This is a genomic window from Gibbsiella dentisursi (assembly GCF_039539505.1).
Lineage (GTDB): Bacteria > Pseudomonadota > Gammaproteobacteria > Enterobacterales > Enterobacteriaceae > Gibbsiella > Gibbsiella quercinecans.
In genome coordinates, this window is record NZ_BAABDG010000007.1 from 518,610 (window position 1) to 633,952 (window position 115,343).

Sequence of the window (115,343 nt, forward strand, 5' to 3'; positions counted from 1 at the left end):
CCGCACCATTGAAAACCTGTTCTGGCTGGGCCGCTATACCGAGCGCTGCGATAACATCGCCCGTCTGTTGCGCACTACCTTCACGCTGCGGCTGGATGAAGACGAAGGCAGCGAGGCCCAGCACGCGGCGGTGATGCAGTTGTGCCAGCACTATGGCCTGCTGCCGGACGACAGCGAGCAACCGCTTGATACCTTGCCGCCGCAGCAATTGAACGCCCTGCTGCTGGATGCGCTGTTTAATCCAGAAGTGCCCCACGGCTTTGCCGGCACGCTGCAACAACTGCTGCGTATCGGTTTTAACCTGCGTGAACGGCTGTCATTGGATAACTGGCGGGTGCTCAATCGGCTGGCGAAAGAGCTGGAACAGCATCATCAGGCACAGCGCTGGAACCTGGCGGAAGCGCTGGCGGTGCTGGATCAGGCTATCGGCTATATGATGGCGCTTTCAGGCTTTGCGCTGGATGGCATGACGCGTGATGTGGGCTGGCGCTTCCTCAGTATCGGCCGCCGCCTTGAGCGCCTGCAGCACGTCAGCCAGATGCTGACGCTGGTGCTGGAAGAAGACACAATCCGCCAGGCGGATCTGGAATGGTGGCTGGAACTGAGCGACAGCATCATCACCTACCGCTCCCGTTACTCGCAGCGCCCGGAGCTGGCAACCGCCCTGCCGCTGTTGGTCACCAACCAGGAAAACCCGCGCGCGCTGATGTTCCTGCTCAAAGGGCTGGTGGACTATTTGCAGAAGCTGAGTGCGCAGTTTGGGCCGTTTACCGACGGCACGCTCTTTGAATTACCCCAGCAGATTGCCGGCCTGGATGACCACCGGCTGGCCGAAGAAGGCCGTCTGCCGGCGCTTGTTGCAACGCTACGCGAAGCGCTGGATACGCTGTCCGATCGGCTCAGCCAGCGGTTTTTCAGCCATGGCCCCCACTACAGCATCGGGAATGAAGAATGAGCCAGACGCCCCTCGCCAACGGCGGCTGCCGTTATAGCGTCAGCCACGTGACCGAATATCAATACAGCCTGCCGGTATCCCAATCGCGCCAGTTGCTGCGGCTATCGCCGCGTAACCTGGCCTGGCAGCAGTGCGATAGCGTCCGAATACAGGTGGATCCGCTGCCGGATGAATGGTTTGAACTGAACGATTTTTTTGGCAACCATCTGGCGCAGTTCGCGCTGCATATGCCGCATACTCGCCTCAGCGTGCGGGTGGATTCTGAAGTCTGCGTGCTGCCGCACACGGCGCAATATGCGCCGCAAGAAAGCCTGCCCTGGGAGCGGGTTTGCCAACAGCTCGCCGCCGGGGGCACAGAAATGCTCGATCCGATCCAGTTCCTGTTCCCTTCGCCGTTTATCCCGATCGATAACGCGCTAAGCCGCTATGCCATGCCAAGCTTTACGCCAAACCGGCCGTTGCTGGCAGCCCTGTTGGAATTTAACGAGCGCATTTTTACCGACTTTAGCTTTGATCCCACCGCCACCACGATCGCCACGCCGGTGGAAACCGTGCTGCAGGAAAAGAAAGGGGTCTGCCAGGATTTCGCCCATTTGCAGATCGCCTGCCTGCGCGCGATTGGGCTGGCGGCGCGCTACGTCAGCGGCTACATTCTGACCCAGCCGCCGCCGGGGCAAGCGCGGATGATCGGCGCGGATGCTTCCCACGCCTGGGTTTCCGTGTTTTGCCCGCCTTACGGCTGGGTGGATATCGATCCGACCAACAACCTGCTGCCGGATACGCAGCACGTTACCGTCGCCTGGGGGCGGGATTTCGGCGACGTCAGCCCGATGCACGGCATTATCTTCGGCGGCGGTGCGCACACGCTGGAAGTGCAGGTTACCGTTATGCCGCAGTAACGCCGCGCGGCGGCGTCAGCGGAAAGCGATCAGCTCGCCGCGCTTGCCCGCCAGGGCTTCATCCCAGTAGCGCTGCGGCACATAAAAGTGCAGGCGCTCCAGCGCGCTGTCCATCATGCCCTGATTAATGGCATGCCCCACGCCTGCTTCGACATCCAGCGTAAAGTCGCAGCCGTGTGTCCGCAGGCGCTGTGCCGCCGCCTGGGCGTGTTCGGCGCTAATCGTCGCGTCGTCGGCGCCGTGGATCAGGTGCACCACGCTATCGCCCAGCCCCCGTTCCGGCAGGGCGGCAAAGCGCCCGCCGAAGGCCACCGCGCGCCCGGCCAGTTTGGCTTCGGCTTTCAGCGCTTCCAGCACCATGATCGCCCCCTGCGAGAACCCCACCAGCGCCGTCGCCGCATAGCCCACGCCGCTGCGCTGCTGCCAGTCGCGAACGCTGCCGATAAACGCCGGCATCGCCTGCGCCACGCGCTCGACGCGGTTTTCTTCGGTGATATCCTGCGGCGAGAACCACTGGCGGCCACTGTCCTGCCCGGCAGCCGGGCTGCCGACGCTGACCACCTGTGCACGTGGGAAGGCTTCGGCGAAATAACGGCCGATCTCCGCCATCGAAGCAGGGTTGTCGCCCACGCCGTGATACAACAGAAACAGCTGTTCGGCCGGTACCGTTGGGTTTTGGACTACGACGTATTCATGTTTCATCAGTGGCTCCTTAGATCCGGCTGCGCTCAATGGCCGCGCTACGCCAAAAGGTTAGCCGGGCACCCTGGCCCGGCGGCTGTAAACCACTATACGCCGCAGCGATCGCAGGAAAATCGGGTTTTATTGAACAAGTCTTTCCATTTATTGCAACGACTGGCTCCAGCGCTGCCAATACTGGCAGTGTTCCGGGTTCAGTTGCCGCAGTGCCTGCTCCACCTCTTGCCGCCAGCGGCGCAGCAACGCCTTATGGCCGCTCAACCCGAACCGGGCGATGCATTGCGTCACCGGCAACTGTTGCTGCAGATGGGCGTATAGCGCCGGCATCGAGTGTTCGCCAATCAGCAGCAGGCGCTGCAGCGCCCCCAGGCTGGCCTCCAGCGGCCGATGGGCAAAGGCAAAGCCCGCCAGTTCGCGCCAATCCTCTTCGGCCAGTGCCGGATCGCCGTCATCGCCGGGCAGTTCCAGATCCACCTCGATCCGCTGGCGCAGCCAGCGCCAGTTGCGCACCAACTGTTTGTGCGCCGCCTGGCACAGTTGCACGCCCTGCTCACTAAGCGGCAGCATCGCCATCGCGGTATAGCAGCCGCTGCTGGCTTCCCGCTGGCTGCCAATTCGCACCAGTTCAAAACCGCAGGCTTGCCAAAACCGCCACAGCGGTGCGGTATAGCCAAAGCTGACCGAAATAAAATCCAGCCCCTCGCCCCGCCGGCACTGTTGACGTACCAGCGCGCGAGCGATCCCCTGGCGGCGCAGCGCGGGCAATATGGCGATGCGCGTAATACGCCGCGAACGCAGCGTCGGCGCCCACCATAGCCCGCCGTGCGCCGCCAGCGATTGCACCACCAGGTTGCCGCGCGGCCGCCGCCGGCCAGCCCACACCTCATGCGCCAGCGCCGCATCCAGCCCTCCTTCCTCCACCAGCCATAACGCCCCCACCACGCTGGCCGCCGCCGTAGCCACGCTGAAATGCATGCCCGGCGCATCCATCAGGCGGCGTAGATCCAACGGTGAAGTGCGATAGTGCGCGCTGCAAAGCAGCGCATAAAACTGGGTTAACCGTTGCGGATCGGCGCACAGCTCGGCCTGCGTCAACGGCGAATAAACGATGGTCTCCGCCGCCGGCGACCATGGCGGCGGTTCGTTGAACAACAGCGCGTTATCGATCGCCCGCTCCAACGCATCCCCCGGCGCCCAGCGCATCGGCTGTTGCAGCGCCAGCGCCTGCCACTGCGGCAGTTCGGCGCAGAACTTCAGCAAAAAGCCGCGTCCGGTGCCTTCGTACCCCTGCACCGTGGTAGTCAGCAGCACCCGCGGGAAATAACGCACCAACGCCTGCAGCAGCGGGCCGGGGATGGCCGCCGCCTCATCCACCAGCAGCCAGCCCGCCGCCCCGGGCCCGTGGGCCAGGCAGTGCGCCAGCAGCGCATCCGGCGCCCAGAAGTGCGCCCGCCCCTGCGCCCACTCACAGGCCACTTCGGCAGCGGCGCGGCTTGGCCCGGTGATCCAACACGCTTCCGCCGTGCCGGCCATCAGCATGCCGGCCACCGTCGACTTGCCGCGGCCGCGCGCAGCGGTCAGCACCCAGATGCCCCGTTGCGCACCGTGCAGGCGGCGCAAAATGGCCTGTTGTTCCGCCGTTGGCGTACCGGCCGGCGGCTGCCAATCCGGCCTGGCCGGCAAGGCAGGCAGCGCCGGCTGCTGCCCCTGGCGCCAAATAGCCACTTCGCCATCCGCCTGCAACTGCCGCTGCAAGTGCGAGATAAAATGCGCCGTGGCGATCGGCTGGGCGCAATCGCCCCAGCGCAGGCTATCGCCATCGGGCAACTGCGCCCATTGTTCCCAGGGCGGCACCAGCAACAACAGCCAACTGCCGGCGCGCAGCGTGCCGGCCAATTGCGCCAGCGCCTCCACGTCCAACCCTTCACCGGCGTCAAAGACCGCATGCAACCGCTCTTGCCCCAGCAAGGTATGCACCGCACGCGGCGCCAGCGGCTGCACGCCGGCCGGCGCCACCGCGCCGATCCACTGCCAGTCGCCGGGCATCTCTGCCGCCAGTTGCTGCGCCTGGGCGCGGCACCACTGTGCCTCACCGCTTAGCACCAACAGCCGCCGGATACCCTGCCGGCGCATGGCTTGTTGCATCACCTGTAGCATCAGAATCAGAATCCGGATACGAAAAGAAAATGCCGGTGGCAAACACCGGCATTACGCGAGGTTGTGTCCCGCAATAGGTCGTGGTGCCGTCGTTGCGTCCAAAGCCCATCATCAAGGCAGAGGGCGGGCTTTAGGGCACGATTACTACGGGACACAGCCTGGAATCAGCGGCTAGCGAAGGTATTGCACTGGCCAGGATCGCCGCTGTCGAAGCCGCGTTTAAACCAGGTATAACGCTGCTGCGACGTGCCGTGGGTAAAGCTGTCCGGCACTACGCGCCCCTGACTTTGCTGTTGCAAACGATCGTCGCCGATCGCCTGCGCCGCATTCAGCGCTTCCTGCAGATCCCCTTCTTCCAGCATCTGCTGCTTCTCGGCATATTGCCCCCACACGCCGGCAAAACAGTCGGCCTGCAGTTCCATCTTCACCGACAGGCGGTTAACCTCGGCCTGCGAAGCCCCTTGCTGTTCCTGACGCACCTGGCGCTCAATCCCCAACAAGTTTTGCACATGGTGGCCAACTTCATGCGCCACCACATACGCCTGGGCGAAATCACCGCCGGCGCCCAGTTTGTTTTTCATGTCCTGATAGAACGACAGATCGATATACACCGTACTGTCGGCCGGGCAATAGAACGGCCCCATCGCCGCCTGGCCGGTGCCGCAGTTGGTTCGGGTAGCGCCACGATACATCACCAACCTGGGCGGTTGATAGGTTTTGCCCATCTTTTGGAAGACTTCTTTCCAGTTGTCCTCGGTCGAGGCCAGCACCACCGAGGTAAACTTCGCCAGTTCATCATCTTTCGGGCTGATCGAGGTGCTTTGCTGGCTTTGCGTGGTAGTGACATCCCCGCCGTTCAACAGCGGCGTTAGATCGATACCGTAATAACCGGCCACCAGCACCACCACCAGAATAACCAGGCCGCCCTTGCCGCCAACCGGCACGCGCAGCCCGCCGCCGCCAATACCGGAAGACTGCCCGCGACGATCCTCAACATTGTCGCTTTCGCGACGCCCTTGCCAACGCATAGCTAAACTCCAGAGTAAATAGTCATAATCACAGGGAACCGCATTCATTATAAATGCATGGCGGCAAAGAAAAGGCAGAATTTTTCTGGAAAAGCAGGCAAGCAGAGTAGCGGGGCGCGCCGGCGGCGGCACCCCGTAACGAAAAGGGGTGTTAGGCTGGCCGTTTATTTGGGCTCGCCAAACTGCACGGCTTGCGCCTTGATGCGCAGCCCAATGACCGCCAGCGGCACTCACGCACTATTACGGGACACAGCCTAGTCAAGCTTCACGCCGATGCGGCGCGCCACTTCTTCATAGGCTTCGATCAGGCCGCCCAGGCTCTGGCGGAAACGGTCTTTGTCCATTTTGTCCAGGGTGTTTTTGTCCCACAGGCGGCTGCCGTCTGGGGAGAATTCGTCACCCAGCACTACTTCACCGTTGAACAGGCCAAACTCCAGTTTGAAATCAACCAGGATCAGCCCGGCATCGTCAAACAGCTTGCTCAGCACGTCGTTAGCTTTGTAGCTCAGCTCACGCATGCGCGCCAGGTGCGTTTTGCTCACCCAACCGAAGGTTTCGCAGTAGGATTCGTTGACCATCGGATCGTGCATGGCGTCGTTTTTCAGGAACAGATCGAACAGCGGCGGGTTCAGCACCATGCCCTCTTCCACCCCTAAACGTTTCACCAGAGAACCGGCCGCACGGTTACGGATCACACACTCCACCGGCACCATATCCAGCTTTTTAACCAGCACTTCATTATCAGACAGCAGGCGCTCCATCTGGGTGGGGATACCCGCTTCCTCCAGCTTGCTCATGATGAAGTGGTTGAACTTGTTGTTCACCATGCCTTTGCGATCGAACTGCTCAATGCGTTGACCATCCAGTGCTGACGTATCATTACGGAATTCCAGCACCAGCAGATCGGGGTTTTCAGTGGTGTAGACGGTTTTTGCCTTTCCGCGATACAACTCAGCTAGCTTTTGCATCTTAACTTACTCCAGTGATGTGACACTCTGTGACAGATATACCCCGCATCTTCAGGCCATGGCCTGAAACCTGTTGAGTATAAGACTTGAACCAACAAATTCTTTCGCGCTTAGGCCCACTATTGTGCCAAACCTGCCACGCAAACGATACCGTCCAGGCGAAACAAAAAGGGGCCGCAGCCCCTTTTTTGATTTATTTCGCGCTGGTTTGGCGAAACGCAGTCTGGAACGCCGCCACCAGAGCGTCATTTTGCGCCTGGGTTAACGGTTTCCCTTTACTGTCGATGAACTGCAAGCTGGTGCGGTTATTCAAATCGCCGACCTGCAGTTTGTAATCGCCTTCGCGCAGTTCAGGATCGGACGTGCCCAGGGCACTCCAGTCGCCGCTGCTCAGGGATTTGTAAGTGACGGCGACGGTGCCTTGCGGACGGCTACGATCGCCAACGCGCATGCCGACTTTTTCCAACGCCGGCGGCAGACGATCCCAAACGACCGTGTACGGCGCACGTACGATCAGCAGCGGCAGGCCGGTTTCATCCGCGCCGCTTTGCACGTCCAGCGCGCCGAAGCGGTGAGCGGTTTGGTTGTTGGCCTGATTGTCCAGCTTATCCAGGCCTTCAACGATGGTGTTCATCATCATGCCGTTATAACGCTGGATTTCGGTCGCATCGGCCACCGGCTCCGTTTTACCCTGCTGCTGCAGGCCGACAGACTTCACGATCAGCGCCTGCTGATAACCCTGCTGCTGCACGGTGATCTGGTAACGGCCTTCGTACTGGTTGTCTTCATCCAGACGGTTCCATTTCACCCAATCGGTGGTTAGCGTCTGCGCGCCATCCTGACGGGAGGCGATCGCGATGTTCTTGCTCTGCAAGATGCCCACCACGCGCGACCACAGGTTCTGGTTTTGCGGGCTGTTTTCCAACAACAGCGTACCGCTGTCCGCGGTGTATTGCGCACGGGAGCCGCTCAACAAGGCCAGCGGCTGCACCGGCGGCCGGATATCCAACTGCTTGCCAAGCTGCCCGGTGCTGCGGGCCGACGGGACGTCATAATTGCCGTTCTGCACCGGCAGGATCATACCGGCGGGCGCGTTAATCGTTTTTAGCGGCGCCGCATCGAGGTAGGACTCATCGCCGCTGACCTGGCGTTTGTACCGCTGGTCGCTGGTACAGGCCGCCAGCATCATCACCAGCGAAATACCCACGACTTTTGCTACCGTCGACTTTTGCAATGAATAGATCATCAAATCTCCCTAAGAGTGATATCCCCGTAACGTGAGGCAGCCGCAACCATGGCGGCGGCCCCCGTTAATGAGGCTATAGCAAACCGGCGCTTTTCAGCGCACGCTCCACTACCGGACGGGCAGTTTCGGTCAACGGCGTCATCGGCAGACGCATCGTATCGGTTGCCATCAATCCCAATGCCTTACAGGCCCACTTAACAGGAATTGGGTTTGCTTCTACAAACAAATCCTGATGCAACGGCATCAAGCGCTGATTCAAACGGCGCGCCTCGGCGAAGTTGCCTTCGGCCGCCAGCCGGCAAAGCTGTGCCATTTCACGCGCGGCCACGTTGGCCGTGACGGAAATAACCCCTTTGCCGCCCAGTTGCATAAAGTCCAGACCGCTGGCGTCGTCGCCGCTCAGCAGAATGAAGTCTTTATCATCAACCAGCTCTTGGATCTGACTAACGCGGCTTAAGTTCCCCGTGGCCTCTTTAATCGCAACAATATTTTTGAGTTTGGCCAGGCGCGCTACCGTTGGCGGCAGCATGTCGCAGCCGGTACGGGAAGGCACATTATAGAGAATCTGCGGCAGTTCGGTGCTTTCCGCAATGGCTTTGAAGTGCTGAAACAGCCCTTCCTGGGTCGGCTTATTGTAGTAAGGCGTGACCGTCAGGCAGCCCACAACGCCCGTGCCCTCAAAGCGCTGGGTCAGTGAAATTGCTTCTGCGGTGGCGTTGGCGCCGGTACCGGCGATCACCGGAATGCGGCCGGCGGCCAGCTCCAGCGTTCTCAACACCACATCGGCATGCTCATCATGGGCAAGCGTTGCAGACTCGCCGGTAGTCCCTACGGATACGATAGCCGAGGTTCCGCTGGCTACATGATAATCAATCAGTTTTTTTAGGCTCGCACAATCAACGGCACCTTTGTCGTCCATCGGCGTAACCAGTGCAACAATACTTCCCGTAAACATTAGCCATCCCCTCCACAAACAGGTGACTCATGGTACTTTTGCTACCTATCCAAAAGCAAGTAAACAAGGCGCGCTAAGCGCTTGGCAGGCGGTTTTTTTTATGTTTACCATGGGAAACTCACAATGCACGACAGGAAGCCCCAATTTTGCCTAAGCCAGATGAACACTATCTCGTGATTACCGCGCTCGGTGCAGACCGTCCCGGTATCGTCAACACTATCACCCGCCACGTCAGCAGTTGCGGATGCAATATCGAGGATAGTCGTCTGGCCATGCTGGGTGAAGAATTCACCTTTATCATGCTGCTTTCCGGCAGTTGGAACGCCATTACGCTGATCGAATCCACGCTGGCGCAAAAAGGCGCGGAGCTGGATCTGCTTATTGTGATGAAGCGCACAACCGCGCAGGCCAGGCCGCCGATGCCGGCTTCTGTCTGGGTGCAGGTTGAAGTCAAAGACTCGCCGCACATCATCGAGCGCTTTACCGGCCTGTTCCACGCCAGCCAGATGAACATCGCCGAGCTGGTTTCGCGCACGCAGCCGGCCGAAGGCGGCCTGCCGCCGCAGCTGTATATCCAGATTACCGCCCATAGCCCGGCCGGTAACCCGGATACCGCAAATATTGAGCAAGCTTTTCATCGCCTATGTACAGAACTGAATGCACAAGGCAGTATTAGCATAGTGAACTATCCACAGCATGACGAGAAAGATGGAGAGTAGTGATGAGCCCATTGAAAGCCGGTGATATAGCGCCAAAATTTAGTTTGCCCGATCAGGATGGCGAGGAAATTAATTTGGCCGACTTCCAGGGACAACGCGTACTGGTCTACTTTTACCCTAAGGCGATGACGCCGGGCTGCACCGTACAAGCCTGCGGCCTGCGGGATAACATGGACGATCTGAAAAAGGCCGGTGTCGAAGTCCTTGGCATCAGCACCGATAAACCCGAAAAGCTGTCGCGCTTTGCCGAAAAGGAACTGCTTAACTTTACGCTGCTATCAGATGAAAACCATCAGGTAGCCGAGCAGTTTGGCGTTTGGGGTGAAAAAACCTTTATGGGGAAAACCTATGATGGCATTCACCGCATCAGTTTCCTGATTGGCGCCAACGGTAAGATCGAGAAAGTGTTTGACGATTTCAAGACCACCAACCATCACGATGTCGTTCTGAACTACCTACAGCAGTAAGCCCTGATATTTCGCAAGCGCAGCCACCGCTGCGCTTGCGCCATCGCCTTACTTATCATTGCCCTGCATATCCACCAGCATATCGTCCGGCCAGGCATGGATCACCGCTTTCACCAACGTGGCCAGCGGGATAGCGAAAAACACGCCCCAGAACCCCCATAGCCCGCCGAACACGATCACCGACATAATAATCACCAGTGGGTGCAGATTGACCGCCTCGGAGAATAAAATCGGCACCAGCAGGTTGCCGTCTAACCCCTGCACCACCAGGTAGGCGACGATCAGCGTCCAGAAATCCGGCCCGACGCCCCACTGGAACATCGCCACCACCACCACCGGGATGGTAACCAGCACCGCCCCCACGTAGGGGATCAGCACCGAAATCCCCACCAGCACCGCCAGCAGCAACGAATAGCGCATGTCCAGGATCACGAACACCAGATAGGTGGCCACGCCCACAATCACCATTTCCAGCACCTTGCCGCGAATATAGTTGGTGATCTGCTGGTTCATCTCTACCCACACCTGGCCCGCCAGGCCACGGTTACGCGGCAGCACGCGGCGCACCGCGTTGATCATCTGCTCTTTGTCTTTCAGCAGGAAGAACACCATCAGCGGCACCAGCACCAGGTAGATAGCCAGCGCCAATAACCCCACCAGCGAAGCCAGAGAGAACTTCACCACCGACTCGCCCATGCCTGACAGGCGGGTGCGCAAATTCTCAGCCATCATGTCGATAATGCCGGCATCCATCAACGCCGGGTAGCGCTTGGGCAGCGTGGCGGCATAGTGGTAGAACTGGTTAAGCATGCCGGGCATATCGCCCATCAGATTGATGCCCTGCTGCCAGGCGGTGGGCGCCACCACGAACACCAGCAGCATCACCACGCCGCCGAACACAATCAGCACCATACTGGCCGCCCAGGTGCGCGAACACCCCAGGCGCTGCAGGCGCGCGGTCGGCCACTCCAGCAGATAGGCCAGCACAATAGCCACCAGCAGCGGTGTCAGGATGCCGTGCAGAAAATAGAGGATGCAAAACCCGGCCACTAAAATCACCAATAGCGCAATGGCCTGTGGATCGGTAAAACGGCGGCGATACCACTGTAATAACATCTCCAGCATCAGAGAGTGCTCCTTGAGAACGACGGTAAGAGGGGCAGGCAGGCGGCCTGCGCGGTGCATCATGCCAGACAGATTATCCCCCGCCGCCCGGCGGATGTAACGCAAAGAATCAAGCCCCTGGCAAAAAGCCGCACGCCACGCTGATTGGCCGCGCCCCAGGCCGGCGGCAAACGGCGCCGTGCCCATTGCCCCGCCGCACATTGTGGAATGAAAAGCCGGGGTAAACGTTTCATTGTGGCCCACGGCTGGCTATGATGTGAAGGCACTACGCCGCTATCTGTCGGCAAAACAGGCTTTTGATAATAAAGCCCTGGCATGCAGGCAGAACGTTGACACACGGCATAACGAAGGATATCCCAGACTATGATCACCCGGTTGACCAAAACAGCGATCGCAGTACTGTTGCTGGGCGCCGCCAGCACCAGCGCGCTCGCGCCGGCAAACGCCCAGGCGCCGGATCAATTGCCGGACATGGGCACCACCGCCGGTAGCACCCTCAGCATCGGGCAAGAGCTGGCGATGGGCGATTTTTACGTGCGGCAGTTGCGCGCCAGCGCGCCGCTGATCAACGATCCGTTACTGCTGCAGTACATCAACCAACTGGGCAACCGCCTGGTGGCCAGCGCCTATTCTGTGCGCACTCCGTTCCATTTTTATCTGGTGCGCAATGATGAAATCAACGCCTTTGCCTTCTTCGGCGGCAACGTGGTGTTGCACTCCGCCCTGCTGCGGGTTACCGACAATGAAAGCCAGCTGGCCTCGGTGTTGGCGCACGAAATCTCGCACGTGACCCAGCGCCACCTGGCGCGCGCCATGGAAGATCAACAGCGCAATGCCCCGCTGACTTGGGTTGGCGCACTCGGCTCCATTTTGCTGGCGATGGCCAATCCGGCGGCCGGCATGGCGGCGCTCAGCGGCACCATCGCCGGTACCCAGCAAGGGATCATCAGTTTTACCCAGGCCAACGAACAGGAGGCCGACCGCATCGGCCTGCAGGTGCTGGAACGCGCCGGGTTTGATCCGCAGGCGATGCCCGACTTCCTGCAAAAGCTTTCCGATCAATCGCGCTACGCCTCCAAGCCCCCGGAGATGCTGCTGACCCACCCATTGCCGGATAGCCGGCTTTCCGACGCGCGCAACCGCGCCAACCAGATGCCGCGCCATCTGGTTCAATCCACACAGGATTACTACATGGCCAAAGTCCGCGCCATGGGGATGTACAGCGCCGAAGGTTACGGCCTGACGGAAGATTTGCTCACCACCTACAGCCAGGGCAACGTGCGCCAGCAAAATGCCGCCAAATATGGCCGCGCTATTCTGTTCTACACCGCGAAGAAATACGACAATGCGCGCGCGATTATCCAGCCGCTGTTGGCACAGGATCCGAAAAACGTCTGGTACCTTGATCTGCTCACCGATATCGATTTAGGCCAGAAACGCGCCGCACAGGCCATCGCCCGCCTGCAAAACGCCAATGCCGCCCAGAGCAACAACCCCGTGCTGCTGCTCAACCTGGCCAACGCCTACGTGGAAGGCAATCAGCCGGCACAGGCTTCGCGGATCCTCAACCGCTACACCTTCAACCACCCGGACGATCCGAACGGTTGGGATCTGCTGGCGCAGGCCAGCGCCGCGCAGGGGCTGCGCGATGAGGAGCTTTCCGCCCGCGCCGAAAGCCTGGCGCTGACCGGTAAACTGGATCAGGCCATCGGCCTGCTCAGCAACGCCAGTTCGCTGGAAAAACTCGGCAGCCTGAAACAGGCGCGCTACGACGCCCGCATTGACCAACTGCGCCAATTGCAGCAGCGCTTCCGCCAATATCAGCGCAGTTGATTTATACAAGGAATGATTATCAGATGAATAACACCGTCACCATTTACCACAACCCACGCTGTTCCAAAAGCCGTGAAACCTTGGGATTGCTGGAACAGCGCGGCATTGCCCCCCACGTCGTGCGCTATCTTGATACCCCGCCGTCTGTGGCTGAATTGAAAACGCTGTTGCAGGCTTTGGGGATGCATTCAGCACGCGAGCTAATGCGCAAGAAGGAAGAGGGATACAAAACGCTGGGGTTGGCCGATGAGAGCTTAAGTGAAGCACAGTTGCTACAAGCAATGGTGGAAAACCCGAAGCTGATTGAACGCCCGATCGTGGTCAAGGGCAAGCAGGCCCGCATCGGCCGCCCGCCAGAGCAGGTGCTGGAGATTCTCTAAGGCATTGGGCCTGCGCCTGCAGGCCCGGATTTTTCGGCGTTATAACCCCAGGATCTCTTTCACAAACGGAATGGTCAGCTTGCGCTGGGCGGTGATTGATGCGCGATCGAGCTGATCCAGCGTCATGAACAGCGTGCGCATTTCACGATCCAGCCGCTTCAGCAAAAAGCGCCCCACGTCCTCCGGCAGTTCAAAACCGCGCAGTTTGGAACGCAGTTGCAGCGCCTGTAGCTTTTCATCGTCGGAGAGCGGCTGAAGCTTGTAAATTTGCCCCCAGTCCAAGCGCGAGGCCAGATCGGGCAGGTGCAGATTAAGCTGGCGCGGCGGGCGATCGCCGGTGATAAACAAGCGTGTGCGCCCGGTTTCCAGAATGCGGTTGTAGAGGTTGAAAATCGCCATTTCCCACTCTTCGTCGCCGGCGATGCATTCGATATTATCGATGCACACCAGCGCCAACTGCTCCATGCCGTCTAACACTTCAGGCACGAAATAGGCGCGCTTATCCAGCGGCACATAGCCCACCGCTTCACCGCGCTGCGACAATTCCGCACAGGCCGCATGCAGCAAATGGCTACGCCCCCCGCCCTCACGCGACCAGAAATAAATATAACTGCCATGCTCCTGGCGGACGGCGGACTGGATCGCAGCTAATAGGGATGGGTTCTCACCCGGATAAAAACTGGCGAAAGTTTCATCATCGGGCAGATAAAGTGGCAGTGAAAGCTGTGCCGGCGTATTCAGAGAAGCACCTCAACCAAAACTGGCAGGAAAACGCCGCCAGTTTATCACAGAATGCGCCGGCAAATGAACCGGCAGGATTTTATGGTGGAATAGTAGCCAAAACATGCAGACCAGGACAAAAATCCCCCCAAAGCGAAACCTTTTATTGCGGGAATTTGTATTTTGTCACGAATTTGTCCTAGTATGGAAAAGCAAGAAGCAATGATCATCATCAAGGTTACTGCAAGGATTTTAAGAATGAATTCATGGAATAAAGTATTGCTGGCTTCGGTTATCGGTCTGTTGGTCGCAGGCTGTGACGATGCTTCCAAAGTGGACGCCAACCTGGATAAAGCCAAAGACAGCGCGGAACAGATCACTGACGCCGCACAGCAAAAGGCCGACCAATTGACGGACAGTGCAAAAGCGAAAGCGGAAGAAATCAAGAAACAAGCGGCGGTTCAGGCCGATCAGTTGAAAGATAAGGCTTCCGCCATTCAGAGCGACGCAGAAAAACATGCGCATGCGCTCACCGATGATGCCAAAGCCAAAGCCGCTGCCATCAAAACCGATGCCAGCCAGCAAAGCCAGGCGTTGGTTGAACAGGCAAAAACCATCAAAAATGATGCTATCAGCGGTGCCAATAACCTGACTGAACAGGCGAAGGCCAAAACGGAACAGATTAAAAGCAGCATCGAGAAAAAAACTGAAGATGGGCAAAATGACACAACGCCATCGACAGAGGCACCAGCAAACACGCAGAATAGCGCAGCCCAATAAGTTTTCGGCTGCGGGTATAAGCCACACTCCTGATGTGGGGGGTGAACGGCGAAACTCCGCGGTTGGTAAATAGCGGGTATGTCAGTATTTCACGGCAAGGAGAAGTTAAATGGGTATTATTTCCTGGATTATTTTTGGTCTTATCGCAGGCATTATCGCTAAATGGATTATGCCAGGCAAAGACGGGGGTGGTTTCATTATGACCGTGGTGCTGGGGGTTATCGGTGCCGTTGTCGGTGGTTATATCAGTACCTTCTTTGGCTTTGGTAAAGTTGACGGCTTCAACTTCGGCAGCTTCATCGTAGCGGTGATTGGTGCCATTGTGGTGCTGTTTGTTTACCGCAAAATCCGCAGCTAACGTTAGCCGCCGTATTATATCAGCCGCCGCAGATCGCACGCAGCGGCTAAAAACGCCAGGGGCCGCAACCGCGGCCCCTTATCTTTCCGTTGCCATAGCGGCAAGGCGTTGCAGCACGTTATCTGACGATAGTCCCGTCATTGAGGATAAACACAATTTTGCCATCCCAGAATTCGGCAAGAAAAATATCTTCCTGGTTTAACTGGCGATCCTGTAATTGTTTATGCAGCCACTCTTCGCTTTTCTCAATTTCTTCCAGTTCGTAGGTTCTGATCTTGCCGCTTTTCATCACGATCACCGAGGGCATTTTGGTACCGTCACACACCACCGTCAGTTGGCCGCTGGGCTCAATCTGCGCATAGACGATCTCCTGAAAGGCGTGAATGCCCTGGCTATGCAACTGCGAGGAAACGTTGAGAATGTCGATCTTATTTTTCTTCTCAAGAATGTTATTCATAATAAAACGGCCATTCTTGATAATCGGCAGCGGATTGCCAATGGTCACCGAGCGGAAAAAGTTGCAGTGCTTGCTAATAGAATTAAGCAGCGAAATCAGAAGAACGCCGATGAACAACACAATCACATATTGATAAAGCGGTATGCTGTCGCTGTAGATAACCCCGCCGATAATCCCCCCAAGCACAAAGTTGCCGATAAAATCCACCGGCGTCATTTGCGATAGCTGGGTTTTGCCTGAAAAATTCAGGTGCGCGATAACAATGGCAAAGCCAATAATAAATTTAATCAGCACGTAGCCGTAGTATTCCATACCCGATGTCTCCCTATTCCCGTCATACTTTACATTACAGGATAAATATTCCCCGTAAATTGAGATTATACCCTGCGAGCCGGGCAAACGCATCGTTGCATGGTAACACTCTCAGGCCAAGGCACAGTAAACCTCCCTATATCGTTGACTGTGCCAGTTATAACCTGTTACCCATGTGCCCGGTTCATACAGGCTCTGCCCTGAATCGGGCGCGGGCTACGGTGTTATGGCGACCGAAACCCTCGCCATATCAACCAAAGCCCACCCTTTTAACGCTTACTTCTGTATACCGCGCTCTTCCTGCACATCAATCACCTCTTCCTCTTTGCGGAAAAGACTAATGACCTTGAACAGCAGGCTCAGGCCAATACCCACAATAGTGGCTAGCGCCATGCCTTTCAGCTCGGCGGCGCCGATATGCACCTTGGCGCCGCTCACGCCGATAATCAGGATAATCGAGGTCAGAATCAGGTTCTGCGCCTTGTTATAATCCACCTTGGATTCAATCAGCACACGAATACCGGAAGCGCCAATCACGCCATACAGCAGCAGCGATACGCCGCCCATGACCGGCACCGGAATGGCCTGAATCGCCGCCGCCAGTTTACCGATGCAGGAAAGCAGGATCGCCAAAATCGCCGCGCCGCCAATCACCCAGGTGCTATATACCTTGGTAATCGCCATCACGCCGATATTCTCGCCGTAGGTGGTGTTCGGCGTGGAGCCGAAGAAACCGGAAATCACCGTCGAAATACCGTTGGCAAACATGGAACGGTGCAGCCCCGGATCGCGAATCAGATCTTTTTTAACGATATTGGCCGTCACCACCAAATGGCCGATGTGCTCGGCAATCACCACCAGCGCCGCAGGCAAAATAGTCAGAATGGCAAACCACTCAAAACGCGGCGTGTAGAAAGTGGGCAAGGCAAACCAGTGCGCCTCGCGGATCGGCGTCAAATCCACCACGCCCATGCCAAACGACAGCGCATAGCCCACCAGCACGCCGATCAAAATCGGGATAATCGCCAGGAAACCGCGGAACAGCACCGAACCGAGCACCGTGACGCCCAGCGTCACCATCGAAATAGTGATGGTGGTGCCATCCACCGAAGCGCCATCCGCCGGCAGCAGCCCGGCCATATTGGCCGCCACGCCCGCCAATTCCAGGCCGATAACCGCAACGATGGCCCCCATCGCCGCCGGCGGGAAGATCACATCCAGCCAGCCGGTGCCGGCCTTCTGCACGATCAACGCCACCAGGCAGAACAGCACGCCACACATGATAAAGCCGCCCAGCGCCACCTCATACCCCAACGGCAACAGCAACAGCACCGGGGAAATAAACGCAAAGCTAGAGCCCAAATAAGCGGGGATTTTCCCTTTACAAATAAACAGATACAGCAGCGTACCGACGCCGTTGAACAGCAGTACCGTCGCCGGGTTTATCTTGAACAAGATAGGCACCAGCACCGTAGCGCCGAACATGGCGAATAAATGCTGGAAACTAAGCGGAATAGTCTGGAGCAGCGGCAAGCGCTCACTGACGCCAATGGCGCGACGGGTCATGGTGTATTTTTCCTCTGAAGGTGGTGTTTGCAGTCATGCCATGCTGACCAGGCTGGGCGCAATACCCTCCGGCACCCGCGCCAGCCCAATAAAGCCCAGGCAAAAAAAAGCCGACTTCAGCGCCGGCTCAAATGTTATTTGGTACCAAATATTTTATCGCCCGCATCGCCCAGGCCCGGCACGATGTAGCCCTTCTCATTCAAACACTGGTCAATGGCGGCGGTGTACAGCTCAACATCCGGGTGCGCTTTTTCCAATGCGCGGATACCTTCCGGCGCGGCAACCAGCACCAGCACTTTAATGCTGTTACAGCCGGCTTTTTTCAGCAGATCGATGGTGGCAATCATTGAGCCGCCGGTCGCCAGCATCGGATCGACGATCAGCGCCATACGCTCTTCGATATTGGACACCAACTTCTGGAAATACGGCACGGGTTCCAGGGTTTCTTCATTACGGTATACCCCTACCACGCTGATGCGCGCGCTGGGCACGTGTTCCAGCACGCCATCCATCATCCCCAGGCCGGCGCGCAGGATCGGCACAACGGTAATTTTTTTCCCTTTAATCTGGTCAATCTCAACCGGCCCACACCAGCCCTCAATGGTCACCTTCTCGGTTTCCAGATCGGCGGTCGCTTCATAGGTCAGCAAACTCCCCACTTCAGAAGCCAGCTCACGAAAGCGTTTGGTACTGATGTCATGTTCACGCATCAGGCCCAGCTTATGTTTCACCAGCGGGTGTTTCACCTCAACGATCTTCATCATTTTTCTCCTATTAAGGCGGTTGACGGCCAAAAAATCGCGGGATTATACCGCCTTTTTGGGGCTGTGCCATCCACGCGAGCCCGATCGGGATCAACAAAAGTTTTAATAATAGATCACCCCGCAGATAATTACGGACGATGAAGATTACCAGGTCAACGTCTTCCGGCCGCTGTTCGTCGGCGAGTCACGCGATCCAGAAAACACTGTCGCCCGCCACGCGGTAGCGTGTTATCTGGGCCAATCTTCCGGTCGGGAGTTCTCCACGAACATCAACGAAGTGTTCCCGGTCATTACCTGAGGTCAGTATGTGGCGTTTAAGAGCTCACCCCTTCGGGGCCAGCGCTAGCGCTGTTCAAAAACGCTTTTGCATTTTTGTCCTGCAACTCGAATTATTTTGGGTATAGATTTCGTCAGTGACTACATCACCGTGATCCCAAATCATTGCAGAGATCCAACGCCACGTATTTCTGTTTGAACCAAAATCAAAAAAACTCATTCTATTGATTTAAATCAATAAAGAATCATTTGATGTTTCATCCGTAAAGGAATGCAAGGTGACAATTAGCGTTCTAATAATGAGAAGGGAACTCACTGAATGGCTATACCTGTTTATTTATGGTTAAAGGACGATGGTGGAAACCCCGTCAAAGGCTCTGTAGACATACACCAACGCGAGGGAAGCATAGAGATAACCGCGCTAGCTCATGCCGTATCACTCCCTACCGATGATCGGTCCGGCAAGATAACGGCACCTCGCGAACATGCGCCCTTTATCCTCACCAAAGCGCTGGATTCTTCCAGTCCGTACCTTTATCAGTTCGTTACCTCCGGGAAACGCTTAAAATCCGCCGAGCTTAAATTCTATCGCATTAATTACGCCGGACAGGAAGAAGAATATTTTAACGTACTTCTTGAGAATGCCCGTATTACCTGTGTCGTACCGTTTATGGAAGATGTCAAAGACCCGGACTACGAACGTCACGATCACCTTGAAGTGCTCGAAATGACGTATGAGAAAATCACCTGGAAATATTTGGAAGGCAATATTATTCACTCTGATTCCTGGAAAAAGCGCAGCGCGGCATAGGAGAACAACACATGGCATGGATATACCACCAAAGTACCGGCGAGCTGTGGCATAACGGTAAGTTAATCGGTAAAGGTTATTCGGGGAATCTGACCAACAAAAACAATCCAGATCGGCAGCATGTTAAAGGTATGGGGCCAATACCTCGCGGCACTTGGCATATTGGCGGGCATACTAATTCAAAGGGGCCATTTACCATAATTTTGACGCAAACATCTGGCGAAAGTTATGGACGTTCTCTGTTCCGTATCCACGGCGAGAGGAAGCCGCCGAAAGTACCTGGATTCGCCTCTGAGGGCTGTATAATACTTGGGCCGGTTATTCGCACAAAAATCATTCAATCACCGGATAAGTTACTGGAGGTAGTAAGATGATTCGGCGAACCATCTTGCTGATCGCCTGCATTATCTCGTCCTCATGCATGGCATCGTCAAAAGAATGGAGCGTTTATATTCAACTGATAGAACGGGCAGACAACAAAACACTCCATGCATTGCCGGGGAAAATTGACAATATTGGTGATACCCTCGACGCTGAGCACACAGAGGAACTGACGACAGCTCTTAGCATGGCGCTGATTAAAGACCCTGTATCTGTCATTAACGCAACCAAATCACTCGACATCAGCACCGACCCCTTAAAGCAGCGTTTCGGCACATCAATGATATGTGGCATACCTTTAATCACACATGCAAATCAGATAAAGGTTGAGGAGTATTTCGCGAAGGCAGAGCCAGTGCTGGAAAAGGCTGGAACTCCTGCCGCAGAATGTCTAAGTAACATGCGTGACGTGATTGACGAGATCAGACAAGAAACAGCACAAACCCCAACAAAGTAATCCGCAGAACAAACCTGGCTGATGCCAGGTCAGACTGCGGACAAAGGGGCGAGGCCCAGGGAGGGGCCGAGTAACCAAGCCAACATACCTGCAACTTGAAGTATGAAGGATATAGAAGGCGAAAAAGCCGGCCGAGGGCATAAGCCACTCGCAAACGATTGCCTGCGCTGTTAGAATTGCCGCGCATTTTCCGGTATCAACGCCGGAAGCACAGTTTTCAAACAGCAAACCGCCGTGGGGATCGCGCAGTGACCGACAAAACCTCTCTCAGCTATAAAGACGCAGGCGTGGATATCGATGCCGGCAACGCATTGGTAGACCGCATCAAAGGTGTAGTAAAACAGACCCGCCGCCCGGAAGTGATGGGTGGGCTGGGCGGTTTTGGCGCCCTGTGTGCGTTGCCGCAAAAATACCGAGAACCGGTGCTGGTCTCCGGTACCGACGGCGTAGGCACCAAGCTGCGTCTGGCGATGGATCTGAAACGCCACGACACCATCGGTATCGATTTGGTGGCCATGTGCGTTAACGATCTGGTGGTGCAAGGCGCAGAGCCGCTGTTCTTCCTGGATTACTACGCCACCGGCAAGCTGGATGTCGATACCGCGGCCAGCGTCATCAGCGGCATTGCCGAAGGCTGCAAACAGTCCGGCTGCGCCCTGGTGGGCGGCGAAACCGCTGAAATGCCGGGCATGTATCACGGCGAAGACTACGACGTGGCGGGCTTTTGCGTTGGCGTGGTGGAAAAATCAGAAATCATCGACGGCAGCAAAGTTCAGCCTGGCGACGTGCTGATCGCCCTGGGCGCTTCCGGCCCGCATTCAAACGGCTACTCGCTGGTACGCAAAATTCTTGAGTTCAGCAACACCGATCCCACCGGGGTTCAGCTCGAAGGCAAGCCGCTGGCCGATCACCTGCTGGCGCCAACCAAAATCTACGTGAAATCGGTGCTGGAACTGATCGCCAATCACGAGATCCATGCTATCGCCCACCTGACCGGCGGCGGTTTCTGGGAAAATATCCCACGCGTGCTGCCGGAAGGCGTACAGGCGGTGATCGATGAATCAAGCTGGCAGTGGCCGGCGGTGTTCAACTGGCTGCAACAGGCCGGCAACGTCAGCCGCCACGAAATGTACCGCACCTTCAACTGTGGCGTCGGTATGGTCATCGCCTTGCCGCAGGCCGAAGCTGATGCCGCCATCGCACGGTTGAACGCCGCAGGTGAAAAGGCCTGGCAGATCGGTAAACTGGCCGCTGCTGCTGATGAACAGCGCGTGGTTATCGCGTAATGAAAAAGATCGTGGTGTTAATCTCCGGCCAGGGGAGCAATCTCCAGGCGCTGATTGACGCCTGCCAGCAGGGGCGCATCGCCGCCGAGATCGTCGCGGTGTTCAGCAACAAGGCGCAGGCTTACGGCCTGCAGCGCGCCAGTGAAGCCGGCATTGCCACCCAGGCGCTGGATAACGGCGCCTTTGCCGATCGCGCCGCGTTCGACGCCGCGCTGGCAGACGCTATCGACGGCTACCAGCCGGATCTGGTGGTGCTGGCCGGCTACATGCGCATCCTCAGTGCGCCGTTCGTGCAGCACTATGCCGGGCGCATGCTGAACATCCACCCTTCCCTGCTGCCCAAATACCCTGGCCTGAATACTCACCGTCAGGCTATCGACAACGGCGACAGTGAGCACGGTACCTCCGTGCACTTTGTCACTGAACAGCTCGACGGCGGCCCGGTGGTGTTACAGGCCAAAGTGCCTATCTTCCCCGGCGATACAGAGGAAGAGGTGCTGGAACGGGTGCAAACCCAGGAGCACACGCTCTATCCGCTGGTGGTAAGCTGGTTTATCGACGGGCGCCTGGAGATGCGCAACGGCGGCGCCTGGCTTGATGGCCAGCTGTTGCCGGCGCAAGGCTATGCGGCCGATGAGTAGCCCCAAAACCTAAATTCTCCCTCAACGGCACCCGTAACGGTGCCGTTTTTTTTCGCCAGAATAATCGCGCCACGGGTATACTTGCCCGTATAACAGCCAAGAGGAGCCAGCATGTCCAGCACCAGCCACGTTAGATTGCGCCCACTGGAACGGGATGATTTAGCATTTGTTCACCAGATGGACAACAACGCCAGCGTCATGCGCTACTGGTTTGAAGAGCCTTATGAAGCCTTCGTTGAACTTTCCGATCTGTACGACAAACATATTCACGATCAGAGCGAGCGCCGCTTTATCATTGAGCATGAGGGCGCCAAGGTGGGGCTGGTAGAGCTGGTTGAAATTAACCACATCCACCGCCGCGCCGAGTTCCAGATCATTATCGATCCGGCCCACCAGGGCAAAGGTTATGCCAGCACCGCCGCCAAACTGGCGATGGAATACGGCTTCTCGGTGCTGAACCTGTACAAGCTTTACCTGATCGTCGATAAGGAGAACCCCAAGGCGATCCATATCTACAGCAAGCTGGGGTTTGAGGTTGAGGGCGAACTGCTGGATGAATTCTTCGTCAACGGTGAATACCGCACGGTGCTGCGCATGTGCATCTTCCAGCCACAGTATCTGAAGAAATTTAAACCCCCGGCTGGCCTGGGCAAATAAATAACTTCACCAAATAGCAGATCACTTGAAGGACACTCGGCCCAGATTGGGCGATCTGCTCAATCGCCAAACATCACAAAGCGCCTGATAGACGGTGTGGTGGGCCGGTTTCGATCCGCTGTGGCAACAGCCCGGAATATACGCGTGGCGAGTGATATCCCCCTCATCCGTCAAGTTGCAGGTGTGTTGGCTTTATTACTCGGCCCATCCCTGGGCCTCACCCCTTCGGAGCCAGCGCTAGCGCTGTTCAAAAACGCTTTTGCATTTTTGTCCTGCAACTCGAATTATTTTGGGTATAAACAGGAAAAATAATGCATACTTTCTAAGCTGATTTTAGTTTTTCAAACATATTTAAACATTCAACATCATCCATTACTGAAACCTCAAGCAATATAAGGGAAAACCAGTTTCAGACAATAACGATGAATATAAAAAACCATCATCAACAAACACTTGATAAATAATTAAAACAAATAAAAAAACGGGAATGTATCACTAGAAAAAATTAAAACTGCCGCTAATGAATTAATTCTCATTAACAGGTATGATGCCGTCACTCTCTGCACAGAGAAATAACCATATTGGCGGCAACCGCGGCCCAATTAACGTTAGCTCACCCAAACAACATGTATAATTACAATATATTATGGTATGTCTGGATCTCATGGAGTTCTTTGATTTTTGTCTGGTCAACCCGGCTTATTCTGGCGGCGCTCCCCCCACAGGCGGCGATCATCATTGCTGTTTCAATCCACGTATTGTTATTGGTTCACCTCGCGTTTAAAACAACAAGGAAGAGAATTATGCAAATATTCAACAAGCAGAAAAACAGCACGGAAAAAACGCTGCCTGCCGAAGTAAAACCACCAGAAAACCCAGGCATACTGCTGCCGGAGCCAGAAACGCCGCTGGCCGCAAGCGGCGTAAAAACCACCAAGGACACCGCTATATCACAGGGCATGAAGCTAACCGGCACGCTGGAAGGCCAAGGCAATATTATTGTCGAAGGTAAAATAGAGGGCAAAATCCACTGTTCACACCAGGTGCGCATTGAGCATAGCGGCCTGGTTACCGGGGAAATCCGCGCCAAGCACATCACCATCAATGGCACTGTCGAAGGGCAATGCCACGCCGCTACGCTGATTATCCAGGCGAAAGGCAGCGTTCATGGGGAAATTTTCAGCGATGATTTTTCGATTGAGAAAGGCGGGAAATTTATCGGCCAATCGCAGCTCGCGCAACAAGCGCCGGCTAAACCAGCTGCACCGCCGAAAGGCGCCGCCGGCAAAACCGGGGGGCAGAGCCAGCCGGAACCGGCCGCCAGCCCGGCGCTTCAGCCGTAGCGCCCGGTGATGTAATCCTCGGTCTGGCGCTGGCGCGGCGAAGTGAAAATACTGTCGGTGTCGCTGTATTCCACCAGGCGGCCCTGATGAATAAAGGCGGTGTAGTCAGACACGCGCGCCGCCTGCTGCATATTATGGGTCACCAGCACCACGCTGTAGCGCTGTTTCAACGCCGAAATCAGCTCTTCAATCGTCAGGGTTGAAATAGGATCAAGCGCCGATGTCGGCTCGTCAAGCAGCAGCACTTCCGGCTCGATGGCGATCGCACGGGCGATCACCAGCCGCTGCTGCTGGCCGCTGGAGAGGCGAAACGCGTTCTCGCGCAGGCGATCTTTCACCTCATGCCACAGCGCCGCAGCCCGCAGCGAACGCTCCATAGCTTCGTCCAGGACGCGCCGATCGCGGATACCTTGCAGCCGCAGGCCGTACACCACATTTTCATAAATCGATTTGGGAAACGGGTTGGGCCGCTGGAACACCATGCCTACCCGACGGCGCAGCGCGGTAACGTCGGCCTGCGGGCTAGCAATATTCTCGTCATGGAGCCGAAGCTCCCCTTCGATACGGCAGTGTTCCACCAGATCGTTCATGCGATTAAAACAGCGCAACAGCGTGGATTTGCCGCAGCCGGAAGGGCCGATCAGCGCGGTAACCCGGTATTTCGGGATCCGCAGTGAAATGTCATGCAGCACCTGCTTATCGCCGTAGAACAAACTCAGGTTATTCACGGCCAGCGCCGTTTGCTCGTCGCTAAGTTGCTGTACATTCAGGCGCGGCAAACTGCCCAGCGTCACAAAACCCATTACACGTTCCCCAAAAAAGTGGTCATTATTACCCGGCTATAGCGCCTCTGGCGATCCTAGACGTAACCGCGGCTCACGCCCTCATTACGGAGCACGGCTTATCCCCATGCCCGGTATTTTTCCCGCAGCGAATGGCGAATCCCCATCGCGGCCAGGTTCAGCCCCACCACAATCACCACCAGCAAGAAGGCGGTGGCGAACACCAACGGCCGCGCGGCTTCAACGCTCGGGCTCTGAAACGCCATATCATAAATCTGGAAGCTCAAGTGCATGAACTTCCGCTCCAGGTGCAGATAGGGGAAAATACCGTCCACCGGCAGTACCGGCACCGATTTCACCACCCCCACCAGCATCAGCGGCGCGGTTTCCCCCGCGGCGCGCGCCACCGCCAGGATTAGGCCGGTCATCATGGCCGGCGCGGCCATCGGCAGCACAATGTGCCACAACGTTTCCGCCCGGCTGGCGCCCAGCGCCAACGATCCCTGGCGCAACGCCACCGGTATACGCGATAGCCCCTCTTCGGTGGCGACAATCACCACCGGCAGCGTCAACAGCGCCAGCGTCAGCGCGGCCCACAGCACGCCCGGCGTGCCGAAGGTCGGGTTCGGCAAAGATTCCGCATAAAACAACTGGTCGATGCTGCCGCCGATCATATAAACAAAAAAGCCCAGGCCGAACACGCCGTACACGATGGAAGGCACCCCGGCTAGGTTCACCACCGAGATGCGAATCAAGCGCGTCAGCAGGTTATTCCCGGCGTACTCATGCAGGTACACCGCGGCGATAACGCCGAACGGCATCACCACGATCGACATCAGGATCACCATCAGCACCGTGCCAAAGATGGCGGGAAATACGCCGCCTTCGGTGTTGGCTTCGCGCGGGCTGTCAGTCAGGAATTTCTTCACCTGCGCCGCCCAGTGGGCCACTTTCTGCCCAAAGCTCATGGTATTCGGATACCAGGCATCCCGCACCTGAATCAGCGGGATGGTATGAATCTGGCCGGACATATCGCGCAGTTGCAGCGCATCGCGATAACGATCGCGGTTTAACCCTTCCAGCGCATCCGCCAACTGCCGGTACTGGCGCTGCAATTCTGTCCGCTCGGCTTTGATCGCGGCCTGCGCCCCAGCGTCCAGGGCGTTTTTAGCCGCCAGGCTTTTCTCACGCAGGCGCAGGGATTCAAAATGCTGATTGACCTGCGCCATCGCGCGGAACTGGATATCGTACGCCTGGCGCGACAGTGCGGCGATCTGCGGCAAACGCTGCATCAGCGTGTGGCCCAGATCCCGCCCGGTAAGCGGTTGGCCATCCTCCAGCAAGCCCACCAAATAGCCGTAGGCGGTACCGTTGCTGTTCCGCTCCAGCACGATCAGATCGCGCGGCGCCGTTTGCCGGCGCACGTCGTCAGCCAGCAACGTGCGGAAATCCTGCCCGCTGGATTCGCGGTTGCCGACCTTAATCAAATAACGGGTAAAGGCCGGTGCGTCGCCAGCCGGCATGGTGATACCCGCCGCCTGCAGTTGGCGGCGGGAAATGCTTTGCTGTTGGTACAGCTCGCCGATCACAGTTACCGGGCCGGCGGCGCTTTGGTTTAGCTCAAACTGGTACACCGGGCTGGGCCAAAAATAGCGCATGCCCTGCCCGGCCAATAGTGCCAGGATACCGATTAACGCCAGCAGGCTGACCGCCACCGATGCCGCACTGAGCCAGACCCACGGCGCGCCAGAATTTGCCCAACGCTTCATGGCGCCTCCTGATTGACGGTATAACGCTTGCGTAACCGCAGACGAATGGCTTCCGCCAGCGTGTTAAACACAAAAGTGAACATGAACAGCACCAGCGCGGTCAGGAACAGCACGCGGTAGTGGCTGCTGCCGGCGACGGCCTCCGGCATTTCAATCGCGATGTTGGCCGCCAGGGCGCGCAGCCCCTGGAACAAGCTGCCGTCGATGATCGGCGTATTGCCGGTGGCCATCAGCACGATCATGGTTTCGCCCACCGCGCGGCCAAAGCCAATCATGAATGCGGAGAAAATCCCGGCGCTGGCGCACGGCAGCGCCACACGCGTCACCGTTTGCCACGGGGTGGCGCCCAACGCCAGCGAACCCTGCCACAGCACCGTGGGCACGCTAAATAGCGCATCTTCCGCCAACGAGAAAATAACCGGCACCAGCGCAAAGCCCATCGCCACGCCGACCACCAGTGCATTGCGCTGATCATAATCGTCGCCCAGCCAGAAATGCATCGGCTCGCCGAACAACTGCTGTTCCAGCCATGGCCCGGCGCTGAACGCCAGCCAGACACAACCCGCCACCACCGGCAGCAGCAAGAGCAAATCGCCACCGGGCGGCAAACGGCCACGGGTAATGCGTTGCGCCACGATGCTGCACAGCAGCACCGCCGCAGTGAGCAGCAGCGGCAACGCCAGCACCGCCAACAAGTAATGCTCAATCAACGGCGCCAGCCAGATACCGGCGACCAGACCAATCACCACCGTCGGCAAAGCGCCCATCACTTCGATCGCCGGTTTCACCACCCGGCGCAGCTGCACCGACATAAAGTAAGCGGTATACACCGCGCCGGCCAACGCCAGCGGAACGGCAAACAGCATGGCGTAGCCCGCCGCCTTGAGCGTGCCGAAAATAATCGGCACCAGGCTGAATTTGGCCTGATAGCTGTCTTCGCCGGAGGTGGACTGCCAGACATAGGCCGGCTGGGGATAGTTTTCATACCAGACTTTCTGCCACAGCGAACGCCAAGTGACATCGGGGTAAGGATTATTCAGGCGATAGTGCTGCCAGCCTTCGGGGGTTTCCAACAGCAGGCCGTCGCCACGCGGCGCAAAGGCCATGCGCTGGCTGCCGGCCGGTACACGGCCAGTCAGCAACGGCCGAGACTGCGCGCCGGTAAACAGCGCAAAATCCCCGTTAGGCTGCAAGGTGGCGAACACCCGGCGGTAGGGTTCCGCCACCGTAATCGCCCCTGGCTGCGCCTGGTAGTCAAAGCGCTGCACCGCCGTCAGTTGCCGGCGCCCGGTCTTTTCCACGTCGAACCATTCATGCAGGCTGCCGTCCGCCCCCTGGATCAACAGCGCGCTGCCGCCGGGCAGCGCCGTCAGATGGTAAGGTGCCTGCGCGCCAAGATCGCGGGTTTCGCTCGCCTGCGCCAGGGCGCCGGCAAGCGCATAACGCAGCAACTGGTTGCCACTCAGCAGGTAAAGCTGGCTGCCGTCCGGCGCCAGCACCAGCTGTTGAATATCGTGTTCAAGCGGGATTTCATTCAGTTGCGGTTCGCCGTCGCGGGTATAGCGCACCAGCAGCAAACGGCGATCGTCAGTCACCGCCGCCAGCAGGTAGTGCCCGGCACGAACCTGGGCCAATGCCAGCAGTTTGAGCGCATGCCCGCGCCGATCCAGCGCCCACGGCCGCGCCCCCAGCGGGAAACGCCACTGCGGCAAGGCGCTGTTGGCGGCGGCGAAATCAGCGGCAACCACGACGACGCGCCCGTCCGCCTGCGCCAGCGCGAAAAGATCGCGCTCACCCACCGCCTGTGCCAGCAAGGCCGGCGAGTTGAGCAAAGGCTGCGGCGGCAATAGTGATGCACCGGCCGAACCGCTCGCTTCGGGGTTCATGCGATAAAACCGGCCGTTACCGTCTGGATCGATGCGGTAACCGATGCGCTGCTGCACATCCATGCCCAGCGCCAGCGCCGGGCCGGCGACCGCCAGCGGCTGCGCCTTGCCCATGGTGGCCGGCTTGAACAGTGGAAACACGGCAAACAGCAAATAGACGAAAATGAGCAGCAACACCATCAGCACCAACCCACCGCTGATCGTCACTGCCGCCTGTACGCCATAATCGACGCGCGAACGCAGACGATCCCGGGGGTGTTGCTTTGCCTTCATTTGAACCATGTCTTTTGCCGTTGCTTCCCTAATCACGCTTATGCCATAAGATAACCGGGCATCTTATGTCAGTTTTGTGACATTTGCATGACAAAGTCATTCAGCGCCAAGTCGTAGATAAGTTGGACTTTCCTGTCAATCTCTCGCAATAATATTGTAGGACACTAGGTGATGTCCCACCATTGCGCGTAAGCACCACTGGCGGTATTTGTGCGGTCGGCAACGCCCTGGCGCACAAACTCAGCGGAGAGTAACGCCAAAACGCGGCGAATAGCCACGGATTAACCGTGGCCGCGCAACAGGCGGGCACTGTCTAACGCGGTATCCAGCCACGCTGGGCCGTCATCTAAACTCTCCCAATGATTGAACTGGAGTGGTAATGGGTCAGGAAAAGCTCTACATCGAAAAAGAATTAAGTTGGTTATCCTTTAACGAACGGGTTTTACAGGAAGCCGCTGATAAGAATAACCCCCTGATTGAACGCATGCGGTTTCTTGGCATTTACTCCAATAATCTTGATGAGTTTTACAAAGTCCGTTTTGCCGATCTCAAACGGCGTATTCTAATCAATGAGGAACAGGGTTCCGCCGGCGCCTCCCGCCATCTGCTAAAAAAAATCCAGGCCAAGGTGCTCAGAACCGATCAGGAATTCGACAGCCTGTATAATGAGCTGTTGCTGGAAATGGCGCGGAACCAGATATTCCTGATCAATGAGCGCCAGGTGTCGGAAAATCAACAAACCTGGCTGCGCCAATACTTTAAACAACATCTGCGCCAGCACATCACGCCGATTCTGGTGGACCACGAAACCAACCTGGTGCAATTCCTGAAGGACGATTACACCTATCTGGCGGTCGAAATTATTCGCGGCACACAGATTGATTACGCCCTGCTGGAAATCCCGGCCGACAAGATACCGCGGTTTGTCAATCTGCCGCCGGAATCGCCGCGCCGCCGCAAGCCCATGATCCTGCTGGATAACATTCTGCGTTACTGCCTGGATGAAATATTCAAGGGCTTCTTTGACTACGACACGCTCAACGCCTATTCCATGAAAATGACGCGTGACGCGGAGTACGATCTGGTAACGGAGATGGAATCCAGCCTGCTGGAGCTGATGTCATCAAGCCTGAAGCAGCGCCTGACTGCCGAACCAGTGCGTTTTGTTTACCAGCGCGATATGCCCAAGGAAATGGTCGAGATGCTGCGCGAAAAACTCGGCATCTCCAACTATGATTCGGTCATTGCCGGTGGCCGTTACCATAACTTCAAAGACTTTATCGGCTTCCCCAACGTCGGCAAGGCCAACCTGGTCAACAAGCCACTGCCGCGCCTGCGGCACATCTGGTTCAACAAGTTCCGTAACGGCTTTGATGCCATTCGCGAGCAAGATGTGCTGCTCTACTACCCTTATCACACCTTTGAACATGTGCTGGAACTGCTGCGCCAGGCATCGTTCGATCCCAGCGTGCTGGCGATAAAAATCAATATTTACCGCGTCGCGAAAGACTCGCGCATTATTGATGCGATGATCCACGCCGCGCATAACGGCAAGAAAGTCACTGTGGTGGTAGAACTGCAGGCGCGTTTCGATGAAGAGGCCAATATCCACTGGGCAAAACGCCTGACGGAAGCCGGCGTGCACGTTATCTTCTCAGCGCCGGGGCTGAAAATCCACGCCAAGCTGTTCCTGATTTCCCGGCGTGAAGGCGATGAAATTGTACGCTATGCTCATATCGGCACCGGTAACTTCAACGAAAAAACCGCGCGTATCTACACCGACTATTCGCTGCTGACCGCCGACGCGCGCATCACCAACGAAGTCCGCCGGGTGTTCAACTTCATCGAAAACCCTTACCGGCCGGTCTCCTTTGATTACCTGATGGTGTCGCCGCAGAACTCGCGCCTGAAACTGTACGAACTGATCGACAACGAAATCGCCAACGCCAAAGCCGGCGAACCGGCCGGCATCATGCTGAAGATCAACAACCTGGTGGATAAAGGCCTGGTGGATCGGCTGTATGCCGCCTCTAACGCCGGGGTGAAAATCCGCCTGTTGGTGCGCGGCATGTGCTCATTGATCCCCAACCTGCCGGGCGTGAGCGAAAATATTCAGGTCATCAGTATTGTTGACCGTTACCTGGAGCACGATCGGGTTTACGTATTTGAAAATAAAGGGGACAAGAAAGTTTATCTCTCCTCTGCCGACTGGATGACACGTAATATCGACTATCGTATTGAAGTGGCAGTATTGCTGCTGGATCCCACGCTGAAACAACGCGTATTAGATATTTTAGAGATCCTGTTCAGCGATACGGTAAAAGCCCGCTATCTTGATAAAGAACTGAGCAACTCGTACGTTCCGCGCGGCAACCGCCGCAAGGTGCGCTCACAGGTCGCCATTTATGACTATTTAAACGCACTGGAACAACCAGAACAGTAGGCCAGCCACTATGCCGTTAAACCACACCATTACGAACAAACCGCAGGAAATTGCCGCCATCGATCTTGGCTCAAACAGTTTTCATATGGTAATTGCCCGCGTCGTCAACGGCGCTTTACAGGTTTTAGGCCGTTTGAAACAACGGGTACATCTGGCTGATGGGCTGGACAGCAACAATGTGCTCAGCGATGAAGCGATTGAGCGCGGCCTGGCCTGCCTGGCGCTGTTCGCCGAGCGCCTGCAGGGCTTCCCGGCCGAGAACGTCACCATTGTCGGCACCCATACCCTGCGCCAGGCAGTAAACGCCGAAAGTTTCCTCAAACAGGCCGCCGGCGTGATCCCCTACCCGATCGAAATTATTTCCGGCCAGGAAGAAGCCCGCCTGATCTTTATGGGTGTGGAACATACCCAGCCGGAAAAAGGCCGCAAGCTGGTGGTCGACATCGGCGGCGGCTCCACCGAACTGGTGATTGGCGAAGACTTTGAACCGTTGCAGGCGGAAAGCCGCCGCATGGGCTGCGTCAGCTTTGCCCAGCAATTTTTCCCGAACGGCGAAATCAGCAAGATCAATTTCAAACGCGCGCGCCTGGCCGCCGCACAGAAACTGGAAACGCTGGCCTGGCAGTACCGCATTCAGGGCTGGCAATATGCGCTTGGCGCCTCCGGCACCATCAAGGCCGCCTATGAAGTGTTGGTCGCGATGGGCGAAAAAGACGGCCTGATCACGCCGGATCGGCTGGACATGCTGGCCGAACAGGTGCTGCAATTTAAAAACTTCAGCGCATTGAGCCTGCCAGGACTGTCGGAAGACCGCCAGTCGGTGTTTGTGCCGGGGCTGGCGATCCTGTGCGGCGTGTTCGATGCCCTGGCGATCCACGATCTGCGCCTTTCCGACGGCGCATTGCGTGAGGGCGTGCTGTATGAAATGGAAGGCCGCTTCCGCCATCAGGACATCCGCAGCCGCACCGCAAAAAGCCTGGCCGACCATTACAATATCGACCGTGAACAAGCCCGCCGCGTGCTGGATACCACCGAATTACTGTATTCCCAGTGGATGGCGCAGAATACCAAGCTGGTGCACCCGCAGTTGGAAGCCCTGCTGAAATGGGCAGCCATGCTGCATGAGGTGGGGCTGAGCATCAATCATTCCGGCATGCACCGCCATTCCGCCTATATTTTGCAAAACTCCAACCTGCCGGGCTTCAATCAGGAACAGCAACTGCTGTTGGCCACGCTGGTGCGTTTCCACCGCAAGGCGATCAAGCTTGATGAACTGCCGCGGCTGAACCTGTTCAAGAAGAAACACTATCTGCCGCTGGTGCAGTTGCTGCGCCTGAGCACGCTGCTCAACAACCAGCGCCAGTCCACCACCACGCCGGAAACGCTGCGGCTGAAGACCGATGACAACCATTGGACCCTAATCTTCCCGGCCGGATACCTGGCGCAGAACAACCTGGTGCAGTTGGACTTTGAGCGTGAACAGGCCTACTGGGAGGACGTGGTCGGCTGGAAGCTGATGATTGAGGAAGATAGCACGCAATAGCGCCCACGGCGTTAACCGCCAGGCCCGCTAACGGGCCTGGCATTAATCCTGGCTGGGCAGCGCCGCGGCCGGTAACAGCGTTTCCAGCGGCGCAGGCTTGCCCAGCAAAAATCCTTGCATATAGTCAACGCCCAGCGCCTTCAGCGCTTCATACTGCTCTGCGGTTTCAACGTATTCTGCCACAATCGTCAGGCGCTTCATCATCGCCACCTTGCAGATAGAGGCAATAATCTGGTAGTTAACCGGGTTGGTCAGCATGTCGCGAATAAAGCTGCCGTCAATCTTCAGCGTATCCACCTGCAGATCGTTCAGGCGATCGTAACTGGCATAGCCGGTGCCAAAATCATCCAGCGCGATATGGCAGCCCAACTGCCGCAGCTCGTGCAGCGCGGCGGCGGCACACTGCTGATCCTGCATCAGATGCGATTCGGTCACCTCCAGCACCAGTTGGTAGGGCTCAATCTGATACTGGTGCAGCAGTTTACTCACCTCCTGAAGCAACAGCGGCCGGCACAACGACAACGGCGACAGGTTAACGGAAAAACGGATGCTGGGCAGTTGCTCCCGATGTTGCTGCATAAACATCAGCGTGTGCTGCAGCACCCACAGATCCAGCCGGTAGATCAAACCGAACTCATGCACCACCGGCAAGAATTCATTCGGCGGCACCAGCGCCCCTTCATCATCGCGCATGCGCAGCAACACTTCGTAGTAGCGATCGCCACGCACGCCGTCGATGGGTTGCGCCATCAGCACAAAGCGATCGTTATCCAGCGCGTCCTGGATCCAATGCAGCAGCGCCACCTTACGCTTGAGGGTATCCTGCACCTGGCGCTGCGCACGATGGGAGCACTCTGGGCGCCCGCTGGTCAGGGAAATCTCCGCCAGCGAGCTTAATTCCCCCAACAGCACATGCAAATGCGCAACGTCCGCGCATATGCCGCAGTAGCTGATGCCGATCGGCGGATGAATCGGCAGGCCATTCCACACCAGGCGGTATTTCTCCAGCAGATCGCTGACGGCCGCGACCTTGTGCTCAGCGTCATAGCCGTTCAGGCGCAGCACCAGATCATAGCCGGGCAGGTGATACACCCCTTCCCCGCTTTCCAGCACCGACAGCAATGCCTTCGCCAACTGCTGTTTAAAGCGAATGCGCAGCAGCATGCCGTAGTTGCGGCTGAGAATATCCAGCTCGGCCACACGCAAAAAACACAGCGTTGAGCGCGGCGCTTTGGCCAGGTCGCGCTTGAGCGCGCGTAAATTCGGCAGGCCGATAACCGGATCCTTGCGCGAGGCGTCCTGTGCTTTCTGATACACCATGCGCTGGCGGGTATTGATCACCGAGGTTAAAAAAATGCTCAGGGTGAACGCCACCATCATGGAAGAGATAAAGGCCAGGTTGTGCAGCAAGTTGTTCTGCGGCACAAACGCCGCATGGTTAAAGAACAGCACCAGCAAAGTGCTTGACCAGATAATGCAGTTCAACCGAAAGCCAAAGCGCAGCGAGCCGTAGAGCATCACCGGCAGCAGCAGCGTCAGGCTATAATCACTAAGGAACAGGTTGGCGGAATCGCCCCCACGGTAGATCAGAATAAACACCAGCCCTGCCAGCACCAGCAGCCAGAGTTGTAGCTCGCTTCTTTTCGCGCCGGGCGCCACTTCGTGGCCTAACCGGCACCACAACACCTTGGCAAAGCGCGGCTTGCTGACGATACGCAGCAGAAAATAAAACAACGGCATGGCGGATAAACCGCCGAGCAATAGCGCCTGAAAATTGATCAACGCCCGCAGATAGTTGGCATTGCCGCCGATCATGCCCAACTCATCGGGTAAAAAGCCCATGCCGATGGCAAGCTGCAGGCTGGGAATAAAAAACAGCGGCGGCAGCAACGCCAGCCAAATCAAACGCGTTTTTGCCAAACGCAGATCGTCAATCGGCGCGCACCAATGGCGGTGTGTCTGGCTGCGGTAGCCCAACCAGCAAATGCCCAGGCTAAACAGATAAATCAGCAACACCAGCAGGCCCATCTCCAGCCCCAGGCGGCTGGCATAGCGAATGAACAGCGCCAGCGCGATGCCCGGGAGCGCCAGCCAGTCATAGACCATAAGCAAAGAAACACACACCGCCAACGGCAGATAAATCAAATAGATTTTGGCTTCTGGCAACATCAGGCGCGGCGAAAGTAACCCGGCTAACGGAATAATCAGCAGGCTGCTGATAATAGGTTGCCCCCACCACCGATAACGCAATTTATTCCATTGTTGCAAAATATCCATGCAATACAGTTTCCACTGAAGCGTCACTCATTTCATTACACACCCTGGTTCGGCGCGTTGCCAAACACCGGCAATAATGGCAGAACATGCGGCCATCTGCACGATGATCTGCTATATCAAGCACTATAACGACTAAACAATGTCTAAACATCCGCCAAAGCATTCATGAAATGAATAGACATTATTTGTTATCGCCGATTAAGATTATGATTCGAATTATTGGGGCGGTTGATCATGACTTATTCATGCAATGAATATTAATGGCCAAGCAATATATCTGGGGTTATAAATGCGAAAAAGAACCACGGGGCAAATGACGAAAATCGTGTTGCTGGTTAGCTTTATCATTTTAATCGGCCGCTTGCTGTATGCCGCAGTGGTCGCGGTGCCCCATCATCAGGAAAAAAAACGCGCGCCGCTGCAGCAAAGCAGCGAACAGTATGATGCTTCAGAGGGGAACCTCTGAATCCCCCGCGCAGGCTTTACGCCACTTTCATCAAAATGACCCAAGCACTGGCTATGCTCCAGGCTGTAAGAGCGGCCGCGCCCCTGGATGAGGGCCAAATCAGCGTTAAGGAATACCATGTTAGCCCCAACACATAACGTCAAAAAAGTGGCGGAACACCGCCAGCGAATCCTTTCCATCCTATTAAACAACGATGAGTTGGTTGACGGCATTCTTGGCCGGGCCAGTGATGAGCACACATTAAGCAAAAGCGAACTGCTCAATCAGACGGCGGAGATTACCTCGCTGCTGGAAGACATGCACGCCGCCGATCTGGCCGACCTGCTGGAAGCATTGCCGCTGGATGAGCGCCTGGCGCTGTGGCGTCTGGTGGGCGTCAACAAACGCGGCCACACGCTGATGGAAGTGGCCGAGCCGGTATGGGACAGCCTGATCGAAGAAATGAGCGATAAAGACCTGCTCAAGGCGATCAAAACCCTCGACGTCGACGAACAGGCCTATCTGGCGCAATACCTGCCCCGCAACCTGATGGGCCGCTTGCTCACCTCACTGGAGCCGGATCGGCGCGCCCAGGTGCGTGAGATGATGCACTATGGCAAAGAAACCGTCGGTTGGATGATGGATTTCGAGCTGGTTACCGTGCGGCCGGACGTCACGCTGGGCGCGGTGCATCGCTTCCTGCGCCTGCGTAAAACCATCCCCGAGGCCACCGATAAGCTGTTCGTCACCGATCGCAAAAACGGTCTGAAGGGCGAGCTGCCGTTGACGACGGTGCTGCTGCATGAGCCGAATATTCTGGTCAAAGACGTGATGGACAGCGATCCCACCACTTTCCAGCCGGAGGATAAGGCTGAAGACGCGGCCAGCGCGTTCGAACGCTATGACTTGATCAGCGCGCCGGTGGTGGATGCCAAAGGTAAACTGATGGGGCGCCTGACCATCGAAGAAATTATCGACTCGGTGAACGAAGAAAGCGACTCCAACCTGCGCCGCCTGGGGGGCTTAAGCCCAGAGGAAGATGTGTTCGCACCGGTCAGTAAAGCGGTAAAAACCCGCTGGACCTGGCTGGCCATCAACCTGTGCACCGCATTTATCGCCTCACGCGTTATCGGCCTGTTTGAACACACCATTTCGCAGTTGGTGGCGCTGGCGACGTTGATGCCCATCGTCGCCGGCATCGGCGGCAACACCGGCAACCAAACCATCACCATGATCGTGCGTGCGCTGGCCCTGCACCGGATTGAAAGCGGCAATATTTCACACCTGATGTTCAGAGAGTTGGGCGTGGCGCTGATCAACGGCATCGTCTGGGGCGGCATTATGGGGGTCGTCACCTATCTGCTGTATGACGACTGGGCCATGGGCGGCGTGATGACGCTGGCGATGATCCTCAACCTGCTGGTGGCCGCGCTGATGGGGGTGGTGATCCCGATGACCATGGTCAAACTGGGGCGCGATCCGGCCGTCGGCTCCAGCGTGATGATCACCGCGCTGACCGACACCGGCGGCTTCTTTATTTTCCTCGGGCTGGCGACGATTTTTCTGCTTTGACGGCCGGTGGCGGCGCGGCCTCGGCCACCCAGGCCGCGTTATGCCACAGATGCAGCGTGGCGTAGGAACGCCACGGCTGCCAGCGTTCGGCATAGCGCGCAATTTGCCGCGGCGTCATACCGGGAAAGCGCTGCTTAATCAGGTAATCCCCGCCCAGGAAAACGTCTGGCCATGACCAGGCGCGCATCGCGATATAGCTCGCGGTCCAATCGCCAATCCCCGGCAACGCGGTCAGGTTGCGAATGCCCTGGGCGATATCCAGCACATTGTCCAGTTGTAGCCGCCCATCAACCACCGCATTCGCCATGCCAATCAGCGCGGCGGCGCGTTTCAACGGTATCCCCAACGGGCGCAGATCTTCCGGCTGCAACTGCGCCACACGCTGCGCGCCGGGGAATATATGGCTCACGCCCTGATACGGTTGCGCCAGTGCGCCGCCGCAATGCGCCGCTACCCGCCCGGCCAGCACCGCCGCCATCCGCACGCTGACCAATTGCCCCAGCACGGCGCGCACCGCCTGTTCAAAACTGTTGACGCAGCCCGGCAGGCGCAGCCCCGCCGCCCCCGCCGCCAGATCCCCCAGCCCGGCGGCAATGCGATCGGGAGAAGCATCCAGATCAAACAGCCGGCGTACCGCGCATAATACCTCCGTGGTCACCCGGCTTAGCGCCGGCGCTATCTCAACGCGCACCTGGTTGCGCGCCGGCTCGGGCTGCACGCTGATCCAGCCGGCGTATTCCTCGCCTTTTTGTCTTATGGCGATGGAGCGCAGGTAGCGCTCTCCCTGCACCACCTCAACGCCGTCCACCGCACGCGCAGCCAGGAAGGCCAGCATACGCGGCCAATCGTAAGGGGGGCGGTAACCCAGGCGAAACACCAGCCCACGCTCCGCCGCTCCCTGGCGCGCCGGACGATCGCGCAACGCAGAAGGGATCAGCCGGTAACGGGCTTTGAACAGTTCGTTAAAACGGCGCAGGCTGCCAAAACCGGCGGCATAGGCCACCTCGCTCAACGGCAGATCGGTATCCATCAGCAGGCGCTTGGCCTGCAACAGGCGGTGAGACTGGGCATAGTCCACCGGCGACGCGCCGAACTGATCGGCGAAGATACGCCGCAGGTGGCGGCCGGAAACTCCCAGCCGCGCCGCCAATTGCTCGCAACTGTGCTCGGAAAGGTAGCCCTGTTCAATCAGTTGCACCGCCACCTGCGCATAACGGTTGCCCAGATCGATCGGCGCCAGGCCCGGCGCCAACTCGGGCCGGCATTTCAGGCAGGGGCGAAAGCCGGCAAGCTCGGCCGCCGCCGCGCTGGGATAAAAGCTGCAGTTTTCCTGCTTAGGCGTGCGGGCGCTGCATACCGGCCGGCAATAGATGCCGGTTGAAGAAACGCCGACGAAAAACCGCCCGTCGAACTTGCGATCGCGCGCGCATAACGCCGCATATAACCCGTGCTGAGGAGAATTCATGGCAACCCACTGGCCTGTTTTTTCTCATTATAGATCGCTGGCGGCCGGCGGCTCGCGAGATTCGGACCCGTAGCTGCAAGCGGCAAAATTTAACGCCGCACGTTGCCCAGCCTCGCCGTCTCGGGTAAAGTCGCCCCCCTTCATTGGCATGGGGAACAACGGAAAAGATTATGTTTATCGGATTTGACTACGGAACGGCCAACTGTTCCGTCGCCGTGATGCAAGGGGATAGCCCCGAATTACTGGCATTGGAAAACAACGGGCCCTATCTGCCTTCAATGCTGTGCGCACCCACGCGTGAAGCCGTCAGTGAGTGCCTGCACCGCCACTGGCAAGTGCCGACCGGCAGCGATGAAAACCAAATGCTGCTGCGCCGCGCCATCAACTACAACCGCGAAGAAGATATCCCGGTCAACGGCGACAGCGTACTGTTCGGCCTGCAGGCGCTGGCGCATTACATGGAAGACCCGGAAGAGGTCTATTTTGTCCGCTCACCGAAATCTTTTCTCGGCGCCAATGGCCTGAAGCCACAGCAAATCGCCCTGTTTGAAGATCTGGTGTGCGCCATGATGTTCCACATCAAACGCCAGGCGGAAAGCGTGCTACAGCACAGCATCAGCCAGGCAGTGATCGGCCGGCCGATCAACTTCCAGGGCATGGGCGGTGAAGACGCCAACCAACAGGCGCAGGGCATTTTGCAGCGCGCTGCCGAGCGCGCCGGTTTCAAGGAGATTGCCTTCCAGTTTGAGCCGGTGGCCGCCGGGCTGGATTTTGAAGCCACCCTGAACGAAGAGAAAACGGTGTTGGTCGTGGATATCGGCGGCGGCACCACCGACTGTTCATTGCTGCTGATGGGCCCGCAGTGGCGCGGCCGGGCCGACCGCCAGCAAAGCCTGCTGGGGCACAGCGGCTGCCGCATTGGCGGTAACGATCTGGACATTATGCTGGCGTTCAGGCAACTAATGCCGCTGTTTGGCCTGGGCAGCGAGACGGAGAAAGGCATCGCCCTGCCGGCGCTGCCCTACTGGAACGCCGTGGCGACCAACGACGTTCCGGCGCAAAATGATTTCTATAGCACCGCCAACGGCCGCCTGCTGCGCGATCTGATCCGCGACGCTGCCGAACCGGAAAAAGTGCAGCGTCTGCTGAAGGTTTACCAGCAGCGGCTAAGCTACCGGCTGGTGCGCGCCGCGGAAGAGAGCAAAATCGCGCTCTCGGCTGAAGCGCAAACCCAGGTGCCGCTGGCGTTCGTACAGCAGGCGCTAAGCGAAACCGTCACCCAGGCGCAGTTGGCGGAAGCGATCTCGCAACCGTTGCAGCGTATTCAGGAACAGGTAACGGCGGCATTGGCCGGCGGCCAGGCCACGCCGCAGGTGATCTACCTGACCGGCGGCAGCGCCCGCTCCCCGCTGCTGCGCGCCGCGCTGCAACAGCAACTGCCGGGCATTCCTCTGATTGGCGGCAACGACTTTGGCTCGGTTACCGCCGGGCTGGCCCGCTGGGCGCAGACGCTGTTCCGCTAAGTTGTTCCACTAGGGCGCAGGCCGCTGCGCCCTGGCAAAATGCCCCTCATCGGCATGACTTGATCCGCCAACAAAACCTGACATGGTTTCCATATTTCCTTCATCTTTATGCAGTGATAGCCCGCTAGACTAGCGTTCCACGCCCTCACCCCGGCCCTCTCCCAGAGGGAGAGGGGGCGTAAATGTAATCCCGAGCGAAGGAAACGCCACCGCTGCACCGAACGGTTCCCTCTCCCGCTGGGAGACGAAACGCAAACACAGCGCCGGGCGATCCCCTCTCCCTCTGGGAGACGAAATGCAAACGCAACGCCGGGCGGTTCCCTCTCCCGCTGGGAGACGAAATGCAAACACAGCGCCGGGCGGTTCCCTCTCCCGCTGGGAGACGAAACGCAAACGCAGCGCCGGGCGATCCCCTCTCCCGCTGGGAGACGAAACGCAAACGCAGCGCCGGGTGATCCCCTCTCCCGCTGGGAGACGAAATGCAAACGCAACGCCGGGCGATCCCCTCTCCCTCTGGGAGAGGGTTAGGGTGAGGGAAAAAGGAAAAAAAGTAATAACCAGGCAACAAAAAAAACCACTAGCCACAATACAATAAGTGATCATTCAAGTATCACTGTTGTTGATGCCTCATTTGATTAGCGTGCGCGATATTGCGTGCATGCCCGCCTTTGGAGAGATTTTCGTCGTCATGAATGCAACCCCCAAACGTCATTCACTGATATTGCGCCTGCTGGCCGTGGCGATCGTGGCGATTGCCGCCGTTCTGCTGTGGCGCCACTTCAGCACGCCGCAACCCATCGCTGGCGCCAGCGGCACGCGCCACGCGGCCGGCAATGCGGGTTCAACCGGTCGGCACCGCGGTGCGCCTATGGCGCCGGTACAGGCCGCCAGCGCGATCCTGCAGACCGTGCCGCGCTATCTTTCCGGGCTGGGCACCGCCACCGCCGCCAACACGGTGACCGTCACCAGCCGCGTTGACGGCCAGTTGATGGCGCTCCACTTCACCGAAGGGCAGCAGGTCAAGGCCGGCGATCTGCTGGCGGAAATCGATCCGCGGCCGTTTGAAGTGCAACTGACCCAGGCGCAGGGCCAGTTGGCGAAAGATCAGGCCACTCTGGCCAATGCCAAACAGGATCTGGCGCGTTACCAGCAACTGGCCAAGACCAATCTGGTCTCCCGCCAGGAACTGGATGCCCAGCTTTCGCTGGTGCGCCAGAGCGAAGGCACCATCAAGGCCGATCAGGGCGCAGTGGACAGCGCCAGGCTGCAACTGACCTACAGCCGCATTACCGCCCCGATTGACGGCCGCGTCGGCCTCAAACAGGTTGACGTCGGCAACTACATCACCAGCGGCGCCGCCACCGGCATCGTGGTGATCACCCAGACCCACCCGATCGATGTGGTGTTCACTCTGCCGGAGAGCAACATTGGCGAACTGATCCAGGCACAAAAAAGCGGGCCGGTGAGCGTGGAAGCCTGGGATCGCACCAACCAGCAAAAGCTGGCGAACGGCACATTGCTTAGCCTGGATAACCAGATCGATACCACCACCGGCACCATCAAAATGAAAGCCCGCTTCGCCAACGATGACGATGTGCTGTTCCCCAACCAGTTCGTCAACGCCCGCCTGAAGGTCGACACCCTGCACGACGCAGTGGTTATTCCGGTCGCCGCACTGCAAATGGCTAACGACGGGCGCTTTGTCTGGATACTGAACGATGAAAACAAGGTCAGTAGGCGCAGCGTCACCGCCGGTATGCAAAGCAACCAGCAGGTGGTGATCAGCGCCGGGCTGAGCGCGGGCGATCGCGTGGTGACCGACGGCGTTGATCGCCTAAGCGAAGGTCTTCAGGTTGAAGTGCTGGCGCCGCAGGAGAAAACCGCAGCAGAGGCCGCACACCGGCAACCCGCCGCGAGGAAGTCCTGATGCAACCGCAGCCCCCAAACGCCAGCGGCGGCCCTTCCCGCCTGTTTATCCTGCGCCCGGTCGCCACCACGCTGCTGATGGTGGCGATCCTGCTGGCCGGGATTATGGGCTACCGCGCCCTGCCGGTGTCGGCGCTGCCGGAAGTGGATTACCCCACCATTCAGGTGGTGACGCTCTATCCCGGCGCCAGCCCCGATGTGGTTACGTCGGCCATTACCGCGCCGCTGGAGCGCCAGTTCGGCCAAATGTCCGGCCTGAAGCAAATGGCGTCGCAAAGTTCCGGCGGGGCTTCGGTGGTCACCCTGCAATTCCAACTGTCGCTGCCGCTGGATGTCGCTGAACAGGAGGTGCAGGCGGCGATCAACTCCGCCACCAACCTGCTGCCTTCCGATCTGCCCTACCCGCCGGTGTACAGCAAGGTCAACCCGGCCGATCCGCCGATCATGACGCTGGCGGTCACCACCAGCGCCATGCCGATGACCCAGGTGGAAGACATGGTGGAAACCCGCGTGGCGCAGAAAATCTCGCAGGTGGGCGGCGTGGGGCTGGTGACGCTGTCCGGCGGCCAACGCCCGGCGGTGCGCGTGAAACTCAATGCACAGGCGCTGGCGGCCTATGGCCTGGACAGCGAGACAGTGCGCGCCGCCATCAGCAACGCCAACGTCAACGCCGCCAAAGGCAGCCTTGACGGCCCCACCCGCGCCGTCACGCTGGCGGCCAACGATCAAATGAAATCGGCCGAAGACTACCGTACGCTGATCGTCGCCTACCAGAATGGCGCGCCGGTTCGCCTCCGGGACGTCGCCACCATCGAACAGGGGGCCGAGAACACCTACCTTGCCGCCTGGGCCAACAAGCAGCAGGCGATCGTGATTAATATCCAGCGCCAGCCGGGCGCCAACGTCATCACCACCACCGACAGCATCCGCGCCATGTTGCCGGCGCTGGTGAAAAGCCTGCCCAAATCGGTGGATATGCAGATCCTGACCGACCGCACCACCACTATCCGCGCCTCCGTCAGCGATGTGCAGTTTGAGCTGGTGCTGGCCATCGCGTTGGTGGTGATGGTGATGTATGTGTTCCTGCGTAACGTGCCGGCCACTCTCATCCCCAGCGTGGCGGTGCCGCTGTCGCTGGTCGGCACCTTCGCCGCCATGTATTTCCTGGGCTTCTCCATCAACAACCTGACGCTGATGGCGCTGACCATCGCCGCCGGCTTTGTGGTGGATGACGCCATCGTGGTGATTGAAAATATCTCGCGCTATATCGAAAAGGGAGAAAAACCGCTCACCGCGGCGCTCAAGGGCGCCGGTGAAATCGGCTTTACCATTATTTCGCTGACCATCTCGCTGGTGGCGGTGCTGATCCCGCTGCTGTTTATGGGCGACATCGTCGGCCGGCTGTTCCGCGAATTCGCCGTCACGCTGGCAGTGGCGATTTTGATCTCCGCCGTAGTGTCGCTGACGCTAACGCCCATGATGTACGCACGCATGCTTAGCTATGAATCGCTGCGCAAGCAGAACCGTTTTTCACGCGCCAGCGAACGCTTTTTTGAGCGAGTGATCGCCCACTACGGCATCTGGCTGAAAAAGGTGTTGAACCACCCGTGGCTGACGCTCAGCGTGGCGTTCGGCACCCTGGCACTCACGGTAGTGCTTTACCTGCTGATCCCCAAAGGCTTCTTCCCGGTGCAGGACAACGGCATTATCCAGGGCACGCTGGAAGCGCCGCAAAGCGTGTCGTTCAGCAATATGGCCGCGCGCCAGCAGCAAGTGGCGGCGGTGATTTTGCAAGACCCGGCGGTGGAAAGCCTGACGTCATTCGTCGGCGTTGACGGCAGCAACGCCACGCTCAACAGCGGCCGGCTGCAAATCAACCTGAAGCCGCTAAGCGAACGCAGTGAGCGCTCGCCGGCGATTATCGCCCGCCTGCAGCAGGCGGCGGCGCAGTTCCCCGGCGTGCGGCTGTTCCTGCAGCCCGCGCAGGATCTGACCATCGATACCCAGGTCAGCCGCACCCAGTACCAGTTCACGCTGCAGGCGATATCGCTGGAAGCGTTGGATCTGTGGGTGCCACAACTGCTGGATGAGTTACGCAAGGCGCCGCAGTTGGCCGACGTCACCAGCGACTGGCAGGCCGAAGGGCCAGTGGCGTTTATTAACGTCGATCGCGATCAGGCCGCTCGCCTTGGCATAACCATGAGCGATGTAGACAACGCGCTGTATAACGCTTTTGGCCAGCGTTTGATTTCCACCATCTACACCCAGGCCAACCAATACCGCGTAGTGCTCGAGCACGATGTGCAGCATACGCCGGGGCTGGCGGCGCTCGATGAAATCCGCCTGACCAGCAGCAACGGCACCATCGTGCCGCTCAACACTATCGCCAAAGTGGAAGAGCGCTTCGGCCCGCTGTCCATCAACCACCTGGATCAGTTCCCTTCGGCCACCATCTCGTTCAACGTGGCAAGCGGCTACGCGCTGGGGGAAGCGATCGATGCGGTGACCCTGGCGGAGAAAAACCTGGCGATGCCGGACGACATCACCACCCGCTTCCAGGGCGCATCGCTGGCGTTCCAGGCCGCGTTGGGCAGCACGCTGTGGCTGATTCTGGCGGCGGTGGTGGCGATGTACATCGTGCTCGGCGTGCTGTATGAAAGCTTTATTCACCCGGTGACCATTCTTTCCACCCTGCCGACCGCCGGCGTGGGCGCGTTGCTGGCGCTGATGGTGGCCGGCAGCGAGCTGGACGTCATTGCCATTATCGGGCTGATTTTGCTGATCGGCATCGTCAAGAAAAACGCTATCATGATGATCGACTTTGCGCTGGCCGCCGAGCGTGAACAGGGCCTGTCGCCGTACGACGCCATTTATCAGGCCTGCCTGCTGCGTTTCCGGCCGATTTTAATGACCACCATGGCGGCGCTGTTGGGCGCGCTGCCGCTGATGCTCAGCCAGGGCGTAGGCGCGGAGCTGCGCCGCCCGCTCGGCATCTGTATGGTCGGCGGGCTGGCCGTGAGCCAGGTGCTGACGCTGTTCACCACGCCGGTGATCTACCTGCTGTTTGACAAACTGGCGCGCAACACGCACCGCCAGCCGGATCCGCAGGAGCTGCCGTGAGATTCTTCGCGCTGTTCATCAACCGGCCGGTCGCCACCACCCTGCTGACGCTGGCAATCACCATCGCCGGCATCGTCGGCTTCAAGATGCTGCCGGTTTCTCCGCTGCCGCAGGTGGATTACCCGGTGATCTCGATCAGCGCCTCACTGCCCGGCGCTTCACCCGAGACCATGGCGTCATCGGTCGCCATGCCGCTGGAACGAGCGCTGGGCCGTATCGCCGGCGTTAATGAGATGACATCCATGAGCTCGCTTGGCAGCACGCGGGTGATTTTACAGTTCGATCTCGATCGCAATATCAACGGCGCGGCGCGTGACGTGCAAGCGGCGATCAACGCCGCGCAAAGCCTGTTGCCCTCCGGTATGCCCAACCGGCCAAGCTACCGCAAAGTCAATCCTTCCGACGCGCCGATCATGATCCTGACATTGACCTCGGATACCTATAGCCAGGGCCAGCTTTACGATTTCGCCTCAACGCATCTGGCGCAGAAAATCGCCCAGATGGAAGGCGTGGGCGACGTCTCGGTCGGCGGCAGCTCACTGCCGGCCGTGCGCGTGGAGCTGAACCCTAGCGCCCTGTTCAACCAGGGCGTCTCCCTTGACGCCGTGCGCGAGGCGATCGGCAATGCCAACGTGCGCCGCCCGCAAGGCGCGGTGCAAGGCCCGGATCGGCGCTGGCAGCTCCAGACCAACGACGAGCTGAAAACTGCCGCCGACTACCAGCCGCTGATTATCCGTTACCAACAGGGCGGCGCCGTGCGGCTGAGCGACGTGGCCAACGTGAAGGACGCCGTACAGGACGTGCGCAACGCCGGGATGGCCGATGCCAAACCCGCCATTCTGTTAATGGTCAGCCGTGCGCCGGAAGCCAACATCATCGAAACCGTGGATCGGATCCGCGCGGAACTGCCGGCGCTGCGCGCCAATATCCCGGCGGCCATTACGTTGAATATCGCCCAGGAGCGCTCCACCACCATCCGCGCCTCGCTGGCGGAGGTGGAACGATCGCTGTATATCGCCGTTGGGCTGGTGATCCTGGTGGTGTTCATTTTCCTGCGCTCGGGGCGCGCAACGCTGATCCCGGCGGTTGCGGTGCCGGTATCGCTGATCGGGGCCTTTGCCGCCATGTATTTGTGCGGCTTCAGCCTGAATAACCTGTCGCTGATGGCGCTCACCATCGCCACCGGCTTTGTGGTGGACGACGCCATCGTGGTGCTGGAAAACATCTCGCGCCATATCGAAGCCGGGATGAAGCCGATGCATGCCGCACTGAAGGGCGTGGGGGAAGTGGGCTTTACCGTGCTGTCCATGAGCGTGTCGCTGGTGGCGGTGTTTATCCCGCTGCTGTTTATGGGCGGCCTGCCGGGGCGGCTGTTCCGCGAATTTGCCGTTACCCTGTCGGCATCGGTCGGTATTTCACTGCTGATCTCGTTGACTCTCACGCCGATGATGTGCGCCTATCTGCTGCGCCGCCAGCCGCCGCGCGCGCAGCGGCGCGCACGCGGTTTCGGGCGGGCGCTAAACGCCGTGCAGCAAGGCTACGCCCGTTCGCTCAACTGGGTGCTGGATCACTCCAGTTGGGTGCTGGCGCTGTTTATTGCCACGCTGGCGCTCAACGTCTGGCTGTACGTCAGCATCCCGAAAACCCTGTTCCCGGAGCAGGATACCGGCCGCCTGAACGGGTTTATCCAGGCGGACCAGAGCATTTCCTTCCAGGCGATGCGCGGCAAGCTGGAAGCCTTTATGAAGATTGTGCGTGAAGATCCGGCGGTGGACAGCGTGACCGGTTTTACCGGCGGTTCACGCACCAACAGCGGCTCGATGTTTATCTCGCTCAAGCCGCTGACAGAACGCCATGACAGCGCGCAGCACGTGATCGCCCGGCTGCGCGCCAAGCTGGCGCAGGAGCCGGGCGCCAGCCTGTTCCTGATGCCGGTGCAGGATATCCGCGTCGGCGGCCGGCAGTCCAACGCCAGCTACCAGTACACGCTGCTGGCGGACGATCTCAGCGCGCTGCGCGAATGGGAGCCGAAGGTGCGCGCCGCGCTGGCCGCGCTGCCCGAACTGGCGGATGTGAACTCCGATCAGCAGGATAAAGGTTCAGAGATGGATTTAATTTACGATCGCGAGACCATGGCGCGGTTGGGGATCTCGGTCACCGACGCCAATAATCTGCTGAACAACGCCTTCGGCCAGCGCCAGGTGTCGACCATTTACCAGCCGCTCAACCAGTACAAAGTGGTGATGGAAGTGGCACCGCCTTACACCCAGGACATCAGCGCGCTGGATAAGATGTTCGTGATCAACAACGAAGGCAAAGCCATCCCGCTCTCCTACTTCGCCCAGTGGCGGCCGGCCAACGCGCCGTTGTCGGTCAACCACCAGGGGCTGTCGGCGGCATCGACCATTTCGTTCAACCTGCCGGAAGGCGGCAACCTGTCGGACGCCACCGCCGCCGTGGAGCGCGCCATGACCGCCCTCGGCGTGCCGGCCACCGTGCGCGGCACCTTTGCCGGCACCGCGCAGGTGTTCCAGGAAACGCTGCAGTCGCAAGTGTTTTTGATTGCGGCGGCGATCGCCACGGTGTATATCGTGCTCGGCATGCTGTATGAAAGCTATATTCATCCGCTGACCATTCTTTCGACTCTGCCTTCGGCCGGGATGGGCGCACTGCTGGCGCTGATGTGGTTCAACGCGCCGTTCAGCATGATCGCGCTGATCGGCATTATGTTGCTGATCGGCATTGTGAAAAAGAACGCCATCATGATGGTGGATTTTGCCCTTGATGCGCAGCGCAACGGCGGCCTGGCCGCCCGAGAGGCGATTTTTCAGGCCAGTCTGCTGCGTTTCCGGCCGATTATCATGACCACGCTGGCCGCGCTGTTCGGCGCGCTGCCGTTGGCGCTGGCCAGCGGTGACGGCGCCGAGCTGCGCCAGCCGCTCGGCATCACCATCGCCGGCGGGCTGGTGATGAGCCAATTATTGACGCTGTATACCACGCCGGTCGTGTATTTGTATTTTGACCGTTTGCAGATGGCATTTCGTCATGGTAAGAAACTCGCTCCGCTGAGCAAATAACCGAAGAATAGGCTGAATGTGAATCAACACCCCCTATCAGTGCAGTGGCAACTTTGGATCGTGGCTTTTGGCTTCTTTATGCAAACGCTGGATACCACTATTGTCAATACTGCCCTGCCGTCCATGGCCGCCAGCCTGGGGGAAAGCCCGCTGCATATGCAGTCGGTGATCGTTTCCTACGTGTTGACAGTAGCCGTGATGCTGCCCGCCAGCGGTTGGCTGGCCGACCGTGTCGGCGTGAAAAAGGTGTTTTTCAGCGCCATTGTACTGTTCACGCTGGGTTCGATTCTGTGCGCCCGCTCGCTCACGCTGAGCGAACTGGTGGCTTCGCGCATCGTTCAAGGGGTAGGCGGCGCGATGATGGTGCCGGTCGGCAGGCTGACAGTGATGAAAATCGTGCCGCGCAGTGAATATATGGCGGCCATGACCTTCGTCACCCTGCCGGGGCAGATCGGCCCGTTGGTCGGCCCGGCGCTCGGCGGTTTTCTGGTGCAATACGCCAGTTGGCACTGGATCTTCCTGATCAATATCCCTGTGGGCATCGCCGGTGCGCTCGCCACCCTATTGCTGATGCCGAACTACACCATGCAGGCGCGGCGCTTCGATATCGCAGGCTTCCTGATGCTGGCGACCGGTATGGCAGCGATGACGCTGGCGCTCGACGGCCACAAAGGCATGGGGCTATCCCCGTCGGCCATCGCCGCGCTGTTGGTGCTGGGCTGCTGCGCGCTGGCCGGCTACTGGTGGCATGCGCATGGCAACAGCCGGGCATTGTTTTCCCTGCGGCTGTTCCGCACCGACAGCTACCGCGTCGGCCTGATCTGCAGCCTGCTGACGCGCATCGGCAGCGGCATGCTGCCGTTTATGACCCCGTTGTTCCTGCAGGTGGGCGTGGGGTTTTCGCCGTTTCACGCCGGGTTGATGATGATCCCGATGATTCTTGGCAATATGGGCATGAAACGCATTGTGGTGCGGGTGGTCAACCGTTTTGGCTATCGCCATGTACTGGTGGCGACCACGCTGCTACTGGCGCTGATCAGCCTGAGCCTGCCGCTGGTGGCGCTGCTCGGCTGGCTGTATCTGCTGCCGCTGGTGCTGTTTTTCCAGGGCATGGTCAATGCCTTGCGCTTCTCGGCACTGAATACGCTAACGCTGAAAGATCTGCCCGACCGCTTGGCCAGCAGCGGCAACAGCCTGCTGTCGATGGTAATGCAACTGTCGATGAGCCTGGGCGTCAGTACCGCCGGTATTCTGATCGGCAGCTTTGCCCAACACTCGCTGGCAACTGATGGTTCCGCCCTGCACACCACCTTTATCTATACCTACGGCTGCATGGCGCTGATCATCGCACTGCCGGTGCTGGCCCTGTTGCACGTGCCGGCCGACAGCGCGCCAAACCGTTTACTGACCAAGACCCGTAAAGGTTCATAGAGGCTGCAATGAGAATAGGCATTACCGGGAAACTGTTTATGGCGATCTTCGCCACCTGCATGCTGGTATTGATCACCATGCACTGGGGCGTGCGCATCAGCTTCGAACGTGGCTTTATCGACTATATCAAACACACCAACGAACAACGCATCCAGATGCTGAGCGATGCGCTGGAAGATCAATACAACCAACACGGCAACTGGACCTTCCTGCGCAATAACGATCAGGCGGTTTTCCAGATCATGCGTTCATTTGATCAAAACGGTGACAACCGCCATAACATGCCGCCCAAAGGCTGGCGCTCCCAGTTCTGGGTTGTCGACAGCAACTTCAAACGGCTGGTCGGCCATGCCGGCCCGGTTTCGCCAGAAGGCAACCGCTACCCGATCCACTACCAGGGGGCGGTCGTCGGTTGGGTGATCGCTACGCCGCCGGAACGCCTGACGCGCAATGCCGACATCAATTTCGATCGTCAGCAACGCACCACCAGTTGGCTGATCGTCGCGCTGTCCACCCTGCTGGCCGCCGCCGTCACCTGGCTGATGTCACGTGGCCTGCTGGCCCCGGTCAAGCGCCTGGTGGCCGGCACACATCAGTTAGCCGCCGGGAATTTTTCCACCCGCGTGGCGGTCAGCAGCCAGGATGAGCTGGGGCGGCTGGCGCAGGATTTTAACCAGTTGGCCACTTCGCTGGAAAAAAACGAGCAGATGCGGCGAGCCTTTATGGCCGATGTTTCCCATGAGCTGCGCACCCCGCTGGCAGTGCTGCGCGGTGAGCTGGAAGCATTGCAGGACGGTGTGCGCCAGGCCACGCCGGCCTCGCTCGCCTCGCTACAGGCGGAGGTTTCCACCCTGACCAAGCTGGTCGACGATTTGCACCAGTTGTCGCTGTCCGACGTCGGCGCCCTGGCCTATCGCAAATCACAGGTCGATTGCGTGCACTTGCTGCAGGTGGCCGTCGCGGCCTTCCGCGAACGTTTCCACGCCAAAGGGCTGAGCATCACCACCCGCCTGCCGGAACAGGCGCCGCTGTTCGGCGATCCGGACCGCCTTAACCAGCTGTTTAATAACCTGCTGGAGAACAGCCTGCGCTATACCGATGCCGGCGGTAACCTGGAGATTGGTCTGGAGCAAACGCCGGGGCAGATGGTGATTTATCTGCAGGACAGCGCGCCGGGCATCAGCGATGAACTGCTGGTACGTATTTTCGAGCGTTTTTACCGTGCCGAAGGCTCACGCAACCGCGCCAGCGGCGGCTCTGGCCTGGGGCTGGCCATTTGCCAGAACATTGTTGAAGCGCACGGTGGTAGAATCCATGCGCAGCACTCGCCTTTGGGCGGCGTACGCATTACGGTAGAGTTCCCTTCGGGCATGAACAACAAGGCAGCATAATGGAAAACCAAATTCAGCCGTTACAGATCATGATCGTGGAAGATGAGCCCAAACTGGGCCAGTTGCTGGTGGATTACCTGCAAGCGGCGAACTACGCCACCCAGTGGCTGACCAACGGCAGCGAGGTGGTGCCTGCCGTGCAACGCCAGCAGCCGTCGTTGATCCTGCTGGATCTGATGTTGCCCGGCACCGACGGCCTGAGCATTTGCCGCGAGCTGCGCCGCTTTAGCGATGTGCCGATCATCATGGTCACGGCAAAGATTGAAGAGATCGATCGCCTGCTGGGGCTGGAGATTGGCGCGGACGATTATATTTGCAAACCCTACAGCCCGCGGGAAGTGGTGGCACGGGTAAAAACCATCCTGCGCCGCTGCCAACGCCCGGTGGATGTGCATGACACCGCCCAACTCTATATTGACGAACCGCGCTTTCAGGCCAGTTATCAGGGGCACCAGTTGGATTTAACCCCGGCGGAATTCCGCCTGCTGAAAACGCTGGCCAGCCAGCCCGGCAACGTGTTCTCACGCGAGCAGTTGCTCAATAACCTGTATGACGATTACCGCGTGGTGACCGACCGCACGATCGACAGCCATATCAAAAACCTGCGCCGCAAGCTGGAACTGATCGACGGCGAGAAAGCCTTTATTCGTTCCGTTTATGGCGTGGGCTACCGCTGGGAAGCAGAAGCCTGCCGGTTGCTCAACGGAGCCTAGCGTTCGTTACATTTTTGCTGGTAGGCTCCTTCAATGGCTTCAACACCGGTGCTCCACTCACCAAATGCGTTGTCTTTGGGATTAACTTATGTCAAAGCCGAAGGTTAGGTTGCCCGGTGGCGATAGATTTGTGTTTTGACCTTCCGCGCGCATCTTGGGCTGCCGACCCGTCCGGCGACGGGCCCGCCGCGAGGGGACCCGCGCAGCGGGCAGGCCATGTTAAGCGCAGGCCGGGGTGTCGGGGCCGGGCCTTCAGCCCTGACAATTGCCTGCCACTATTGCCGCAAAGAAACTCGGATTGATTAAGGGAATTCCCTTTACGCTGATGGCGGCAGAGTACTGTTTCGGCAACGTTCTTTGTTAGGTTCGGGGAGGGTTTCGGTCGCCACAACACCGCTGTTTTCTGCGGCACCATAGCCCACGCCCGAGTTAGGGGCCGAAGGCGCGGCCCCTAACGACCCACGCCTGCGCCATATCAGGCGGCCGCTACGCGGCTACCCTCACTGTGTCACTTCGCATTAACGGCCGGCTACGACAGGCGTCCCTGCCTGTCTCGCCTGAAACCGCCGTCCTGGCGGTTTCGCCTATGCTACGTTCCGCCGTTCGGCGCCTTCAATGGCTTCAACACCCGTGCTCCACTCACCTAATGCGTTGTCTTTGATTGTGTCAAAACCAGGGGTTAGGTTGCCCGGTGGCGATAGATTGGGGTGTTGACGTTTAGCCCGCATCTTGGCCTGCCGGGCAAGGCAATTCCCATTACAACGATGATTACAGATAACGGGTGCTCTAGCTGATAGAGAATTGCGGCATTAACCCCCCCCCCACACCAATGATAGCCACCGCATTCCCGAACCTGAAATCCCCCCAGACCTAAACGCAATTTCTTCACCGAGCATGTATAAAAAACACGCATTTTTTGCGCTGGAACACACAACTCACGCCAGTATCTTATTGCCCGATCGCGCTTTGGCTACACTTAAATCATCAACAACAACCCATAAAAGGAGAGGGATTATGGCAAACGGCCACTATGAGTTGAAAAAATCAGCGAACGGGCAATTTCATTTCAGACTGAAAGCCAGCAACGGCGAGATTATTCTTGCCAGCGAAATGTACGCCAGCAAGGCTTCGGCGGAAAACGGCATTTCATCCGTGCAAAACAATGCTCCGTTTGAAGAACTGTATGAGCTGAAAACCAGCACCAGCGGCAAACCGTACTTCGTGCTGAAAGCCAAAAACCACCAGGTGATTGGCACCAGCGAGCTATACAGTTCGCAAACTGCGGCGAAAAATGGCATCCAGTCCGTCATCAAAAACGGCCCAACGAGCGATGTGCGCGACTTAAGCGCATAACGGCTGCCCGCGCGGTGCTTGCATCGCGCGTTTCCCACGGCAAAAAAAAGATTCCCACGAAATAATTCCGGTTACTGGCTGATTTCTTGCCGCGCTACCGTTACAATTCCCCGCTTTCGTTGCGCCATTAGTTGGCGCGGCACTGACCTGAAATCAGACCGAGAATCACCATGTTTACACCAGAACTTCTTTCCCCGGCCGGCACGCTGAAAAATATGCGTTACGCCTTCGCCTACGGCGCCGATGCGGTATACGCCGGCCAACCGCGCTATAGCCTGCGGGTGCGCAACAACGAATTCAACCACGAGAACCTGGCACAGGGCATCAACGAAGCGCACGCGCTGGGTAAAAAATTCTACGTGGTGGTAAACATCGCCCCGCACAATGCCAAGTTGAAAACCTTCCTGCGCGATCTGAAACCGGTGATCGATATGGGCCCGGATGCGCTGATCATGTCCGATCCGGGGCTGATCATGATGGTGCGCGAAGCCTTCCCGCAAATGGCGGTTCATCTGTCGGTGCAGGCCAACGCGGTCAACTGGGCGACGGTCAAATTTTGGCAGCAGATGGGCCTGACGCGCGTGATCCTGTCGCGCGAGCTGTCGCTGGAAGAAATTGCGGAAATCCGTAGCCAGGTGCCGGAAATGGAGCTGGAAATCTTTGTGCACGGCGCCTTGTGCATGGCCTATTCCGGCCGCTGCCTGCTTTCCGGCTACATCAACAAACGCGATCCCAACCAGGGCACCTGCACCAACGCCTGCCGCTGGCAATACAAGACCGAAGAAGGCAAAGAAGACGACGTGGGCAACATCGTGCACCTGCATGAACCGATCCCGGTGCAGAGCGTTGAACCAACGCTGGGCATCGGCGCGCCGACCGACAAAGTGTTTATGCTCTCTGAAGTGCAGAAACCGGGTGAATACATGAGCGCCTTTGAAGATGAGCATGGCACCTACATCATGAACTCCAAAGACCTGCGCGCCATTCAGCACGTGGAACGCCTGACCCAGCTTGGCGTCCACTCGCTGAAAATTGAAGGCCGCACCAAGTCTTTCTACTACTGCGCCCGTACCGCCCAGGTTTATCGCCGCGCCATTGACGATGCTGCCGCCGGCAAACCCTTTGATCCCAGCCTGCTGACCACGCTGGAAGGCCTGGCGCACCGTGGCTATACCGAAGGCTTTTTGCGCCGCCACACCCACGAATCGCACCAGAACTATGAATACGGCTCGTCAATCTCCGAGCGCCAGCAGTTCGTCGGTGAATTTACCGGCGTGCGCCGTGATGGCCTGGCCGAGGTGGACGTGAAAAACAAATTTTCCGTGGGTGACAGCGTGGAGCTGATGTCGCCGGGCGGCAACGTGGTGTTTACGCTGGAAAGTATGCAGAATAAAAAAGGCGAGCAAATTGATGTGGCGCCGGGCAATGGGCACATTGTTTATTTGCCACTGCCTCAAGATATTGATCTAAATTATGCCTTGTTGATTCGTAATTTGTCCGACAGCAAAAATAGCGCGGCATAACGGCAAAAACTCACTTAATGAGGGGGCTTTTAGCAAATATTAGGATTAGATCACATCTATTGCTCATCGGCTTGGTTAATATCTCTTCGCGAAAACCAAGAACGAAAATATTTGCATAGCAATACTAGGAACCACCTCCTTGGCCAACCCAATCTCCCTTGGGTTGGCTTTTCTTTTTTCCCTGCCGTTTTCACTCCCCAATATATAATCCATGTTTATGTATTAATTTTATTTATACTCTATGTTCATACCTAAAATAATTTGAGCAACAAAACCGGCAGTTATTTTATGGATAGTGATACCGCCGCAGACAAATTAATTACCAGTTCTAATATGTTTAGGTTAGCGTTAGCCATAAGAAATAATCCGTCTGTCACGCGACCGTATGGATACTCACTGAATATTCCTATGGTTTATAACCAGCTTGTAGTTTATCGTTATTGAAACTCTATCAGTCAGGAGAAGACACATGGAGCAACACACACCAACGCTGCTTATCATTAACGGTAAAGGTGCCGGCGATGACTTGGTGCGTGCCGCTGTGAAGAAGCTGCGCAATGAAGGCGAGATCCTGCACGTTCGCGTAACCTGGGAGTACGGCGATGCCACGCGCTACGTGAATGAAGCCAGCGCAATGCAGGCCGGCACGGTTATCGCCGGCGGCGGCGACGGCACGATTAACGAAGTGGCCGCCGCCCTGGCACAGCTGCCGGCAAAAAACCGCCCGGTGCTGGGCATTCTGCCGCTAGGCACCGCCAACGATTTTGCCATGGCTTGCAATATCCCGCTGGTTGCCGAACAGGCGCTAAGCCTGGCGATCAAGGGCCGTGCCGTGCCTATCGATCTGGCCAAAGTGAACGACCAGCGTTATTTCATCAATATGGCGACCGGCGGCTTCGGCACCCGCATCACCACGGAAACCCCGGAAAAACTCAAGGCCGCGCTGGGCGGCGTTTCCTACTTTATTCATGGGCTGCTGCGGATGGATACGCTCAAGGCCGACAACTGCGAAATCCGCGGCCCGGATTTCCGCTGGGCTGGCGATGCGTTAGTGATCGGCATCGGCAACGGCAAACAGGCCGGCGGTGGCCAGCAGCTGTGCCCGGATGCCCTGATCAACGATGGCCTGCTGCAACTGCGCCTGCTGATTGCCGACGAGCTGCTGCCGGCGCTGATCGCCAGCCTGTTCAACGGCGAAGAGAACAAGAATGTGGTCAGCGCCGCCCTGCCCTGGGTGGAAATCGACGCCCCGCATGAGATGACGTTCAACCTCGACGGCGAGCCGCTAAAAGGCACCCATTTCCGCATTGAAGTGCTGCCCGGCGTGATTGAATGCCGGTTGCCGCCAAACTGTCAACTGCTGGGCTAAGCAAGCGATAGGTCACTGATCGGTGGCCTGTTGCCGCAAACCCTGTTCTTTCACGGCGGCCGACCGGCCGCCGCTACAGTTACATCCACATCGCCATTAAGACCGGGCTGCAAATGCGGCCGATTTTCTGTGATCCACTCCCGCAAAACCTTCAACTCATACTTGTATGGTAGTTAATTCAGGGCGTATTTTTTAGCCATCAACTTCTTATCAGTCAGTCAGGATGTAGATGCTATGAAAATTGTTAAGGCCGAAGTGTTTGTTACCTGCCCAGGAAGAAACTTCGTCACGCTGAAAATCACCACCGATAGCGGTATTACCGGCCTGGGCGATGCCACGCTCAATGGCCGCGAACTGCCGGTGGCTTCTTACCTGAAAGATCACCTTTGCCCGCAGCTCATCGGCCGCGATGCACATCAGATCGAAGATATCTGGCAATTCTTCTACAAAGGGGCCTACTGGCGCCGTGGGCCGGTGACCATGTCCGCCATTTCCGCCATCGATATGGCGCTGTGGGATATCAAAGCCAAGGCGGCCAACATGCCGCTGTATCAACTATTGGGTGGCGCTTCGCGCACCGGCGTTATGGTGTACTGCCACACCACCGGCCATTCCATTAGCGAAGTGCTGGAAGATTATGCGCGCCATCAGGAAATCGGCTTTAAGGCGATCCGCGTGCAGTGCGGCGTGCCCGGAATGAAAACCACCTACGGAATGGCCAAAGGTAAAGGCCTGGCCTATGAGCCGGCCACCAAGGGCAACTGGCCGGAAGAACAGCTGTGGTCAACGGAAAAATACCTGGATTTCACCCCTAAACTGTTTGACGCCGTGCGGGAAAAATTTGGCTTTAACGAACACCTGCTGCACGACATGCACCACCGCCTGACCCCGATTGAAGCGGCGCGTTTCGGCAAGAGCATTGAGCAATACCGCCTGTTCTGGATGGAAGATCCAACACCGGCGGAAAACCAGGCCTGTTTCCGCCTGATCCGCCAGCACACCGTCACCCCGATCGCCGTCGGCGAAGTCTTCAACAGCATCTGGGACTGCAAACAGCTGATTGAAGAACAACTGATTGATTACATCCGCACCACCATCACCCACGCAGGCGGTATTACCGGCATGCGCCGCATCGCCGACTTTGCCTCGCTGTATCAGGTGCGCACCGGTTCGCACGGCCCGTCGGATCTGTCGCCGGTCTGTATGGCCGCCGCCCTGCACTTCGATTTGTGGGTGCCGAACTTTGGCGTGCAGGAATACATGGGCTACTCCGAACAGATGCTGGAAGTGTTCCCGCACAACTGGACCTTTGATGACGGCTATATGCACCCCGGCGACAAACCGGGCCTGGGCATCGAGTTTGACGAGAAGCTGGCGGCGAAATATCCGTACGAGCCGGCTTACCTGCCCGTCGCTCGCCTGGAAGACGGCACCTTATGGAACTGGTAATGGGAGACACCAACATGCAAAGCGTCGTTATCGAACAACCGGGCCTGCTGACGATACAACAGCGCCCGCTGCCGCAGCCCACCGCCAACGAAGTGCGGGTGAAGATAAAATTCGCCGGCATCTGCGGTTCGGATGTGCACATCTACCACGGCCACAACCCGTTCGCTAAATACCCGCGGGTGATTGGCCACGAATTCTTCGGCGTGATTGATGCGGTGGGCAGCGATGTCGATCCCAAACGCATCGGCGAGCGCGTATCGGTCGATCCCGTGGTTAACTGCGGCCACTGCTACCCTTGCTCCGTTGGCCGCCCCAACGTCTGCACCCAACTGCAGGTGATCGGCGTGCACCGCGACGGCGGGTTCAGCCATTACGCCTGCGCCCCGGCGCGCAACGCCCACCACATCCCGGACAGCATCAGCGATCGCCACGCCGCGATGGTCGAGCCGTTTACCATTGCGGCCAATATCACCGCGCATTTGCAGCCCACAGCGCAGGACATCGCACTGATCTACGGCGCAGGCCCGATGGGCTTGACGGTGGTGCAAGCGCTGAAAGGGGTTTACGGCGTCAAACAGGTGATCGTGGTCGATCGTATCCCGGAACGCCTGGCGATGGCGCAGGAAAACGGCGCCGATCGGGTGTTCAACAATACCCATCTCGATCTGGCCACAGAGCTGCACAACCAGGGGCTCCACCCTACGCTGATCGTCGACGCCGCCTGCCACCCGGCCATCTTGCCGGAAGCCATTGCCTTGGCTTCACCGGCGGCGCGCATCGGCATCATGGGCTTCTCTTCCGATCCTTGCGTGTTGAGCCAACAGGCAATCACCAGCAAGGAAATCGCGATCCACAGCTCGCGTTTAAACAGCAACCGTTTTCCGCAGGTTATCAGTTGGATGACGGAGCACAAGATCCATCCTGAAAAACTGATTACTCATCAGTTTAATTATACGCAGGTACTTGAAGCGATGGAGATTTTCGAAAAAGACCAACGGCAATGCTGTAAGGTTTTATTGGAATTCTAGCCACCGCACGCTGTACCTCATTTGCTGTATCTACAACTATAAATTGCAGAGAACAGAAATATGAATACCAATACAAAAAATCATGCTCAGCCAGAAAGAAGCACCAAGGATTTGGTTAAGGCGGCCGTTTCAGGCTGGCTGGGCACAGCGCTGGAGTTTATGGATTTCCAGCTCTATTCACTCGGGGCAGCATTAGTTTTTCATGAGATATTTTTCCCAGAACAATCCGCCGCCATGGCATTAATTCTGGCGATGGGGACTTACGGCGCGGGCTATATTGCCCGTATCGTCGGCGCCTTCTTCTTTGGCCGGATGGGGGATACGATCGGCCGCAAAAAAGTCTTGTTTATTACCATCACCATGATGGGGATCTGCACAACGCTAATCGGCGTGCTGCCCACCTATGCACAGATTGGTATTTTCGCCCCGCTGCTGCTGGTCTTGCTGCGTATTATCCAGGGGCTGGGGGCCGGCGCGGAAATTTCCGGCGCCGGTACCATGCTGGCCGAATATGCGCCGAAGGGCAAACGCGGGATTATTTCTTCACTGGTGGCCATGGGCACTAACTGCGGCACCCTGTCGGCCACGGCAATTTGGGCCATCATGTTCGTCTTCCTCAGCAAAGAAGAGCTGTTGGCCTGGGGCTGGCGCGTGCCGTTCCTGGCCAGCGTGGTGGTGATGATCTTCGCCATCTGGCTGCGAATGAACCTGAAAGAAAGCCCGGTGTTTGAAAAGGTTAAAGAAGATACGGCAGACAGCATCGCCACCCAGGCCATTGCCGATAAAACCCACTCGCTTGCCGCTATGTTCAGCAGCAAATCATTCTGGCTGGCAACCGGGCTGCGTTTTGGCCAGGCGGGGAACTCGGGGCTGATCCAAACCTTCCTGGCCGGCTATTTGGTGCAAACCCTGCTGTTTGAAAAAGCAATCCCCACCGATGCGCTGATGATCAGCTCTGCCATTGGTTTTATCACTATCCCGCTGCTGGGTTGGATATCCGATAAAATCGGCCGCCGCGTGCCTTACATCATCGTCAATATCTCCGCCATTCTTTTGGCCTACCCGATGCTGTCGATGATTGTGGATAAGAGCAACAGCGTGAACGTGATCATGGCTTCCATCATCATTATCCATAACGTCGCCGTGCTGGGGCTGTTCGCGTTGGAAAACATCACCATGGCGGAGATCTTCGGCTCGCGTAACCGCTTTACCCGCATGGCCATTTCCAAAGAGGCGGGCGGATTAATCGCCGTCGGCTTCGGCCCGGTGCTGGCCAGCATTTTCTGCACGCTAACCGATTCGTGGTGGCCAATCATGGCCATGGTCATCGGCTACTCGGTGATTGGCCTGGTGTCTGCGCTATTGATGCCGGAGGTTCGGGATCGTGATTTGAGCATCCTCGAAGACGCCGCGGAGATCAAACCCGAAGCGGCCGTGAAACACGGGGTACAAAAAAGCTACTAATACGTGCTGCGCCATGACCTCACCCCAGCAATTCATGAATGTCATCATCAAACCACGTGCTGCCGCAGACTGATTTCTGCGGCAGCACGGCCAGTAAAACGAGTGTGAAAAAATGAAAAATAACCTGTTATCAGCAAACGCCATTGTTCCACATTACGATCGCAACCAATTAAAGCCGCGGATTGTTCACCTCGGCTTTGGCGCCTTCCACCGCGCCCACCAAGGGGTATATGCCGATCTGCTGGCCAGCGATCATGGCAGCGACTGGGGATATTGCGAAGTTAACCTGATCGGCGGTGAGCAACAGATTATCGATATCAAGCAACAGGATCTGCTGTATTCGGTGGCGGAAATGGACAGCGATGGCTGGCGCGCCCGCGTCGTCGGTGTGGTCAGGCAGGCGCTGCACCTTAACGTGGACGGCCTGGAGGCGGTACTGGCCGCCATGGCGCAGCCAGAAGTCGCCATCGTCTCGCTGACCATTACCGAAAAAGGCTACTGCTACCGGCCAGCAACCGGGCAGCTCATCGCCGATCACCCGGCGATCCAACATGATATCGCCAATCCTAACCAGCCACAGACGGCACCGGGCCTGATTTTAGCCGCGTTGCGCCTGCGCCGCAGCCGTGGCCTGCCGGCGTTTACCGTGATGTCCTGCGACAACATGCCGGAAAACGGCCACGTTACCCGCAACGTTATCACCCAGTTGGCGCAGCATCAGGATAGCGAACTGGCCGATTGGGTGCGGGAAAACGTCAGTTTCCCTTCAACCATGGTCGATCGCATCGTCCCGGCCGTTACGCCGGAAACCCTGCAGCACCTGGAAACCCTGTTGGGCGGCGTGGCCGATCCGGCCGGCGTGGCCTGCGAACCGTTCCGCCAGTGGGTCATTGAAGATAATTTCCCCCAGGGCCGCCCGGCATGGGAGAAAGTGGGCGCGGAACTGGTGCCCGATGTGCTGCCGTATGAAGAAATGAAGTTGCGGATGCTCAACGGCAGCCACTCCTTCCTGGCCTATCTGGGCTATCTGGCCGGTTACCCGCACATCAATGACTGTATGCAGGACGATAACTTTGCCGCTGCCGCCCGCCGGCTGATGCTGGAGGAACAGGCCCCGACCCTACGCACCGAGGGGGTGGATCTGGCGCGCTATGCCGATTCATTATTAGCGCGCTACCGCAACACGGCGCTCAAACACCGCACCTGGCAAATCGCCATGGACGGCACGCAAAAACTGCCGCAGCGCATGCTGGATTCCATTCGCTGGCACTTGGCCAACGGCAGCCGCTTTGACTGCCTGGCATTGGGCGTGGCCGGCTGGATGCGCTATGCCAGCGGCAAAGACGAGCAAGGGCAGCCGATTGAAATCAGCGATCCGCTGCGTGATGAGATGGCCAGCCGGGTGGCGGGCAGCGAGGACGGGCCGGCACGCGTGCAGGCGCTGTTGCAGATGGAAAGCGTATTCGGCCGCGATCTGCCGGAAAACCCCACCTTTGTTAACAACGTAACGGCGGCTTATCAGCAGTTGCTGGCGCTTGACGCCAAAAGCGCGGTCGCCAGACTGGCGGCGCAATAACCTTCGCCAAGCAGCCCTGCGCCCGCCGTAAATACGGCGGGCAAGCGAAATACGGGAGAAATATTATGCCTCAGATCACGACACACTCGGCAGCGTTTGCAGCTAAAGGAGATACGGCACTACTACGGCGCGTTGCAGGCGCTTCCGCTATCGGCACGGCGGCTGAATATTATGATTTTTTTGCCTACGGCACCGCTGCCGTATTGTTTTTTGGGCAGTTGTTTTTCCCTAATGCCGATCCCTTAATCAGTACCCTGGCCGCCTTTGCCACCTACGCGGTCGGTTTCCTGGCCCGCCCGTTAGGCGGGATTGTCTTTGGCCATATTGGCGACAAGGTTGGGCGCAAAAAAGCATTAGTCATTACCATCCTGATCGTCGGCCTGGGCACATTTTGTATCGGGCTGCTGCCAACCTATGAAAAAATCGGCATCCTGGCACCGATTGCGCTGATTTTTATCCGTATCTTGCAAGGGTTTGGCGTGGGCGGCGAGCAGGCCGGCGCCGTCCTGATGACCGCCGAATACTCGCCCCCTGCGCGGCGCGGCTTTTTCTCCAGTTGGGTGCAAATCGGCGCGCCCGCCGGCTTCCTGTTGCCTTCCGGCCTGTTTGCCCTACTGACCACTTTATTATCGCGGGAAGAAATGCTGGACTGGGGTTGGCGTATCCCCTTCCTGCTCAGCCTGCTGCTGGTGATCGTCGGGCTATTTATTCGCCTGCGGATTGATGAATCACCGGTGTTTGCCCAAATCCGCGCCACCAAAGCGGTGGAAACACGCCCCGTGGTAGAAGTGATCCGCAACTTCCCCGGCCTGATTGCCAAAGGCGTTTGCGCCAAACTGATTGAAGCCTGCGCCTTCGCCATGTTCACCGTGATCGTCCTGGCCTATGGCAAGGCCAACAATCTCAGTGAAAGCATCCTGCTGGAGGCGATGATCGTCGCCGTGGTGCTGGAGATTTTCGCTATTCCACTGATGGGGCATCTTTCCGACAAACTGGGGCGCAGGCCAATCTATATCGCCGGTGCTCTATTGCAAGTGGTCTGCATTGTGCCATTTTTTATGGCCATCAACCTGGACAACTATTTCATCACCCAGATCGCGATGATCGTGGTGCTGACGCTGGGCCATAGCTTGTGCTATGCCCCACAGGCTTCCTATTTTCCTGAGCTCTTTCCAACACGCATCCGCTGCAGCGGCATCGCGCTCATCTGGCAAATTGGCTCGCTGATTGGCAGCGGGGTGCTCGGCCTGATTGCGGTGAAAATCCTGCAGATGACCGGCGGCCATTATTACGGCCTGGCAGGCTATATGATAGTGCTAGGCGTGGTATCCGCGATTGGGCTGAGCCGGATGCCGGAAACGGCGCCGCTGCGGCGGGGCCAGGAATACCAGGATTGGCACTATTAACCGTGCACTATCTAACCCGCAGGCGCATGAAACCGCCCGCACGGCAAAGAGAATCTGCTAGTATGGTTGCATTCAAAGAGCTCTGGACATTACGCGTTACCATGCCTGAATCTTATAACCTGACCAATAATGTGCCGGTCAACCAGCAGATCTACCAGTTTTTGCGCAAGGATATCGTCGAGTGCACCATCCCTCCTGGGACACTGCTTTCCGAAAAAGAAATTTCCACGCGCTTTAACGTTTCACGCCAACCGGTACGAGAAGCCTTCATCAAACTGGCAGAGGCCGGGCTGGTGCAGATTTTGCCGCAGCGCGGCACCTTTGTGATGAAGATATCGGCCAAACGCGTGGCCGACGGGCGTTTTATCCGCCAGGCGGTGGAGTGCGCCATCGTGCGCCGGGCCGCCACCAGCATTACGCCACAGCAATTAATGCAGTTGGAGCATAACTTACATCGCCAGACGCTGGCGGCGCAGAATCACCAGATCCGCGAATTCCTGGCGCTGGATGACGCATTTCACCAGTCGCTGACGCAGATCGCCAATTGCCCGTTAGCATGGGAAACCATCGAAACCATCAAGGCAACCATGGATCGGGTGCGTTTTCTTAGCCTGAGCGAAGTCTCGCCACCGGAAAGCCTGATCCTGCAGCACCACCGAATTTTCGACGCGCTGAAAGCCCACGATCCTGACAACGCCGAACGCGCCATCCATGCCCATCTGCAAGAGATGATCTACTCCATCACACCGATCAGCCAACAAAACAACACGTGGTTTGAAAGCGAATAACCACCGCCGCCCTTCCCTTTTAGGGCGGTCTGGTCACCCATGTCCAAATAACTGGACACTCGTCATGATAATTTCGCTTTGCAAAATGGCATTTCCCGACGATCGCATCTATTGTTTCTCCTGGTTATCGGGATTTCATTAATCTTGTTTTAGCGGCTTCAACCACTGCTTTTTCATAACGCCGTAACCTTTACACCTGTCCTCTTGGGGTGGATATACAGCATATATGATGGCCACCCGGCCCAAGACGACAAGCGCAATGACCTGTGGCGGCGGTAAGGAAAAAGCCAAATCGGGAGTTAATCATGACTGATATTGCACAGTTATTAGGTAAGGAAGCGGAAGACCTGTTACAACACCGCTGTACCACCATCCCTGCAGAAAATCTCTACCTGCCTGGCGCCGACTTCGTTGACCGGGTAATGATCGATAACAACCGCCCGAACAGCGTGCTGCGCTCGATGCAAACCCTCTACAACCACGGCCGCCTGGCCGGCACCGGTTATCTTTCCATCCTGCCGGTCGATCAGGGCGTGGAACACTCCGCCGGGGCGTCCTTTGCCGCCAACCCGCTGTATTTTGATCCCAAAAATATCGTTGAACTGGCGATTGAAGCGGGCTGTAACTGCGTTGCCTCTACTTACGGGGTGCTGGCGGCCGTCTCGCGCCGTTATGCGCACAAAATTCCGTTCCTGGTCAAACTGAACCACAACGAAACCCTAAGCTACCCAACCCAATACGATCAAACGCTGTACGCCAGCGTTGAGCAGGCGTTCAACCTGGGTGCTGTCGCCGTCGGCGCCACCATCTATTTTGGTTCCGAGCAGTCGCGCCGCCAGATCGAAGAAATTTCCGCGGCGTTTGAACGCGCGCATGAGCTGGGCATGGTCACCGTGCTGTGGGCCTATCTGCGCAACCCGGCGTTCAAAAAAGACGGGGTGGATTACCACTCCAGCGCCGATCTGACCGGCCAGGCCAACCACCTAGCCGCCACCATCGGCGCCGATATCGTTAAGCAGAAAATGGCGGAAAACAACGGCGGCTATCGCGCCATTAAATTCGGTTATACCGACGATCGCGTCTACGACAAACTCACCACCGATCACCCTATCGATCTGGTGCGTTACCAACTGGCAAACTGCTATATGGGCCGTGCCGGGCTGATCAACTCCGGCGGCGCTGCCGGGGATAACGATCTGCATGAATCCGTACGCACCGCTGTGATTAACAAACGTGCCGGCGGCATGGGCTTGATCCTGGGGCGCAAGGCGTTCAAAAAATCCATGAAAGACGGCGTGGCGTTGATTAATGCGGTGCAGGATACTTACCTGGATCAAAGCGTTACCATCGCCTGATATACCCTTCATGCAACTCGAATCATTTGGGGTATAACCGCAATTTGTCGGCTACATTTGGCCCAGCAGCATTGCTGGGCCTTGTTGTTTCCAGGGGATGAGAAAGCACGGCCAGCCTGCCGTTTCCCCTGTTCCTACCCCCGCCGCCACGCTCAAGCCAGCCCCCTTTTGTTACCAATGCCACCAACCGCTTAACATCCCATTCTTAACCTTATTTTTCTTTCACTATAAACTTTCAAAATAAAATATTTATCTTTCATGTTGTGATCTATTTAAAATAAATGGATAAGCAAAATGATTACTGTAAGGGCCATGGCGACAGAGCCGCTGTCCGCTCCGGGCCATACCGTCCATTACAGGAGAAAAAAATGATTGAGCTAATAACCCACGGCGCCGAATGGTTTATCGGCCTGTTTCAGAAAGGCGGTGAAGTGTTTGTCGGCATGGTGACCGGCATCCTACCTCTGTTGATCAGCCTGCTGGTCATCATGAATGCCCTGATCAAATTTGTCGGCCAGGATCGTATCGAACGCTTGGCGCAGCGCTGCGCGGGTAACCCATTCTCGCGCTATCTGCTGCTGCCGCTGATCGGTACCTTCGTTTTCTGCAACCCAATGACCCTAAGCCTTGGCCGCTTCATGCCGGAAAAATACAAACCCAGCTACTACGCCGCAGCTTCCTACAACTGCCACTCAATGAACGGCTTGTTCCCACACATCAACCCCGGCGAACTGTTCGTTTACCTCGGCATCGCCAGCGGCCTGACCACCCTGGGGCTGCCGCTTGGCCCGCTGGCGGTGAGCTACTTCCTGGTCGGCCTGTTCACCAACTTCTTCCGCGGCTGGATCACCGATCTCACCACCAGCCTGTTCGAACGCAAGATGGGCATCCGCCTGGATCGCCAGGTTCAACTTTAATCCGTGGAGTGCATCATGAGTGCTTATATCCGTATCGAGAAAGGTGAAAGCGGCTGGGGCGGCCCACTGGAGCTGCCGATAGTGCCGGGCAAGAAAATCGTCTATATCACCGCCGGTACCCGCCCTGCGATCATCGATCTGTTAAGCGATCTCACCGGTTGGCCGGCGGTAGACGGCTTCAAAGAAGGTGAACCGCCGGCGGAAGAAATCGCCCTGGCCGTCATCGACTGCGGCGGCACCCTGCGCTGCGGCCTGTACCCAAAGCGCCGTATCCCAACGATCAATATCCACGCGACCGGCCAATCCGGCCCGCTGGCGCAGTATATTCTTGAAGATATCTACGTTTCCGGGGTGCGCGAAAACAACATCCGCCGTATCGAACGCCAGGAAGGCGAAGCGGCGGCCGTTGCGGCGCCGGTAGCAGACGCCCCCAAGGCCCGCGATTACGATACCAGCAAGAAAATCACCGAACAGAGCGACGGCCTGCTGGCCAAAGTGGGGATGGGGATGGGCTCGGTGGTGGCGGTGTTCTTTCAGGCCGGGCGCGACACCATCGACACCGTATTGAAAACCATACTGCCGTTTATGGCGTTCGTCTCTGCGCTGATCGGCATCATCATGGCCTCTGGCCTGGGCGATTTCATCGCGCACGGCCTGACGCCGCTGGCCAACAGCCCCATCGGGCTGGTGACGCTGGCGCTGATCTGCTCCTTCCCGCTGCTTTCTCCGTTCCTTGGCCCAGGCGCCGTGATCGCTCAGGTGATTGGCGTGCTGGTCGGCGTGCAGATCGGCCTTGGCCATATCCCGCCGCAGCTGGCGTTGCCGGCGTTGTTTGCCATTAACGCCCAGGCCTCGTGCGATTTCATCCCGGTGGGGCTGTCGCTGGCGGAAGCCAAGCAAGACACGGTGCGCGTTGGGGTGCCTTCCGTGCTGGTGGGCCGTTTCCTGACCGGCGCCCCTACCGTGCTGATTGCCTGGGCGGCTTCGGCCTTTATTTATCAGTAACTTTCACTCTGCAGAGAACGTGCTATGAACACTATTTTCCAAACCACTATCACACACATCGGCGGCTGCGCACGTGACGCACTGCAGGACGATATGTTGATCACTTTCCGGGAAGGCGCCCCCGCCGATATCGAAGCATTTTGCTTTATCCATCAGCACGGCAACACCACCGGCGAACTGCAGGTGGGCGGCGTGATGGAGCTGGCCGAGCGGCGCTACCCGATCACTGCGGTCGGTAGCGTCGCCACCCAGAACCTGCGCGAACTGGGCCACGTTACGGTGCGTTTCGACGGTGAAGCGTTAGCGGAATTCCCCGGCTCAATCCACGTATCCGGCCCCACGCCGGCAGATATACCGTTAGGCAGTACGCTGAAATTTATCGCATAAGGAGTAGACCATGTCTGAAGTAGCTGTAGTGATTGGCGGTGGCCAAACGTTAGGCGCGTTCCTTTGCCAAGGCCTGGCACAGGCCGGTTATCGCGTGGCGGTGGCCGATCTGAATGCCGACAACGCCCATCAGGTGGCACAGCAAATCAATGAAGAGTATGGCGCAGGCAGCGCCGTGGCGTTCCAGGCCGACGCCACCGACGAAGCCAGCGTCATCGCGCTGGCCCAAGCGGTGGATAACGCCTTCGGCGGGGCGAATCTATTGGTGTACAGCGCCGGTCTCGCCAAGGCGGCGCCGATCACCGATTTCCTGCTGGGGGATTTCGATCGCTCGCTGCAGGTTAACCTGGTGGGGTATTTCCTCTGCGCCCGCGAGTTCTCACGCCTGATGATCCGCGACGGCGTGGCAGGCCGCATTATTCAGATCAATTCAAAATCCGGCAAGGTCGGCAGCAAGCACAACTCCGGCTACAGCGCCGCCAAGTTCGGCGGCGTGGGGTTGACCCAGTCGCTGGCGCTCGATCTGGCGGAATACGGCATTACCGTTCATTCACTGATGCTGGGCAACCTGCTGAAATCGCCGATGTTCCAGTCATTGCTGCCGCAGTATGCGCAAAAGCTCGGCATCAAACCGGAAGAGGTTGAACAGTACTATATCGATAAGGTGCCGTTGAAACGCGGTTGTGATTACCAGGACGTGTTGAACACATTGCTGTTCTACGCCAGCGATAAAGCCGCGTACTGCACCGGCCAGTCAATCAACATCACCGGCGGCCAGGTGATGTTTTAACCCTAACGCCCCGGCCGCGATTGGCCGGGGCACACATTCAGGAGCAACCATGAGCAGCGCCTTGATTACCTTCGCTATTATCGCCTGGCTGATGCAAATCGCCCTCGGCTGGTGGCAGTTGCAACGTTTCAACCGTGCATTCGAACGGCTTTGCCGGCTTGGTGCCGTCGGCATTGGGCGCACCGGCGGCCGGATGCGCCCACGCGTGGTGCTGGCGCTGGCGTTTGACGCCCAACAGCGGGTGTGCGGCAGCATGATTATGCGCGGCCTGACCATCTTCGCCCGCCCCAAACCCCTTCCCCGCCTGCATGGTTTACATCAACGGGATTTACGCCCGGATGTGATCTTCCCTAAGGATCGACAATGCCAAATAGCACTAACGTTAGCGATCGCACCGAAAACATGATATTTTCACATTAAAAGACATTACCTTTCATAGTGAATACTTCGCTGGAGGGAATGTTTAACTCTTGTGAACAGGAATCGCTATGAAACCAAAGCAGCGGCAGGCCGCCATCCTCGAGTATCTACAGCGGCATGGCAAAACGGCGGTAGACGTTTTAGCCGAACATTTCTCCACCACCGGCACCACTATCCGTAAGGATCTCACCCTGCTGGAGGAGGAAGGCGCGGTTATCCGTACCTACGGCGGCGTAGTGCTCAGCCGCGATGACGGCGATCAGCCCATCGATCGCAAAACCCACATCAATACCGAAAAAAAACGCCAGATTGCCCATGCCGCCGCCAAACTGATCAACGACGGCGATTCGCTGATTTTCGACGCCGGCAGCACGGTGCTGCAAATGGTGCCGCACCTGGCGCAATTCAACAATATCACGGTAATGACCAACAGCCTGCACATCGTTAACGCGCTGGTGGAACTGGATAACGATCAAACCATCCTGATGCCAGGCGGCACCTACCGCAAAAAATCGGCATCGTTCCACGGCAGCCTGGCGGAATCCGCCTTTCATCAGTTCAGTTTTGATAAGCTGTTCATCGGTGCCGACGGGGTCGACCTTAACGCCGGCGTGACCACCTTCAACGAAGTACACAACGTCAGCAAGGCCATGTGCGAAGCCGCCGGCCGCATCATCCTGCTGGTGGATTCCTCCAAATTCGGCCGCAAAAGCCCAAACGTGGTATGCGAATTGGGCATGGTTGATACCTTAATCACCGATAATGACATTCCCCCGGATTACCTCACCGCCCTGCAGGAAAGAGGGATCAAGACCATTCTGGTTGGAGGCCGCAATGCGTAAAGCCGATGCGCTACTTAATTTTGCCCGCGAAACCCTGGAGATCGAACTGGCCGAAGCGCAGCGCCTGTTGGCCCGGCTGGACGGCAACTTTGTGCGTGCCTGTGAGCTGCTGCTGCACTGCCGCGGCAAAGCGGTGATTTCCGGCATTGGTAAGTCTGGCCATATCGGCAAGAAAATCGCCGCTTCACTCGCCAGCACCGGCACGCCGGCCTTTTTCGTCCACCCAGCAGAAGCGCTGCACGGCGATCTGGGCATGATCGGCAAACAAGACGTGGTGATTTTTATCTCTTATTCCGGGCGCGCCAAAGAACTGGATTTGATCCTGCCGCTGCTGGCGGAAAGCCAGATCCCGGTGATCGCCATTACCGGCGGTAAAGAATCGCCGCTGGCGCAGGCTGCCGCCTGCCTGCTGGATATCAGCGTGGAGCGCGAAGCCTGCCCGATGGGCCTGGCCCCCACATCTAGCGCCGTCAACACGCTGATGATCGGCGACGCGTTAGCCATGGCGCTGATGCGCCAGCGTGGTTTCAACGCCGAGGATTTCGCCCGTTCACATCCCGGCGGCAGCCTGGGCGCCCGCCTGCTTAACCGCGTGCACCACCTGATGCGCACCGGCGATCGCCTGCCCAAAGTCAGTGAAGATGCCGACGTGATGACTGCCATGCTGGAGCTAAGCCGCACCGGGCTTGGGCTGGTGGCGGTATGCGACGCACAGCAAAAAGTCGTGGGGGTGTTTACCGACGGCGACCTGCGCCGCTGGCTGGTCAAAGGCAACTCGCTTAACGACAGCCTGGCCCCGGCGATCACCAGCCCCGGCTACCGCCTGCCGGAACAGTGGCGTGCGGGCGAGGCGCTGGAAGCGCTGCATCAGCAACATATCAGCGCCGCACCGGTGGTTGATCTGGATGGCGTGCTGGTTGGCGCCATCAACCTGCACGATCTGCATCAGGCCGGAATTGGCTAACCGCCCTCTGCCCAACGCCGAAAATACTCCCTCTCCCTTTGGGAGAAAGCCGGGGTGAGGGAAAAAACGCCCCAGGCCAACTCTACCCCCTCTCCCTTGGGAGAGGGCCGGGGTGAGGGGGAAAAAAGCCCCAGGCCAACTCTGCCCCCTCTCCCTTGGGAGAGGGCCGGGGTGAGGGGAAAACCCCCTACCCCCTTCCACTGGCGGAAACCAGAATGGAAACCGCAATCACCACCAGGCATGGAAATGATGCACCGGGCCAATGCCGTGCCCGACCTCCAGCGTATCCGCCTGTTCCAATGCCTTTTGCAGATACCCCTTGGCTGCCGCCACCGCCTCCGCCCAGTTAGCATGGCGTGGCCGCAACGCCGCCAGCGCCGCAGAGAGCGTGCAGCCCGTGCCATGAGTGTGGCGCGTGGCAACGCGCGGCGCAGTGAAACGCCGCTCCCCTTCGGTGCTAAACAACCAATCCGGGCTTTCCTGCTCGCTCAAATGCCCGCCCTTGATCAACACCGCTTTGCACCCTAGGGCCAAAAGCGCTCTGCCCTGCTCGCGCATTTGCCGTTCGTTTTCCGCCGGGGCGCAGCCTAGCAAAGCGGCGGCCTCCGGCAAGTTCGGGGTAATTATCGCCACCTGCGGCAAAAGAAGCTGGCGGATGGCCGCCACTGCCTCCGGTGCCAATAAGGGATCGCCGCTTTTAGCCAGCATCACCGTATCCAGCACGACAAAAGGCGGCTGATAGTGGCGCAAACGTTCCGCCACTGCCTGCACGATCTCGGCATTGGCCAACATGCCTATTTTGGCGCTGTCGATACGCACATCGCTCAGCACGGAATCCATCTGCGCCGCAACAAATTCCGGCGCGATGTTATACACCGACTGCACGCCACGCGTATTCTGCGCCACCAGCGCGGTAATCACGCTGGTGCCGTATGCGCCAAGCGCCGAGAAGGTTTTCAAATCTGCCTGAATACCGGCGCCACCGCTGGGATCGGTGCCTGCAATCGTCAACGCATTAATCCGTTTCATTGCAGATCCTCCGCGCACAGTTGGTACAACGCATCAAGGAAGGCCGGCGTAAAGCTGCCTGGCCCCGCCGCTATCGCGCAGGCCCGCTGACCGCATAACGCCATCACTCGGCAGGCCGTCGCGACGTTATCAAGGCGCGCCCCCGGCAGGCTACAAAACGCCGCCGCCACCGCAGACAGTGAACAGCCGGTACCCACGACCCGTGTCATCAGCGCATCGCCGCCGGTTACTGCCCAACTGCGCACGCCATCCGTGACATAATCAATTTCGCCGGTTACCGCCACCACGGCGCCGCTGGTACTCGCCAGCGCCTGCGCAGCGGGCAGTGCTGCCAGTGAATCGTCGGTGCTGTCTACCCCGCGCCCACCGCCCCGCTGGCCGCTCAGCGCCATAATTTCCGATGCGTTACCGCGAATTGCCGCCGGCTTTAGCGTTAATAATTGCCGGGCAAACTCGGTGCGATAGCGCAACCCGCCCACCGCCACCGGATCCAGCGCCCAGGGGGTACCCGCCTGGTTCGCCGCCTTAATGGCGGCCAGCATAGCTGCTGCACTGGCTTCGGTTAACGTGCCAATATTCACCAGTAGCGCGCTGGCAATGCCGCTGAACTCCGCCGCTTCGCTGGGCTCTACCACCATCGCTGGCGAAGCGCCTAACGCCAACAGTACATTGGCCGTTAACGACTGCACGACATCATTGGTCAGGCAATGCACCAGCGGTGGATGTTGTTTGAATTGGTGGAAACAGGCCGCGGCGCGTGCGCCGGGTAAGGTATCTGGTCGAGCGTTCATAATCCTCCCAACCGGCGTTCAAGAAGGCGGGCACCGGTTGGGGCACCGAGACTTCCCTACGCTGGCATTATCCAGTTCAGGTAATACGGGTAAAATCTCAGCCAATGCGCATTGCACAAAGGCACCCCGAGTCTTTGATAAATCTGTAAATTTTCACTTAAAACTTTATTAAGTTCTAAACAGGATACTGCCAGCGGCAAGGGTTGTAAATCATTGGTGGCGTATGGCAGGATAGAGAAAGCTTGGCCATAACGTAGATAAAAACAATGCCAAGCATGCAGGTATGTATACAAAGATGGCACTATCAGATTTTTATGCCTGTCCGTGGCTTTGGTTTGTCTTGAGTGCCATCCCTGTCGAAATTATTGTCCAGCGAGCTGTGCGCACGCTCCGTGTCCCGACTCAACGTCGCCAGATCCTACTTCTGGTTGGCACTGTCGCGAATAATCACGTCTCCCCCCGCAACCGCGCTGTGAATAGTACTGGTGGCCCTTTCTGTTACGTTCGCCATCGACGGCTTCCCCCGACGAGCCTTTATATCCCCCCATCTCCGACTCTCCCGCGGTCGCTATCAATCCACCGGAATCCGTAATCTTTCCCACCTCGCCGGATACGCTCAATCCAGACTGGCTACCATTGGACTCCACCCAGTCATGGATATCGCTCCAGCCCAACGTCTCCGTACTGAGCCGATTTTTCACCGCCTCCGCATCCGAGGCCACTACGGCTCCATTAATACAGCCCCAGCCGGCACCTTAAAGGCGACTGGCTGGAAGCCGCGGGATTTGGCACGGATACCCTGTCGTCGTCACCGTTGAGCATGGCCAGTTGCTGATCCGCCCTGTAGTTAAATGACAGATAAAAAAATCCCGGCCTGTTTTAGGGGCCGGGATTTATCAAGGATTCAGCGGTAATAAAAATACCAAAAAATAAAACCAGCTGGTGGCCCCATCCAAGTTAGTTTGAGGCAGACAAAAAAATCATCTAATGAGAACGGAAAGTTATCATTCATATTCCAAGCTAACCAAGCACCTAATAAACGTCCAAACATTGTCAAAATAAACAACACTACGCTCATCGCACAGCATAAATATAAAAGGTTAAGTAATGATTTAGTGCTATTTTTCATCACTTGCCTCCACCGTCTTTCAACTTATCCTGAACCATACCAGATACGGCAGAATCACCGATATTACCTACTATTGATGGTAATGGATGTTGTGGTGCTGGTTTAGTTATTGTCCAGACACCTGTTGGGACCCATTCATACTGCTTTGATATTGGATTTAGTTTTTTATCAAATGGCACTTTGATAACGTTACCTGCTGCATAACCCGCTGAAGCCCCGACTTTACTCAGCAACGCCGCCATAAACGGATCATCGCCGCTGATTTCAGCCTGGTAATAGCCGCCAGCCGCGTTCCATGCCATCGTTGGGTTGTAACCTTTACCGGCGGTAATCCCACCAACGATTACTGAACCAATTACATCCGACAGTTTTACTTCACCTGTCGTACCATATTGGATACCGGCCCCTAAGCCAGCACCTACGCCCACAGCAATAAGCTGTTCTTTAGTGTTATTCACTGCATTAGTAATAATTGCCTTCCCGCCCATTATTGCTACTGACCAGGAGGTTGGGGTCATTACCACATCCATGATTCGATCACCGGTTGTAATATTATCCTCCAGGAATTTAAGATCCGTTCCGTTGAGATAATTCACCAGTGCTGCGGCACTTGGATCTTTCAGCTTTTCATCCAGTCTGATTTGATGCGGGTTAGCATCATTCGCCACATTGGTCGCCCCCTGTATCAGTTCCTGCCAGCTCACACAGGCAACGCCGCCACCGGTACAGGCTTCAATAAGTTCCTTACTGTTTTTATTGCTAATGTCGATATATTTCTCGACCACCTTATTGCAGTCACCGCCAGAGGCTTTGCAGTCCTGCATTTCTTTATCAAGCTGACGAGATTCTTTTGAACTCAGATAGTTATTCTCCACGGCCGTCTTCCCGGCCTGTGCTGCCGTTAACGTATCAGCGTTACTGTCTCCAATCAACCCACCTGCCAGCCCTGCCGCCAGTGTGCCCAACATGCTGATTGTCTGCTTCTCGCTTTCGCTCAGTTCACTGACGTTTTTACCGGGATACAGCGCCTCCATCACTAGCTGCGCCATCACCTCACCGCTAACGGCGCCTGCCGCACCCGCCAATGCATTGTTGCCCTGTGCCGCTGCCAGCACCGCGTTCACCACTGCATGGGCCATCAGACGCGAAGAGCCTTCCTCTGTCGTCTGCGCGATTATAGTCGCCAGATACGGCGCACTGCCGCCCGCCAGCGCTTTCGCCAGATCACCACCCGCCAACCCCTGCACCGCCGCCGTCGCCGCCTGGATACCCTGCTGGAGCGCGCTGCCGGTGCCGTACTGCTGCATCTCGGCTTTATATTCATCCGAGTTGCGCAGCATCGCCATATACTCTTTACGTTCTTTCTCCGTGGCATTCTCTTTCAGAGGGCCCCATTTAGCCTGCGCCGCCGTCAACCCGTTGATATCCCCCTGCGTCCTGGCAATATCGGCGACCTGGCCTCCAATCTCCCCTATCAGTTGCGCTTCCCTTAGCCGGTTCTGCTCTTTCTCCTTATCAAATATCGGGCTTAACGTCTGGTTGGCGTGCTCAACATCCCGGCTCAGGTCTGCCACATCTTGCTGCTGGTTCGCCGGGTCGCGAATGATAATCGTGCCTTCACTCACCGCCGATTGCGTGGTCGAACGCGCGCTGCCGCTGTCGTTCACCCCGGTCAGTAGGCCGTTCGCCATATTCCCCGCGAACTGCCCGCCGATGCTACCGCCCGAGCTGATACCCACGCTCTGGTGCTCCACCTGGTAGTCCGCCTTGTTCTCGATATCGCTGAACCCCAGCGTGCCGGTATCCAGTGTATTCTTGCCCGCACTGGCCGTCGAACCTATCACCGCACCGTTCAACTGCGTATGCTCACCTACCGTGATATCAAAGCCCCCCTGGCCCGCAAAGATACCCGTCTGCTCCTGCACGCTGTCGTAGTTGCTGTGCATCTTGTCCCGGCTCAGGTTCACGCTACCCGAACCGCTCATCGAGCCAAAGGTGAAACTCCCGCCGGCGCTGGCGTTCTGCTGCTTCGCGTCGTAGTTGTCGCTGTCCTGTTCGCTGGTTAACGTCAGGTTGCGCCCCACGTCCATCGTCACTTTATCGCCGCTCACCTGTGCGCCGGTCAGGGTGGTGTCGCGCCCGCTGGTGATGGTCAGATTATTGCCGGCGTTGAGCGTGGTTTCGGTATGGGTCAGGCCATTGCCGCTTTCGCTGCCCGTGCCCTTGTTCACGCTGGCCGACACGCTGATACCCCAGCCCCCTTGCCCGGCGCCGATCCCCACGCCGATACTGCCCCCCTTGCTCTCGTTTTTACCCTCAAGCTGCTGGCTGTTCTCGGCAGACACCAGATTCACGTCCCGCGCCGCATTCAGCGTCATGTCTTTCCCGGCCTGCAGTTGGCTGCCCTGCACGTTGATATCGCTGCCGGTGGAGTGAATATTAAAGCTGTTGCCCGCCGTCAGGGTACTGCCCTGGCTCTGGGTCTGGCTGCTGGCCTGCTCGGATTTGAACGACTGGCTGCCATAGGAAAGGCTCACGCCGATGGCGTTCTGATTTTGGGCATCCGTCGTCGCCAGCACGCCGCCCTGCGCCGCTTCCACCCCACTTAAGGCCGCTTTCATGCCCTGCAGCGTGGCCAAACGGCCACTGCTTTCTTTACCGGCCTGATTGGCCGTGGTAACCGCCGTGTTCGCCGCACTGCCCACCGAGCCGGACAACGCCAGCGTCAGCCCGCTTTGTTTCTGTTCCAGGCTGTGGGTCTGGCTGCTCTGATTTTCAGCCGCCAGAATATCGACGTCTTTTCCGGTCAGGTTGATATCCTTCGCCGCCAGCACGTCGGAACCTTGTACCGTCACATGGTTCCCCGCATTCAGCGTGACATTCCCCTGGGTGCTGCCCACCGTGCTGCCAACCTGGCTGACGGTGTTTTCGCTGTCGGTGATTTTCAGGCTGTTTGTGCCGTAGCTGAAGCCAATGCCGCCGGTGCCGGAAAAGCCGGATTTCTTGCTTTGACTGGCCGCGCTGGCCTGGTAGTGGTTTTCCACCGTCCCGAGCGTAATATCGTTGCCTGCCGTCAACGCGATATCCTCACTGGCAACAATATTGCTGCCCATCACGTTGATATCCTTGCCGCTTTGCAGAATAACCGCCTGCCCGCTCAACAGGCTGCCATTGGCCGTGCTACTGTGCTCCTCCCGCTGGTAGGCATTCTGGCTGCTGCTCAGAAAACCTTTACTGCTGCTACTGCCCTGCTGCATCAGGTGCTGTTCATCCCGGCTGGCGTTGAGAGAAATATCTCCGGCCGCGTTAAGCCCAATCGTGCCTGCCTCACTTTGCAGCGTGCTGCCCTGGAGGGTGATATCCCCCTGTTGCGCGATGACCGTCACGCCGTCTTTGGCGCTGAACACGCTGCCAAGCGCGGTATCGCTGGCGCTTTCGGTCTGGCGCTGGCTTTGCGTAGCGCCCACCTGGTTTTGCTCGCTGTCGCTCTCCGCCAACCGCTGGCGTGCCTCCTTGACGGTTACCTGTTGTGCGCTCAGGCCAATGCTGCCTGCCGCGCTGTCCACCTGCGCGCCTTCGGCGATCACGGCGCCGCCGGCCATCAGCGTCACACCGTTGTCACCGCTGAGCGCACTGGTGTGCAGGGTCTCTTCCCGGCGGCTATTGCTCACCGTTGAGGTGCTGCTGTTGGCATGCAGTTGGGTATCATGGGTGGTGGTATCTGCCAGTAATGCCACATTGCCGCCGGCCTGCAGTTGCGTTTCCCCTCCGGCGGCGGCCTGGCTACCCTGCAGGGTGAGATCCTGGCCCGCCGTCAGGCTGAGGTTGCCGCCGGCATTCAGGCTGCTGCCCAAAGCCTGCTGCCATTCACCGCTCACCTGGGCCAGGCGTTCACCGGCGGCTTCCAGCCCGGCGCTGGTGCGGTTGCCCATCGCGCCGGCAATCACGTTCAGTTCCGCCGTCGTGCTGCTACGGGCCGTGGTGATGTTCAGATTATTGCTGGCGCTAAGGCTGAGGTTCTCGCTGGCGGTGAGGCTCGCCCCCTGCAAACGGATATCGCCGCCGCTCAGGCTAAGCTCACGCGCCTGCATGCTTGCCTGGCGCAGCGCATCCTGCAGGTTGGTGCTCAGGCCGATGCTGTCTGCCTGCACATTGAGGGTATCAGCACGGATGTCGCCCCCCAGATGCAGGAACTGGTCGCTATCAATACTTAACGCCTGATCGGCAAACAGGTTAGCCGCGTTGCTGAGGCTGCCGGTTGACAGTTGCAGATTGCCGCCCGCGATCACCGCGCCATCACCGGTGATGCGCACCGTGCTGTTGGCCAGATAGACTTGCGGCACCCACACGGTCTGCGGCCCCGTGGCCGTCTCAACCGTTTCGCTCACCAGCCAGACGATATCCTGCTGTAATGCGGCAATCTGTGACGGCGTGAGGGCCACACCGGGCACCAGATGGAAATCTTCCGCCACCGTGATCGCGTTATTCATCAGGGCCTGATATTGCGCCATGGCATCAAAGCCTTGCAATGAGGGGCGCCCGGTCAACGCCAGTAGCTGTTCACGCACCACCCGCTGTTCGTAGTAACCATCCCCCAGGCGCTTATGCACCTGGCCGGGATCATAACCGACCTGCTGCAACAGATAATCGCTGCTCAGGAACTGGCTTCTGTCGGTAAAGCGTGAGTCAGTCACCACCAGGAAAGCGCTCTCTGCCGCAGTTTGCTGGCGGAACAGACCATTATTAGGAATCGTCGTCGCCACGTTGGCCAGATGCTGTTGGTCGGTTAACGCCAGCTCGCCTGGCGTGAGCGGCCGGCTGCCCTCAGCCAGCCCGGTATCGGCGGCCTGCCAGCGCTGCCCGCTGATGTTGACCGCTAACGGGTTGCGTTCCCATTCGGCGCGTTCGGCCGCCGCCGCGTTTTGCGCGGCCGCCACGGTGCTGATTTGCGCCTGGTTGACGGTGGTGTTTGTCAGCTGTGCGCCGCCGAGCGTGACATTGCCGTAACCGCTGATAACCCCGTCAAGGGTGGTTAAGGCGGTGGTTTCGTCGATAGTGTAGGTCGGGTACCAATGCCCCTCCGCCCGATCATAATGATCGACAATATATTCTTGGCGCCGCTGATTCACCGAATAGCCGCGGTTGATGATGTTGGCAGTGCCGTCAATCGTCAGGTTGCCGTTGCTGCTGATGGTGCTGGCGTCATTCTGCAGTTGCCCGGCTATATGCAGGAACATGTTGCCCCCGGCGAGCAGGCTCGCCCCCACGCCGGCGGAAACCAGCCGATCTTCGGTAAGGGTGCCCGTGGCGGTGCGTTCACGCAGGTTGTTGTAATCCGTCACATAAGGCGCGCTGGCAATATCGATAAACCGATCGGGGCTCCACTGCTCGATCGTTTCGCTATCGGTGGCATTCCACCAGACGGTGTTTTGATAAGGGGTGGGAACAGCGCGTTGCCGCGGGCCGCGCGTCTCGTAAAACGTCATGGCATAGCTGCCGTCGGCGTTGGGAACCAGAGCCAGGTAGTTGACCCACAGGCTGATCGATTGCCCCTGACTGTCTTTTACCTGAACCTCCGCCCGTTTGGCGTTGGCGTCAATATTCAGCAACGTGCCATAGGGGTTGCTCTCTGCCGCCGCATCGTCACGGAAGGTCAACCGTTGGGTGGTCGGCGCCAGAGTGCTGACATCCGTATTGACGTCTTCGCCATAGGAACGCCAGTAGTAGTTGTATCGTTGCCAGCTGTAATCGCTGGTCTGGGCGTCGCGTTCAATCTCCAGCCCGTCACGCAGGTTGTCAAAGCGCATCGCCGTCAGGGTGAGATCCCCTTCCGCTTCAATCGTGCCGGCACGGTTTTCAATCAGATCCGCGCTGGAAAGCGCCAGGGAGCCCGCGCTGTAAATCAGCGCGCCAGCCTGGTTGGTCAACCGCTCGCCGGTTATCAGGCTGATGTGCGCCGTGGCGGCAATCAGCGCGTCGCGGCCATGGTTATCCACCGTCCGGGTGTTGACCGTGAGGTTATCCGCCATCAGCGTCGCCGAGTTGTCCAGGCTGTCGGCGTCGAGGGCCAGCGTATCGGCTTCAATGCGCCCCTGATTGCGCAGTTCCCCGGTGGTGAAACGCAGCGTTTTACCGACCAGCGTCGCCAGGTTGTTCAGGTGCGTGCTGTAGAGCGTAAGCTCGCCCGGCAGCAACCAGTCGGCCAGGTTGGTCAATACGCCGGCCACCCGCAGGATCACCGCGCTGTTGCTGTTTATCGTGTCCCCGGCCCGATGGGTGTAATCCTGCTGAATTGAAAGTTGCAGCGCCTGCTGGCTGAGCAACGTTCCCCCCTGATTATCCAGCGATTGGGCCGCCACCGTTAACGCCCCGCCGCTCTGGATCGTCCCGCCCTGGTTTAACAGGGCCAGCGCGGGCATGGCGCCACCGCTGATGCGCAATGAATCATTGGATAAAATACGCCCCTGGCGATTATCCAGTGCGGCCAGCTGTGTCAGGGCCAGAGTGCCCGCGCTCTGCACGCGCCCGGCGCTATTATCCAGCGTTTGCGCGCTCACGTCGGTCTGCGTGGTGCCAATCAACAGGCCGCCGTCCCGGTTATTCAACTGCCCGGCATACACCGTCAATGCGCCCTGGCTGCTGATTATCCCCTGGTGACTGTTGTCGATATTCTCGCCGTTGAGCGTCAGCGCCTGGCTGGAAACCAATTGCCCCGCCTGGTTATCCATGCGGCTGCCGTTCAGCGTGAGGGCGCCGCCGCTGTGGATTTTACCCTGCTGGTTATTGAGATAGTTGAAATGATAATCGCCCGCCCCCTGGCCGATCACGGTGCCCGCCAGGTTATCAAACTGGTCGGCGGTCAGTTGGATCGTGCCCTGGCTGCTAATCACGCCCTGGGCGTTCAGCAGCCGTGCGGCGCTGATCTGCACCCCTTCACCGCTTTGCACATTGCCCTGGCGGTTATCCAACTGGTCGCTCAGGGTTAGATGCAGCTGTTGCTGGCTGTAGAGCAGGCCGTTTTGCGGGTTATCGATGCCCTGCGCCCGGATCTGTAGCTGTTCGCCCGCCAGCAGTTGCCCGCCCTCATTGTGCAACACGCCGGCAAGGGCCGCGTCCGTTTGCCCCTGTAACCACAAGCGCGCTTGCGCACTGATTTTTCCGCCCTGGTTGTACAGGTCCTGAAGTATCTGCAGCAGCACACTGCCGGCAGACTGCACTACGCCGTACTGGTTATTCCAGCGCGTGGCGGTCAAGCTGGCATCCTGCTGGCTGACGACCTCGCCCTGCTGGTTATCGAAACGCTGGCTGACCGCCGCCAACGTTCCCTGGCTGCCGATCCAGCCTTCAGCATTCAGGATATTCTCCGCCAGCAAGCGCTGCGCCTGCTGGCTGAAGAGAGTGCCATTGCGGTTATCCAACGCGCCAGTGAACTGCATATCCAGCGTATCCAGCGCCTGGATCGCCCCCTGCGTGTTGATCAGTTCGCACGCGCGTATCGTGCCGCTACCGCCGCTGGCCAGCTTTCCGCCCTGATTGTCCCAGGCCCCGGAAAGGTGCAATGCCAACGCCTGCTGGCTTTGCACCAGCCCCTGTTGCCGGTTGTTCAACTGCCCGCCATTGAGCGACAGCGCTGCGCCGCTGAGCAATTTGCCCGCATCATTATTGAACAGGCTGAGTGCGCCGCCCTGCCAATGGAGATCCTGCTGCGCCGTCAGGGTACCCGCCTGATTATTGATGTTACCGGCGGTGTTGATGGCCAGCTCACCGCCCGATTGCAGCCGGCCTGCGGCATTATCCAGGCTGCCCGCCGCAATGCTGGTCTGCTGCCCGCCCAGCGCTGTGCCTTTGCGGTTATCCCAATGGCCTTCGGTCGTCACCGCCAGCACGTCGCCGGCTTCCATCAGCCCTTGCTGATTGTCGATCGCCTCCTGGGCATCAAGCTGCAGCCGCCCCTGGCTCACCATCTGCCCCCCGGCATTATTCAGCGCCTGTGCCGCAAGCTGAAGATGCTGGCCGCGGATCTCACCCTCCTGGTTACTGAGCAGCCCCTGGCTATTCAGAGCCAGGCTCCCGCCGGCCAATAACTGGCCCTGGCGGTTATCCAGCCCGTTTAGCGCCGTAATGCCCAACGTTGACTGGCTTTGCAGGGTGCCCTGAAGGTTGACCAATGCGCCGACATCCAGTTGCAAACCGCCGTTGCCGCCCATCACGCCGGAGGTGTTGTTCAACAGGCCGCTCACCCGCCAATGCTGCACCGTGCCGTCCAGCGCCACCAGTCGGCCGCGCAGGTTGTTGAGGGCGGCGCTATTCAGGCTAAGCCGTTGCGCTTCAATGCTGCCATCGGTGTTATCCAGCGCACCGCTCAGGGTAAAACGGCTTTCCCCCGTGCCTACCTGCGACCAGACGCCCGCCTGGTTGTACAGGCTATCGGCGGTGATTTGCCAATTCCCGGCGCGGATTTGCGCCTGTTGCGTGTCGAGGTGCCCCAAACTGTTGACGGTGAGTTGCTCACTGTCCACCTGCGCCTGTTGCAGCACCACATCCCCGGCTTGCGCCGTCAACTGCGCCTGCCCGGCCGCCAGGCTGCTTTGGCTTAAATCCACCCGGCGGCCGGTCACCGCCACCTGTTTCTGGCTCAGCAAGCTGCCGCTGGCGCGAATATCCCCCTGGCTGACGAGAGTGATATCCGCCGGGCGGATCAGGCTGCTGTTCGCATCGCTGCCCGCCAAAAGCGCCCCGCTGCTCTGGATACCTTGCTCTGCGCGCAGCGTAACGTTGCCGGCCGCCGCCAGCGTGCCGGATTGGCGAATTTCGCCCTGGCGGCTTTGTACGGCCAGTTGGCCACCGCTGTACAGTTTGCCCTGGTGTTCAACGCTGTCTCGGGCGGTTAAGCTGATATCTCCGCCAGCCTGCGTGTAAGGCTCCGCTGTGCCAGCCTGCCAGGCAAGCTTGCCCTCACTGCTCACCACCAGGGTCTTTTCAGCCTGCAGATGCCCGCCCTGATTGCGAACCCCCACCCCCGCTTCGGTGCCGATCATCCGGATATGGCCGCTGTACATGCCGCCCATCTGGCCCATGTCTATCGCCAACTCGGGTTTGGCGCTGCCGTCGTCCGAAAGCGGCGTCGTGGTTTTACCGTCCGCGCTCACGCGGTTGCGGCCAGCCACCACTGTCAGCTCATCTTTGGCCCAGACGCCGGCATTGATCGCTACCGCGCGCGCCAGAATATCCACGTATTCGGTATCATGACGGCTATCGCCATTCAGCCCGCCGCCCTCCACGCGCACCACGCCGCGTTCAATCTGGTAGCCCGCCAGGCTGCCATCGGCGTTCAACTGCGGCTTGCCGGTCGTCAGCGTCATTCTCCCGGCATTGAGGGTGCCGCAACCATTGCAGACAACCCCCGCCGGGTTGGCGACAATCACCTGCGCCCGCCCGCCGGCCACTTCCAGAAAACCGCGCAGTTGGCTGGGGTTGTTGCTGTTGACTTCATTGAGGATCACCCGTGCGGGGGCGGCATCCGGATTCAGGTTGGGGTTGCCCTGTATCATCCCGGCCATCTGAGTGGACGTCATCACCGCCGAGTTGTTGAGAATGGCGCCTTTCTGCTCGACATCAAACTGCTGATACTGGTTGTGCGATATCCCGGCCTGATTGGGTGCGGTAATATTCACCTGCGGCAAGCCGTTCGCCGTGGCGATCACATCCGGCCGCTGGCCGGGCGCCGCCGCACCGTCCGCCACAATGCCGTCGGCCGCCGCCGGCCCGGCAAACAGCGCCAGCCCCAGCAGCCATACCGTACGGCGCAGCGTCACCCACAACCGTGGCGCGCCGGCGCCGCGGCTTTGCCCCGGCTCGCTGCTGCAACTGCGGGCCAGCTCGGAAACCACCCGCAGTTCCCCATGGGTGCGGCTGAAAATAAGGCGATAGCAATGCTTGTTCATGAATCACATCCGTGAGAAAAGTCAGTCCGTTCTGGTGGATTGCGGCAAAGGGCCGGCCTCAGATCTCCAGGTTGACGCTAAAACCAGCCGTCGCACCGGATGTGCGAAAATTATCCGGTTTGTAGAGCGGCACGCCGGCGAACAGATCGTAGCTAAACCGCCCCCACAGCGCCCCCCGCATGCCCAAAGCGCTGCCCGCCAGTTGGCGGCCGACCAGATGCCGAGCGCCGGGGCCGCCGACGCGCCCATAATCGGCGGCCAGATACAGCTCATGGCCACGCGCTCCTACGTTCCACGCCAACTCATTGCGCCAAAGCAGCCCCTTCTCGCCGGACAGCATCTGTTCGCCGTCAAAGCCGCGCACCGTATAACGCCCGGCGATGGCCATTCGCTCCTGCGGCGTCAGCGCGTTCGGGCTCCACTGGCCGCGAACCAGGGTGTAATACCGCCAGGGTTGTTTGCCCCATACGAAAGACTGGTTGACGCTCAGATCGCCAAGCAAAATACCGGTACGGGCGCTACCGCTGTGTGTGGTCTCCTCCGGCGCGGGCAAGGCGCCGAACGCCCCGGTGCCGCGGCGCCAGTTGAGGTTCGCATCCAGCGTGGCGCGGCCGAGGTAACTGCGCTGGTTAACGCCCAGCTCCCAGCCGGCGGTGCGGCGCTGCTGTAGGCCGATGTCGATGCCATCCACCGCATTAGAGGAATGCTTACGATAGGCGCGCAGGTTAAGCGTGGTTTTATGCGCCTGATTGCGAAACAGCAGCCGGGACACCGTCAGTTGCAGGTTGTCGCTCTTGCCGCTATAGCTCAGCACCTCATTCGCATTGGGGATATTTTGCTGATAGGTGTAGTCGTTATAGTTGGCGGAAACCGCCCAGTAGCCGATCGGGAAAAAGTAGTTCAGGGTGTGTGAACGGTTGCCGAACGGCCCGTGCTGGAACAGGTTCTTGCCGATATTGGCATAGAACAGGTCGTTCTGCGCCAACGGGGCATCCACCGCCAAGGTCGCAGATCCGAGGTAGCGGCCGGTGCTTTTTGCGCCGCTGTCGTCCAGCCCCAGGTTAAGCCGCACCGGGCGGCCTGCCTTCCAGTTCACCCGTAGGTCACTGGTGGCTTCACGCTCGCCAGGAACGATGTTGATGTCGGCGGCCGCGCTGGGCACGCGTTTGAAGTTTTCCAGCCCTTGCTCCAGATCCCGCAGGTTGAGAATGTCGCCCGGCGAGGCCGGAATGGCATTCCACAGCCGCCCACGCCAGGAAACCGGCGCCTCAAAGCGGATATCGCCAATGCGCCCGGGCTGCAGAGTGAGTGTCAGCACGCCGGTGGTCAGATCCTGTTCCTGCGCCATCACGCGGGTGGTGACGTATCCCCGCGCCAGAATGGCGTTCTGCACTTTGTTGATGATCAGTACGATGCCCTGGCTACCCAGGCAGCGGCCTCTGGCGCCATTTGCGGCATCCAGCGCCCACTGAAAGCGGGCGGCCGAGTCGCCTTCCAGACGCAGGGTATTGATGGTGAAGCAGGGTTGCTCATTGATGGGGTAATCGGGCAAAACAACGCTGGGGCGGGCCAGGCGCACATCGGAATCCGGCGCGTTCTGTTCGCGCAGCACGCGCTCACGTTGTTGCTGGCGCAATTGTTCCCGCGCATCCAGCTCGGCCCCTTGCACGGCGGCGGCAGAAGGCGGCGGTTCGATAGTGTTGTGCTCTGCCGGGTTGAATAAAGCCGCCGAAAGCGGAAAAACCACACCGCCCAGCGCCAACGGCGCGGCAAAACGCCATAGATGCTTCCTGCATACCAGCATTTCTGATCCCTGAAGGTATTAACTGTAAATAATTCGTCAATTTGTGTGAGGATTATTATTCACAACAGAATAATAATCAACCAACACCAACGGGTTAATTTGATATTTACCTCCAAACACCGACCGTAATAAGTTGATTTACGATATTTATCGTTATTTTGCATTCATAAAATAGATAATAATAAACAAACGCATTCACACCATTAATAGGTGAGCGAAGCGCCGGCCACCGGTTTTTTTCATCCGGCGCGAAAAACAAACGGCGCAACGCTCCAGGCGCCCCGGCCCGCACGGCAAATGATTTAGCGTATAGTGGCGGGAAGAGATAAAGGAGCCGCTATGCAGATAAGAAAATACCAAGAGGCCGATCGCCCATTCCTGCGCACTTTGTATCTGGCTGCCCGCAAGGCCGCCTACCACTGGCGAGATACGCGTGGCTATCAGTTGGAAGACTTTGATCGCGCCACCCTCGGTGAGGATATCTGGGTGGCGGAACAACACGGCAAGCTGCTGGGGTTTGTTTCCATTCACCGCGCCGACAATTTCATTCACAACCTGTTTGTCGATCCGCACCTGCCGCCGCAGGGCGTGGGCAGCGCGCTGCTGCACCACGCCGAAAACACCTTCACCCATACCGGTTCGCTGAAATGCCTGGTGAAAAACCACAAGGCGCTGGCGTTTTATCGCAAGCACGGCTGGCGCGTGATCGCCACCGGGGAAGACGGCGACGAAGAGTATTACCTGCTGCATTCGCCGAAAAAATAACGCGGCCTAACCATTGATGTCGGCCCCTTGCGCCAGCACCGCGCCGATAACGGCAAACCCGGTTAAGGCGGCGAAGCCAGAGTAAAAACCGCTTATGCCGGGGTTGGCCTGCAGGATAATCACCATCAATGCCAGCGCAACCGCGCCGCTGGCGTATTGCGCCGTGACCATCAGCCCACCGGCGCCCCCCTGCTGTTCATCCGGCACATCATGGGTGCCAACCACAAACTTCGCGGTATAAATCATGCCATGGCCGATACCGCTCAGCAGCAGCCCGGGAATGAAAACCAGCCAAGCCATATTTTCCCCCAACGAGCAGGCAATCAGCAGCAGCCCGGCGGCGCCAATCATAAAGCCCCGGGCCAATACGCCGGCCGCCGGCAGCCGTGCGAACAATTTACCGGCGATCATATTGCCGGTAATAATCATCAGCGTCAGCGGTACAAAAAACAGGCCGGTTTGCCAGGCGCTGTAGCCATAGTGGTTCTGCAACAGCAACGTCAGCAAAAACAGTTCGGTTCCCACGCTAGCCATGTATAAACCGCTGGCGGTACAGCCCCGCTGTAACCCTGCCAGGCCGCGTAGCCCACGCGCCACCAGCGGTTGCCGGCTGTGTTTTTCGCCAAGCAGAAATAGCCACAGTAAAACCGTAGTCATACCCAGCCAGCGATGCGTGGTGGGGTGATCCAGCCCGTGTTCAGCCAATGCGCTCATCGCCATGACCACGCCCAACACGCTCAGCGTGCCCAATAAGGCGGCCAACAACGGCAACCGTTGGCGCGGCACAGTGCGGCATGCAACGCGAAAATAGCGGAACGCGGCCCAGATACACAGCGCCCCCAGCGGCACATTAACCAAAAACACCAGCCGCCAGCTCAGCTGCGTAAAAGCGCCGCCCAGCACAACGCCCGCCACCAGGCCGGCGGCGCCAACCGTGCTCCAGACGGTGAGGGCTTTTGCCCGCGCATGGCCAGCGCTGAAGTGATGGGAGATCAACGCAATGATCGCCGGCTGTAAAAACGCAGCACCCAACCCCTGAACGCCACGGGCAATCACCAACGCCGTGGCCGATGCCGTCATACCGCCCCACAGCGAAGCCAGGCTGAACAACGCCATCGCCAGCACAAACATGCTCCTGGCGCCGAACGCATCGCAACAGCGGCCGCCAACCAGTAAAAAACCGGCAAAAACCACGCCATAGGCAGAAACCACCCACTGCGCGTGCGCCGGCGCCAAATGCAGGCTGGCGGCGATGTTCGGCAACGCCACATAGATAATCGAATAATCCAACGCGATCACAAACTGTGCCAGTGAAAGCGCTGCCAGCGTGAGTGATAAGCGCGGTAATGTGCCGTCCGGCGCTGAAATACAACCTGTCATAACCCTTTATCCTTCTGTAGGCGCCGAAACACTGATGAATTGTTCTCATCATAAAAATGGCGTTTAATGAGGTTACTCCGGCTGTAGAAGCCAAATCAAAGTCATTAAATTCAGCAATGGATGAAATAAACTCAGCATGAGAAAGCTTCGCCTGCCGCCATTGGGGGCGCTACGGGCCTTCAACGCCGTGGCTGTTCACCACAGCTTCAAACGCGCTGCCGACGAAATTGGCGTCACCGCCACGGCAATCAGCCACCAGATACGGCAATTGGAAGAGCAGTTGGCCACCAGGGTGTTTGAACGCAGTGCGAAGGGGGTGGCGTTGACCGCCAGCGGGGAAATACTGTTTAGCACAACACAGCGGCTGTTTAACGAGCTGCAGGATACCGTGGAAAAGATCCACGCCCATAACGCGCCGCCGGTGCTTACCGTCACCACCACATCGAATTTCCTCACCCACTGGCTGGTGGCGCGCCTGGCGGCGCTGAAAATTGCATTACCGGATATTGATCTGCGCCTGCATACCAGTGTGGAAAGCATTGATCTGGCGCGTAAAACGGTCGATGCCGCCATCCGTTACCGTGAAACGGCAGAAGACACGCTGGCATCAACCCTGCTCTATCAGGATGAATTCATCCTGGTCGCCAGCCCGGCGTTGGCTATCCGGCGGCTTGAAGATTTATCGTCAGCCACCCTGTTTCACGTTGATAACCGCCACGTCCCTGCGGCGGCGCCCACCTGGCAACACTGGAAAACGCGCTTTGGCCCGGCAATGCTCAACAGCGAGGCCGGGGTGCACTTCACCGATGAAACCCATGCGATACAGGCCGTGGTCGCCGGCCAGGGGGTGGCGATCGTCAGCAGCCTGCTGGCGCACGATTTCATCCGCCAAGGGGTGCTGGCAGCGCCTTTCGCCCACGCGCTGCCCGGCGCAAATTACTATTTCGTCACCCTGGCGGAAAACAGCGAACGGGAAGATATCAGCAGCCTACGCAACTGGCTGCTAAACCAAATGGCGCAGATAAAAGACGGCGATTAACCGCCGGCGCACGGCCGGCGGCACCCTGCAACAGCGAACGCTTACAGTTGGTAAATCGACGCCTGCCACGGCTGGAGTTCCAGTTGCGCGGCGCCTTGCGCCACCGCGCGGCCAGTACCGCTGTCCAGCATGAGCGCATTAATCGTGATCCCAGCCGGCAAGGCGTATTTCAGCGGCTGCTCGCTGAAGTTAATCACCACCAGATAGCGCTGATCGCCCAGGGTGCGGGTATAGGCAAATACCTGGGCGTTGGCAGGATCGATATCCTTGAATTCGCCGTAGATCAGCGCCGGCGTTTGGCTGCGCAGGGCAATCAGGCGACGGTGATAGTTATAGACGGAATCCGGATCGTGCTGCTGGGCGGCGGCATTGATCTGCGCATAGTTAGGGTTGACCGCCAGCCACGGCTTGCCAGTGGTGAAGCCGCCGTTGGCTTCGGTGTTCCACTGCATCGGCGTGCGCGCATTATCACGGCTGGTCTGCCGAACATTCTGCAGGTACTCCTGCGCCGGCACTTTACCGGTGGCCACCAGATCGCGCCATTGCCCCCTGATCTCAACGTCTTCAAAATCCTCCACCCGCTGGAACGGGTAGTTGGTCATGCCCAACTCGTCCCCCTGGTAAAGAAACGGCGTTGCGCGCTGCGTCAGCATCATCGTCGCCAGCGCCTTGGCGGAGGCCACTCGCCAGCGCGGGCTATCGTCGCCAAAGTGCGACACGGCGCGTGGGTTGTCGTGGTTGCTCAGGAAGCTGGTGTTCCAGCCGTTCGCACCAGAGCCACTGTCGATTTTGGCGTAGGTCGCTTTAAGCTGCGGCAACGTCCAGTCGGTTTTACGCCAACCATCACGATCCATCCGTACCAGATCAAAATTAAACAGCATGTTCAGTTCATGGCGCTGCGGATCGGTAAATTTCTTCGCCTGTTCGGTGGTGACGCCAAACGCTTCGCCCACGGTCATGGAGTCATAATGGGACAACACTTCGCGGTTCATTTCCTGCAGGTATTGGTGAATATGCGGCCCGTTGGCGAATACATATTCCGGGTGCGCCAATGCCGCGGCGGGCAGATCGGGCAGGCCCGGCTGCTTGGAAATAAACGGAATCACATCCATGCGGAAGCCGGAAACGCCCTTGTCCAGCCAGAAGCGCATAATGTCATACACCCCTTGCCGTACCTTTGGGTTCTCCCAGTTGAGATCCGGCTGTTTGCTGGCAAAATAGTGCAAATAGTATTGGCCGGTTTGCGCATCCCGCGTCCAGGCTGAACCGCTGAAAAACGAAGGGTAGTTATTCGGCGCTTTGCCGTCGTGCCCATCGCGCCAGATGTAGAAATCACGATACGGGTTGTCTTTAGCTTTGCGGCTTTCCACAAACCACTGGTGCTCATCGCTGGTATGGTTGACCACCAGATCGATAATCAACCGCATATCGCGTTTTTTCACTTCCGCCATCAGGCGATCAAAATCCGCCATGGTGCCGAATTCTTTCATCACCTTGCGGTAGTCACGGATGTCATAACCGTTGTCCGCATTAGGCGAATCAAAGTGCGGGCTCAGCCAGATAACGTTAACCCCCAACGTTTTCAGGTAATCGAGCTTTTCCGTAATGCCGTTCAGATCGCCGATGCCGTCACCGTTGCTATCGTTGAATGAACGGGGGTAAACCTGATAGACCACCGCTTCTTTCCACCAGGCGGCCTCATTATGCATTGGCTGAACTGCTGGGGTGTTTGCCATCGTCTCCTCCGTGTTTGCGGCCAGCGCCTGCTGACCCAGCATTGTCATCATCAGCGCGGCTGATAAGCAGCCTTGGCGTAACACTGAATGTTTCTTGGGGAAGTTACTCATTTTTTTATCTCGCTAACGGACTAAAAATAGGACATTTTCCGCCATTGCTGGCAGGCTTAACCCACATATTCTTTGCCGGTATGCCGCCGCCCAGAGTGATTTGCAGCGGTTGAACAGGCCTTAATGGCAAGGTAATCCCCGCCCTTTTTTCCTGCGCCGGCAGCGCGCGAAATTTGTGAGCGATATCAATTAAAAATCCGGCGATAAGATGTCTACTTGTTAGCTAATTTGTATACGTTTATTCCATAACCCATTTTTCGTTAGAAAAATAAAAGATTACTCAATGAATTATACGAATCATCATGGCGGCTAATGCCGCGACGTGAATGAATAAGAGGTTTAAAAGTGATTTACAGGTTGATAGCGCAAAAGCTGCGCGCACGTATTAATTCGGAAGAGTTTAAAGTGGGCGATGCGCTGCCCGGCGAGCTGGTACTGGCGCAGGAAATCAGTGTTTCACGCAGCACGCTGCGCAAGGCGATTAACATCCTGGTCGGCGAGGGCATGCTCGATCGCCGGCACGGCAGCGGCACCTACATTCTGCAAAAGGATTTACAACACGACACCCACGGCTTAAACAGCTTCGCTGAGCATATGAAGCAGATTGACCGGGTGGTGACGAATGAAGTGGTGCAGTTTTGCGTGCGGCTGGCGCCGCCGGCCATTGCGCGCCAGTTGCGCATCAAGGCCAACGAACAAGTGTATTATTTCCAGCGCATTCGCCACGTGGACGGCAAACCCTATATGGTGGAAGACAGCTATATGCCGGTCAGGCTGTTCCCCACGCTTTCACTGCACTATATGTGCGGCTCCAAATTTGACTATATCGAGAACCAGTGCGGCATCACCATTGATGGCTGCATTGAGACCTTTACCCCGGTGCTGGCAGCCGAGCCCTATGCGCACCAGTTAAAGCTTAAAGAGGGGGCGCTGCTGCTGCAACTCACCTCCCTTTCACTGTCCACCAGCGGGGAGTACCTGGATTTTTCCATCATGTATATGAACCCGAGCGAATATCAGGTGAAGTACTACATGAAGCGCAACAAAATGCTGTAACGAACACGCAGGGCGCGGCGGCCTGCGCCCTGCGTTGGCCGTGCCGCCCGGCGGCAGTTACAAAATTTAATTTATCTTCACCGTTTCCCGCCATTTAGCCCTTTCTCCACCTGACGTGCATCAATTCTCCGCAGGCGGAGTTGTACTATGCTCAGCCTCATTCAATCCATGTAAATACGTTTTATTTTCATTAGCGTTCACCCCGTAACGATGGGTGCCCAGATGAGGAATACGCCACTTATGTCTCTTGAGCTTTCATCCTTCTTTGCTGCTGAAGACGGGTTACCCTTCCGCGGGCGCTGGGCCACCATGCCGTGGCGCCAACAAAAACCGTTGCCCGCCGAAGAGATTGACGCCGCCTGGCGAAGCCTGACGGCCACGGCAATCACCGGCAACAAGCGCCTGCTGTACGTACACATTCCGTTTTGCGCCACGCAGTGCAAATTCTGTGGCTTCTATCAGAACAAGCTCGAAGAACAGGCAATCGCGGAATATTGCGACATGCTGCTGCAAGAACTGGCGTTGGAAGCCGGCAGCACGTTGCACCAATCTGCACCAATACACGCTATTTATTTTGGCGGCGGTACGCCCTCTGCGCTAAGCGCCCGGCAGTTGCATCGGATCATCAGCACCTTGCGCCAAAGTTTACCGCTGGCGGCAGACTGTGAAATTACGGTGGAAGGCCGGATTTTCAACTTTGACGACGAGCGCATCGATGCCAGCCTGGAAGCTGGCGCCAACCGTTTTTCCATTGGTATCCAAACCTTTGATACCCGCGTGCGCCAGCGCCTGGGGCGGCGCGCCAACCGTCAGGAGGCAATAGATTTCATCACCCGCCTGGGGCAGCGCGATCGCGCGGCGATCATTTGCGATCTGATGTTCGGCCTGCCGGATCAAACGGTTGCAAGCTGGCGGGAAGATCTGGCGATCGTCCGCGATCTGCCGTTGGATGGCGTCGATCTGTACGCGCTCAATCTGTTGCCGAATACGCTGCTGGCCAAAGCGGTGGAAAACCAGCGTGTGGCGTTGCCCGCCGTTGACCACAACCGCGATTTGTACCTGATGGGGGAAAAATTCCTGGCGGATGAAAACTGGCGCCAGCTCAGCAACAGCCACTGGGCGCGCCATAGCCGCGAGCGCAATCTATACAACCTGCTGATCAAACAGGGGGCGGACTATCTGGCGCTCGGCAGCAGCGCCGGCGGCAGCGTGGCCGGGCAATCCTATATGATGGCACGCAATCTGGAAGGCTATGCGCAGGCCCTCGCCAACGGGCGCAAGCCCATCGCCATGATGACGCCGGCCAGCCCTGACTACCGTTGGCGGCTGGCCTTGCAGGGCGGGATCGACAGCGGGTTCTGCGATCTGCTGCAGGTGCTGGATAACCCGGCGCCGTTGTTGCCGTTGCTGGAACAATGGCAACAGCGTGGCCTGCTGCGGTTAAACGGCACGCGTTTCCACCTGACGCCGGACGGCCGTTTTTGGGCCAGTAACCTGTTGCAGGCTTTGCAAACGCTCATCCCACAGTTATTGTTACCGCAGGCGGCAGCCTAGCGATAACCTTCACGCCAACGCCGCCAGCCCTTTAACCGCTTTGACAAACGGAAAGTAAATTTATGATCAAGCATCCATGGCTGATTTTTGGCGGCGCGAGCGGCGTTGGCCGTGAACTGCTGACGCTGGGCCTGCAGGAACAGCGCTCGATGACGGCGCTGGTGCGCAATGCCGAACAGGCGCAAACCCTGCGCGAACTGGGCCTGGCCGTGGTGGAAGGCGATGCGCTGGACGCCGCCAGCGTCGAGCGCGCCTGCCGGGCCGCCGGGCCGCAGGCGCGTATCGTTTCCACGTTGGGCAGCGCCGAAGCCGACTATGCCGGGAACCGGCTTATCATCGACACCGCAACGCGCTGCGGCCTTAGCCATATGCTGCTGGTGACCTCCATCGGCTGCGGCGACAGTTGGCCTTCGTTGTCGCCGCGCGCCCGTCAGGCCTTCGGCCACGCGGTGCGGGAAAAGTCGCTGGCGGAAAGCTGGTTGCAAACCAGCAGCCTGGCCTGGTGCATACTGCGCCCGGGCGGCCTGAAAAACGGCCCCGCCACCGGCCAGGCCGTCCTGCAGCAAGGGGAAGCCCACGGGCTGGTCCACCGCGCAGACGTTGCGCGCCACATTAACCAGATCATCGACGATGACGTGGCCTACGGCCAGATCTACGCCGTGATCGACCCAACGCTGGCCATGCCGCAACGGTTTTAACCTGGGCGAGTTTTCTTCGCCGTGATGATGCCCCCAGTCCCTTACAGATAGGCTGTTGCATGCTGTTGATTGATAACTATTTGCCCGATTACCAATTTCATGAGCGGCATTCTCTGGTTATCGCCGCCTCACCAACCGCGGTGATGGTCGCGGCGAAGGATTACCGGCCTGAGAGCGATGCATTTTTCCGCCGAATGATTTCCCTGCGTGAGTTGCCCATGCGGGTGTTTGCGCGCCTGCAAGCCGCACCGCGCACTCTGCCGCAGGCATTTGGCATGCACAACTTCACCTTATTGGAACAACAGGAACATCGTGAATTGGTGTTTGGCCTGATCGGGCGGTTTTGGTCTGCAAACTATGGGCTGGTAGCCATTGACGGCGGGGACGCTTTTGGCGCCTACAATGAGCCAGGCGTGGCCAAACTGGTGCTGGGATTTACTGCTGAAGCATGGGGCGATGGGCAAACGCGCCTTTTTACCGAAACGCGTGTATTCTGCCCAGACCGGGCCAGCGTGCGCAGATTTACGCCCTATTGGTACCTGATCCGCCCGGTGAGCGGGCTGATCAGGCGGCGGATGCTGGCCAGCATTGCACAGCTGGCGGCCAACAAGGAGCAACAGTGAATAAACTTGATAACCTGACCGCCATGATGGTTTTTGCCAAAGTGGTCGAAACCTTAAGTTACACCGAGGCCGCAAACCAGCTTAATATTGCCAAATCTTCGGTTAGCAAAGAGATCAGCCAGCTTGAAATCAATCTGGGCGCCAAACTGTTGCAACGCACCACGCGGAAAATTCAGGTAACGGAGATTGGGCTAACTTATTATCAATATTGCTACCGTATTCTTAACGAAATAAAAAACGCCGAACAGTTTATCCGCCAGATTCATGAAGATCCCATCGGCAGCCTGCGCGTTGCCGCACCGGTCACCTTCGGCACCCAGTGCGTAATGCCGGTGATTAATAAATTTATCAAGCAAAACATCCATATTAGCGTCGATCTGGATTTAACCGATCGCCCGATTAATATCGATGCCGAGAATTACGACGTGGCGGTTGCCATTAGCCGCGAATTACCCGCCGACGATGCGTTTAAACCCCTGATGGACATTGAGTGGGGCCTGTACGCCAGCGAAAAATACCTGCAGCAGCGCCCGGCCATCACCCACCCGGATGAATTGCCCCACCACGATTACCTGCTGTTCCGCGGCAACGCCCACACCATCGCGTTACCCTTTCGCAAGGACAAACACAAACTGACGATTGAAGTGCGCTGCCGCCTGCGCGCCAACAACAGCACGGCGCTGTTAAACGCTGCGCTGAGCAGCCTGGGCATTGCCTATCTGCCAGCCTATATCGCCGATGAATATGTGCACAAAGGCGATATTGTGCGGCTGCTGCCGCAGTGGCAGATGGACACCTACAAATCCTGCGTGTTGTTTAAAAAGGCGCACATTAACGCCCCGCGCATTCGGCTGTTTGTCGAAAGCCTGCAACACGCCCTGCGGCCGCCGGGCTAGCGCGGCGCACCGATCAGTAATAATCCCCGTGGCGGTAGTCCCAGCTTGGGAAAATATCACTCATTATGGCCATAATCTGGTTCACCTGCAGGCCTTTACGGATCAACACCGGGCATGGCAGCACGCCGCGCTGGCCATGCTGTTCCGGCACCAGCTTGCCGGTTTTATCCACCAGAGAAACCATCACGCCCTGCTCATAACGGGTTTCATCCGATTCGTGCGGCTGGATGGATTTAACGTAATCGTTGGCGGCGATGATCAAATCCGCCCGCTCGGCAATGCGTTCGCCGATGCCTTCAACCAGGCCCCGGTTGCCTTTGCCTGAGGGGTTGGCGGAGCTGGCGAACGAAAAGCGGCCCTTTTCCCACAGGGTGCGGGCAATGTTTTCGCCCGGCGTGCCGAACTTAATCACAAAGCAGCTGGTTTCGCGCCCGTCCATCATCAACGCCTGGCTGCCGTCATCCGGGATCAGCGCTTTGCCTTCCGGCTTCCAGGGCAGAATGCACCCCAGCAGAATGTCCTGCTGCCAGTGGCGTTCATACAGCCGTTCAATTTCCGGCGTCATTTGAGCCAGCGCTTTCACCTGTTCCAGCGAACCGCACAGCACCACGCCCGGTTTATTGCGTTTGCGCTGCTTGGCTTCAAACTTGCGCTCCAGCCCTGCGGCATCCGAAGTCATGATGATATAGCCCACTTTGGTCGGGCTGACGATCATACCGCCGTTGCCGGATAAAATATCTACCGCTTCCTGCTGAACGCCGCCATTCCAATTAATTGTTTTCTCTTTCATGCTTAATTTCCACTTTTCATCATTATGCCGGCTGGAGAAACCAACATATTAACCGGGGTTAATTAAATAGCGTATTTTCGGCCAGCGATTAATAGCCACATTTAATTAACTGTTATTCGCCCACATATTTTCAAAGGGAATATTGAAAAATATATACCTGATATTTAATAACGGTATTTCTTGTGCCACATTTCTATTTTATGGCTCCATCATAAAGCCAAGTTATTCGCTGGCAATCAATAGCGTGTTATTCCGGCTATTGTTTCTGTAGGGAAACAATGGGGGTGATAATCAGAGAAATCCCCCCCAATAAAAGAAAAAAACGAGTTGCGTCTAGTGAGTAAAACCGGGGTGGGAAGCGCTTAATGCTGCCCTTTAGCCAGATAGGCGGCCATTTCTTCCGGCGGCACCATGCCGCCACCGGTCGCCCACACCAGATGGGTCGCGTTTGCCAACCGTTGCGGGCTAAAGCCGTGCATCGCCTGGTAGCCCGTATCCGCCAGCACCCGCAGCGGCCCGGCCATGCCGGCTAACGCCGAAGGCTCCAACAGAATATTTTCCGCGCGATGTAGCCAGCCCAGCATATTGAACAGGGTTTGATCATCCAGGGTATAAAACCCATCCAGCAAACGCTCCATTGCACGGCCAACGAACCCCGAAGCGCGCCCTACCGCTAAACCATCGGCGGCGGTCAGGTTGTCGATGCCCAGATCCTGTACGGCAATCGCATCATGCAATCCAGTGCTGACGCCAAGTATCATGCATGGGGAGTGCGTCGGCTCGGCAAAAATGCAGTGCACATGGTCGCCAAACGCCAGCTTGAGGCCAAAGGCCACGCCGCCGGGGCCGCCGCCAACGCCGCACGGCAGATAAACGAACAGCGGGTGGGCGGCATCCACGGGGATTTGCCGTTGCAGAAACTGCGCTTTCAAGCGCTCCCCGGCCACCGCATAGCCAAGAAAAAGCGTTTTTGAGTTTTCGTCATCAATAAAGAAGCAGTTCGGATCGCTTTGCGCCGCCTGGCGCCCCTGCTCGACGGCAACGCTATAGTCCTGCGCGTATTCCACCACCTCAACCCCATGGCTACGCAGCCGATCCTTTTTCCAGCGCTTGGCTTCGGCCGACATATGCACCGACACCCTGAACCCCAGCCGGGCGCTGATGATGCCGATCGATAACCCCAGATTGCCGGTAGAACCGACAGCGATGCTGTACTGGTTGAAAAACCGCCGGAACGCCGGCGACAGCAGTTTACTGTAGTCATCATCAACGCTTAACAGACCGGCGCCCAGCGCCAGCTTTTCCGCATGCGCCAACACTTCATAAATGCCGCCACGCGCTTTGATCGAGCCCGAGATCGGTAAATGGCTGTCCTTTTTCAGCCACATTTTCCCGGCGATGGGCGTGCCGAACTGCCGTTCAAGCATTTTCTGCATCGCCGGAATAGGCACCAACGCAGACTCAATCACCCCGCCGCTGGCCGCCGTTTCGTCAAACGCCCCGGCAAGGTAAGGCGCAAAGCGCTTCAGACGGGCATGCGCCTGCGCAACGTCGTCGGCCGTCAGCCCCACATAGGGCAGGCCGGCTTCAAGCGTGGTGAAGCGGGGGTTGAACCAACGGGTTTCCTGCAGGTTAACCAGATCGTTCACCACAGGGTGTTGGCCAATCAGTTTACGAACATCGCATTTAGACATAACCGATCCATTAATGACGGAGTATGCGACTATTAGATAAAAAGCGGCCCGGCCTGACAAACGATAAAAAAATGCGTTCACATGAGCCAGATTGCATCAAAACGCCGGCCCGGTATGAAATAAGAGCGCCGGCTATATTTTGTTTTCTTCCTTTTTCACCTGGTCCTGCGGCTTTTCATAGCCGAGCCGGCCAATAAAAGGCAAACGCAGCGCCGGCGAATTAAAATCAATGCCCATATTCAGCCCCAGCACATTGACTTCGATGCCCTCTTCCGCGCCCAGCGTAACGCCAAGCACCCCGAGCAACGACACCTGCACGCCCCGGCCCGAAGGGGGCAGGCCGATGGGGCGCGTCAGCGGGCGATAATCCTTGCCGATGGCGTTGGCCGGCATATCCAGCTTCAGCTCCGGCACTTCCCGGCCAATATGAGCAATGAAAGTATTGCTGTTAGGCCCCGGCCAGGCGTGATAGGTGTGCGGATAAGGGTAGCTTTTAATGGCGGCCTCAATGCGCGGGATCATCTCGCCTGCCCGCGCGCCGCGGTGATCCACCAATAGCGTCGGCCGCGAACCAAACCACAGGCCATCCGGCAGCGCATAATCACGGCGCACCACGTTGTCGCTGCCCCAGCGCACCACCTCATAACGGCGGTAGCGGGTTTCTCCGGCCTGCTTGAAGATGATCCACGGGTGAACCGCCACCCGCCCGCGCCAGCCGTAGGTGGGGGCGGCATAAATTTGCACGATCGCCATCTGGCGCAGCTTGACGGGATCGGGCGCGATGCCGGCGGAATCACGCCGGGCGCTCCACCAGCCTTTGCCGGTGGATGACTCCCCGTTGCGCATAGCGTTAGCCAAACTCTGCCCAAACGACAGGAGCAGTACACAGACAAAACCTATAGCCAGTACTTTCACATAATTCATTGTGGCCCCGCCCGAAGCAGTAATTTGCCCATATTATGAACACTCAAATTTCATTATGCCGGAATTGCGCAGTTTATCGAGGCCTATGTCAGTATCAGCCGCTATGGGGCAAGCATGCTCGTCAAAGCGCGGGCAACGGGGAAAGGAAACTGGGGGCGACGCCGGTCCAACGGCGGAAAGAACGGCGGAAATTATTAATATCGTTGATCTGCAAATACTGCGCGACCGCCTCATTACTTAGGCCGTCAAACCAGTAGAGGAACAGCGCGGTGTGTTTACGCACCCGATCCCACTGCTGCTGGAAGCTGCTGTCGTGTTTGCGCAGCTTGCGCTTCAGCGTGGCCGGGCTCATCCCAAAGGTGGCGGCCACCCGTTCCAGGTTGAGCGGTTCGCGCAGATTATTGCGCAGATGATCATAAAAATGATCGATAAAGCCGCCATCGAAGCCCTGCGCCGCCAGTTGCTGCCGGCACTGCTGGCGCACAACGGCGCACACCGTGCTGTTGGCATGGGGCGAAGTCTGGGTGGCGTATTCGATCGGCAGCAACATCATGTTGATCGGTTGCTCAAAGCTCAGCCCATCGCCCAGGTGCACCCAGTATTGTTCGATATAGCGCGGCTGGCGGTAGTCAAACAGAAAACGCCAGGGCAACGGCTGCTGCGGGCACAGCCAGCGGCCCAGGGCGACAATCGAAGCCATAGCGGCCTCCAGCAGAAAACGCTGCCGCCCCGCCTCCGCACCCTCGCTTTGCGGCCAGTACAGGCACAGATAGCGATCGTTGAGTTGCATTCGCGGCGCCAGCAGCGGGCTGAACAGGCTGCAAAAGCCGATGACGTCATCCAGCGCCTGCTGCAGATTCTCCGCCTGTTGCAGCGCATGGCTGAAGTCGCCGTAACAGCCGGGCAATAGCCGCCGGCCAAACAGAAAGCTGGTGTCGTCGGCGCCCAGCAGGCGCGTGCTGTTGTCAATCAATTGGCCAAACTGCTGCTGGCTGAAACGCACTGTGCCCGCGGCGAGATCCTCCAGAAACACGCCGGTGCCGCGCAGCAGACGGTGGCCGTCAATATCACGCGACAGCGCCAGATCGATTAACACCCCCGGCTGATGGTGGCCGAGAATAAAACGCTCATCGCATTCGTACCAGCTACAGGCGCTCATCCGGCCACCCTGATCTGCTTGGCCTGGCTCAGAGTTTGATTCAGGCGCAATAGCAGCGCATCACGATCTTCATCCATTGCCATCACGGCGGCGACGCTGGCCTGCAGCCGAATACGCTCGCCATGCCGCTGCGTGTGATGCGCCAGATGGGCGATTGCCGCCGCCAGATCCTGCGCCATCACCTTCGCCTGCTGTTCGCCGGTGTTGGGCAACAACGCAACAAAGCGATCGCCGGCCAGCCGGCACAGCAAGTCTTGCTGGCGCAGATTGAGCAACAGCAGTTGACACAGCGTCTGTAGCACATAGTCGCCTTCCCCCGCGCCGAAGCGCTGATTGATAGCGTCAAAGTCGTTGAGATCGACCACGATCAGCGACAGCGGCTGCTGTTCGGCGGCCGCCTGTTTTAACGACAGCGACAGCTGTTTGCGCAGGTAATCGGCACCGCCGAGTGGCGTCAATTTGTCGAACAGCAGGTGTTCACGGAACAGCCGCTCGCGCTTGTTCAACTGCGCGCTGATCGCCAGTTGCTCCTGATGCCAGTGATAGATCCCGAGCGTAATCAGTATCAACCCAATCGGCATCGGAATATCTTCCAACCATTTCCCGAGGCTGACGTCATGCGGCAGGCGGATGAATTCATCCAGGCTGTCTATCCACCAGGAAAAGAAAATACAGGCCAGCCCCAGCGCCAACAGCGTGGTGACGCGGCCGGCGGGCCGGCTCACCAACAGCATAATCAGCCAGCTAAAGGCCAGCAGCGCCGAACCGCCTTCGGCCAACACGTCGGTCCAATGAATTTCGGCCCAGGGCTTTACCTCGCCGAGAATCAGCTCCAGCAGCAGGCCAAGATTGGCGAGAAAAGCCAGCAACAACAGTTTGCTGCCGTGTTGTTTGAAGAAACCGTACATCAGTAGGCGCTCTTAACGTGATTCAATCCAATGCCCTAAGCATACAGGCGCAGATGACGGTAGCATGACAGCGGAGGGGGTCAATTCAGCTCACGCCAAATGCGTATTTTTTTCGCCGGGCGGCGGCGGCTGCAGGCCGCGCCGGGCATTCAGCCCCCCCGCCCCGGCGCCAGCCCCAGGCGGCAGCAGTCATTTCAGCTCAAAACCCGCCCCAGCCCCCGCCATTAGGCGCCGATTTGCCCCTGCCGGCCCAGGCCTGTCATATAACTGACATCGGTGATTTCTAGCATCCCTTCCCCAATAAGCCGGCTCACCGGCAGCTCACCGTCGTCACTCTGGGGGAAAAATACGTGAAAGCACAGCGAAACAACACCACGCGGGCGGCAAAACGCCGGCTCAGCAGCCTGGCGCTCGCCATCAGCGGCCTTGCCCTTCCGGCGCTCACGCTGGCGGAAGACGCCACGGAACACATGGAGGTTATCGGCCAGGCCGCCAGCATGTCCCAGGCGTTGAATGAACAACGCACCTCCGACAGCATCCAGAGCGTGGTCCACGCCGACGGTGTAGCGCAGTTGCCGGATGACAACGCCGCCGAAGCGCTGCAGCGCCTGCCGGGGGTTTCCGTCGAACGCGATCAGGGCGAAGGCCGCTACGTCAGCGTGCGTGGGCTGGGGCCGGATCTGAACAGCGTGCAGATTAACGGCACCACGTTGCCCTCGCCGGAAAGCGACCGGCGCGCGGTGGCGCTTGACGTTTTGCCTTCAGAGCTGGTGCAGTCGCTGTCGGTGGTGAAAACCCTGACGCCGGATATGGACGCCAACTCGCTGGGCGGTACCGTGGAAGTCAACAGCCTGTCGGCCTTTGATCACAACGGCCTGTTTTATACCTTAGGTGCCGAAGGCAGCTACGACAGCAACAGCAAAAAGAGCAGCCCGAAATTCTCCGGCGCGGTCAGCAATATCTTCAGCATCGGCGACGGTGAAGACAACTTCGGCGTGGCGGCGGCGCTGAGCTGGCAAAAGCGCAGCTTCGCTTCAGACGACGTAGAGAGCGGCGGCGATTGGGATTTCAGCGACGGCGCGCGCCTAAACAGCTTTGAGCAGCGGCGCTATGAAATTGAGCGTGAACGCACCGGTTTTGGCCTGAACTTCGACTATAAGCCGGACGATCTCTCCAACATCTACCTGCGCACGCTGTACAGCCGCTTCAAAGATAGCGAGACCCGCCAGTCGTCAGCCATCGAATTCAGCGAACCGCTAGCCGAAGGGGAACGGGGCGACGCCGAAGTGGAACGCGGGCTGAAAAGCCGTGAAGAAACCCAGGATGTCAAAAGCGTGGTATTCGGTGGCGATCGCATGATGGGCCCATGGACGCTGAGCGGCCAGATGGCCTACAGCCGCTCCAGCGAAAAGCTGCCAGGCAGCACCTACGCCACGTTCAGCGGGCTGGATACCTTCCCGGACAGCGGCTTTTCCGGCACGGTCAAGCCGTATAGCCAAATTGGCGGCGGCTACGCCGATGCCAGCAATTACCAGTTGGACTCGATGGAATGGGAAACGCAGAAAACCAGCGACACGGAAAAAAACATTCGCCTGGATCTGGCGCGCGACTACACCCTGTTTGATACCGACAACCAAGTCAAATTCGGCGGCAAAATCAGCCGGCGCGATAAAAAGAACGACCAGAACGTCTGGACGTATGAAGATCTCGGCGACTACGGCCTAAGCGACGATCAGTTGAGCCTGAGCCGTTTCACCTCCGGCAACGCCAGCTATGCGTTCGGCCAGGATGGCCCGGCCATCAGCACCGGCAGCGTCAATAGCCTGATCGGCGCCTTGGGCAAAGACGGCTTTTACAACCAGGAAGACTCAACCATCAACGATTACCGGATGAGTGAGGACATCAACGCCGCCTACCTGATGAACACGCTGGATGTGGACAACTGGCGCTTTATCGCCGGGCTACGCTACGAGGGCACGCGCTTCAAGGCCGACGGCACCGGGCTGAACGACGGGGAATATCAAACCTCCAGCCACCAGAACAACTACCATGACTGGCTGCCAGGGCTGCACGCCCGTTACCGGTTGGATAACAACACCCAAATTCGCGCCGCCTGGACCAACTCGGTGGTGCGCCCGGCGTTCGGCCAGTTGGCCCCCGGCTATACCATCGACGGCGACGAAGCCGAATTCGGCAACCCCGAACTTGCTCCATTGAAATCGAAAAATTTCGATTTGGGGATCGAACATTACATGGGGCGCGCCGGCACGCTGTCCGGCTACCTGTTCTATAAAGACATCCGTAACTTTGCCTATGAAACCGATCTGGCCGGCAGCGGCCAATGGGCCGATTTCAGCGAGGCCAAAACCTGGGCCAACGGCGGCAAAGCGCGGCTGTACGGCGCCGAACTGGCCTACTCGCAGAAATTCGACTGGTTGCCTTCGCCGTGGAATGGCCTGCTGGCGGGCGCCAACCTGACGATGAGCCACTCCAGCGCGCGCATTGAAGGCAACGGCATCTCGCGCAAGATAGCGATGCCAAACCAATCCGACGTGGTGGGCAACCTGATGGTCGGTTGGGAAAACGACACCGTGAGCGTACGCGTCTCGGCCAACTATAAATCGGATTACCTCAGCACCGTGGCGGCCGTCGATGACCGCGCGCACGACAGCTACGTCGACGACCAGATGTTTGTCGATCTCAGCGTGCGCTACTACCTGACCAAACAGCTGCACATTTCGTTCGATGCGCAAAACCTGACCAACGAGCATTACTACGTCTATACCGGCAGCCACGGCTTTAACTCGCAGTACGAACAATATGGCCCGACCTTCAAACTTGGCCTGACCTACACCAATTTCTAAAGGACTTAGCGCATGCATTTTCGATTTTCATCCCGCCCGGCGGCGCTGGCCCTGCTGGTGATGAGCAGTTTACTGAACGCCGGCCACGCCGCCGCCCCGGCAGCCGCGCCCCCGTTGAGCACCCTCGCCGGCAGCGCCAACAATGACGAGGCCCGGTTGCTGAACGACAACCGCTTCTGGCCGCAGGCCGATCGGCTGTTGCTGGCCGGTAAACAGGGGTTGCTGCTGCAAGATGCCCAGGGCGCCACGCTGGCGCGCCTGCCCGGCAAGTACCAAGCGCTCGACGTGCGCACGGATGCCGACGGCGCGCTGGTGACCATGGTGGATACCGCACGCCAGCAACCGCTGCTGGTGCGGCTGGACGGTACCAAACGCCAATGGGGCACCCCGCAATACCTGCCGGCGCCGGGCTTCAAAGTGGAAGGCAGTTGCCTGTTCCGCGATGAAGCGGACAACAGCTTTGTCTTCCTGATCGGCGAAAAAGGCAAAGGTGAACAGTGGCTGGTGGGGCAAGGCACCCACCTGCTCGGCGCTGCGCGCAAAGTGCGCGATCTGAGCATGCCGCCGGAAAGCGAATACTGCCAGGTGGATGATCGCCGGGCGCTGCTGTACGTCAATGAAGGCGCCGTCGGCCTCTGGGCCTATGACGCGCAGGCCGAAGCGCCGCTGCTGCGCCGGCCGGTGGATATGCGCCAGCCCTTCGGCGCCATCGGCGGCGGGATCGCCGGTATGGCGGTGCTACCGGACGCCGTGCTGGCGCTGGATCCGGAAAATCGGCAGTTGCACCGCTATCGCTACCTGGAAAACGGCTGGCAGGCCGATGCCCCACTGCCTCTGCCGACGCTGAAAAAGCCACAAATGCTGACGGTGCGCCCAACGGCTCAGGGGGCGGAAATCATCATCGCCGACAAACGCGGGCTGCACCAGGGCAACATCGCCTGGCCGTTACCTGCGGCTACGCCACTGCCGACCATCCCGGTATTGCCTGCCCGGCTGGAAACCGAACCGGTCGCCAGCCAAGGCGACGCCGCCGACGATCCGGCCATTTGGGTTAACCCCACCGACGGCGCCGCCAGCCGTATCCTGGCCACCGATAAGCAGCGCGGACTGCTGGTGTACGATCTGCAAGGCCACAAATTGCAGGATCTGCCGGTCGGCCGCCTGAATAATGTGGATGTGCGCAGCGGGCTGCCGCTCGACGGCAAGACGATCGATCTGGCGGTCGCCAGCAACCGCGACAACAACTCGCTGCACCTGTTCGCCATTGCACCGGCCAACGGCGAAGTCGCCGAACTGGGCGAGATCGCCACACCGCTGCCGGAGATCTATGGCCTGTGCATGTTTAAGGATCAACAGGGCGCGATCTACGCCATCGTCAACGATAAAAGCGGCCGTTTCCTGCAATACCGTCTGCAAGGGGAACACGGCGCCGTGCGCGGCACGGTAGTCCGTGAATTCAGCCTGCCGAGCCAGCCCGAAGGCTGCGTGGCGGACGATCGTCAACAGCGGCTGTTCATCAGTGAGGAAGACGTTGCCGTGCACGCGCTGGATGCCCGCCCGGAACAGCCGGCGCAGTTGCAGCAGGTGATCGCCGCTGGCGGCGCGTTGCAGGCCGACATCGAAGGGATGGCGGTCTATCAGGGCCGCCAGCACAGCTATCTGGTGGTTTCAAGCCAGGGCAACAGCAGCTATCTGGTGCTCGACGCCCTGCCCCCTTACACGCTGCGCGGCGCTTTCCGTATCGGCCTGAACGCCGCGGCCGGCATTGACGGCGCATCGGAAACCGATGGGCTGGAGGTTACCGCCGCCAACCTGGGCGCGCCGTGGCAGCACGGCATGCTGGTGGTGCAGGACGGGCGCAACCGCCTGCCGGAACAGACGCAAAACTATAAATATCTTCCCTGGTCAGCGATTGCCGAAGCACTGCAACTGGCCGACTAATCATTAACACCCCGCCCGCCGGCGCTTTCACGGCCAGCGGGCAACCGTAAGGAAAAGATGATGACTTCCGATAACGCAATGACGTTCAGCAGCCTGATCGGCAACGCTAGCCTGCTGGTGCAATGTGTCATGGCGATCCTGCTGTTAGGCTCGCTGATCTCCTGGTATCTGATCGTGATGCACGGCCGGGTGCTACGCAGCAGCGAAAAAGATATCGCTGCCTTTCGCCAGCGTTTCCGCCAGGAAGACGATCTGCCAACGCTGCAACGGGCCATTCAGGGCGACATGCCGCGTGATGCCGGCGCCCAGCATATTTTCGCCGCCGCCTGGCATGAATTTCAGCAACTGAACCAGGTGAAAGGCATCGCGCCCGATGCGGTCAACGCCGGGGTGGAGCTCAGCCTGCAAACTGCCATCGCCGAACAGGAAGAGCGCCTCAATAGCGGCCTGGCGATGCTGGCGACGATTGGTTCGGTCAGCCCCTACATCGGGCTGTTCGGCACCGTGTGGGGCATTATGAATGCCTTTATCGGCCTGGCGCACGTGCAGCAGGCCACGCTCAACACCGTGGCGCCGGGCATTGCGGAGGCGCTGATCGCCACCGCCATCGGGCTGTTCGCCGCTATCCCGGCGGTCATTTTCTACAACCGCTTTACCGCCCGCACGCAAACGCTGGTGAACCGCTATTACAGCTTCGCCAACGAACTGCAGGGCAGCCTGCACCGCCGCTTGCAAATTGCGGCGCATGCCACCGCCCCCCGTTCACAGGCCGCCTGACAGGAGTTGTTTATGCGCAGACCACCGTTACGCCATAGCCCCAAGGCTGAAATGAACGTCGTTCCCTATATAGACGTTATGCTGGTGCTGCTGGTGATTTTTATGGTCACCGCACCGATGCTGCTGCAGGGCGTAAAACTGGAGTTGCCGAAAGTGGCCAGCGAAACGCTGCCTGCCGACAACCAGCGCCAGGTGCTGACCCTGTCGGTTAAAGCCGACGCCACCTATTACTGGAACCTGGCAAGCGACGTGCAGCCCGAACAGCGCGCCGACTCAGCGCAGGCCGTCACGCTGGAAGAGGTGAGCGCCAAAGTGGCGGCGATTATCGCCGCCAAAGGCGACACCCAGGTTTACATCCGCGCCGACCAGGCCGCCAACTACGGCAGCGTCGTCGCCTGCATGGCCGCGCTGCAAAAAAGCGGCATCGAAAACATCGGGCTGATTACCGAGGCACCACAATGAGTGCCTGTTACTTCCCCGATGCCACCGTAAACACGGCGCCCGCCTGGCGGGCGCGTATCATCGCCGGCGCCGTTGCACTGGCCGCCCACCTGCTGCTGGCGGCATTTCTGCTGCAACACTGGCAAATGAAAACGCCGCCGGCGCCGGTGGTGCGCCATCTGCACACCACGCTGATCACCCTGCCGGCGGCTGAACCCGCCGCCGTCGCGCAACCGGCCCCGCAGCCAACGCCAGAAGCGCCTCCTGCGCCAGCCCCCACGCCGGCACCGCCGCCGCCGGCCGAACCGCCCGCCGTGAGCAAGCCGCAATTGGCAACGCCGCCCAAGCCGGATAAAGCGCAGTTGGCGCGCCAGCAGCAGGCGCGCGAGCGCAAAGCGGAACAAACCCGGCGCCGGCAACAGGAAAAACAGCAGCAACAGCAGGCGCTGGCGCAACAGCGCGCGGACGATGAGCAACGTCGCCAGGCAGCGCTGCAAAGCCAGGCCGCCGCACGCGCCGCACAGAACGCCCGCCAGGCCGCAGAGGCGGAGAGCAACGGGCGCCAGTATCAGCCCATCAGCAAGCAAACGCCGGACTACCCGGAAAAAGCGCTCAGCCGCAAGATAGAGGGCAACTGTACCGTGGTTTACCGGGTAAACCGGCGCGGAGAAGTGGAAGATCCGCAGGCGCAAAGCGACTGTAACCCGCTGTTTGTGCGCACCTCGATCAACGCCGCCAAAACCTTCCGTTATCAGCCACGGGTGATCAACGGCCAGCCGGTGGATGTGCCGCAGGTGAAAAACACCTTCCACTACCGGATTCAGTAACTCAACGTGGCCCCGCTGCCGTGGGGCTGCTCGCCGGCAGCGCCTGTTTACGGGTTGATAAACGCCGCCACTGGCGGCGGCAGCGTTTGCTGCTTGCGCCAGGCCAGGGCCACCTGATACGGCACCGGCGCGCCCTGCGGCGCCAGCGGGCAGAAAGCCACGTTATCCCAGCCGCTGCGCCGCAGGAATTCAGGCACCAGCGCCACGCCCAGCCCCGCCGCCGCCAGCCCGATGAGGGTTTCCATCTGCACCGCCTGCTGGGCGACGCGCGGGGTAAACCCTGCCTGCCGGCAGGCCGAGAGAATCGCGTGATGGAGGCCGGGGCCTTCGCCCTGCGGGAACATGACCCAGGGTTCATCCGCCAGCGCGCCAAGCGGCAACTCATCCACCGCCGCCAGCGGGTGCCCGTGCGGCAACACCGCCACCCACGGACTGGTGAGCAACGGTTGCAGCGCCAGATGCGCCGCGGCATATTCCGGCACCGGTAAAGCGACGATGCCGACATCCAACCGATCGTCCAACAGTGCTTTCACCTGGCGTGCGGTGGGCGCTTCGTGCAGTTCCAGCGCGACCTGCGGGTGATCGTTGCCAAAACGGGCGATCATCGCCGGCAGCCGGTGCCGCACCGCGCTGGCGACAAAACCAATGCGCAGCGAACCACTTAGCCCTTGCCCCGCGCGTTGAGTCAAGGCTTCCGCTCGCGCCATCTGCGCCAGCGTGCGGCGCGCTTCCTCTTGCAGCACCACCCCGGCGGCGGTTAGCCCGATGATGCGGTTGGTTCTTTCAAACAGGCGCACACCCAGCGCCTGCTCCATATTGCGGATAGCGGCGGTCAGGGGCGGCTGGGCCATATGCAAACGCTCGGCGGCCCGGCGATAGTTCATGGTTTCCGCCACCGCCAAGAATTGCCGCAGCTGACGCAGGCTTAACATAACGCGATACCTTAAATGTATTAAACAACACTATGGATAGTATTAGACATATCACCAACACGTATTGATGATAAGCCTTATTTCACTCAGGAAATGGCGCTATGAGCAATGCAACCCTTGCACATCGTTATGTTGCCCGCGGCAGGAAAACGCTGGCGGGCCTGCTGCTGGCCGTGGCCCCTTTAGCCGGCGGCGTGGAGCCGCCTCAACCCGCGGCGGAAGCCACGCTGGTGCGCAAAGATCGCTCGGTTTCTCTCACGCCGGGCGCCGCGCTGTTTATTCGTGAGGTGCGGTTGGCGGCGTTGCCTGACAACGGCGCTGCGCCGGTATTGCTGGTGCACGGCGCACGCGTGCCGGGCCTCGCCTCTTTCGAACTGCCGGTGCCGGGCGGCTCGCTGGCCGGCGATCTGGCGGCGGCCGGCTACCGTGTGTATGTCATGGATCTACGGGGCTACGGCTATTCCAGCCGGCCGGCGGCGATGAGCCAACCCCCAGAGCAAAGCGCGCCGCTGATGCGCACCGCCGACGCGGTGGCCGATATCGGTGCGGCGATCCGCGCCATCTCACAGTGGACGCAGCGCGATAAGGTCAGCATCGTCGGTTGGGCAACCGGCGGGCACTGGGCCGGCGCTTATGCCGCGCACGCTCCACAGCATGTCGATCGGCTGGTGCTCTACAACACCCTTTACGGCGGCAGCCGCCACCACCCTCAGCTTGGCCTGGGTTCGCCGCTGGATACGCCGGAAAAACCGGGTACGTTTAACGCCGCCCTGTTCGGCGGCTACCGCATCAATAGCCGTGCCAGCCTGTTCCCGGCCTGGGACAACAGTATTCCCGTGACCGACAAGACGCGCTGGCGTGATGCGCAAGTCGCCCAGGCCTATGCTGATGCGGCGCTGGCATCGGACGACACCGCTTATCAACGGGATCCGCCCGGCTTTCGCGCCCCCAGCGGTGCGATGGCCGACAGCTTTGAACTGGCGCTGGGTAAAAAGCAGTGGCAAGCCGCACGGCTGACGATGCCGGTGCTGGTGATCCGCTCTGGCAGGGATTTCTGGAGCCGCCCGGAAGACGCCAGCGCGCTGGTGCAAGAAGCGCCGAACGCGCGGCTGCTGCCGCTTCCCGAAGCCACGCACTTTGTGCATCTCGATCGGGACGACGCGGGAAGAGGCCAGTTCCTGGCTGCCGTCAGCCGGTTCCTGGCGCCTGATGCAGTAAATCCAGCACAGCCGTTTACAGAGAATCCGCAATAAACTCCCGCAGCCAGCGGTGGGCAGGATCGCGGTGGACGCGTTCATGCCACAGCATCGCCATTTCAAAACCGGGCACCGCAACCGGCGGCGCCACCTGCAGTAGCCCAGGCTGATCGCGCACCAGGCGCTCAGGCAACATCGCCACCAGATCGGTCTTGGCCAGCACGGCGATCACAAACAGGAAATGCGGCACCGAGAGCACCACGTTGCGCTCCAGCCCCACGGCGGCCAGAACGCTATCGGTAATCCCCTGAAAACCGCCGCCGTCGGGCGAGACGATCACATGCGAAAGCGCGCTGAATTGCCTGACCGTTGGCCGCGTTTGCAACTGCGGATGGCCGCAACGGCCAGCCAGCACATAGCGCTCGGTAAACAGCAGGCGGTGGCGCAGCCCCTCGGGCGCCCCTTCAAGGGTATGAAAAGCCAAATCAATGTCGCCCTGCTCGGCCAGTTCGGCGAGACGCGCCGGCTCTTTGCCAAAAATAGCCAGCCGGCTATGGGGCGCGGCGGCACGCAGACCGGCCAGCGCAGGCAGGATAATGGTCAATTCCGTGTAGTCCGACGCGGCAACGCGCCAGGTTTGCTGGGCCACGGCCGGCTCAAATGGCCGGGATGGCAAAATGGCCTCTTCAAGCGAGGCCAGCGCCTGGCGCAATGGCGCGCGCAGTTCCTCTGCCCGGGCAGTGGGCCGCATGCCACGCGGCCCCGGCAACAACAGCGGATCGTCAAAGAATTCGCGCAGCTTCGCCAGTTGCACGCTAACCGAAGGCTGGGAGAGGTTTAAGCGCCGTGCCGCGCGGGTGACATTGTGCTCGGCCAGCAATGCATCCAGCGTCAGCAGTAGATTAAGATCCAGGGCTGCAAAATTACTCATGACAATACCTGTTATTTATCTAATTCATTTCAACTATACCGTAGCAGCCCCTACTCTGCCTCCAGACACTTAACGGAGGCCACAGATGAATGTATTAATTGTTTATGCCCACCCCGAACCCACGTCGCTGAACGGTTCGCTTAAAGACTTTGCCGTGTGCCATCTTGCCGCCGCCGGGCACCAGGTGCAGGTATCGGATCTGTACGCCATGGGCTGGAAAGCGGTACTCGACGCCAGCGACAACACCGCTAAACCGGCCGGCGAACCTGTTAAACCGGATCTTGATTCCAAACGGGCCTATGAACGGGGAACGCAAAGCCCGGATATCAGCGCCGAGCAGGAAAAACTGCGCCAGGCGGATGCGGTGATCCTGCAGTTCCCACTATGGTGGTTTTCAATGCCGGCGATCCTCAAAGGCTGGGTGGAACGCGTTTACGCCTATGGGTTTGCCTATGGCATGGGCGAACACTCCGACAGCCACTGGGGCGATCGTTACGGCGAAGGTTCGATGCAGGGGAAACGGGCGATGCTGCTGGTCACCGCCGGCGGTTGGGAAAGCCACTACGGCCCACGCGGGGTGAACGGACCGATCGACGATCTGCTGTTCCCGATCCAGCATGGCACACTGTTTTACCCCGGCTTTGACGTGCTGCCGCCGTTTGTGATCTACCGCACTGGCCGCATGGACGCGGCGCGCTTTGAACAGGTGAGCGCACAACTTGGGCAGCGGCTCGATAACCTGTGGAGCACCCCGCCACTGCCATTCCGGCCGCAAAACGGCGGTGCATATACCATTCCGGAACTGACGCTCAGGGAGGAGATTGCGCCAGGGCAAACCGGCTTGCCGATCCATCTATACTCTAAATAATTCGAGTTGCAGGACAAAAATGCAAAAGCGTTTTTGAACAGCGCTGGCCCCGAAGGGGTGAGGCAGTATGGCCGAATCATGCGGCAACACAGCGACAAATCTACCAGGAGCAGATTTGAACGCTGCTGGCAGCGGCCCCATAGCGGCGAGGCCCAAGGACGAGCCGAGTAATAAAGTCAACCCACCTGCGGCTCGAAGTATGAAGGGTATAGGAGGTGTTGACGTTTAGCGCGCATCTTGGGCTGCGGAGCAAGGCACCGTTGCCAGGGTGCCCGCGCAGCGGGCAGGCCATGTTAAGCGCAGGCCGGGGTGTCGGGGCCGGGCCTTCGGCCCTGACAATTGCCTGCCACTATTGCCGCAAAGAAACGCGGGGTGATTAAGGCAATTCCCTTTACGCTGATGGCTGCAGAGTACTGTTTCGGCAACGTTCTTTGTCGAGTTCGGAGAGGGTTTCGGTCGCCATCATATCGTGGCTTTTTGCGGCACCGTAGCTCGCGCCCGAGTTAGGGGCCGTGGGCGCGTCCCCTAACGACCCGCGCCTGCGCCATATCAGGCGGCCGCTGCACGGCTACCCTCACTGTGTCACTTCGCATCACGGCCGGCTACGACAGGCGTCCCTGCCTGTCTCGCCTGAAACCGCCGTCCTGGCGGTTTCGCCTATGCTACGTTCCGCCGTTCGGCGCCTTCAATGGCTTCCACACCCGTGCTCCACTCACCAAATGCATCGTCTTTGAAATTGATGAATTAACCCATGTCAAAACCAGTGGTTAGGTTGCCCGGTGGCGATAGATTGGGGTGTTGACGTTTAGCGCGCATCTTGGGCTGCCGAGCAAGGCACCGTTGCCAGGGGCAATCGGCCACGGAAGGCCGATTGAGGCGAGACAAACAGGGATGTTTGTCGTAGCCGACCCGTCCGGCGACGGGGACGCCGCGAGGGTACCCGCGCAGCGGGCAGGCCATGTTAAGCGCAGGCCGGGGTGTCGGGGCCGGGCCTTCGGCCCTGACAATTGCCGTGCATAATTGCCGCAAAGGAACTCGATACGATTAAGGCAATTCCACTTACACAGCGGGTTACAGAGTACGGTTTCAGCAACGTTCTTTGCCCTGACCGAGAGGGTTTCGGTCGCCATCATATCGTGGCTTTTTGCGGCACCGTAGCCCGCGCCCGAGTTAGGGGCCGTAGGCGCGTCCCCTAACGACCCGCGCCTGCGCCATATCAGGCGGCCGCTGCGCGGCTGCCCTCACTGTGTCACTTCGCATCACGGCCGGCTACGACAGGCGTCCCTGCCTGTCTCGCCTGAAACCGCCGTCCTGGCGGTTTCGCCTATGCGCCGTTCCGCCGTTCGGCGCCTTCAATGGCTTCAACCCCCGTGCTCCACTCACCTAATACATCGTCTTTGAGATTAACCCATGTCGAAACCGGTGGTTAGGTTGCCCGGTGGCTATAGATTGAACACACCTGCAACTTGAAGTATGACGAGTATAACCCGATAGACCGGCGTTACCGTCGCCGCTGCGGTGGGAAATAGCGTTCAATGTCGCTAAAGCCCATCGCGCCTTCCAGGGCGGAAAAGTCGCCCGCCTCGCCCATCGCTTCGGCAGCGCGGATAAACGCGCCCAGCGCCAGCCGGGATAACGATGAACCGGCGCTGATACGCTTCACGCCCGCCTGTTCCAATTGCGCCATGCTGAAGGTGGCGCCCGGGATGCCGGCAATAACGTTAACCGGTTTTGACAGGGCGCCGCACAGAGTGCGAATGGTGTCTAAATCCCGGAGGCCGGGCGCATAAAGCACATCCGCGCCGGCTTGTTCAAAAGCCTGCAGCCGCCCGATGGTATCGTCGAGATCTGGCTTGCCCCACAGGTAGTTCTCGCAGCGGGCCGTCAGCACAAAATCCTGCGCCAGTTTATCGCGCGCTTCCGCTGCGGCCTGGATGCGCTCAACCGCCAGTTGAAAATCATAAATCGGCCGTTCGCGACGGCCGCTGTAATCTTCGATCGAGCCGCCGGCAAGGCCAATCTCGCCTGCGGCGCGAATGGTTTCCGCCACGATCTCCGGGCTGTCGCCAAAGCCGTTTTCCAGATCGGCCGATACCGGCAACGGCGTCGCCTCAACCAGCGCGCGGCAGTGCGCCAACGTGGTAGCCCGATCTACGCTGCCCTCGCGTAGCCCCTTGGAAAAAGACATGCCGGCGCTGGTTGTCGCCAACGCCTTGAACCCCATTGCGGCCAGAATTCTGGCCGTCCCGATATCCCACGGGTTGGGGATGATGAATGCGCCGGGTGCCTCATGTAATTTTCTGAAATCGCTGCTGATATTCGCCATCACCGTTCCCCTGTCAGCCCGCTGGCGCGGGAGTGTTTTCCACCGAATGTATATCCCAAAGACGCCAAGTGGCAAGGCACACACCCTCTACTTGCTGTAGGGAGGGTATATCAGTGAATTCATTATCATAAAATTTTTAGTGGGTAGCGCTACGGGGAACCGGTGAAACCCTATAGCAAGGCGAACAACCAAGCCAACCATTAAGCGATAAAAAATTATCGTTTTACGATAAAATAAGTGCTATCGTTGTACTAATTTCCATCGTTCTCTCTGTGAGGTTTCTATGGCATCGGATCGTCTGGCTATGTTCTGTCGCCGCATGGCGATAATTACTCTGTGGCTTACTATCATCATGCTGGCGCTGAATGTCGCCGTCTGGCTTTTTCCCACGCTAGCTTCTGTTGAAGGTGGGTACGGTTTCGCTTTTTCCCTGTCAAACCAGTTAATCTCATCGCTGAATCAAGATCTAAGTACCTTTCCATGGTGGCAAAGGCTCGGCGCGATTCTTATTTCCAGCGTGCCCTTGCTTTCGCTTTCGGCTGGCCTACTGAATCTGCGATCTTTGTTCACCAACTACTCGTCACGGAACTATTTTTCCGTATCGTCATCCCGCTATCTGGAAAAGATGGGTCAGTCAGTCGTGCTTTGGGTCGTGCTGAATTTTCTGTGCGAACCGCTTCTTAGCATCTGGATGACAATGCGGGAACCGGTTGGTCAGCGCTTGATTTCATTGAGTGTGGATTCATCTGCGGTCGTGGCGCTTTTTCTTGCGGCCTGCATTATCGTGATTGCCCGGATTCTGCGCCGCGCAAGCGAGATCAGTGCCGAAAATCAGCTGTTTGTATAAAGGACGCGCTATGCCCATTGTGATCACGCTGGACGTTATGCTGGCCAGAAGAAAGGTCAAATCCAGGGAACTGGCGGCAGCCATTGGAATCACCGAGCAAAACCTTTCCCTGTTGAAACAGGGAAAGGTTAAAGGCGTACGGCTTGCGACGCTGGAAGCGATCTGCCGGTATCTGGACTGCCAACCGGGCGACATTCTGGTTTATTCCCCCGACGATGACGGCCCGGCATCTAATTTGTTAATAGATTAATTTTTATACAAAAATGCCGGGTATTTCCCGGCTTAACCATTTCCTTACTGTTTCGGCGTCTTAATCGCCAGCGGTTTAATAATCGCCGCTTCAATGCCTGGCCGCTCGGCTTGTTTGTCTTCAAGATAAACGTAGCAACACCACGCTCCTCAAATCTAAAACACATCCCGCAATTTTAGTGCATCACCGCCATCCATAAGGCACCCACAACCTATTGATGGATATCACAAAGCCCCTATTTACGTATGATTAATCGTAAAGCCAGTGGCCAGCGTTGGCGGATTCAATATACATAATGATTGTTAACGGTTTTTTATCCTCATTGGGTTGCTTACGCGGGAATAAAGGTTTGCTCTTCCATGGGTAATAATAATAATTATCTACTGCCGGCAAGGAATGAATAATTCCTGCCCAATCGGCAAAAAATATCGTTACAGATCGTGTCACGTTTTCCTGCCCATCATCCGTATATCGGCATGGTAGCCGCCAGAGGAAAAGAAAAAAAACAATTAATATCAAAACGATAAAATTACCCACATCAACCACGCACGGCCATGCGTCGTTTCACTTTCTTACCCGTTATTTACCTGCCGGCGCCTTG

91 protein-coding genes and 1 riboswitch (1 of these 92 only partly in view) are annotated in these 115,343 nt (G+C 58.5%); of the genes, 59 read left to right on the forward strand and 32 right to left on the reverse strand.

Annotated features, from left to right (window positions below):
• Positions 1-955, forward strand: partial view of a circularly permuted type 2 ATP-grasp protein gene (locus ABFX35_RS16590; RefSeq protein ID WP_346082216.1) — the 3' portion only. 1,535 nt of this gene lie to the left of the window's left edge; the window shows 955 of its 2,490 coding nt (coding positions 1,536-2,490); its start codon lies off the left edge, out of view; it ends in the stop codon at positions 953-955.
• The gene (locus ABFX35_RS16595; protein ID WP_279024033.1) at positions 952-1,854 is read left to right on the forward strand and encodes a transglutaminase family protein; all 903 of its coding nucleotides are present in this window, start codon (positions 952-954) and stop codon (positions 1,852-1,854) included. The genes ABFX35_RS16590 and ABFX35_RS16595 overlap by 4 nt, the downstream gene beginning before the upstream one ends.
• Before the next feature lie 15 nt (positions 1,855-1,869).
• Here ABFX35_RS16595 and ypfH read toward each other — a convergent pair whose 3' ends face one another.
• The 6 genes from ypfH to dapA all read right to left on the reverse strand — a co-directional run bounded on the left by ypfH (position 1,870) and on the right by dapA (position 8,907).
• On the reverse strand, positions 1,870-2,556 hold the full coding sequence (gene ypfH / locus ABFX35_RS16600) for an esterase (protein ID WP_346082217.1): 687 nt from the start codon (positions 2,554-2,556) through the stop codon (positions 1,870-1,872).
• Positions 2,557-2,697: 141 nt separating this feature from the next.
• Complete coding sequence (locus ABFX35_RS16605) at positions 2,698-4,710, reverse strand: tRNA(Met) cytidine acetyltransferase TmcA (protein ID WP_346082218.1); 2,013 nt, start codon at positions 4,708-4,710, stop codon at positions 2,698-2,700.
• A 164-nt stretch (positions 4,711-4,874) separates the two neighbouring features.
• Positions 4,875-5,738 carry a KPN_02809 family neutral zinc metallopeptidase gene (gene ypfJ / locus ABFX35_RS16610; RefSeq protein ID WP_279024027.1) on the reverse strand — a complete coding sequence of 288 codons (864 nt, stop codon included), beginning with the start codon at positions 5,736-5,738 and terminating at the stop codon, positions 4,875-4,877.
• Positions 5,739-5,992: 254 nt separating this feature from the next.
• Entirely contained in the window at positions 5,993-6,706 is a 714-nt protein-coding gene (purC, locus tag ABFX35_RS16615) for a phosphoribosylaminoimidazolesuccinocarboxamide synthase (protein WP_095847774.1), read from the reverse strand.
• 193 nt (positions 6,707-6,899) lie between these two features.
• Positions 6,900-7,952 (reverse strand): outer membrane protein assembly factor BamC, encoded by a 1,053-nt coding sequence (gene bamC / locus ABFX35_RS16620; RefSeq protein ID WP_279024023.1) that lies wholly within the window; start codon positions 7,950-7,952, stop codon positions 6,900-6,902.
• Positions 7,953-8,025: 73 nt separating this feature from the next.
• Complete coding sequence (dapA, locus tag ABFX35_RS16625; RefSeq protein WP_279024021.1) at positions 8,026-8,907, reverse strand: 4-hydroxy-tetrahydrodipicolinate synthase; 882 nt, start codon at positions 8,905-8,907, stop codon at positions 8,026-8,028.
• A gap of 146 nt (positions 8,908-9,053) precedes the next feature.
• Between dapA and ABFX35_RS16630 the strand changes: the two genes are divergently transcribed.
• Positions 9,054-9,626, forward strand: coding sequence for a glycine cleavage system transcriptional repressor (locus ABFX35_RS16630; protein ID WP_346082219.1), 573 nt, complete (start codon positions 9,054-9,056; stop codon positions 9,624-9,626).
• Positions 9,627-9,628: 2 nt separating this feature from the next.
• Entirely contained in the window at positions 9,629-10,093 is a 465-nt protein-coding gene (gene bcp / locus ABFX35_RS16635) for a thioredoxin-dependent thiol peroxidase (RefSeq protein WP_279024017.1), read from the forward strand.
• Positions 10,094-10,141: 48 nt separating this feature from the next.
• On the opposite strand, the gene ABFX35_RS16640 is transcribed toward bcp, so the two are convergent.
• Positions 10,142-11,218, reverse strand: a complete 1,077-nt coding sequence (locus ABFX35_RS16640; protein ID WP_279024063.1) for an AI-2E family transporter — start codon at positions 11,216-11,218, stop codon at positions 10,142-10,144.
• Positions 11,219-11,581: 363 nt separating this feature from the next.
• On the opposite strand from ABFX35_RS16640, the gene bepA reads away from it, so the two are divergent.
• Together bepA and arsC are read left to right on the forward strand one after the other, a co-directional pair.
• Positions 11,582-13,051 (forward strand): beta-barrel assembly-enhancing protease, encoded by a 1,470-nt coding sequence (bepA, locus tag ABFX35_RS16645; RefSeq protein WP_095847768.1) that lies wholly within the window; start codon positions 11,582-11,584, stop codon positions 13,049-13,051.
• Between the two features lie 23 nt (positions 13,052-13,074).
• Positions 13,075-13,431, forward strand: coding sequence for an arsenate reductase (glutaredoxin) (arsC, locus tag ABFX35_RS16650; RefSeq protein WP_346082220.1), 357 nt, complete (start codon positions 13,075-13,077; stop codon positions 13,429-13,431).
• Between the two features lie 39 nt (positions 13,432-13,470).
• Here the strand turns inward: arsC and hda are convergent, their stop codons facing one another.
• Complete coding sequence (hda, locus tag ABFX35_RS16655) at positions 13,471-14,172, reverse strand: DnaA inactivator Hda (protein WP_095847766.1); 702 nt, start codon at positions 14,170-14,172, stop codon at positions 13,471-13,473.
• A gap of 237 nt (positions 14,173-14,409) precedes the next feature.
• Between hda and ABFX35_RS16660 the strand changes: the two genes are divergently transcribed.
• Together ABFX35_RS16660 and ABFX35_RS16665 are read left to right on the forward strand one after the other, a co-directional pair.
• Positions 14,410-14,931 carry an E3 ubiquitin--protein ligase gene (locus ABFX35_RS16660; RefSeq protein ID WP_121525924.1) on the forward strand — a complete coding sequence of 174 codons (522 nt, stop codon included), beginning with the start codon at positions 14,410-14,412 and terminating at the stop codon, positions 14,929-14,931.
• A 109-nt stretch (positions 14,932-15,040) separates the two neighbouring features.
• Positions 15,041-15,289: a GlsB/YeaQ/YmgE family stress response membrane protein gene (locus ABFX35_RS16665; protein ID WP_095847764.1), complete on the forward strand. Its 249-nt coding sequence runs from the start codon at positions 15,041-15,043 to the stop codon at positions 15,287-15,289.
• Positions 15,290-15,407: 118 nt separating this feature from the next.
• Here ABFX35_RS16665 and ABFX35_RS16670 read toward each other — a convergent pair whose 3' ends face one another.
• The 3 genes from ABFX35_RS16670 to upp form a co-directional block, all read right to left on the reverse strand.
• A complete protein-coding gene (locus ABFX35_RS16670; RefSeq protein ID WP_095847762.1) occupies positions 15,408-16,058 on the reverse strand; it encodes a DUF421 domain-containing protein in 651 nt (216 codons plus the stop codon).
• 276 nt (positions 16,059-16,334) lie between these two features.
• A complete protein-coding gene (uraA, locus tag ABFX35_RS16675) occupies positions 16,335-17,624 on the reverse strand; it encodes a uracil permease (protein ID WP_279024009.1) in 1,290 nt (429 codons plus the stop codon).
• A 134-nt stretch (positions 17,625-17,758) separates the two neighbouring features.
• On the reverse strand, positions 17,759-18,385 hold the full coding sequence (gene upp / locus ABFX35_RS16680) for a uracil phosphoribosyltransferase (RefSeq protein ID WP_095847760.1): 627 nt from the start codon (positions 18,383-18,385) through the stop codon (positions 17,759-17,761).
• Positions 18,386-18,983: 598 nt separating this feature from the next.
• On the opposite strand from upp, the gene tssD reads away from it, so the two are divergent.
• The 7 genes from tssD to ABFX35_RS16715 all read left to right on the forward strand — a co-directional run bounded on the left by tssD (position 18,984) and on the right by ABFX35_RS16715 (position 24,240).
• Positions 18,984-19,475: a type VI secretion system tube protein TssD gene (tssD, locus tag ABFX35_RS16685; protein WP_279024007.1), complete on the forward strand. Its 492-nt coding sequence runs from the start codon at positions 18,984-18,986 to the stop codon at positions 19,473-19,475.
• Positions 19,476-19,486: 11 nt separating this feature from the next.
• A complete protein-coding gene (locus ABFX35_RS16690; protein WP_279024005.1) occupies positions 19,487-19,849 on the forward strand; it encodes a tlde1 domain-containing protein in 363 nt (120 codons plus the stop codon).
• Complete coding sequence (locus ABFX35_RS16695) at positions 19,846-20,313, forward strand: hypothetical protein (protein WP_279024003.1); 468 nt, start codon at positions 19,846-19,848, stop codon at positions 20,311-20,313. Before ABFX35_RS16690 ends, ABFX35_RS16695 begins: the two co-directional genes overlap by 4 nt.
• Positions 20,314-20,561: 248 nt before the next feature.
• A complete protein-coding gene (purM, locus tag ABFX35_RS16700) occupies positions 20,562-21,599 on the forward strand; it encodes a phosphoribosylformylglycinamidine cyclo-ligase (RefSeq protein WP_346082221.1) in 1,038 nt (345 codons plus the stop codon).
• Positions 21,599-22,240, forward strand: a complete 642-nt coding sequence (gene purN / locus ABFX35_RS16705; RefSeq protein ID WP_095847754.1) for a phosphoribosylglycinamide formyltransferase — start codon at positions 21,599-21,601, stop codon at positions 22,238-22,240. Before purM ends, purN begins: the two co-directional genes overlap by 1 nt.
• Before the next feature lie 111 nt (positions 22,241-22,351).
• Positions 22,352-22,897, forward strand: a complete 546-nt coding sequence (gene speG / locus ABFX35_RS16710) for a spermidine N1-acetyltransferase (protein WP_121553765.1) — start codon at positions 22,352-22,354, stop codon at positions 22,895-22,897.
• Between the two features lie 803 nt (positions 22,898-23,700).
• Positions 23,701-24,240: a bactofilin family protein gene (locus tag ABFX35_RS16715; RefSeq protein WP_346082222.1), complete on the forward strand. Its 540-nt coding sequence runs from the start codon at positions 23,701-23,703 to the stop codon at positions 24,238-24,240.
• Here ABFX35_RS16715 and pstB read toward each other — a convergent pair.
• The 3 genes from pstB to ABFX35_RS16730 form a co-directional block, all read right to left on the reverse strand.
• A complete protein-coding gene (gene pstB / locus ABFX35_RS16720; RefSeq protein WP_346082223.1) occupies positions 24,231-25,043 on the reverse strand; it encodes a phosphate ABC transporter ATP-binding protein PstB in 813 nt (270 codons plus the stop codon). The two genes, ABFX35_RS16715 and pstB, sit on opposite strands and share 10 nt — an antisense overlap.
• Positions 25,044-25,141: 98 nt before the next feature.
• A complete protein-coding gene (pstA, locus tag ABFX35_RS16725; RefSeq protein ID WP_346082224.1) occupies positions 25,142-26,791 on the reverse strand; it encodes a phosphate ABC transporter permease PstA in 1,650 nt (549 codons plus the stop codon).
• Positions 26,788-28,959 (reverse strand): ABC transporter permease subunit, encoded by a 2,172-nt coding sequence (locus ABFX35_RS16730; protein ID WP_346082225.1) that lies wholly within the window; start codon positions 28,957-28,959, stop codon positions 26,788-26,790. Before ABFX35_RS16730 ends, pstA begins: the two co-directional genes overlap by 4 nt.
• 370 nt (positions 28,960-29,329) lie before the next feature.
• On the opposite strand from ABFX35_RS16730, the gene ppk1 reads away from it, so the two are divergent.
• Together ppk1 and ppx are read left to right on the forward strand one after the other, a co-directional pair.
• Complete coding sequence (gene ppk1 / locus ABFX35_RS16735) at positions 29,330-31,393, forward strand: polyphosphate kinase 1 (RefSeq protein WP_346082226.1); 2,064 nt, start codon at positions 29,330-29,332, stop codon at positions 31,391-31,393.
• Positions 31,394-31,403: 10 nt separating this feature from the next.
• Positions 31,404-32,936: an exopolyphosphatase gene (ppx, locus tag ABFX35_RS16740; protein ID WP_346082227.1), complete on the forward strand. Its 1,533-nt coding sequence runs from the start codon at positions 31,404-31,406 to the stop codon at positions 32,934-32,936.
• A gap of 42 nt (positions 32,937-32,978) precedes the next feature.
• On the opposite strand, the gene ABFX35_RS16745 is transcribed toward ppx, so the two are convergent.
• A complete protein-coding gene (locus tag ABFX35_RS16745) occupies positions 32,979-35,213 on the reverse strand; it encodes an EAL domain-containing protein (RefSeq protein WP_346082228.1) in 2,235 nt (744 codons plus the stop codon).
• A 289-nt stretch (positions 35,214-35,502) separates the two neighbouring features.
• Here ABFX35_RS16745 and ABFX35_RS16750 point away from each other — a divergent pair, with 289 nt between their 5' ends.
• Positions 35,503-35,679: a YfgG family protein gene (locus ABFX35_RS16750; RefSeq protein WP_095847744.1), complete on the forward strand. Its 177-nt coding sequence runs from the start codon at positions 35,503-35,505 to the stop codon at positions 35,677-35,679.
• Between the two features lie 117 nt (positions 35,680-35,796).
• Positions 35,797-37,230 (forward strand): magnesium transporter, encoded by a 1,434-nt coding sequence (gene mgtE / locus ABFX35_RS16755; RefSeq protein ID WP_095847743.1) that lies wholly within the window; start codon positions 35,797-35,799, stop codon positions 37,228-37,230.
• Here the strand turns inward: mgtE and alkA are convergent.
• Positions 37,193-38,695 (reverse strand): DNA-3-methyladenine glycosylase 2, encoded by a 1,503-nt coding sequence (gene alkA, locus ABFX35_RS16760; protein WP_346082229.1) that lies wholly within the window; start codon positions 38,693-38,695, stop codon positions 37,193-37,195. The genes mgtE and alkA overlap by 38 nt on opposite strands.
• Before the next feature lie 170 nt (positions 38,696-38,865).
• Between alkA and yegD the strand changes: the two genes are divergently transcribed.
• From yegD to gutQ, 24 genes are all read left to right on the forward strand, one after another.
• On the forward strand, positions 38,866-40,218 hold the full coding sequence (gene yegD, locus ABFX35_RS16765; protein WP_346082230.1) for a molecular chaperone: 1,353 nt from the start codon (positions 38,866-38,868) through the stop codon (positions 40,216-40,218).
• 688 nt (positions 40,219-40,906) lie between these two features.
• A complete protein-coding gene (locus tag ABFX35_RS16770; RefSeq protein WP_346082231.1) occupies positions 40,907-42,145 on the forward strand; it encodes an MdtA/MuxA family multidrug efflux RND transporter periplasmic adaptor subunit in 1,239 nt (412 codons plus the stop codon).
• Complete coding sequence (locus ABFX35_RS16775; RefSeq protein WP_346082232.1) at positions 42,145-45,264, forward strand: MdtB/MuxB family multidrug efflux RND transporter permease subunit; 3,120 nt, start codon at positions 42,145-42,147, stop codon at positions 45,262-45,264. The genes ABFX35_RS16770 and ABFX35_RS16775 overlap by 1 nt, the downstream gene beginning before the upstream one ends.
• On the forward strand, positions 45,261-48,341 hold the full coding sequence (gene mdtC, locus ABFX35_RS16780) for a multidrug efflux RND transporter permease subunit MdtC (RefSeq protein ID WP_346082233.1): 3,081 nt from the start codon (positions 45,261-45,263) through the stop codon (positions 48,339-48,341). Before ABFX35_RS16775 ends, mdtC begins: the two co-directional genes overlap by 4 nt.
• A gap of 18 nt (positions 48,342-48,359) precedes the next feature.
• Positions 48,360-49,772 carry a multidrug transporter subunit MdtD gene (gene mdtD / locus ABFX35_RS16785; RefSeq protein ID WP_346082234.1) on the forward strand — a complete coding sequence of 471 codons (1,413 nt, stop codon included), beginning with the start codon at positions 48,360-48,362 and terminating at the stop codon, positions 49,770-49,772.
• Positions 49,773-49,780: 8 nt separating this feature from the next.
• On the forward strand, positions 49,781-51,163 hold the full coding sequence (baeS, locus tag ABFX35_RS16790; RefSeq protein ID WP_346082235.1) for an envelope stress sensor histidine kinase BaeS: 1,383 nt from the start codon (positions 49,781-49,783) through the stop codon (positions 51,161-51,163).
• Positions 51,163-51,876 (forward strand): envelope stress response regulator BaeR, encoded by a 714-nt coding sequence (gene baeR / locus ABFX35_RS16795; RefSeq protein ID WP_279025850.1) that lies wholly within the window; start codon positions 51,163-51,165, stop codon positions 51,874-51,876. Before baeS ends, baeR begins: the two co-directional genes overlap by 1 nt.
• A gap of 1,014 nt (positions 51,877-52,890) precedes the next feature.
• Positions 52,891-53,229 carry a YegP family protein gene (locus ABFX35_RS16800; RefSeq protein WP_095847735.1) on the forward strand — a complete coding sequence of 113 codons (339 nt, stop codon included), beginning with the start codon at positions 52,891-52,893 and terminating at the stop codon, positions 53,227-53,229.
• 170 nt (positions 53,230-53,399) lie between these two features.
• Positions 53,400-54,752, forward strand: coding sequence for a prephenate-dependent tRNA uridine(34) hydroxylase TrhP (gene trhP, locus ABFX35_RS16805; protein WP_346082236.1), 1,353 nt, complete (start codon positions 53,400-53,402; stop codon positions 54,750-54,752).
• Between the two features lie 469 nt (positions 54,753-55,221).
• The gene (gene yegS, locus ABFX35_RS16810) at positions 55,222-56,121 is read left to right on the forward strand and encodes a lipid kinase YegS (RefSeq protein WP_346082237.1); all 900 of its coding nucleotides are present in this window, start codon (positions 55,222-55,224) and stop codon (positions 56,119-56,121) included.
• Positions 56,122-56,355: 234 nt separating this feature from the next.
• A complete protein-coding gene (rspA, locus tag ABFX35_RS16815; protein WP_346082238.1) occupies positions 56,356-57,570 on the forward strand; it encodes a starvation-sensing protein RspA in 1,215 nt (404 codons plus the stop codon).
• A 14-nt stretch (positions 57,571-57,584) separates the two neighbouring features.
• Positions 57,585-58,598, forward strand: a complete 1,014-nt coding sequence (locus tag ABFX35_RS16820) for a Zn-dependent oxidoreductase (RefSeq protein ID WP_346082387.1) — start codon at positions 57,585-57,587, stop codon at positions 58,596-58,598.
• Positions 58,599-58,658: 60 nt separating this feature from the next.
• The gene (locus ABFX35_RS16825; protein ID WP_346082239.1) at positions 58,659-60,062 is read left to right on the forward strand and encodes an MFS transporter; all 1,404 of its coding nucleotides are present in this window, start codon (positions 58,659-58,661) and stop codon (positions 60,060-60,062) included.
• A 112-nt stretch (positions 60,063-60,174) separates the two neighbouring features.
• Entirely contained in the window at positions 60,175-61,638 is a 1,464-nt protein-coding gene (locus ABFX35_RS16830) for a mannitol dehydrogenase family protein (protein ID WP_346082240.1), read from the forward strand.
• 65 nt (positions 61,639-61,703) lie between these two features.
• The gene (locus ABFX35_RS16835; protein ID WP_346082241.1) at positions 61,704-63,044 is read left to right on the forward strand and encodes an MFS transporter; all 1,341 of its coding nucleotides are present in this window, start codon (positions 61,704-61,706) and stop codon (positions 63,042-63,044) included.
• 101 nt (positions 63,045-63,145) lie between these two features.
• Positions 63,146-63,832, forward strand: a complete 687-nt coding sequence (locus ABFX35_RS16840) for a GntR family transcriptional regulator (RefSeq protein WP_346082388.1) — start codon at positions 63,146-63,148, stop codon at positions 63,830-63,832.
• A gap of 305 nt (positions 63,833-64,137) precedes the next feature.
• Positions 64,138-65,187 carry a class I fructose-bisphosphate aldolase gene (fbaB, locus tag ABFX35_RS16845; protein WP_095847728.1) on the forward strand — a complete coding sequence of 350 codons (1,050 nt, stop codon included), beginning with the start codon at positions 64,138-64,140 and terminating at the stop codon, positions 65,185-65,187.
• Between the two features lie 368 nt (positions 65,188-65,555).
• Positions 65,556-66,104 (forward strand): PTS glucitol/sorbitol transporter subunit IIC, encoded by a 549-nt coding sequence (gene srlA, locus ABFX35_RS16850; RefSeq protein WP_095847727.1) that lies wholly within the window; start codon positions 65,556-65,558, stop codon positions 66,102-66,104.
• A gap of 15 nt (positions 66,105-66,119) precedes the next feature.
• Positions 66,120-67,109: a PTS glucitol/sorbitol transporter subunit IIB gene (gene srlE, locus ABFX35_RS16855; protein WP_346082242.1), complete on the forward strand. Its 990-nt coding sequence runs from the start codon at positions 66,120-66,122 to the stop codon at positions 67,107-67,109.
• A gap of 24 nt (positions 67,110-67,133) precedes the next feature.
• On the forward strand, positions 67,134-67,496 hold the full coding sequence (srlB, locus tag ABFX35_RS16860; protein WP_095847725.1) for a PTS glucitol/sorbitol transporter subunit IIA: 363 nt from the start codon (positions 67,134-67,136) through the stop codon (positions 67,494-67,496).
• Between the two features lie 10 nt (positions 67,497-67,506).
• Positions 67,507-68,286: a sorbitol-6-phosphate dehydrogenase gene (srlD, locus tag ABFX35_RS16865; protein ID WP_279025861.1), complete on the forward strand. Its 780-nt coding sequence runs from the start codon at positions 67,507-67,509 to the stop codon at positions 68,284-68,286.
• 49 nt (positions 68,287-68,335) lie between these two features.
• Positions 68,336-68,692, forward strand: a complete 357-nt coding sequence (gutM, locus tag ABFX35_RS16870) for a transcriptional regulator GutM (protein ID WP_346082243.1) — start codon at positions 68,336-68,338, stop codon at positions 68,690-68,692.
• Positions 68,693-68,774: 82 nt separating this feature from the next.
• A complete protein-coding gene (gene srlR, locus ABFX35_RS16875) occupies positions 68,775-69,548 on the forward strand; it encodes a glucitol operon DNA-binding transcriptional repressor SrlR (RefSeq protein WP_346082244.1) in 774 nt (257 codons plus the stop codon).
• Positions 69,541-70,512, forward strand: a complete 972-nt coding sequence (gene gutQ, locus ABFX35_RS16880; protein WP_346082245.1) for an arabinose-5-phosphate isomerase GutQ — start codon at positions 69,541-69,543, stop codon at positions 70,510-70,512. The genes srlR and gutQ overlap by 8 nt, the downstream gene beginning before the upstream one ends.
• 228 nt (positions 70,513-70,740) lie before the next feature.
• On the opposite strand, the gene thiD is transcribed toward gutQ, so the two are convergent.
• The 5 genes from thiD to ABFX35_RS16905 form a co-directional block, all read right to left on the reverse strand.
• A complete protein-coding gene (gene thiD, locus ABFX35_RS16885) occupies positions 70,741-71,541 on the reverse strand; it encodes a bifunctional hydroxymethylpyrimidine kinase/phosphomethylpyrimidine kinase (RefSeq protein ID WP_346082246.1) in 801 nt (266 codons plus the stop codon).
• Positions 71,538-72,332 (reverse strand): hydroxyethylthiazole kinase, encoded by a 795-nt coding sequence (gene thiM / locus ABFX35_RS16890; RefSeq protein WP_346082247.1) that lies wholly within the window; start codon positions 72,330-72,332, stop codon positions 71,538-71,540. The genes thiD and thiM overlap by 4 nt, the downstream gene beginning before the upstream one ends.
• 36 nt (positions 72,333-72,368) lie before the next feature.
• A riboswitch (TPP riboswitch) is annotated at positions 72,369-72,471 on the reverse strand.
• Positions 72,472-73,236: 765 nt separating this feature from the next.
• On the reverse strand, positions 73,237-73,461 hold the full coding sequence (locus ABFX35_RS16895) for a hypothetical protein (RefSeq protein WP_279029583.1): 225 nt from the start codon (positions 73,459-73,461) through the stop codon (positions 73,237-73,239).
• A complete protein-coding gene (locus tag ABFX35_RS16900) occupies positions 73,461-83,405 on the reverse strand; it encodes a hemagglutinin repeat-containing protein (RefSeq protein WP_346082248.1) in 9,945 nt (3,314 codons plus the stop codon). Before ABFX35_RS16900 ends, ABFX35_RS16895 begins: the two co-directional genes overlap by 1 nt.
• A 58-nt stretch (positions 83,406-83,463) precedes the next feature.
• The gene (locus tag ABFX35_RS16905; RefSeq protein WP_346082249.1) at positions 83,464-85,209 is read right to left on the reverse strand and encodes a ShlB/FhaC/HecB family hemolysin secretion/activation protein; all 1,746 of its coding nucleotides are present in this window, start codon (positions 85,207-85,209) and stop codon (positions 83,464-83,466) included.
• A 339-nt stretch (positions 85,210-85,548) separates the two neighbouring features.
• Between ABFX35_RS16905 and ABFX35_RS16910 the strand changes: the two genes are divergently transcribed.
• Complete coding sequence (locus tag ABFX35_RS16910; RefSeq protein ID WP_346082250.1) at positions 85,549-85,974, forward strand: GNAT family N-acetyltransferase; 426 nt, start codon at positions 85,549-85,551, stop codon at positions 85,972-85,974.
• A gap of 6 nt (positions 85,975-85,980) precedes the next feature.
• Here the strand turns inward: ABFX35_RS16910 and ABFX35_RS16915 are convergent, their stop codons facing one another.
• Positions 85,981-87,354 carry an MFS transporter gene (locus tag ABFX35_RS16915; RefSeq protein ID WP_346082251.1) on the reverse strand — a complete coding sequence of 458 codons (1,374 nt, stop codon included), beginning with the start codon at positions 87,352-87,354 and terminating at the stop codon, positions 85,981-85,983.
• A gap of 136 nt (positions 87,355-87,490) precedes the next feature.
• Between ABFX35_RS16915 and ABFX35_RS16920 the strand changes: the two genes are divergently transcribed.
• Positions 87,491-88,393 carry a LysR substrate-binding domain-containing protein gene (locus ABFX35_RS16920; RefSeq protein WP_279027049.1) on the forward strand — a complete coding sequence of 301 codons (903 nt, stop codon included), beginning with the start codon at positions 87,491-87,493 and terminating at the stop codon, positions 88,391-88,393.
• Positions 88,394-88,434: 41 nt separating this feature from the next.
• Here the strand turns inward: ABFX35_RS16920 and ABFX35_RS16925 are convergent, their stop codons facing one another.
• A complete protein-coding gene (locus tag ABFX35_RS16925) occupies positions 88,435-90,180 on the reverse strand; it encodes a glycoside hydrolase family 13 protein (RefSeq protein ID WP_428832206.1) in 1,746 nt (581 codons plus the stop codon).
• 405 nt (positions 90,181-90,585) lie between these two features.
• Here ABFX35_RS16925 and ABFX35_RS16930 point away from each other — a divergent pair, with 405 nt between their 5' ends.
• The 5 genes from ABFX35_RS16930 (at position 90,586) to ABFX35_RS16950 (ending at position 95,067) form a co-directional block, all read left to right on the forward strand.
• Positions 90,586-91,296, forward strand: a complete 711-nt coding sequence (locus tag ABFX35_RS16930; RefSeq protein ID WP_279027046.1) for a GntR family transcriptional regulator — start codon at positions 90,586-90,588, stop codon at positions 91,294-91,296.
• Positions 91,297-91,536: 240 nt separating this feature from the next.
• Positions 91,537-92,850 carry a heme anaerobic degradation radical SAM methyltransferase ChuW/HutW gene (hutW, locus tag ABFX35_RS16935; RefSeq protein ID WP_346082252.1) on the forward strand — a complete coding sequence of 438 codons (1,314 nt, stop codon included), beginning with the start codon at positions 91,537-91,539 and terminating at the stop codon, positions 92,848-92,850.
• A 62-nt stretch (positions 92,851-92,912) separates the two neighbouring features.
• Entirely contained in the window at positions 92,913-93,548 is a 636-nt protein-coding gene (locus tag ABFX35_RS16940; protein WP_346082253.1) for an SDR family oxidoreductase, read from the forward strand.
• A 59-nt stretch (positions 93,549-93,607) separates the two neighbouring features.
• The gene (locus tag ABFX35_RS16945; RefSeq protein ID WP_346082254.1) at positions 93,608-94,171 is read left to right on the forward strand and encodes a hypothetical protein; all 564 of its coding nucleotides are present in this window, start codon (positions 93,608-93,610) and stop codon (positions 94,169-94,171) included.
• Positions 94,168-95,067 (forward strand): LysR family transcriptional regulator, encoded by a 900-nt coding sequence (locus ABFX35_RS16950; RefSeq protein ID WP_346082255.1) that lies wholly within the window; start codon positions 94,168-94,170, stop codon positions 95,065-95,067. Before ABFX35_RS16945 ends, ABFX35_RS16950 begins: the two co-directional genes overlap by 4 nt.
• Before the next feature lie 13 nt (positions 95,068-95,080).
• Here the strand turns inward: ABFX35_RS16950 and ABFX35_RS16955 are convergent, their stop codons facing one another.
• From ABFX35_RS16955 to ABFX35_RS16975, 5 genes are all read right to left on the reverse strand, one after another.
• Positions 95,081-95,857 carry an L-threonylcarbamoyladenylate synthase gene (locus ABFX35_RS16955; protein WP_346082256.1) on the reverse strand — a complete coding sequence of 259 codons (777 nt, stop codon included), beginning with the start codon at positions 95,855-95,857 and terminating at the stop codon, positions 95,081-95,083.
• 362 nt (positions 95,858-96,219) lie between these two features.
• Entirely contained in the window at positions 96,220-97,551 is a 1,332-nt protein-coding gene (dsdA, locus tag ABFX35_RS16960) for a D-serine ammonia-lyase (RefSeq protein ID WP_346082257.1), read from the reverse strand.
• A gap of 132 nt (positions 97,552-97,683) precedes the next feature.
• Positions 97,684-98,475, reverse strand: coding sequence for a DUF3750 domain-containing protein (locus ABFX35_RS16965; protein WP_279029281.1), 792 nt, complete (start codon positions 98,473-98,475; stop codon positions 97,684-97,686).
• Between the two features lie 121 nt (positions 98,476-98,596).
• Positions 98,597-99,634 carry an AraC family transcriptional regulator gene (locus tag ABFX35_RS16970; protein ID WP_279029278.1) on the reverse strand — a complete coding sequence of 346 codons (1,038 nt, stop codon included), beginning with the start codon at positions 99,632-99,634 and terminating at the stop codon, positions 98,597-98,599.
• The gene (locus tag ABFX35_RS16975) at positions 99,631-100,542 is read right to left on the reverse strand and encodes a GGDEF domain-containing protein (RefSeq protein ID WP_279029276.1); all 912 of its coding nucleotides are present in this window, start codon (positions 100,540-100,542) and stop codon (positions 99,631-99,633) included. The genes ABFX35_RS16970 and ABFX35_RS16975 overlap by 4 nt, the downstream gene beginning before the upstream one ends.
• A 350-nt stretch (positions 100,543-100,892) precedes the next feature.
• On the opposite strand from ABFX35_RS16975, the gene ABFX35_RS16980 reads away from it, so the two are divergent.
• Genes ABFX35_RS16980 through ABFX35_RS17000 form a run of 5 tightly spaced genes read left to right on the forward strand, consistent with a single transcriptional unit; the run spans position 100,893 to position 107,392 of the window.
• Positions 100,893-103,406, forward strand: coding sequence for a TonB-dependent receptor (locus ABFX35_RS16980; RefSeq protein ID WP_346082258.1), 2,514 nt, complete (start codon positions 100,893-100,895; stop codon positions 103,404-103,406).
• Positions 103,407-103,418: 12 nt separating this feature from the next.
• On the forward strand, positions 103,419-105,347 hold the full coding sequence (locus ABFX35_RS16985; protein ID WP_346082259.1) for a phytase: 1,929 nt from the start codon (positions 103,419-103,421) through the stop codon (positions 105,345-105,347).
• Positions 105,348-105,404: 57 nt separating this feature from the next.
• Entirely contained in the window at positions 105,405-106,124 is a 720-nt protein-coding gene (gene tolQ, locus ABFX35_RS16990; protein ID WP_346082260.1) for a protein TolQ, read from the forward strand.
• A 12-nt stretch (positions 106,125-106,136) separates the two neighbouring features.
• Entirely contained in the window at positions 106,137-106,586 is a 450-nt protein-coding gene (tolR, locus tag ABFX35_RS16995; RefSeq protein WP_346082261.1) for a protein TolR, read from the forward strand.
• Positions 106,583-107,392, forward strand: coding sequence for an energy transducer TonB (locus ABFX35_RS17000; RefSeq protein ID WP_279028440.1), 810 nt, complete (start codon positions 106,583-106,585; stop codon positions 107,390-107,392). The genes tolR and ABFX35_RS17000 overlap by 4 nt, the downstream gene beginning before the upstream one ends.
• A gap of 47 nt (positions 107,393-107,439) precedes the next feature.
• On the opposite strand, the gene ABFX35_RS17005 is transcribed toward ABFX35_RS17000, so the two are convergent.
• Positions 107,440-108,324, reverse strand: coding sequence for a LysR family transcriptional regulator (locus ABFX35_RS17005; RefSeq protein WP_279028437.1), 885 nt, complete (start codon positions 108,322-108,324; stop codon positions 107,440-107,442).
• A gap of 101 nt (positions 108,325-108,425) precedes the next feature.
• Between ABFX35_RS17005 and ABFX35_RS17010 the strand changes: the two genes are divergently transcribed.
• Positions 108,426-109,577, forward strand: coding sequence for an alpha/beta fold hydrolase (locus ABFX35_RS17010; RefSeq protein ID WP_346082262.1), 1,152 nt, complete (start codon positions 108,426-108,428; stop codon positions 109,575-109,577).
• Here ABFX35_RS17010 and ABFX35_RS17015 read toward each other — a convergent pair.
• A complete protein-coding gene (locus ABFX35_RS17015) occupies positions 109,558-110,451 on the reverse strand; it encodes a LysR family transcriptional regulator (protein ID WP_346082263.1) in 894 nt (297 codons plus the stop codon). The genes ABFX35_RS17010 and ABFX35_RS17015 overlap by 20 nt on opposite strands.
• An 85-nt stretch (positions 110,452-110,536) precedes the next feature.
• On the opposite strand from ABFX35_RS17015, the gene ABFX35_RS17020 reads away from it, so the two are divergent.
• The gene (locus ABFX35_RS17020; RefSeq protein WP_279028430.1) at positions 110,537-111,319 is read left to right on the forward strand and encodes an NAD(P)H-dependent oxidoreductase; all 783 of its coding nucleotides are present in this window, start codon (positions 110,537-110,539) and stop codon (positions 111,317-111,319) included.
• A 1,501-nt stretch (positions 111,320-112,820) separates the two neighbouring features.
• Here ABFX35_RS17020 and ABFX35_RS17025 read toward each other — a convergent pair.
• The gene (locus ABFX35_RS17025; protein ID WP_346082264.1) at positions 112,821-113,645 is read right to left on the reverse strand and encodes an isocitrate lyase/PEP mutase family protein; all 825 of its coding nucleotides are present in this window, start codon (positions 113,643-113,645) and stop codon (positions 112,821-112,823) included.
• A gap of 283 nt (positions 113,646-113,928) precedes the next feature.
• Between ABFX35_RS17025 and ABFX35_RS17030 the strand changes: the two genes are divergently transcribed.
• Both ABFX35_RS17030 and ABFX35_RS17035 read left to right on the forward strand, forming a co-directional pair.
• A complete protein-coding gene (locus tag ABFX35_RS17030) occupies positions 113,929-114,492 on the forward strand; it encodes a DUF2975 domain-containing protein (RefSeq protein ID WP_346082265.1) in 564 nt (187 codons plus the stop codon).
• Positions 114,493-114,502: 10 nt separating this feature from the next.
• Complete coding sequence (locus ABFX35_RS17035; RefSeq protein ID WP_346082266.1) at positions 114,503-114,742, forward strand: helix-turn-helix domain-containing protein; 240 nt, start codon at positions 114,503-114,505, stop codon at positions 114,740-114,742.
• 249 nt (positions 114,743-114,991) lie between these two features.
• Here the strand turns inward: ABFX35_RS17035 and ABFX35_RS17040 are convergent, their stop codons facing one another.
• The gene (locus ABFX35_RS17040; protein ID WP_346082267.1) at positions 114,992-115,189 is read right to left on the reverse strand and encodes a DUF1493 family protein; all 198 of its coding nucleotides are present in this window, start codon (positions 115,187-115,189) and stop codon (positions 114,992-114,994) included.
• Positions 115,190-115,343 lie beyond the last annotated feature (154 nt).

Bases quoted from the DNA above. Each gene is read 5' to 3' on its own strand.
- ABFX35_RS16595 (WP_279024033.1), top strand. From the start codon at position 952: ATGAGCCAGACGCCCCTCGCCAACGGCGGCTGCCGTTATAGCGTCAGC.
- ypfH (WP_346082217.1), bottom strand. From the start codon at position 2,556: ATGAAACATGAATACGTCGTAGTCCAAAACCCAACGGTACCGGCCGAA.
- ABFX35_RS16605 (WP_346082218.1), bottom strand. From the start codon at position 4,710: ATGCTACAGGTGATGCAACAAGCCATGCGCCGGCAGGGTATCCGGCGG.
- ypfJ (WP_279024027.1), bottom strand. From the start codon at position 5,738: ATGCGTTGGCAAGGGCGTCGCGAAAGCGACAATGTTGAGGATCGTCGC.
- purC (WP_095847774.1), bottom strand. From the start codon at position 6,706: ATGCAAAAGCTAGCTGAGTTGTATCGCGGAAAGGCAAAAACCGTCTAC.
- bamC (WP_279024023.1), bottom strand. From the start codon at position 7,952: ATGATCTATTCATTGCAAAAGTCGACGGTAGCAAAAGTCGTGGGTATT.
- dapA (WP_279024021.1), bottom strand. From the start codon at position 8,907: ATGTTTACGGGAAGTATTGTTGCACTGGTTACGCCGATGGACGACAAA.
- bcp (WP_279024017.1), top strand. From the start codon at position 9,629: ATGAGCCCATTGAAAGCCGGTGATATAGCGCCAAAATTTAGTTTGCCC.
- ABFX35_RS16640 (WP_279024063.1), bottom strand. From the start codon at position 11,218: ATGCTGGAGATGTTATTACAGTGGTATCGCCGCCGTTTTACCGATCCA.
- bepA (WP_095847768.1), top strand. From the start codon at position 11,582: ATGATCACCCGGTTGACCAAAACAGCGATCGCAGTACTGTTGCTGGGC.
- arsC (WP_346082220.1), top strand. From the start codon at position 13,075: ATGAATAACACCGTCACCATTTACCACAACCCACGCTGTTCCAAAAGC.
- ABFX35_RS16660 (WP_121525924.1), top strand. From the start codon at position 14,410: ATGAATTCATGGAATAAAGTATTGCTGGCTTCGGTTATCGGTCTGTTG.
- ABFX35_RS16665 (WP_095847764.1), top strand. From the start codon at position 15,041: ATGGGTATTATTTCCTGGATTATTTTTGGTCTTATCGCAGGCATTATC.
- ABFX35_RS16670 (WP_095847762.1), bottom strand. From the start codon at position 16,058: ATGGAATACTACGGCTACGTGCTGATTAAATTTATTATTGGCTTTGCC.
- uraA (WP_279024009.1), bottom strand. From the start codon at position 17,624: ATGACCCGTCGCGCCATTGGCGTCAGTGAGCGCTTGCCGCTGCTCCAG.
- upp (WP_095847760.1), bottom strand. From the start codon at position 18,385: ATGAAGATCGTTGAGGTGAAACACCCGCTGGTGAAACATAAGCTGGGC.
- tssD (WP_279024007.1), top strand. From the start codon at position 18,984: ATGGCTATACCTGTTTATTTATGGTTAAAGGACGATGGTGGAAACCCC.
- ABFX35_RS16690 (WP_279024005.1), top strand. From the start codon at position 19,487: ATGGCATGGATATACCACCAAAGTACCGGCGAGCTGTGGCATAACGGT.
- ABFX35_RS16695 (WP_279024003.1), top strand. From the start codon at position 19,846: ATGATTCGGCGAACCATCTTGCTGATCGCCTGCATTATCTCGTCCTCA.
- purN (WP_095847754.1), top strand. From the start codon at position 21,599: ATGAAAAAGATCGTGGTGTTAATCTCCGGCCAGGGGAGCAATCTCCAG.
- speG (WP_121553765.1), top strand. From the start codon at position 22,352: ATGTCCAGCACCAGCCACGTTAGATTGCGCCCACTGGAACGGGATGAT.
- ABFX35_RS16715 (WP_346082222.1), top strand. From the start codon at position 23,701: ATGCAAATATTCAACAAGCAGAAAAACAGCACGGAAAAAACGCTGCCT.
- pstB (WP_346082223.1), bottom strand. From the start codon at position 25,043: ATGGGTTTTGTGACGCTGGGCAGTTTGCCGCGCCTGAATGTACAGCAA.
- pstA (WP_346082224.1), bottom strand. From the start codon at position 26,791: ATGAAGCGTTGGGCAAATTCTGGCGCGCCGTGGGTCTGGCTCAGTGCG.
- ABFX35_RS16730 (WP_346082225.1), bottom strand. From the start codon at position 28,959: ATGGTTCAAATGAAGGCAAAGCAACACCCCCGGGATCGTCTGCGTTCG.
- ppk1 (WP_346082226.1), top strand. From the start codon at position 29,330: ATGGGTCAGGAAAAGCTCTACATCGAAAAAGAATTAAGTTGGTTATCC.
- ppx (WP_346082227.1), top strand. From the start codon at position 31,404: ATGCCGTTAAACCACACCATTACGAACAAACCGCAGGAAATTGCCGCC.
- ABFX35_RS16745 (WP_346082228.1), bottom strand. From the start codon at position 35,213: ATGGATATTTTGCAACAATGGAATAAATTGCGTTATCGGTGGTGGGGG.
- ABFX35_RS16750 (WP_095847744.1), top strand. From the start codon at position 35,503: ATGCGAAAAAGAACCACGGGGCAAATGACGAAAATCGTGTTGCTGGTT.
- mgtE (WP_095847743.1), top strand. From the start codon at position 35,797: ATGTTAGCCCCAACACATAACGTCAAAAAAGTGGCGGAACACCGCCAG.
- alkA (WP_346082229.1), bottom strand. From the start codon at position 38,695: ATGAATTCTCCTCAGCACGGGTTATATGCGGCGTTATGCGCGCGCGAT.
- yegD (WP_346082230.1), top strand. From the start codon at position 38,866: ATGTTTATCGGATTTGACTACGGAACGGCCAACTGTTCCGTCGCCGTG.
- ABFX35_RS16770 (WP_346082231.1), top strand. From the start codon at position 40,907: ATGAATGCAACCCCCAAACGTCATTCACTGATATTGCGCCTGCTGGCC.
- ABFX35_RS16775 (WP_346082232.1), top strand. From the start codon at position 42,145: ATGCAACCGCAGCCCCCAAACGCCAGCGGCGGCCCTTCCCGCCTGTTT.
- baeS (WP_346082235.1), top strand. From the start codon at position 49,781: ATGAGAATAGGCATTACCGGGAAACTGTTTATGGCGATCTTCGCCACC.
- baeR (WP_279025850.1), top strand. From the start codon at position 51,163: ATGGAAAACCAAATTCAGCCGTTACAGATCATGATCGTGGAAGATGAG.
- ABFX35_RS16800 (WP_095847735.1), top strand. From the start codon at position 52,891: ATGGCAAACGGCCACTATGAGTTGAAAAAATCAGCGAACGGGCAATTT.
- trhP (WP_346082236.1), top strand. From the start codon at position 53,400: ATGTTTACACCAGAACTTCTTTCCCCGGCCGGCACGCTGAAAAATATG.
- yegS (WP_346082237.1), top strand. From the start codon at position 55,222: ATGGAGCAACACACACCAACGCTGCTTATCATTAACGGTAAAGGTGCC.
- rspA (WP_346082238.1), top strand. From the start codon at position 56,356: ATGAAAATTGTTAAGGCCGAAGTGTTTGTTACCTGCCCAGGAAGAAAC.
- ABFX35_RS16820 (WP_346082387.1), top strand. From the start codon at position 57,585: ATGCAAAGCGTCGTTATCGAACAACCGGGCCTGCTGACGATACAACAG.
- ABFX35_RS16825 (WP_346082239.1), top strand. From the start codon at position 58,659: ATGAATACCAATACAAAAAATCATGCTCAGCCAGAAAGAAGCACCAAG.
- ABFX35_RS16830 (WP_346082240.1), top strand. From the start codon at position 60,175: ATGAAAAATAACCTGTTATCAGCAAACGCCATTGTTCCACATTACGAT.
- ABFX35_RS16835 (WP_346082241.1), top strand. From the start codon at position 61,704: ATGCCTCAGATCACGACACACTCGGCAGCGTTTGCAGCTAAAGGAGAT.
- ABFX35_RS16840 (WP_346082388.1), top strand. From the start codon at position 63,146: ATGCCTGAATCTTATAACCTGACCAATAATGTGCCGGTCAACCAGCAG.
- fbaB (WP_095847728.1), top strand. From the start codon at position 64,138: ATGACTGATATTGCACAGTTATTAGGTAAGGAAGCGGAAGACCTGTTA.
- srlA (WP_095847727.1), top strand. From the start codon at position 65,556: ATGATTGAGCTAATAACCCACGGCGCCGAATGGTTTATCGGCCTGTTT.
- srlE (WP_346082242.1), top strand. From the start codon at position 66,120: ATGAGTGCTTATATCCGTATCGAGAAAGGTGAAAGCGGCTGGGGCGGC.
- srlB (WP_095847725.1), top strand. From the start codon at position 67,134: ATGAACACTATTTTCCAAACCACTATCACACACATCGGCGGCTGCGCA.
- srlD (WP_279025861.1), top strand. From the start codon at position 67,507: ATGTCTGAAGTAGCTGTAGTGATTGGCGGTGGCCAAACGTTAGGCGCG.
- gutM (WP_346082243.1), top strand. From the start codon at position 68,336: ATGAGCAGCGCCTTGATTACCTTCGCTATTATCGCCTGGCTGATGCAA.
- srlR (WP_346082244.1), top strand. From the start codon at position 68,775: ATGAAACCAAAGCAGCGGCAGGCCGCCATCCTCGAGTATCTACAGCGG.
- gutQ (WP_346082245.1), top strand. From the start codon at position 69,541: ATGCGTAAAGCCGATGCGCTACTTAATTTTGCCCGCGAAACCCTGGAG.
- thiD (WP_346082246.1), bottom strand. From the start codon at position 71,541: ATGAAACGGATTAATGCGTTGACGATTGCAGGCACCGATCCCAGCGGT.
- thiM (WP_346082247.1), bottom strand. From the start codon at position 72,332: ATGAACGCTCGACCAGATACCTTACCCGGCGCACGCGCCGCGGCCTGT.
- ABFX35_RS16895 (WP_279029583.1), bottom strand. From the start codon at position 73,461: ATGAAAAATAGCACTAAATCATTACTTAACCTTTTATATTTATGCTGT.
- ABFX35_RS16900 (WP_346082248.1), bottom strand. From the start codon at position 83,405: ATGAACAAGCATTGCTATCGCCTTATTTTCAGCCGCACCCATGGGGAA.
- ABFX35_RS16905 (WP_346082249.1), bottom strand. From the start codon at position 85,209: ATGCTGGTATGCAGGAAGCATCTATGGCGTTTTGCCGCGCCGTTGGCG.
- ABFX35_RS16910 (WP_346082250.1), top strand. From the start codon at position 85,549: ATGCAGATAAGAAAATACCAAGAGGCCGATCGCCCATTCCTGCGCACT.
- ABFX35_RS16915 (WP_346082251.1), bottom strand. From the start codon at position 87,354: ATGACAGGTTGTATTTCAGCGCCGGACGGCACATTACCGCGCTTATCA.
- ABFX35_RS16920 (WP_279027049.1), top strand. From the start codon at position 87,491: ATGAGAAAGCTTCGCCTGCCGCCATTGGGGGCGCTACGGGCCTTCAAC.
- ABFX35_RS16925 (WP_428832206.1), bottom strand. From the start codon at position 90,180: ATGATGACAATGCTGGGTCAGCAGGCGCTGGCCGCAAACACGGAGGAG.
- hutW (WP_346082252.1), top strand. From the start codon at position 91,537: ATGTCTCTTGAGCTTTCATCCTTCTTTGCTGCTGAAGACGGGTTACCC.
- ABFX35_RS16940 (WP_346082253.1), top strand. From the start codon at position 92,913: ATGATCAAGCATCCATGGCTGATTTTTGGCGGCGCGAGCGGCGTTGGC.
- ABFX35_RS16945 (WP_346082254.1), top strand. From the start codon at position 93,608: ATGCTGTTGATTGATAACTATTTGCCCGATTACCAATTTCATGAGCGG.
- ABFX35_RS16955 (WP_346082256.1), bottom strand. From the start codon at position 95,857: ATGAAAGAGAAAACAATTAATTGGAATGGCGGCGTTCAGCAGGAAGCG.
- dsdA (WP_346082257.1), bottom strand. From the start codon at position 97,551: ATGTCTAAATGCGATGTTCGTAAACTGATTGGCCAACACCCTGTGGTG.
- ABFX35_RS16965 (WP_279029281.1), bottom strand. From the start codon at position 98,475: ATGAATTATGTGAAAGTACTGGCTATAGGTTTTGTCTGTGTACTGCTC.
- ABFX35_RS16970 (WP_279029278.1), bottom strand. From the start codon at position 99,634: ATGAGCGCCTGTAGCTGGTACGAATGCGATGAGCGTTTTATTCTCGGC.
- ABFX35_RS16975 (WP_279029276.1), bottom strand. From the start codon at position 100,542: ATGTACGGTTTCTTCAAACAACACGGCAGCAAACTGTTGTTGCTGGCT.
- ABFX35_RS16985 (WP_346082259.1), top strand. From the start codon at position 103,419: ATGCATTTTCGATTTTCATCCCGCCCGGCGGCGCTGGCCCTGCTGGTG.
- tolQ (WP_346082260.1), top strand. From the start codon at position 105,405: ATGATGACTTCCGATAACGCAATGACGTTCAGCAGCCTGATCGGCAAC.
- tolR (WP_346082261.1), top strand. From the start codon at position 106,137: ATGCGCAGACCACCGTTACGCCATAGCCCCAAGGCTGAAATGAACGTC.
- ABFX35_RS17000 (WP_279028440.1), top strand. From the start codon at position 106,583: ATGAGTGCCTGTTACTTCCCCGATGCCACCGTAAACACGGCGCCCGCC.
- ABFX35_RS17005 (WP_279028437.1), bottom strand. From the start codon at position 108,324: ATGTTAAGCCTGCGTCAGCTGCGGCAATTCTTGGCGGTGGCGGAAACC.
- ABFX35_RS17010 (WP_346082262.1), top strand. From the start codon at position 108,426: ATGAGCAATGCAACCCTTGCACATCGTTATGTTGCCCGCGGCAGGAAA.
- ABFX35_RS17015 (WP_346082263.1), bottom strand. From the start codon at position 110,451: ATGAGTAATTTTGCAGCCCTGGATCTTAATCTACTGCTGACGCTGGAT.
- ABFX35_RS17020 (WP_279028430.1), top strand. From the start codon at position 110,537: ATGAATGTATTAATTGTTTATGCCCACCCCGAACCCACGTCGCTGAAC.
- ABFX35_RS17025 (WP_346082264.1), bottom strand. From the start codon at position 113,645: ATGGCGAATATCAGCAGCGATTTCAGAAAATTACATGAGGCACCCGGC.
- ABFX35_RS17030 (WP_346082265.1), top strand. From the start codon at position 113,929: ATGGCATCGGATCGTCTGGCTATGTTCTGTCGCCGCATGGCGATAATT.
- ABFX35_RS17035 (WP_346082266.1), top strand. From the start codon at position 114,503: ATGCCCATTGTGATCACGCTGGACGTTATGCTGGCCAGAAGAAAGGTC.